This is a genomic window from Streptomyces sp. NBC_00414, assembly GCF_036038375.1.
Taxonomy (GTDB): Bacteria; Actinomycetota; Actinomycetes; order Streptomycetales; family Streptomycetaceae; genus Streptomyces.
In genome coordinates, this window is sequence record NZ_CP107935.1 from 1032802 (window position 1) to 1145764 (window position 112963).

Below are 112963 nucleotides of genomic sequence, written 5' to 3' on the forward strand. Positions count from 1 at the left end.
AGCAGAGCCTCCGACGAAGATGGGTGCCTGAACCGAGTCCCGCCCACGGAGATCGTTTACGGGACAGCCCTTAGTCAATGGCATCTTTTGGTGTCCGGTGTGTGTCACTACTTGCCTGGTGGTCGATCGCAGATCGAACTCGTTTCGATCGCGACCGGACCGCCATACTTCATCGTTTGCGACGTGTCTGTGGTGCCTTTGCCTCACCTGATTGCCAAGAGAGCGAAGGTCGCTCTGCGCTGACGGTCCCGAAGGCCTCAGAGCCCCGCAACGGATGAGGTGTGGGACGGCTGGGCCGCGAGGAAGATCAGGCAACGCAGGACCGGTGCACGGGAACAGATGCTGGGGTGCGACGACCGACGGCGGGCAAAAGTGGGATGCGGAGACGTCTGCAGTGCACTGGTGTGGCGCTTCCCGGCCTTCGCTTGGCTGTTTCGGCACGCTCCTGCTGACCTTCCGGATTCTGGACGGCGGCTTCTCCATGCACTGAAAAGTTTTCCATGACCGGGCTCCGCCCCTTAGGGTGGCCGGTGCAGCTGGTTCGCCCCGTCCGCCAGGCGGGATGCGTCGCAAGAGGGAACCCGGTGGGAATCCGGGACTGCCCCGCAGCGGTGAGTGGGAACGACCGCCGTCACACGCACTGGGCCCGATCGGGTCTGGGAAGCGACGGCCAGTAGGTGTCCTCCGCAGGGAGGACGTGCCCGCGAGTCCGAAGACCTGCCAACTGCCCGTGCGCGAACCATTCGTGCGCGGAGATCCCGGTGACCTCGTGGGCGGGTCGGCGTACTTGATCCGGCGGAAGACCGCGCTCTGCGCGCGGCTCGGTTTCCGCCCGGTCCGTCACCCCTTCGCGTTCGCGTCCCGTCCCGGGATCCCAGGGAGATGTCTCGCGAAGGAGATTTCCGTGACAGCGCAGTCCGCAGCCGCGGCAGCACGGGCCACCGTGTACGGCTACCCCCGCCAGGGACAGAACCGGGAACTGAAGAAGGCGATCGAGGGCTACTGGAAGGGTCGTGTCGACGCCGACACCCTCCGGACCGTCACCGCAGAACTGCGCCGGACGAACTGGCGGCAGCTGGCCGGGGCCGGCATCCACGAGGTCCCCACCGGTGACTTCTCGTACTACGACCACGTCCCGGACGCCGGTGTCATGGTCGGCGCGATCCCCGAACGCCACCGCGCCGCCGTCGAGGCCGACGCCCTGGACGGCTACTTCGCCATGGCACGCGGCACCCAGGACGTGGCACCGCTGGAGATGACCAAGTGGTTCGACACGAACTACCACTACCTGGTGCCCGAGTTGGGCCCGGACACCGTCTTCACTGCCGACTCCACCAAGCAGGTCTCGGAGCTGAAGGAAGCCCTCGCACTCGGCCTCGCCGTACGGCCCGTCCTCGTCGGACCGGTCACCTACCTCCTGCTCGCCAAGCCCGCGCCGGGCGTGTCCGCCGACTTCGACCCGCTCACCCTCATCGACCGCCTGCTGCCCGTGTACGCCGAGGTCCTCGCCGATCTTCGCGCCGCGGGCGCAGAGTGGGTCCAGCTCGACGAACCGGCTCTGGTGCAGGACCGCACACCCGCCGAACTGAACGCCACCACCCGCGCCTACCGAGATCTCGGCGCGCTGACCGACCGGCCGAAGCTGCTGGTCGCGTCCTACTTCGACCGGCTCGGGGACGCCCTGCCGGTGCTGGCCAAGGCCCCGGTGGAAGGGCTGGCGCTGGACTTCACCGAGTCGGCCGCCGCCAACCTGGACGCGCTCGCCGCCGTGGGCGGACTGCCCGGCAAGCGGCTGATCGCCGGAGTCGTCGACGGCCGCAACATCTGGGTCAACGACCTGGGCAAGTCGCTCACCACGCTCGGCACCCTTCTGGGGCTGGCCGACCGGGTCGACGTGGCCGCCTCCTGCTCCCTCCTCCACGTCCCCCTCGACACCGCCGCCGAACGAGACATCGAACCGCAGATCCGCCGCTGGCTCGCCTTCGCCCGGCAGAAGACCGCGGAGATCGTCACCCTCGCCAAGGGCCTCGCGGGCGGCACCGGCACGATCGCCGCCGAACTCGCCGCCAACCGGGCCGACCTGGCGTCCCGCGCCGGCTCGGCGATCACCCGCGACCCCGCCGTACGGGCCCGGGCCGCCGCCGTGACGGAGGCCGACGCCCGCCGCCCGGAGCCGTACGCGGAGCGGGCCTCGGCCCAGCGCGCCCGCCTGGGCCTGCCGGTGCTGCCGACCACCACCATCGGCTCGTTCCCCCAGACCACGGAGCTGCGCACCGCACGGGCCGACCTGCGCGCCGGGCGGATCGACAGCGCCGGGTACGAGGAGCGCATCAGGGCCGAGATCGGCGAGGTGATCTCGTTCCAGGAGAAGACCGGCCTGGACGTGCTCGTGCACGGCGAGCCCGAACGCAACGACATGGTCCAGTACTTCGCCGAGCAGCTCACCGGATACCTTGCCACCCAGCACGGCTGGGTCCAGTCCTACGGCACCCGTTACGTCCGCCCGCCGATCCTGGCCGGTGACATCTCCCGCCCCGAGCCCATGACGGTGCGCTGGACGACGTACGCCAAGTCGCTCACCGCCAAGCCGGTCAAGGGCATGCTGACCGGTCCGGTCACCATGCTCGCCTGGTCCTTCGTCCGCGACGACCAGCCCCTCGGCGACACCGCCCGGCAGGTCGCCCTCGCCCTGCGCGACGAGGTGAACGACCTTGAGGCCGCCGGGACTTCGGTCATCCAGGTCGACGAACCCGCCCTGCGCGAAACGCTGCCGCTGCGCGCCGCGGACCATCCGGCGTATCTGGCGTGGGCCACCGAGGCGTTCCGCCTCAGCACCGGTGGCGTACGCCCGGACACCCAGGTCCACACCCACATGTGCTACGCCGAGTTCGGTGACATCGTCCAGGCCATCGACGACCTCGACGCCGACGTCATCAGCCTGGAGGCGGCACGCTCACACATGCAGGTCGCCCGGGAACTGGCCGGACACGGCTATCCGCGCGAGGCAGGGCCCGGTGTGTACGACATCCACTCGCCCCGCGTGCCGAGCACCGACGAGGCGGCGGCCCTGCTGCGCAAGGGACTTGAGGCCATCCCCGCCGACCGGCTCTGGGTCAACCCCGACTGCGGCCTGAAGACCCGCGCCTGGCCCGAGACCCGAGCGTCCCTGGAGAACCTGGTCGCCGCGGCCCGGGCGGTCCGCACGGAGCTGTCCACGTCCTGACGCATGACAGGAGCCGGGAGATGGGGCGCGGGCCCTGTCTCCCGGCTCCGGCTCCGGGTTACGGCTCCGGCTCCGGTTCTGGCTCCGAAAATCCGAACCTGGCCGGTCCCTGTGGTGCTACACCTGAAACGGACACGACCTCACGGGGGTGAGCCATGGACGTGGTCAGCACCGCGGAAGTCCCGCAGGAGGAGAGGTTCGGCTTCTGGCGCGAGGTGAGCTCGAAGCTCTGGGTGCCCTACGACACGCGTTGCGAACGGCAGGTGGAGAACACGTTCCGCGCCGAGGTCAGCATCAGTCAACTCGGCCCTGTGCAGGCGACGTTGATGACGACGATGCCGCACTCGGTCCACCGTACGCCCAAGCTCATCCGGCAGACGGATCCCGAGGTGTTCAAGCTGGGCTGCATCTTGCGCGGCTGCGGCAGGATCACGCAGGACGGCCGGTGCACGGATTTCGGAGTCGGGGACCTGATCCTGTTCGACACCTCCCGTCCCTACCTCTCCGGGTTCGCACCGGGTGTGCCGGGAAACCAGCAACTGCTGCTCCTGCGCTTCCCCCGCTCGTTGCTGCCGTTGCCTCCCCGGGACCTGCGGCGCCTGAGCGCGGTTCGCATCCCGGGCGCGCAGGGTGTGGGTGCGCTGTCCTCGCACTTCCTGATGCAGCTCGGCCGGCGCATGGAGGAACTCAGCCCCTCCGACACCGCCCGGTTGTCCACGCTCACCCTCGACGTGCTGACGGCGGCGCTGGCCACCGCGCTGGACGCCCAGAGCCTGGTGCCGCCCCACACCAGGCGGCGAGCGCTCATGGCCCGGATCCACGCCTTCATCCGGGACAACCTGGGCGACCCGAACCTGACCCCGGACACGATCGCGGCGGCCCACCACATCTCCCTGCGCTATCTGCACAAGCTGTTCCGCGAGGAGGGACACACCGTCGGCGGCTGGGTCCGTGAGCGCCGGCTTGAACAGTGCCGTCGCGACCTCGCCGACGCCCGGCTCACCGCCCGGCCGATCGGCGCGATCGCCGCCAGGTGGGGATTCGCCAGCCCCGCGCACTTCAGTCAGGTGTTCCGCGGCTCGTACGGGCTCTCCCCGCGCGAGTTCCGCAGACAGTGCACGCAGACCACAGACCTGTGCACGTACGCGTAAGGACAGGCCCGGTCGTTGCCCGCACCCTTTTCTGAGGGTCACGACTGGAGGTAGACATGCTCAGGAAATTCATTGCCACGGCTGCCGTGGTCACCGGAATCAGCCTCGCGGGGGCGGGCATCGCCACCGCGGTACCGTCCGGGGCCGCCGAGCGGATCACGCCGGCCGGCGGGGTATCGGCCGCCGCCGAATGGCACACGGTCGGCTCCTTCGAGAGGCTGTCGGAATGCCAGGCCGTGGGCAGGGCGTACGTCGCTCTGGGCCTTGCCAAGGCCTGGGCCTGCGACGACGTCGGCTACTGGCGTCTGCGCGTCCTGGACTGATCGCGTGGCCGGCCCGGCAGCCGACACGGCGGGCGGTTCCGATGGGTGCCGCACGCCGCTGGTCTCCGGAATCGGGGGTGCCGGGCCGGTCGCCACGAACAAGCCACCGGCTGCACGTATTTCGCGGATCGCCGCGCCAACTGCCCTTGCCTGCCTCTATGTTCACTGCGGCACGTCGCCGCGACAGTCACCCGAACCTGGAGGCCCCGCCCATGCGTACCTCGCTCCGCACCACGGTGGTCGGCGCGGTCGCCGCCGTCACCGTCCTGGCCGGGGGAACCGCCCACGCGACCCCGCCCGGCCCCGGAGTCACCGGCACACTGATCACGCAGAAGACCGTCGGCGGCACCGACTACGTCGTCCGGGAGATCACCGTGCCGCCCGGCCAGGCCACGGGCTGGCACTACCACGACGGCCCGCTCTACGCGTACGTGAAGCAGGGCACGCTCAGCCACTTCGACTCCACGTGCGCCTCGGACGGCGTGTACCCGAAGGGCAGCACAGTCCAGGAGCCGGCCGGGTCCGGCAACGTGCACATAGGCCGCAATCTGGGGGACACGCCGGTCGTGCTCACCGTGCTGTACGTACTGCCGCACGGCGCGCCCTTCTCCGAGGACGCCCCGAACCCGGGGTGCGCGTTCGAGTAGCGGCGGTATCCGGCTCAGGCCGTGGTGGCTCGGTCGCGATCCCGGTCCCGGCTCCGGTTCCGGTCCCGGTCCCGGTCGTGGTCCCGGTTCAGGCGCTTGCGGAGCGTCTGGGCGAACTCCTCCGCCTCCGCCAGCTGCCCGCGGAGCTTCTCCACCTGCCAGACGGCATGCTGCTCGTACTCGCGGACGCGCCTCAGCAGGGACTGCCGCTCGTACGCCGACAGGTCCTCGTCGGAGTCGAGGCGGTCGGTGACCGCGAGCAGGTCGCGCATCTGTTCCAGGGAGAAGTCGAGCGGCTGCATGCGGCGGATCGCCTTGAGCCGGGCGACGTCCTCCCTGGTGTAGAGGCGGAAGCCGCCCTGGGAGCAGGCGGAGGGGGCGACCAGGCCGGTCGCCTCGTAGTGCCGGATCGTGCGCAGTGCCAGCTCCGTGCGCGCGCCGACCTCGCCGATCTGCATGTGCTCACTGCTCATTCGGGCGCCCTACCTCGTCTGTCTCGTCTGGGTCCGCCGCCCGGGCCATGGGGCGGCCGACGTCGATCGCTACGGTGACGTCGAGGTGAAGTATGTGATCATCAGGCCGGTTCCTTGTCGTTCCCACTCCGTGGGACGGAGAAAAAGTTCCCGTGGTGCGGAAAACGGGTTCCCGTGGTCCCGACCGGCTCGGCGCGGCGCCCGGCGGCGTTCCTCAGCCCTTCACCGCCCCCGCCGTGAGGCCCTGGACGATGTGCCGGCTGGCGAAGGCGAACAGCACCATCGTGGGCAGGATGGTGAGGACCGCCGCCGCGGACATCGAGCCCCAGTCGATGTTGAAGCTGGAGATGAACCCGTTCAGCGCCGTGGGGACGGTCTTGTTGCTGTCGCTGTTCATCAGCGTCACGGACAGGAACAGCTCGTTCCAGCAGTTGACGAAGTTGAAGATGAACGCCGCGATGATCCCGGGCCGCATCACCGGCAGCAGCACCCGGAACAGCGCCCCGAACCGGGACAGGCCGTCGATCATCGCGGCCTCCTCCAGCGCGTCCGGGATGTTCTCGAAGAAGCCCCGGAGCATCACCGTGCAGAACGGGATGCAGACCGCGATGTAGACGAGGATGAGCCCGAGCCGGTTGTCGACCATCTTGAGGTCGGTCATCAGCAGGTACAGCGGCCCCAGCGCGATGAACGTCGGGATCATCTGGGTGACCAGGGCGGCCATCAGCAGCGCCGACTTCGTACGGAACTCGAAGCGGGCCAGTACGTACGCCGACAGCATCGAGATGACGGTGGCGATCGCGGCGGCGACGGTGGCCACGATGAGGCTGTTGGTGAGGTAGACGCCGAAGTCGGCCTTGCCGAACAGTCCGCTGTAGTTCTCCAGCGAGAAGTGCTCGGGCCAGTAGGCGATCGGGAAGGCGAAGATGTCGCCGGGCGCCTTGAGGGACGTGATGGTGATCCAGTAGAGGGGGAAGACGGTGAAGACCAGCCACAGCCCCAGGAAGGTGAACTTGGTGGCCCGGCCCGCCGTGGACTCCTTGCCGATCACGGCTTCACCTCTCGCTTCTCGCGCGTGGCCAGGAGGAAGAAGACCGCGAACACCAGCAGGGTGGCGACGACGATGAGGCCGAGCGCGGAGGCTCTGCCGTAGTCGCCCTGCTGAGTGATCTTGATCATCCAGGTGGTCACGATGTGCGTCTCGTTGTTCGGCCCGCCGCCGGTCATCCCGAAGATCAGGTCGGGGAAGTTGAAGATCCAGATGATGCGCAGCAGCACGGTCAGCGCGAGCGTGACCCTGATGTACGGAATGGTGATCTGGAAGAGCGTGCGCACCTTGCCGGCGCCGTCCAGCGCCGAGGCCTCGTACAGCTCCTCGGGGATGGACTGCAGCGCGGCCAGGATCATGATCGTGAAGAAGGTGACCCCGTACCAGATGTTGGCGACCACGACGGCGAACATCGCCGTCTTCGGGTCGGCCAGCCAGGCGACCGGCTCGTCGATCAGGCCGACCTTCTGGAGCAGGTCGTTGACGACGCCGAACTCGCTGTTGAACATCCAGCGGAACAGGATGCCGATGAGGAATCCGGAGATCGCCCACGGGAAGAAGATGAGCGCCTGGTAGAGCCCGCGGAAGCGGAATCTGCGGCGCAGCCACAGGGCGAGGGCGAAGCCGATGACCAGCTGGGGCACGATCGAGCCGAACACCCAGATCGCGGTGTTGCTCAGCACGGTGCCCCAGGCGGGGTCGGCGAAGACGTCGCGGAAGTTCTGCAGGCCCACCCAGGAGGTGTCGGTCAGGTCCGTCAGGTTCCAGTGCCGGAAGGCCATCTGGCTGCCGGCGATCATCGGGTAGTACGTGAAGACCGCCACGAAGATCGCGGCCGGGGTCATGAAGAGGGTGATGAGGAAACCGCGCCGAGCGGTGAACTCCGGTTTACGGCGGCCTGGTTGCACCTTGCGGACGGGCCGGGCGCCCCCGTTGCCGGAGGCCCCCGCCGAAGCCGTCTTGGCCGTCTGCGTCGTTGACGTCGTTTCGGACGCGGTGGGCATGGCTAGTTCTCCTGCTGCCGCTTCTCGGTCCAGTACGTGTCCCAGCCGGCCAGCAGTTCCTTGGGCGTCGTCTTGCCGAGGACCATCTTCTGGATGTCGGCGTCGGCCTTCTGCTGCCACTCGGCCCACCAGGCGACACCGCGCGGCTGGCTGACGTTGAGGTAGGTGTCCGGGTTCTCCGTCATGGTGACGTAGCTGGACCAGGGGCCGGTCTTGTAGAACGGGTCCTCGGCGGCCGACTTGAGGATCGGCACCAGGCTGTTCTTCTTGGTGAAGCTCGTCGACGCCTTGCCCTCGGAGAGGAACTCGACCAGCTTGACCGCTTCCTTCTTGTGCTTGCTGCCCTTCGCGACGCCCCATCCGGCGGTGGCGAGCGGCTGTACGGTCTTGCCGCTGGGGCCTGCCACCAGCGGGGCGGTGCTCCACTGGTCCTTCTTGATGGACTTGGACTCCGAGACGGTGGCGATCACCTCGGGGTCCTGCAGCAGGAAGGCCGTGGAGCCGTTGGAGAAGCCCTCGACCATCTCCGGGTAGCCCCAGGAGACGGACGACTTCGGGGACGCCTCCTTGAAGAGCTTGAGGTAGGTCTGCATGGCGTCGAGCGCCTCGGGCGCGGAGAAGATCGTCTTGCCGTCCTTCAGCTTGAAGCCGTCGGCGGGGTCGATCTCGTCGGCGACGTACGCCTCGATGATGGCGGTCGCGTTGCCCTGTGCGTTGGCTCCGCCGCGGAAGGCGTACCCGTACTTGCGCTTGCCCGGGTCATGGATGGCCGAGGCCTGTTCAAGGAGTTCGTCCCAGCTGGCCGGCGGCTTGCTGAAGCCGGCCTCCTTGATCAGGTCGGTGCGGTAGAAGACGCTCAGGCCGTAGAAGCCGTAAGGGACGAAGTACGTCTTGCCCTTGGCGTCCTGGGATGCCTTGACGGCGTTCTCCGTCATCGCCTCCCAGCCCTTCCAGCCGGTGAGGTCCTTCTTCATGTCGTAGATCCAGCCGTTGTTCGACCAGGGTCCGACGGTGGTGTCCCGCACTTCGAGGGTGTCGACCCCGCTGCCGGACTGGAGCATCTGCTGGATCTTCTGGTCGGCCTGCTCGGTGGGCGGCGAGATCAGGTTGACCTTGATCTTGGGGTTCTGCTGCTGGAAGTCCGCTATGAGGCCCTTGATCAGGTCCGTGCGAGCGGGGTTGGTCAGGCTCTCCACCATGTTGAGGGTGACCGTGCCGTCGGCCTGCGAGCCGCTCATGCTGCTACAGCCGGTCAGGACCATCGTGGCGGCGGTGCCGAGGGCGAGAACTGCCGTCCTTCTTCTCATCGTGCCGACCTCTTTCTGTGCTGCTGTGCTGGGGACGGGGCGTTACGGAGAGCGCGGGGGCATGGTGCGGGTGCCGGGCCGCGCCTACGACACGCCGGGTTGTTCGCGGGCCGCGCGGGCCCATCGGCCGAGGAGGGGAACGCAGTCCTCGGCGAAGTACTCGTAGTCGGCCGCGGTGTTGTAGACGTGTGCGGACAGCCGCATGTAGCCGATGCCGTCGAAGCTGGTGAAGGCCGCCTCCACGCCGAGTTCGCGGGCGGCCCGGTCGCGCAGCGCGTCGGCCTCGACTCGGCTGCCCGCCAGGCCGTCCGGCAGCCGTACCAGCCGCATGCCCGGGACCGGCATGCCCACGTCGACGGTGCCGGTGACGCCGCTCAGTTCGGCGAAGGCGGCGCCGATGACGCGCTCGCCGTAGCCGGCCAGCTCGTCCATGTACCGGCGGGCGGTGTCCCAGCCCCAGGTGCCCTCGACGAAGTCCAGGGCCGTCGGTGCCGCGAGATAGCCGGTGGCGTCGATCGTGCCCTGCTGGTCGAAGCGGTCGGGATACGGGTCGGCGGCGCCCCACGAGTCGATCAGAGGGTAGAGCTCCTCGCGCAGCTCGCCTCGGGCGACCAGCGTGGCGGTGCCGCGTGGCGTGCAGCCCCACTTGTGCAGGTTGCCGACCCAGAAGTCGCAGGCCAGGCCCTCCAGCGGGGCCTCGATCAGACCGGGGGCGTGCGCGCCGTCCACCAGCAGGGGGATTCCGCGCCGCCTGGCCTCGGCGCCGATCAGCTCCACCGGGAGCCTGCGCGCGGTCGCGGAGGTGATCTGGTCGATGACGATCAGGTCCGTGTCCTCGTCGAGGGCGGCGACCACGGCCTCGTACGCCTGCTCCTCGCTCGCGTCCAGCGGTATGCGGGCCGTGCGCACCTCGCCGCCCCAGCGCCGGGCGAGGCGTTCGGCGCCCATGGTCACGGCGCCGTAGCCGTGATCGGTGACGACGATCCCGCCACCGCGGCGGCGCTGGAGGGAGGCGTACACGACGCTGATGCCGGCGCTCGCGTTCGGCACCAGGGCCACGTCGTCGGGGGCGACCCGCAGGAAGGCCGCGAGGTCGACCCTGGTGGCGGCGATCCGCTGCGGAAGGGCCGGAAACCACACCACCGGCGAGCTGTCCATCTCGGCGCGGAACTCGTTCTGCCGCTCCTGGGCCACCAGGGGGACCGCCCCGAACGAGCCGTGGTTCAGGTGCTTCATGACGGGGTCCAGCGACCACGCCCGGGCAGCGGGCCGACCGTCTGCCAGCAGCAACGGGCGCGGGGCTGTGGTGACCTCGGTCTCGCTCACATCACTCCACTTCTACCGAACCCGATGTCCGCCCGCATCAGACCGTAGACATCTGACGCTGGGCGGGACACGTATGATGACTCGGCATCCTGCACGGCATTTTTGCGCCACGCAAGGGGTCTGCAGCGATAGTCATCAGATGACTTTCGGTCGATACATCGGAGACATCTGACGACTTCGAGTCGCTAGAGTGCCCGGGGGCTACGGTGCCGCCACCGGCCCGCCACGGGAGGAAACGGATGTCCGCAGTCGACAGGGCGTTCCACGGCCTGCGTCACATGATCGCGACGGGGCGGCTCGGGCCGGGAGAACGCATTCCGCCCGAGGCCGAGCTCGGCGAGGAGCTCGGTGTCTCGCGGGGCCCGCTGCGGGAGGCCGTCCGGATGCTCTCGGCCCTGGGTGTGGTCGAGCCACGGCACGGCTCGGGGACCTACGTGTCCCAGCTCAGGCCGGAGGACATCATCGGCAGCCTCTCGCTGACCCTCGAACTCCTGCCGCTGGCGGGCCTGTTGGAGGTGTACGAGATCCGGCGGGTGCTGGAGGCGCATGTCGCGGCCAAGGCCGCCGCCCGGCGGACCCCGGAGACGGTGAAGTCGCTCTTCTCGCTCATCGAGGCCATGGAGGCCACCGAGGACCCCAGCGAGGCCTCGGACCTCGACCACCGCTTCCACGCCGAGATCGCTCGGGCCGCCGAGAATCCCACGCTGGCCTCGCTGCTCGCGGTCTTCCGGGCCCGGTCCCGCAAGTACCAGATCTTCACGCTGCCCGAGGGGCCTGAGCTGCGGCGCAAGAGCGACGCGGACCACCGGGTGCTGGCGACCGCGATCGCCGACCGCGACCCGGGCGCCGCGGCCGGGGCGGCCGAGGCGCATGTCGCGCAGACCGAGCGGTGGTTGCGGGCGTTCACTCCGCCCGTGGAGGAACGGGATGACGACGGGGTCGATGCCGGGGCCCTGCCGGGCTGAGGGCTGCAGGGCGGGTGCGCTGCCGGGGGGCTTGGGGCCCGGGGGGCCGCGGGTGCGTCGCGGTTGCTCGTGCCGTTCCCCGCGCCCCTGACGGGGCTGCCGCCCCGCAGGGGGCGCCCGCTCCGGGGTCGGGGCGGGATCAGGACTCGGTCATGTGTCTGCCGATCCGTGCCGCCGTGTCGCGCAGCCAGATGTGGGCCGCGTCGTGGGTGTGGACGGGATGCCACCACAGTGCCTCGCGCAGCGGCACCGCCTCGTACGGCGGGGTCACCACGCGTACGCCGGCGAGCGGGGCCAGGAGCCGGGCGAGGCGCGCCTGGACCAGCGCGACGCGCCGGGTGCCCGCGACCAGCAGCGGCAGCAACTGGAAGCTGTCGACGGAGACTTCGACGTGTGGCTCGATCCCGAGCATGCCGAGCTGGCGTACGGCCGGGGAGTCGTAGGTGCGCTGGTAGGTGACCCAGGGCAGCCGGGCCAGGTCCGCGCGGGTGAGCCGGTCGCCGACGCCGGGATGGTCCTCGGACACGATGAAGACCCAGCTGTCCCCGTACAGGTCGGTGGCCGGGAAGTCGCTGATGACGCCGTGCGGCATGAGCAGGCCGTCGGTGGCGCTGAGCAGGGTGGCGGTGTCGTCGACCACCGTGGGCGGTGTCTGGCTGAAGCGCAGCCGGATACCGGGGGCCTCCTCGTGCACGACACGGGCCAGTTCGGTGCCGAACACGGCGACGGCGTAGTCGGAGGCCAGGAGCCTGAACTCGCGGCTCTCCCTGGCCGGGTCGAAGTGGGCCTGGCTGGCGAAGAGGCGTTCCAGCAGGTCGTAGGCGGTGGAGGTGCGGTCGAGGAGGACCTGGCCGAGGGCGGTGAGTTCGTAGTGGGCGCCGACCCGGGCGAGCAGGTCGTCGTCGAAGTGACGGCGCAGCCGGGCCAGGGCCGCGCTCATGGCCGGCTGGCTCAGCCCGACGCGCTGCCCGGCGCGGGTGACGTTGCGTTCCTCCAGCAGGGCGCGCAGGGCTACGACGAGGTTGAGGTCGAGACGGGCCAGATTCACGGCGGTTCCTCCAGCTGCGCGGCGCTGACCTGGGGCGAATAAATCTCATGGATGGCGATCATCCACGGAATCTATTTCCCTGATCGTAGGTGGCGGGTCCAGATTGGTCACACCGCAATCAGGAGGACATGTCCGTGAAACCCGAAGCCGCGTCCGCTCTCTTCGCCGGACGCTTCGCCCTCGCCACCCTCTCGACCCCCGACGGGCCGGCCTTCCCCGCCCTCGTCACGGCCGACGCCCGGGTGCTCGACCTCAGGGCCGCCTTCGGCGACGAGCACCTGACCGTCCGCTCGCTCCTGGCGGACTGGGACACGGCGCTCGGGCGGCTGTCGGCGCTGGCCGCCGACGACGGCCCCGGGGACGGGCCGCTGGCGGACTTCCGGGTGCACGCCCCCGTCGAGCCGCGCCAGGTGTTCCAGTCCGGTGCCAACTACCGGCAGCACGTCATCGATCTGCATGTCGCGCACCTCGACCCGGCCGACGACCGCCCCGAGGAGGAGCGGCGCGCCGAAGCCGCCGAGATCATGGACCGGCGGGCGGCCGGGGACCTGCCGTACGTCTTCATCGGGCTGCCGAGCGCGATCACCGGCCCGTACGACGATGTCGTGCTGCCCGCATGGGCCGAGAAGCCGGACTGGGAGCTGGAGTTGGCTGCCGTGATCGGCCGGCCCGCCCATCGGGTGTCCGTCGAGGAGGCGCTGGACCACGTCGCCGGATACACGATCGCCAACGACCTCACCGACCGGGCCACCGTCTTCCGCCGGGACATGCCGCAGATCGGCACCGACTGGCTGCGCAGCAAGAACGCCCCCGGCTTCACCCCGCTCGGCCCCTGGCTCGTGCCCGCCGAGTCGGTCACGGACCCGGGCGACCTGCGTCTCGTACTCAGGCTGAACGGCGAGAGCATGCAGGACGAGTCCACCAAGGACATGATCTTCGACGTCGCGCGTCTGGTGTCGTACGCCTCCCAGTCCGCCGAACTCCTGCCCGGTGACCTGGTGTTGACCGGTTCCCCGGCGGGCAACGGCATGCACTGGGGGCGGCTGCTGCGCGACGGCGACGTCATGGACGCCTCCGTGACCGGCCTCGGCGCCCAGCGCACCCGCTGCGTGGCGGAGGTGACGCGATGACACCGCACGACCGCTCCGACCCCGGGGGCGCGATCGCGCGAGCCGCCAAGTCGTTTTCGAACTGGGGCCGTTGGGGCGAGGACGATGTGCTCGGCACACTGAACCATCTGGACGAGGCCAAGCGCCGCGAGGGTGCCGCGCTGGTGCGGCGGGGTGTCAGCTTCTCCCTCTCCCAGCGGTTCGACATGGACGGCCCGCAGAAGGGCTGGCGGCGGCGCACCAACCCGGTGCACACCATGCTGGACACCGGTACCGACGCCGCCCTCGGCAACCAGGGCTTCCCGCACGGCATCGGCGGCGCCGACGACGTGATCGCCATGCCGCTGCAGTGCTCCACCCAGTGGGACGGGCTCGGGCACATCTTCGACCACGGCAAGGCGTGGAACGGGCGCCCGGCGGAGAAGGTCGTGACCTCCGACGGCGACCTGGTGACCGGCATCGAGCACATGGCGTCGCACGTCGCCGGGCGGGGCGTACTCCTGGACGTCGGCCGCACGATCGGCAGAGCGGACTCAGGTCACGCGGACGGCGAGTTGCCCGACGGGTTCGCCGTCACCGAGGAGCACCTGGCCGCGACCGCCGAGGCCCAGGGGGTCGCGGTCGGCCGCGGCGACATCGTGCTCGTGCGCACCGGCCAGCTCGCCCGGGCCCGCCGCGACGGCTGGGGCGACTACGCCGGCGGTCCCGCGCCCGGCCTGTCCTTCACCACGGCCGGCTGGCTGCACGGCAGCGAGATCGCGGCGATCGCCACCGACACCTGGGGCTTCGAGGTACGGCCCAACGAGTTCGAGCACGCCTTCCAGCCGCTGCACCAGGTGGCCATCCCCCACATAGGCCTGCTGATCGGCGAGATGTGGGACCTGGACGCGCTCGCGAAGGACTGCGCGGCCGACGGCGTGTACGAGTTCTGGCTCACCGCAGCGCCCCTGCCCATCACCGGCGCGGTCGGCTCCCCCGTCAACCCGATCGCCGTCAAGTAGTCCGGCCGAACGGACCGGTCGAACGGACCGGTCGAGTGGTCCGGTCCAGCGGACCGATCAACAAGACTCAGGAACAAGGGAGTTCCCCCATGAGCAGAGCCCGTACGGTCCTGGTGATCGGCGGTGGCGCGGCCGGCAACGCCGTGACGATCCTGCTGCGCCGCGCCGGCCTCGCGGTGGACCTGATCGAGGCCAGGAACGACTGGAACGCCACCGCCGGTTCCGGCATCACCCTCCAGGGCAACGCCCTGCGCGTGCTGCGGGAGTTGGGTGTCTGGGAGGAGGTGGAGGCCGCCGGTTTCGGCTTCGGTTCGGTCGGCATCACCGCCCCCGACGGCACCGTCCTGCACGTGCAGGACGACCTGCGCACCGGCGGCGACGATCTGCCCGCCACCGTCGGTATGCAGCGGCCCCGGCTGCAGCGGATCCTGATCGGGGCCGTACGGGCCAGTGGCGCCGCGGTCCGCCTCGGCATCACCGCCGACATCGTGGACCAGGACGCGGACGGTGTCGGTGTCCGCTTCGACGACGGCTCCGAGGGCCGCTACGACCTGGTGATCGCCGCGGACGGCCTCGGCTCCGCCACCCGCGCCGCTATCGGCATCGCCGACAAGCCCGAACCGACCGGCATGGCCATCTGGCGGATCGCCGCCCCGCGCCCGGCGGGTCTGACCCGCACCGACCTCGCCTACGGCGGCCCGGCCCACATCGCCGGTTACTGCCCCACCAGCGACAGCACCCTGTACGCCTATGTCGTCGAGGCCAACCGCGAGCGCGCCTCGATACCGGCCGGGTCCCACGCCGACGAGATGCGGCGCCTGGCTTCCGCGTACGGCGGCTTCTGGCCGGAGATCACCGAGCACATCACGGATCCGGCGCAGGTCAACTACACCTGGTTCGAGCGGCTGTTGGTCGAGGGGTCCTGGCACCGTGGCCGGGTCGTGCTGATCGGCGACGCGGCGCACTGCTGTCCGCCCACCCTCGCGCAGGGCGCCGCACTGTCCCTGGAGGACGCGTGGGTGCTCGCGCAGTCGCTCACCGGGTCCGACGAGTGGGACGACGCGCTGTTCCAGGCGTACTACGAGCGGCGGATCGCCCGGGTGCGCCCGGTCGTGGAGGCCTCCGTGCAGATCGGCCGGTGGCAGCTCGACGGGGTGCGTGACGCCGATGTGCCCGGTCTGATGACCCGCACCATGACGATGCTGCGGGAGCTGCCGTGACCGCCCGCCCGTCGTCCGTCGGCCGCCCCGCGTCGGTCGCCGACGCCCGCCCCGTCCCGACCGTGGACGTGCACGCCCACGTCCTGCTGCCCGAGGTGGAGGCGCTGGTGGCCGGTCTGCCGGGGCTCGACGAGGCCAGGGCGCTGGACGCCCGCCGCAACGGCCCCGACGCCCTCGCGGTCAGCGGGCCGATGGTGCGCGAACGTGTCCCCAGGCTGACGGACCCTGCCGTGCGTCTGGCCGTGATGGACAGCCAGGGCGTGGACATCCAACTGGTCAGCCCCTCCCCCTCGCACTACCACTACTGGGCGGACGAGGAGACTGCCGAAAAGGTGTACCGGCTCGCCGACGAGGCGACGGCGGCGCACTGTTCGGCCGCACCCGACCGGCTGCGCGGCCTCGGGCTCGTACCGCTCCAGCATCCGGACCGCCTCGTGCCCGCTCTCGACCACGCCCTGGGACTGGGACTGGCCGGGGTGGAGATGTCAAGCCACGCCCCCGGGCGGGAGCTGTCCGATCCGGCGTACGAGCCCTTCTGGGCCCGGGCGGCGGAGACCGGCGCGGTCGTCTTCCTGCATCCCTTCGGGTGCACGCTCGACGAGCGCCTGGACCGGTGGTACCTGTCCAACACCGTGGGCCAGCCCACCGAGAACGCCGTCGCCCTCTCCCACCTGATCTTCTCCGGCGTACTGGACCGCCACCCCGGTCTGAAGGTGCTCGCGGCCCACGGCGGCGGCTACCTGCCCACCCATATCGGCCGCTCCGACCACGCCTGGGCGACCCGCTCCGACGCGGGCGCCGGCTGCGCGCGGCCGCCGAGCAGCTATCTGCGGCGGCTGTACTTCGACTCGCTGGTCCACGACCCGTACGTCCTGCGGGAGTTGGTCCGCGTCGCCGGGGCGGACCGGGTCCTGCTGGGCTCCGACTTCCCCTTCGACATGGGCACCGAGGACCCGGTCGCCGCCCTGCGCGCGGCACATCTGACCGAGGCCGACTTCGACGCCGTACGCGGTGCAAACGCCGCCGCCCTGCTCCACATCGCGCCCGCACACGACCCCGCCTGAACGCTCCGCCCGAGGAGGACTCATGAGCGCACGACCGCTCACCCATCTGCGGCACGTCGACCTCGCCGTGCCCGACTACGACAAGCAGCTCGACTTCTACTCCGGTGTCTGGGGCCTGACCACGGTCGCCGAGGACTCCGGTGTCTCCTTCCTGGCCGCCGAGGGCTCCCCGGAGCAGTACGTCGTGCGGCTGCGCAAGGCCGAGGAGAAGCGCCTCGACCTCGTCTCCTACGGGGCCGCGAGCCCGGCGGACGTCGACACCCTCGCCGAACGACTTCTCGCCGGTGGCGTGCGGTTGATAACCCGGCCGGGCAAGGTCGACACCCCCGGCGGCGGTTACGGCTTCCGCTTCTTCGACGTCGACGGCCGCACCATCGAGGTCTCCGCGGACGTCGAGGTGCGCCGGCACCGCCGTATCGAGGAGAAGGAGGCCATCCCCGTCAAGCTGTCGCACGTGGTCCTCAACTCCCCCGATCTCGACCGCACCCGGGAGTGGTACGAGCGCCACCTGGGCTTCCGGCTCTCCGACACGCTCAGCTCGCCGCACATGGGCGAGGTCATGCACTTCATGCGGATCAGCAACCAGCACCACTCCATGGCCCTGGCCAAGGGCCCGCACACCGCCCTGCACCACGTCTCCTTCGAGATGCGCGGCATCGACGAGTACATGCGCGGCTCGGGCCGTGTCATGCGGGCGGGCTTCCAGAAGATCTGGGGTCCGGGCAGGCACATGGCGGGGGACAACACCTTCACCTACTTCCTCGACCCGCACGGCAACACGGTCGAGTACACGACGGAGTTGGAGGTGCTGGACGAGGACAATTGGCATCCGCACGTCTACGACTTCTCGCGCCCCGAGGTGACCGACCAGTGGGGTACGGCCAACCCCATGAACGAGTTCGTCGCCAAGGAGTCCTTCAACGACCCCGACCGCGGCGTGTTCGTCGCCCCGCCCGTCTGAGGAGCCCGCCATGCGTTTCGCCACGTACAGGACCCGTGAGCAGCGACACCGCGGTCGCGTGGCCGTCGTGGAGGAGGACGGCACCCTCTTCCCGCTGCCCGGTGTCCACTCGCTGACCGCGCTGCTCGCGGAGACCGACGGCCTTCCCGGGCTGCTCGAAGCCGGCGCGGCGGCCCTCGACGTCCCGCCGGGCCCCCATGTCTCCCAGGTGCGGCTGCTGTCTCCCCTCCGGCCCGCATCCGTGAGGGACTTCGTCACCTTCGAGGAGCACGTCGAAGGTGTACGCCGCTCGGTCGACGGCGCCTCGGGCGTCCCCGGGCAGTGGTACGCGGCACCGACGTTCTACTTCACCAACCCCCATGCGGTGTACGGGCCCGGCGACGGCGTGCCCGTGCCGCCCGGGTCGGCCGCCCTGGACTTCGAACTCGAAGTGGGGGCCGTCGTCGGACGGGAGGGACAGGACCTCACGCCCGCGCAGGCCCGCGACCACATCGTCGGCTACACCGTCCTCGACGACTGGTCCGCCCGCGACCTGCAGTCCGCGGAGATGAGGGTCGGGCTCGGACCGTGCAAGGGCAAGGACACCGCGACCACCCTCGGCCCGTACCTCGTCACCGCCGACGAACTGGAGCGGTACCGGGACGACGAGGGCTTCCTGCGCCTGGCCCTGACCGCCGAGATCAACGGCAGGGTGGTCGGCGAGGACCTGCTGTCCAACATGAGCTGGACCTTCGAGGAGATGACCGCGTACGCCTCCCGCGGCACCCGGGTCGTACCGGGTGACGTCCTCGGCTCCGGGACCTGCGGCAACGGCGGCTGCCTCGCCGAACTGTGGGGCCTGCGCGGCGCACAGGACCCGCCACCGCTGAGGCCCGGGGACACGGTCACCCTCACCGTCGAGGGCATCGGCACGCTCACCAACACCGTCGTCCCGGGCGCCGATCCCGTACCCCTGCCGGCCGCTCGCCGACGAGGTCGGGAGCGGCCGGGGGCGGGCACGGTCACGCCCGTCGGTGGGAGAGGCGCCGCGCCAGCAGGGGAATGATCACGGCGGCGGCCACCACATGGGACACGGCGAGGACGACCTGCGTGGACGTGGCGGTGTGCGGGGCGACGGCGGGGCCCACCAGGGACAGCGCGGTCAGCGCGACGGTCGTCACCACGAACGTCCGCGCGGGCCGCTCGGCCCAGCGGGCGAGGGCCATGGCGAGGACGACCCCGACGACCGCCCAGAACAGCACGCCCCCGGCGAAGCCTCCCACCGGGATCTCGGCGGCCTCGGTGGCCCCCGGACTTGCCGCGTCCATCGGTACTCCGGAACCCCGTGCGGCGAGCGCGAAGGCTTCGGTCACGACGGCGCCCGCGAGGACCGCCACCACCCCGACCTGCCACACGGGACGCGTGGCGAGGGACCGGGCGGTGGTCTGGCTCTGAGGTGTGGTGGCGCTCATGGCTGGTTCTCCTGTCGGTCGTTCGTGGCTGATTGCCTTTCACAGAGTCAGACCGGGATACGGCCGGAAACTGAGCGGTCGTCGGGCAGACGTTTTCCGCCGTCGGAAGACGGCAGGTCCAGGCCCGTCCGCCGGCCGCGCGCACTTGCGTCCCACCCTCCGCCGTCCCACCCCTCCACGGCGGTTTGTTACGCTCCCGGGGCCTCCCGCGGGGGAAGTCCGGTGAGAGTCCGGCGCTGACCCGCAACGGTGTGCGTGGGGACCTGGTGGTCCCCGCGCGAGTCCGATCGCCCGTGGGTGGCGCGACCCGTCGACTGCTCGCCGTGGACTGCGAGAGGGGACCGCACGGCCGGTCACGGCTGTACGGGGCCGTCTCCTGATGGATGTTCACCAGGCGGCCCCATCCGAAGGACCGCCCGACCGTGCGCCGAAGTCCGACCAAGATCTCGCGTCCCGCCAAGACCTCCCGACCGGACCGGACCCGGACACCCGTGCCCTGGCTCGTTCTCGGGCTGGCCCTGCTGCTGCTCGTGTCGCTGGTGTGCGGCGTCGGGCTCGGGGCCGCCGGGATCGGCTGGGCGGACGTCTTCCGGTTCCTGTGGGCCGGGGTCACCGGCGGTGGCATCGGCACCCGCGACGTGGCCTCGTACACCATCGTGTGGGAGATCCGGCTGCCGCGTGTGGTGCTCGGCGCGGTCGTCGGGGCGGGGCTCGCCGCCGTCGGTGTGGCGGTGCAGGCGATGGTCCGCAACGCGCTCGCCGATCCCTTCGTGCTGGGCATCTCCTCGGGTGCCGCGGTGGGTGCCAACGCCGTGATCCTGCTGGGGGCGTTCGCGGGTCTCGGCGTGTGGGCGCTGTCGGTGTCGGCGTTCGCCTCGGCCCTCGCCGCGATGGCCCTCGTGTACGCGGCGGCCCGGTCGGCGCACGGACTCACTCCGCTGCGGCTGATCCTGACCGGCACGGCACTGGCGTACGGCTTCGAGGCGATCACCACGGTGATGGTGTTCGGCGCGGCCCGGGGCGAGGCCGCCCGCTCGGCGATGATGTGGCTGCTGGGGAGTCTGGGCGGGGCGACCTGGGCCCAGGTGCCACTGGCCGCCATGACCGTGGCGGCCGGGTGGGCGTGGCTGCGGTGGCGGGCCGAGTCGATCGACGCGCTCGCCATGGGTGACGAGACCTCCGCCGCGCTCGGAGTTCAACCGGGGCGGCTGCGCCGGGAGTTGTTCCTCGTCACCGCCGCCGTCACCGGGACGGTGGTGGCCGTCAGCGGGGCCATCGGGTTCGTCGGACTGATGGTGCCGCATGTCGTACGGATGATGGTGGGCGCCGATCACCGCCGGGTGCTGGCCGTGGCACCGCTCGCCGGAGCCGTTCTGCTGGTGTGGGCCGATCTGCTGTCCCGGCTGCTGCTCGCCCCCGCCGAACTGCCCGTCGGGGTGATCACCGCGGTCGTCGGGGTGCCCGCCTTCCTGCTGCTGATGCGCCGCGGCGGTTACGCGTTCGGGGGCCGCTGATGGCAACCGCCCTCTCCATTCCGCCGGGCACCGGGTCCGGCACCAGGAGGATTCATGCGGCTTGATCTGGAGGGTGTCACGGTCGAGATGGCCGGGACCCGGCTGGTCGACGACATCCAACTCGCCGTGGCGAGCGGGGCCTTCGTCGGGCTCGTCGGTCCGAACGGCAGCGGCAAGTCGACGCTGCTGCGCTGTGTGTACCGGGCGCTGCGCCCGGCCGGCGGTGTGGTGCGGCTCGACGGGGACGACGTACACGCCATGGACCCCAGGGCCACCGCGCGGGTGCTGGCCGCGCTGCCGCAGGAGTCGACGGCGGAGTTCGACTTCACGGTCACCGAGGTGATCGCCATGGGGCGGCTGCCCCACCGTGGCCGGACGGCCGCGGCGGACCGGGAGATCTGCGCCGACGCCATGGCGCGGACCGGGGTGGCCCACCTGGCCGACCGGGGCTTCCTCGCCCTGTCCGGCGGCGAGAGGCAGCGCGTGCTCATCGCCCGCGCCCTCGCCCAGCAGCCGCGAGTCCTCGTACTCGACGAACCCACCAACCACCTCGACATCGCGCACCAGTTGGACGTCCTGTCCCTGGTCCGGGGCAGCGGCCCGACCGTGCTGGCGGCCCTGCACGACCTCAACCTGGCCGCCTCCCACTGCGATCTGCTGTACGTGATCTCGCGGGGCCGGGTCATCGCCTCCGGGCCGCCCCACGACGTACTGCGGCCGGAGCTGCTCGCCGAGGTGTTCGGCGTCCGCGCGCACCCCGTACGGCATCCGGAGACCGGCGCCGTCCAGCTTCTCTTCGACCTCCTCCCGCCCACCGCGTGAGACCCACCCCGGTAGGACCCACCCCTGAAGGCCTCTCCCGTAAGGACGTTCATGCGCAAGCTGCTCTCCGCCGCCCTCTGCCTCGCCGCGACCGCCGCCCTCTCGGGCTGCGGCGCCACGGTCGAGAAGTCCGAGTCCGGGTCCCAAGGCACCAAGTCCTCCTCGGTCACGCTCACCAACTGCGGCCGGAAGGTCACGTACGAAAAGGTCCCCCGGCGGGTGGTCACCAACGACGTCGGTATCACCGAGCTGATGTTCGCGCTCGGTCTGGAGGACCGCATGGCCGGGTTCGCCATGCCCGACGACAAGGGCGATCTGACCTCCGTGCCGTGGAAGGACGGCTACGACGAGGTCAAGTGGATCTCGAAGGACCAGCTCACCAAGGAGAACGTCCTCGACGCACGCGCCGACCTCGTCTTCGCGGGCTGGAACTACGGCTTCCGCGAGGACGGCGGATTCACCCCCGACGCCCTGCGCAAGCTCGGTGTCCCCTCGTACGTCCTCACCGAGTCCTGCCGCAACGGCCGTACGGAGTCCTCGCGAGGCATCATGCCGCCGCTGGAGGCGCTCTACACCGACCTCACCAACCTCGGGAAGCTCTTCGGGGTGGAGAAGAGGGCGGCCACGCTGATCGCCGGTTTCCGCGAGCAGATCGCCGAGGTCGAGGACAAGGCCCCGAAGGAGAAGCCCGAGGTCTTCCTCTACGACAGCGGCCAGGACCAGCCCTTCACCTCCGGCCGTTACGCCGCCCCCGAGGAGATCATCGACAGGGCCGGCGGGGTCAATGTCACGCACGACATCGAGGACTCCTGGACCACCGTCGGCTGGGAGACCGTCGTCGAGCGTGACCCGGACGTCATCGTGATCTGCGACTACGGTGACGTGAGCGCCGAGCGGAAGAGGAAGTTCCTGCTCTCCTACGCTCCCCTGCGCAACGTCTCCGCCGTCAGGCACAAGCGGATCTTCGTCCTCGACTACGTCGACCTGGTCGAGAGCCCCCGCAACCCGTCGGCGATCGCCCGCCTGGGTACCTACCTGCGGACGGTGGCTCAGGACCAGGACTCATAGTGGACGCTCGGCTCAGGTCCCGGTGGCCTGGGCCGCCGCCCGTCCCGCCGCGCGGCCCGAGAAGAGGCAGCCGCCGAGGAACGTGCCCTCCAGGGAGCGGTATCCGTGGACGCCGCCGCCTCCGAACCCGGAGACCTCACCGGCCGCGTACAGGCCGGGCACCGGCGTACCGGTCGCGTTCAGGACCCGGCCGGAGAGGTCGGTCTGGAGGCCGCCGAGGGTCTTGCGGGTCAGGATGTTGAGGCGAACGGCGATGAGCGGCCCGGCACTCGAGTCCATGATCTTGTGGGCGGCGGCCGTGCGGCTGATGCTGTCCCCGGGGTAGGCGAGGGCGTTGCGGATGCCCATGACCTGGAGGTCCTTGGTGTACGGGTTGTCCATCTCCCGGTCACGGGCGTCGATCTGGCGTTGCAGGTCGGCCAGGTCGATCAGGCCGTCGCCGGTCAGCTTGTTCATGCCGCGGACGAGTTCCGACAGGGAGGTGGCGACGACGAAGTCCACGCCGTTCTTCTTGAACTTCTCGATCGGCTCGGGGGTCTGCCAGATGCGCGAGAGGAGCTTCCAGATGTTCTTCTCGGTGAGGTCCGGGTTCTGCTCGGAGCCGGAGAGCGCGAACTCCTTGGCGATGATCTTCTGGGTGGTGACGAACCACGAGTAGTCGTATCCGGAAGCGGTGATCGACTTGAGGGTGTGGAGGGTGTCGTAGCCGGGCATGTCGGGCGCGCCGAAGCGTTTGCCGGTGGCGTCGAACCACATGGACGACGGGCCCGGCAGGATGCGGATGCCGTGCCCCGGCCAGATGGGGTCGTAGTTCCTGAGGCCCTCGGTGTAGTGCCACATGCGGTCGGGGTTGACGATCCGGCCGCCGGCCTTCTCGGTGATCGCGAGCATCCGGCCGTCCACATGGGCCGGAACTCCGGTGATCATGGTCTTGGGCGGGGTGCCGAGCCGGGCCGGCCAGTTCTGCCGTACGAGGTCGTGGTTGGCGCCGATGCCGCCGGAGGTGACGATGACGACCGGGGCGCGCAGCTCGAACTCGCCGACGACCGTGCGGGAACTGGGCTTGCCCCGGGCCGCGTCGCTCGGCTCGAGAACGGCGCCCCGGACGCCGGTGACGGCTCCGCCGGTCGTGACGAGGCCGTCGACGCGGTGCCGGAACTTGAAGGTGACCTTCCCGTCCGCGACCGCGGCACGCACCTTCTTCTCGAACGGTTCGACGACCGCGGGACCCGTGCCCCAGGTGACGTGGAAGCGCGGCACCGAGTTGCCGTGTCCGTCCGCGAGGCCGCCGCCGCGCTCCGCCCAGCCGACGATCGGGAACCACTGCACGCCCAGACCCGCGAGCCAGGAGCGCTTCTCCCCGGAGGCGAAGTCGACGTACGCCTCGGCCCACTTGTAGGCCCAGTGGTCCTGGCCCGACCTGTCGGTGATGCCTCGGTCGAAGCCGGCCGTGCCCAGCCAGTCCTGCCAGGCCAGTTCCTGGGAGTCCTTGATGCCCATCAGCCGCTGCTCGTCGGAGTCGACGAGGAACAGGCCGCCGAAGGACCAGAACGCCTGGCCGCCGAGATTCGTCGCCGGTTCCTGGTCGAGGAGCAGTACCTTGCGGCCCGCCGCGGCCAGCTCCGCCGTGGCGACCAGGCCGGCGAGCCCGCCTCCGACGACGATCGCGTCCGCGTCCGAGGACGCGGCCGAGGCGGCGAAGGCAGGCGCCGTCGCCTGCGCGAGGGCGGTGGCGGCGAGTGCGCCGCCCGCCGCCGTCAGGGCGCGGCGCCGTGTGATCGCGGCCAGGGCTGGGGAGTTCTCCATGGACTGCCTTCCGGAGGAGACGGAGGAGATGCGAGGGGCGAACGGTGGAGGGAGCGGGAGACACCGGGGGTGTCGCTGGGGATGCCGCTGGGACAGCTGCGCTGTTACCGTCGGTAGCCCACAGGGAATCAGGTTGTCACATCAATGTGGTAGTGGCCGGACACCAACATGCGGGCGGCTTCGTTGTGTCCCGGCGACAGCGCGGACGGACAACGGCCCGCCAACGGCCGGATAGCGGACGGAGAACGGACTCATGACTGTCGTCCACGAACGCGAGCCGGTCACCGAGATCCTGCGGACGATGGCCGTCGACAACGATGTGTGCGGCGAGCTCGTCCGCGCGGCCCGGGCCCACTCCCCCGAGGTCGCCCGGCTCACCGAGGCGGAGAGCCGCTCCCACGTCACCGCCATGATCCGCGCCGCCGGTGAGTGGTTCGCCACCTTCGACCGGGTCGAGCAACAGGACTTCACGGCAGCCCTGTTGCTGGGGGCCGACCGCGCGGGCCAGGGTGTGGCGATGACCGCGGTGCTGCGAGGGGTTCAGGCCGGGCTGAGCCGGGCATTGGAGATCACCGTCGACCGCTGCCGGGCGGCGGGAGTGCCGGACAGCACGCTGCTCGGCGTCGTCCTGCGCCTCAACGAGTACGGCGCCGCGGTCGAACGCCATGTGATCAACGGCTACCGCGCCGCGGAGCGGGCCACCCCGCACGAGAGCGTCGAGGTCCGCACGAACGTGCTCCGGAGGCTGCTGGTCGGCGGAGTCGTCCCGTCCCCGCTGGAGATGGCCGGGGCCGGGATGCGGCCGGGCGGCGGACCGCACCACTGCGTCGTCGCGGACGCCGGCAACCCCGCGGCCGTGCGCCTTCTCACGGACCGGCTCTCCGGGCTCGGCGCGGTGTCCGGACTGATCGAGGGACGGCTGGCCGGCCTGAGCGGACGGATGCCCGGGATCGGGGAAGCGGGCGCGTCGGCGCTGGTCGTGGTCTCACCGGCCGCTCGACTGGAGGAGATCCGCCCGCTGTACCGGCTCTGTGTCCGGGCCGTGGACATCGGTGTACGGCAGGGGCGTCAGGGTCTGTACGAACTGACCGACCTCGCCGCCGAGATCGCCCTCGCCGACCAGCCGCTGCTGGGCGCGCATCTGAGCGCCCGACTCCTCGGCTCACTCGACGAGTCGGACGCCTTTCACCGCCAACTCGCGGTCACGGCGCTGACGTTCCTCGACAACGGCCGGCGTCTCGACCAGACCGCGACGGCCCTGTTCACTCACCCCAACACCGTCCGCTACCGGCTCGGCCGCCTCCAGCAGATCACCGGCCACGCACTGACCGACCTCGCGTCCGGGCCGCTCCCCGAACCACTGAGCACCCTGAACTGGTGGTGGGCCCTGACCACGTGGCTGCGACAGGACCCCGAGCCGCTGTGATCACCGGGCTCAGCCGTCGAGTTCGGGATCGCGGTCCCCCTTGCGGTCGCGGCGGGCCAGCAGGCGCTGGGCGCGGGTCAGGCCGTCGGGGAGGTTCCTGCGCAGCGCGGCGCGGGCGGCGTTGGAGCCCGGGGCCCCGTGCACACCGCCTCCCGGGTGCGCGGAGGCCGATGCCAGGTAGAGGTTCTTGACGGGTGTCTCCGGGCGTCCGGTGCCCGGCACGGGCCGGAAGAAGAGCTGCTGGTGCAGGGCCGTGGTGCCGCCGTTGATGGCACCCCCGTGCAGGTTGGCGTCGAGCGCCTGGAGGGTGGGCGGGGCCAGGATGCGCCGTGCCCTGATCAGGGCACGGAATCCGGGCGCGAAGCGCTCGACCTGGCGCTCGACCCGGTCGGCCATGAGCTCCTGCTCCTTCGCGTCCCAGGTACCGGTCAGTCCGTCGTCACCGGCGTCACCCTTGATGCGGTGCGGGACGTGGGTGTAGGCCCACGCCGACTCGGTGCCCTCGGGCGACCGGGTCGGATCGGCGGTCGTCATCTGCCCGAACAGCGCGAACGGCCGGTCCGGTACCTGCCCCATGGCGATCTGTGCCGCGAACCGGGTCAGCTCGTCGACGCCGTCCGCCAGGTGCACGGTGCCCGCGCCCGCGGCCTCGGGGGCCTGCCACGGTACGGAGCCGTCGAGGGCCCAGTCGACCTTGAAGGTGGCGAAGTCCCACTGGAACCGGCGCAGGTCGGCCAGCACCCGGGGCGGGAGATCGGCGCTGTCGACCAACTCGCCGTACAGGGCGGGGGCCGACACGTCCGCGAGTACGGCACGGCCGGCGGACACCGTCTCACCGGACGCCGTGCGCACCGCCACGGCCCGCCCCTGCCGGACGACGACGCGGCTCACCCGTTCCCCGCACCGCAGGACACCGCCGCGCTCCCGCAGCCGCCGTGTCAGCGCGTCGATGAGGGCACCCGAACCACCGACGGGAACGGGGAATCCGTACGTCTGGCCCAGCATCGACATCAGCCAGCCGAAGCCGCCGCTCCCCGCGGCCTCGGGAGCGAGGTCGGCGTGCAGCGCGTTGCCCGCCAGCAGCAGCCTGCCGCCCTCTCCGCGGAACTCCTCCTCGCCGAGGCGTCGTACCGGCAGCACCATCGAGCGGGCCAGGCGCAGCCCTCCTGCGGTCCGCAGGCGCAGGCCGAGGCGGGCGCCGGCACGCACCGGCGGGAAGGGCGTGAACAGCGCTTCCAGCAAATCGGGACGTAGCCGGTCCCAGATCCGGTGCAGCTCGCGCCAGGCGTCGCCGTCGCCGTCGGCGAAGACGTCCAGGGACGCGGCGGTGTCGTCGACGTTCCGTCCGAGCACGGCGCAGCGGCCGTCGGACAGCGGGTGGGCCAGCACGTGCGGCGCATGGCTCCACCGCAGCCCGTACCGCTCCAGGTGCAGTCCGGAAAGGACGGGCGAGGCGGCGGCCAGCGGATAGAACGAGCTGAAGAGGTCGTTCGTGAAGTCCGGGTCGACCCCGTGGTCGTGCCGGACGGCGCCGCCGGGCTCGTCCTGTTCCTCCAGGACCTCGACGCTCCAGCCCTCGTCGGCCAGGAGGTTGGCGGCGACCAGCCCGTTGGGGCCGGCTCCGATCACTACCGCGTCCGGCATGGCCGCCTCCCGTCCCGCCCGGTCACGCGGACCTCGTCTTCGTGCGGACGGGCTGTGACCGGCCCTGCCCGTTCTCCTCGCACACGTCGGCCAGCCGCTTGAGCATGGCCCGGTGCCGCAGCTGGATGAGTCCCTCGACGGCCACGTTGTGCATGACGCCGCCGGCGCCCTGCAGCGGATGCTCGTCGATGATCACGAGCGTGTACTCGCCCCAGGGCCGCAGTTCGATGGCGATACGAGCCGTGCCGAGGGGACCCGCGATCGCTTCCAGTTCCAGCTCGCGCCCCTCCACGCAGGCCCGTACGACCGACTCGTTGCGCAGGGTCCAGAACCCGGCCCGCACCTCGTAGCCGATGGCGGAGTCCACCTGCGGCCACTGACCGCGCACGGGGTACGAGGACGCGGTACCCACCACCCAGTCCGCGTACCGGGTGCCGTCGGCCAGGACGGCCCACACCTCGCGTGGACTCTTCTTGATGAGCCTGTGGCGTACGGCCACCGCTGCCTCCCTGGTCTCGCATGTGCTCGTGCGGAGTGATCGGTCCCGAGTCCCCCCGCATCGGGGGTTCAACCGAGTGACGCGCCTCAGGTGTCTCCGGGACCGTCCGCGCGGCCGCCCGCGCCGAGCAGACCGGTGGGGCGGAAGGGCTCCCGGGCGGCCAGCCGGGGCAGGGCCCGGCGTGACACGCGCATCACGACCGGCGGCAACGCGGCACGGCCCAGTTGGGCGGCGAGGAGCCAGCGGGGCACGTACACCGAGGTGCGGCGCCGCTCGACGGCCCGCGCGAGACGGGCCGCGACGTACTCCACCGGAAAGACGCGGCGGGCGGGCGGCGGCATGTGGCCCCGCAGTTCCCGCAGCACGGCGTGCTGGTCGGCGTCGCGGATCATGTCGGTGTCGGTCCAGTTGAGGTAGGCGATCCCCACCGCGACACCCTGATGCGCCACCTCGGCCCGCAGGGAGTGGGCGAAGGCCTCCACGCCCGCCTTGGAGGCGCAGTAGGCGCTCATCATCGGCGACGCGCCGATCGAGGCCAGCGAGGCGACCTGCAAGTAGTAGCCCGCCGTGTCCACCAGGTCCGGCAGGAAGGCGCGCGCGGTGATCGCGCTGCCGGTCAGATTGACGTCGATCACCCGGCGCCAGGACGCCGCGTCCGACTCGACGAAGGGGCCGCCCTCGGCGATGCCCGCGTTGGCGATCACCACGGACGGCTTTCCGAGCGTCCCGCGTACGTCCCGGGCGACGTCGGCCATACCGGCGTCGTCGGTGACGTCGACCTCCCAGCCGGCCGACGGGGTCGGCAGTTCGGCCGCCAGGGCGTCCAGGGCCGGTTTCTCGTGCCCCAGGAGCGCGAGCCGGGCGCCACGACGGGCCAGGTCCCGGGCCAGGGCGGCGCCCACTCCCCGGGCGGCCCCGGTCACCACCACAGTGCGGCCACGCAGCGGATCGTGTTCCACGGGTCTCCCTTCGTGCGGGCTCTTGCCGGCCCCGAGTCGTCGGGGACGATTCCCGGTGGCGGCGGTATCCGGATGCGGGCGGGGTCGCCCGTTTCCATCGGACCACGATTCGGTGAGGGGCACATCGTGGGCCGCCTCGGGGGCGATGCTCCCCCCGGCGTCCCGCCTTGTCGGGTCGTGTGTCGGCCGCGGGCCGGCCGTGGCTGATCGTGCGGTTCCCCGTGCCCCTTGCGCGGGCGGGCCGGTGTCGCAGTCCCGCGGTCGAGACGGGGCGCGGCGACATCAGGGAACTCAGTGGCCTCGTCAGAGTCATTGACGAGCTCCGGGCTGGACTCTAATTTCTGATCGATCTCCCGAACCGCGTTCGAAATATCGACCCACGGCATCCGCCGGGGTCCTTCGTCACGCCCGCACCCGCTTGGAGACCCCCATGAGCGCAAGACCCCAGCCGTCCCGACGCCTCTTCCTCGGCATGGCCGCCACCGCTCCACTGGCCGTGTCCGGCGTGCTGACCCTCGGCGCCGGTACCGCCCACGCTGCGGACTCGGCCTACGTGATGTGCTACTTCACCGAGTCGACCAGCCTCGGCCCCGGCACCGACTACGGGCTCCATCTCGCCGTCAGCACCGACGCGCTCAACTGGACGCCGCTCAACCAGAACAACCCCCTGGTCACCCCCACGGCGGGCGCCCTCGGTCTGCGCGACCCGTTCCTCATGCGCAAGCAGGACGGCACCTTCGTCGTCATCGCCACCGACCTCAAGGGCACCGACTGGAGCTACAACAGCCAGTACATCCATGTCTGGGACTCCGCCGACCTGCGCACCTTCACCGGCTACCGCCGCCTCAAGCTCCACGACATGACCACCCACAGCTGGGCACCCGAGGCGTTCTGGGACGCCGGCCGGGGTCAGTACGCGGTCATCTACTCCTCGGTCGACTCCAGCGGCCACAACGTGATCATGGTGAACTACACCGGCGACTTCGTGACCGCGTCCGCCCCGCAGGTGTTCTTCGACCCCGGCTACGACGTCATCGACGGTGACATGGCCGTCGGCGTGAACGGCTACAACTACCTCTTCTTCAAGAAGAACCAGACACTGGTGGCCGCGCGGTCCACCTCCCTCACCCCGGGCAGCTTCACCGAGTTCGGCGCGGGTGTCGCGCACGGCGGCACCGAGGCCCCGACCGTGGTCAAGTCACTGACGTCGAACACCTGGTACCTGTGGGGAGACACCTACACACCCAACGGTGTCTTCTACGCCTGGCAGTCCACCAACCTGGCTTCCGGCACCTGGACCGCGCTCGACCAGAAGACCTACACCCAGCCGGTCAACTCCAAGCACTGCGGCATCGCGACGATCACCACGACCGAGTACAACAACCTGCTCGCCAAGTGGGGCGCCCCGGCCTGGAACCGGCTCAAGTCGTACAACTACCCGGACCGTTACGTCCGGCACGCCAACTACGCCGCCCGCGTCGACGCCTACCCCTTCGACCTGTACACCGACTCGCAGTGGAAGCTCGTCCCGGGCCTGGCCGACAGCTCCGGTGTCTCCTTCCAGTCGGTCAGCCACCCCACCCGCTATCTGCGGCACTACAACTACGCGCTCCAACTCGACGTCAACGACGGCACGTCGACGTTCGCGGCCGACGCGACCTTCTACCGTACGGCGGGCCTCGCCGACTCCTCCTGGGCGTCGTTCCGCTCGTACAACAACCCCACGCGTCACATCCGGCACTCGAACTACGTGCTGCGCATCGATCCGGTCTCCACGGCCACGGAGCGGCAGGACGCGACGTTCCGCGCCGGGTACTGAGCCGGCGCGTCGGGTACTGAGCCGGCGGCGAGGCGGGTATCCACCACCCGGCGAGTCGCATACGAGCCGACGATGATCGCCTATCTTGGCGCGTATGCAGTCATACACGATCGGCCAGGCGGCGCGTCTGCTCGGGGTGAGCCCGGACACCGCGCGGCGCTGGGCGGACGCGGGCCGGATGGTCACGCACCGGGACGAGGGCGGGCGACGCCTCATCGACGGCAAGGATCTGGCCGCCTTCTCCGTCGAACTGGCCAAGGGCGGCGACGAGGAGGAGGCCTCGTACACCTCCGTCCGTAACGCCTTTCCCGGCATCGTCACGGCTGTGAAGCTCGGTGATGTCGCCGCCCAGGTGGAGATCCAGGCCGGGCCGCACCGGCTGGTGTCGCTGCTGACGCGGGAGGCCGTGGAGGAGCTGGGTCTTGAGGTCGGGGTGGAGGCCACCGCCCGGGTCAAGTCGACGAGCGTGCACATCGACCGGACCTGAGAGCGGGCCAGAGGGTCCAGTGGACCCAGGGGTCCCGGGGGTGGCCTCCGCCGGTCAGCCCCGGCGCGAGCGGTCCGAGCGATCCGTCACTTGGTGACCGAGTACGAGTGCGCGCCCGCTCCCGCCAGTGCGCCGCCGTCCACGATCAGGTACTCCTCGCGGATCGGGCGGCCCGCGAGCCAGGACTCCAGGATCTCGCGGGTGCCCGCCGCGTAGCGGGCCTGCGCGGAGAGCGAGGAGCCCGAGATGTGCGGGGTCATGCCGTGGTGCGGCATGGTGCGCCAAGGGTGGTCGGTGGGGGCGGGCTGCGGGTACCGGACATCGCCCGCGTAGCCGGCCAGCCTGCCGCTGCGCAGGGCCCGGTCGACGGCGTCCCGGTCGGCGATCTTCGCCCGTGCCGTGTTGACGAGGTACGCGCCGCGCTTCATTTGGCCCAGTAGCTCGTCTCCGAAGAGTCCTTCCGTCTCCGGGTGCAGCGGCGCGTTGATGGTGACGACGTCGCAGTGCGGGACCATGTCGGCCGCGCTCTCGTGGAAGGTCGGACCCAGCTCGCGTTCGACCGTGCCGGGGAGCCGGTGGCGGTCGGTGTGGTGCAGCAGCCGATCTGCCGGCTCGTGCCCGGACGGGCGGTGCCGCCCGCCGCCACGGCCGGCAGTCGCGCGCCGAGACACACACCGAGGACGAGGACCTCGGCGTCCAACGCGGCCCGCAGCAGCGACAGTTCGGCCGTGCGGGTCGCGAAGGCCGGGGAGTCGTAGTACGCGGCCATGGGCCCGCCCGTCACCACCGGCGCGGCCGGCCCGGCGGGTGACTCGGGCACCGGGTCCCCCGCCCAGGTCCGGCACACGCGCACCGGCAGCCCCACCGCCGCCAGCGCGGCACCGATGGCGTACGGGCCCTCGTGGGGCAGGTGCTGGACGACGAGGACGCCCGTCGGTTCGACCCAGCTCACAAGGTGTAGCCGCCGTCCACGCGGATCGCGCTGATGCCGCTGATGTGCCGGGCGCCGCAGCGGTCCTGAGGCAGCACCAGCTGTGGTCCCGTGGCGTCGAGCGGGCTGTCGTCCACGGTGGCCGCGAGCAGGACGGGTGCGCGGCCGAAGTCGGGGTCGATCTCCGCCCAGGTCAGCAGCGCGTGATGGCCGTCCCTGCCGGACACCGCGATCAGGAAGCGCAGGCGTTCCTTGCGGCGGGCGGGGTCGAATCCGGGACCGGCCGCCATCAGCACCTCGTGCAGCAGCGGTCCGGTGAAGCGATGGCGCTGGATGCCGCTGGTCGCGCACTCGAAGCTGACCGCGGCCTCGTGCTGGGGCCAGGCGAGCAGGTCGGGCACCGTCAGCCGGGCCGGACGGGTCAGATCTCCGGTGAGGGCGAGCTCCGCCACCGGGCCGGCGGCCGTACCGGTGACTGCGAAGGACTGACTCACGGGCTACCACCTCCCGGACAACCGTACCCGGACGCACCTCCCGTGCAAACGCACATGCCACCCTCGCCGATCACTGTTCCTGCTTGTGCGAAGCGACAGGAGCCTTTCCCCTCGCATCTGCGGCAGTATCATCTACGCGTGCACACCTACCGGATCGGGGACGCCGCCACCTTGCTCGGTGTCAGCGCCGACACCGTGCGGCGCCTTGTCGACGGCGGGCGGCTCACCGCCGAACGCGACGAGCAGGGCCGCCGGATCATTCCCGGTACGGCCCTCGCGGCCTATGCCCGGCAGGTTCACCGGGCGGAGCGGGAGCCGACCGGATCCTCGGCCCGCAACCGCCTCTCGGGCATCGTCACCGACGTGCTGCTCGGCGATGTGTCGGCGCAGGTGGAGATCCAGGCCGGGCCGTTCCGGGTGGTGGCGCTGGTCAGCCGTGAGTCGGCCGAGGAGTTGAGGCTGGAGCCCGGTGTCCCGGCGGTTGCCGTGATCAAGTCGACCGACTTGGTCGTCGAAAGACCGTAGACGGTCCGTCAGGACCACAGATGATTGTGTCCGTCAGGACCAGAGGGAGTGGACCGTGATGACCCGTACCGCGCGCCGGAGCCGTCGGACCCTGCAGGTGGCCGGCGCAGGCGCCGCCCTGCTGGCGCTGAGCGCCTGCTCGTCGTCGGACGACGACTCCTCGGCGAAGTCGGACTCCGCCAAGTCCTCCTCGTCGGACAGGCTGTCCGGCACGGTGACCGTGTTCGCCGCGGCCTCCCTCAAGGAGAGCTTCACGACGCTGGGCAAGGACTTCGAGAAAAAGCACCCGGGCACGAAGGTCACCTTCAGTTTCGGCGGCAGCGACTCGCTGGCCGCGAGCATCACGGGCGGCGCCCCCGCGGACGTGTTCGCCTCCGCCAGCCCCAAGACGATGAAGATCGTCACCGACGCCGGGGACGCGTCGGGGACGCCCGCCACCTTCGTGCGCAACCAGCTGGAGATCGCCACCCTGCCGGGCAACCCCGACAAGGTCTCCTCCCTGAAGGACCTCACCGGGTCCGACCTCAAGGTCGTGCTGTGCGACAAGGAGGTGCCCTGCGGCGCCGCCGCCCAGAAGGCCCTGGACGCGGCGAAGCTGAAGCTCACCCCGGTCTCCTACGAGCAGGACGTCAAGGCGGCGCTGACGAAGGTCGAGCTGAAGGAGGCCGACGCGGCGGTCGTCTACAAGACCGATGTGCACGCGGCGGGTGACAAGGTGGAGGGTGTGGAGTTCCCCGAGTCCGCCGACGCCATCAACGACTACCCGATCGCCTCGCTCAAGGACGCCCAGAACACCGAGGGCGCCAAGGCGTTCATCGCGCTGGTGCGATCCGCCGAGGGCCAGAAGGTCCTGACCGGGGCCGGGTTCCTCAAGCCGTGACCTCCTCGAACGACAAGTCCGGCGCCGCGGCCGACACCCTGCGAGGTGGGCCGCGGCGCCGGCGCGTCCGGACAGGCGACGGCGCCGGTGGCCGAGGGGTGCCGCTGCCTCTGCTGGTGCCCGCACTGATCGGCCTGGCGTTCCTGATCGTGCCGCTGATCGCCCTGCTCGTACGCGCCCCCTGGCGGAGCCTGCCGGACCTGCTGACCAGCGCCGAGGTGTGGCAGGCACTCCGGCTCTCCCTGGTCTGCGCCACGGCGGCGACCGCGGTGAGCCTGGTCATCGGCGTGCCGCTGGCCTGGCTGCTGGCCCGTGTCGAGTTCCCGGGGCGCGGCCTCGTACGAGCCCTGGTCACCCTCCCCCTCGTACTGCCGCCGGTCGTCGGCGGCGTGGCCCTGCTGATGGCCCTCGGCCGTAACGGCATCGTCGGGAAGTGGCTGGACTCCTCGTTCGGGATCACGCTGCCCTTCACCACCACCGGGGTCGTCATCGCCGAGGCGTTCGTCGCCATGCCGTTCCTCGTCATCAGCGTCGAGGGCACCCTGCGCGCCGCCGACCCGCGCTACGAGGAGGCCGCCGCCACGCTCGGCGCCTCCCGCTTCACGGCGTTCCGCCGGGTCACGCTCCCGTTGATCGCGCCCGGCATCGCGGCGGGCGCGGTCCTTGCGTGGGCGCGGGCGCTCGGCGAGTTCGGCGCGACGATCACCTTCGCGGGCAATTTCCCCGGCCGTACCCAGACCATGCCGCTGGCCGTGTATCTGGCCCTGCAGAGCGACCCGGAGGCCGCCATCGCCCTCAGTCTGGTCCTGCTGGCCGTGTCCGTCGCGGTGCTGGCGGGCCTGCGCGACCGTTGGATGACAGCAGGATGACCGAACCCCGATACGCCGCCGACGCCGACGCTGACGCCGAATCCAACGCGAACGCTGCTCACGGCGTACGCGCCGACGGCCTTGGTGCAGCCGGTACCTCCGGCACCTCCGACGTGGGCCTCGACGCCCGTCTCGTCGTCGAGCGCGGCACCTTCCGTCTCGATGTGGCGCTGCGCGTCGCACCGGGCGAGGTCGTCGCCCTGCTCGGCCCGAACGGCGCGGGCAAGACCACCGCCCTGCGCGCCCTCGCAGGCCTGACACCGCTCACCGGCGGCCGTCTGCGGCTGGACGGCACGGCGCTGGAGCGTACGCCGCCGGAGTCCCGCCCGGTCGGTGTCGTCTTCCAGGACTACCTGCTGTTCCCCCACCTGAGCGCCCTGGACAACGTGGCCTTCGGACCGCGCTGCCAGGGAGCGACCAAGGCGGAGGCACGCGCGCAGGCCGCCGAGTGGCTGGGGCGACTGGGGCTCGCGGACCATGCCGGGGCCAAGCCCCGCCGGCTCTCCGGCGGTCAGGCCCAGCGCGTCGCCCTGGCCCGCGCGCTCGCCACCCGTCCCCGGCTGCTCCTGCTCGACGAACCGCTCGCCGCGCTGGACGCCCGCACCCGTCTGGAGGTGCGCTCCCAGCTCCGCCGCCATCTGGCCGAGTTCGAGGCCGTCGCCGTCCTGGTCACCCACGATCCGCTGGACGCCATGGTGCTGGCCGACCGCCTGGTCGTCGTCGAGGACGGCCGGGTCGTCCAGGAGGGCGCCCCGTCCGACATCGCCCGCCGCCCCCGCACGGACTACATCGCCCAGTTGGTCGGCCTGAACCTCTACCGGGGCGACGCCGACGGCCATGCGGTGCTCCTCGACGTCGGCGCGCCCATCACCACCACGGAGGCCCTGTCAGGGCCGGTCTTCGTGGCGTTCCCGCCGAGCGCGGTCACCCTCTACCGCGACCGGCCCACCGGGGTCAGCGCCCGCAACCTCTGGGCCTGCGAGGTCGCGGGCCTGGAGACCCACGGAGACCAGATCCGCGCCGACCTCACCGGAGAGCTGCCGCTCGCCGCGGACCTGACCACGGTCGCCGCGGCCGAACTCGATCTGCACCCGGGCGCGGCGGTCTGGGCAGCGGTGAAGGCTGCGCAGACCCACGCCTATTCGGTCTGAGCAAACCCACGCCCATCCGTCCGAGCAGCACGCACACGCGAAGGACGCGCGCCGCTTTGACGCGGGCCACGGTCTGCGAGGTGCCGCCCGCGACACTCGTCGCAGATTCGAGGAGGTCGAAGCGGGTGCCGCCCGCGCCCGGCTACGGTGAGCCGCACCTGCACCACAAACGCGACAAAGCACCCCTTCTCATGTGAGGCGTTCCGTCATGAGCCTGAGCATCCGCAACCAGATCCCCGGCACCGTCACCTCCGTCACGTCCGGTGAGGCGATGTCGACGGTCAAGGTCCGCCTCGACGGCGGCCAGGTCCTCACCGCGGCGATCACGCTGGAGTCCGTCAAGGACCTCGGCCTCGCCGAGGGTTCCGCCGTCCGCGCGCTGGTCAAGGCGACGGAGGTCGCGGTGGCCACGGGCCCGGTGGAGGGCCTGTCCATCCGCAACCAACTGCCCGGCACGGTCACCGACATCACCACCGGCGGGGCCATGGCCTCCGTAAGGATCACCGTCGACGGGGGCGAACTGACCGCGGCGATCACCAAGGACGCCGTAACCGACCTCGGCCTGGAGACCGGCACCTCCGTGGTCGCCCTGATGAAGTCGACCGAGGTCTCGCTCGCGACCGCGTGAGGCGACGGGCGATTCGGGGCGGTCGCGTCAGGAACGGGCCACTCGGGAACGGTCGCCCCGGGGAGCCGATCCGATCCGGTGCCTCACCGCCGCCGTCATGATCGCGTCACGAAAGCGGGGGTGCGCGTCAAGCATCCGTCAGGGAGGCGGCTCGGCCCCCGGCCGACGGGCATAGCTTCGCTGGAGCGCCCGGCCGATCCGGCCGCGCGGCGCACGTCACGTCGCCTTCTGCGAGGAGCAGCCCGATGTCTGCGATCGATCACTCCGAGGACCCCGAGCCCTCCGAACTCGTCCCGGCCGGACTTCTCTTCGTCCCCGTCCGGTCGGGGCCCGCGGGCTGTACGGCCCGCTTCTTCCGCACTCCCCTCGGCGGCCGTACGGCCGTCGGATTCACCTCGGCGGCGAAGCTCACCGCCATGCTGGGCACCGAGCAGGCCCGCATCAGGCTCTCCGAACCCGCGCTGCGCGCCCTCGCCGCGCCGCTGGGCATCACGGCCCTCACGGTCGACCCGCGGCTCTCCGCTCCCCCGGCCGCGCCCGCGACCTCCCAGGCCGACGCCGCCGACGCCGACGCCGATGCCGATGCCGACGCCCATGGACCAGGGCACTGGTGGCACGACCGGCGCCCGCGGCACGCCACTGCCCTGCGCGTGACCGGTGCCGCTGCCGCTGTCGGCGTGACCGGTGCCGCTGCCGTCGTCGCGTACCTGAACCTGCTGATCGGCTGAGGAGGCGCCCACCATGACCGTTTCCCTGCACTCACCCCTCCCGTCCCCCCTCCCCTCGGACCTGCTCTCGGGCCCGCCCTCGGACCCCGGGGCCCCGTCCCGGCTCATCGGCGACGACACCGACGCCGACGCCGACGGCCTGTCGTCCGTCTGGCCCCGTTCCGCGCGCGCCGGGGCCGACGGAGACGTCTCCGTCGGCGGGGTCTCCCTCGCCGAGGCCGCCGACCGCTTCGGCACCCCCGTGTACGTACTCGACGAGCAGGAGGTCCGGGAGCGCTGCCGCGCCTGTCGCGCGGCGTTCCCGGAGGCCGACGTCGTGTACGCGGCGAAGGCGTTCCTGTGCCGCGCGGTGGCGCGCTGGGTGATGGAGGAGGGGCTGGGCCTGGATGTCTGCTCCGCCGGAGAGCTGACGCTCGCCGTCACCACGGGCTTCCCGCCGGAGAGGATCGTGCTGCACGGCAACGCCAAGAGCCCCGAGGACCTGCGCACCGCGCTGCGGCTCGGGGTCGGGCGCATCGTCGTGGAAAGCGTCTCCGAGATCGCCAGGCTGGCCGCGGCCACGCCCGCCGGCAGCCGCCGACAGGTGATGGTGAGGGTCGTGCCGGGCGTCGCCGCCGGTGGCCACGCCAAGGTGCGCACCGGCACCGACGACCAGAAGTTCGGCCTGTCCATCGCGGACGGCTCCGCGCAGCACGCGGTGGCGCGGATACTCGACCAGCCGCACCTGGAGTTCGTCGGTCTGCACTGCCACATCGGTTCGCAGATCGACTCCGTGAAGCCGTACGTGGCCGCGGTACGGCGCATGGTCGGGCTGATGGCCAGGATCCGGGACCAGCACGGCGTCGCCCTGCCGCAGCTGAACATCGGCGGCGGGCACGCCATCGCCTACCGCCCCGGCGAGGCGGCCCTCGACGTGGGAGCCCTGGCCGACCGCGTCCACGCAGAACTGGCGGACGGCTGTGCCCGGGCCCGTCTGCCCGTACCGCGGCTCACGCTGGAACCGGGGCGGGCAATCGTCGGGCCCGCCGGGATCGCGATCTACCACGTACTGGCGGTCAAACGCACCGGCGAGCGCACGTTCGTCGCCGTGGACGGTGGCATGAGCGACAACCCGAGGCCCGCGCTGTACGGGGTGCGGTACGCGCCCCGGCTCATCGGACGCCTGTCGTCGGCGCCGCCCCGCACCGTCACGGTCGTGGGCCGGCACTGCGAAGCGGGTGATGTCCTCGCGGACGAGGTGGCGCTCCCCGGTGACGTACGGCCCGGCGATCTCCTCGCCGTCCCGGCAGCCGGTGCCTACCACCTGTCCATGGCTTCCGGTTACAACCTGGTGGGCCGGCCCCCGGTCGTCGCGGTGTCGGACGGGATCGCACGCGTACTGGTACGCCGCGAATCACTGGACGACATGAGCCGACGCGACGTGGGCCTGTAGGACCGTGTTCCTCGCCCGGCCTCGGCCCGGTTCTCCGCCGAAACCCGGCCGCGGACCGGCGGGGTTCGGTTACGTGGGCGACGCGAGGCTGCCTTGCCGCACAGGCCGTGCCCCCGGCCCCGGCACCGGACATCGGCGTCGGCGGCACCGGGAGCTACGGGGGGCCGGCCTACGTGGGCCCGTACCGAGACGGAACGGTGCCCTCGGGCAGCGCGCGTCTACGGTTTCTACGGTGCGGAGTCCCACTCGTGCGGTCGTCCGCCACGCCATTCCACCCAGCTGGGATCGTCCAGCAGCTCGGCGGGGTTGGACAGTCCGGCAGCCTCCAGGAACACGATCAGATCGCTGTCGGAGTGGGCCAGCCCCAGGATCTCGGCCCGGCCGTCACGGTGCACACTCACTCGTCGGCCGCCGCTCGCGGCGGGCCGGTGCACAACGATCAGTGCGCTTTCCACGGCATCCAGAGTGTCTCCTCCCCTCAGGTCGACGCAGCCCGGTCCGGGCGCACGCGTCGCTGGTCACGGCAAGGCAGGACCGGCCGCGGGAGCGGTCAGCGGGCCCGGGGTGCCCCCCGTCGCCGCTGTGCCGGCGGGGGCGGAGGCGGCGAGAAGGTGTCCTCCTCATCGTCCAGTGGCGGCAGCTCGATGGTGTACTGCGGCTGGAGAAACAGATCGTGGTGCTGGGGCACGACGGACGAGGCCGCCGCGTCCTGAACGGGACGTGCAGGGTCGCGATGCGAAGAGGCAGGCATCCAAAACCATCCGGAGTCGGGAGTCGCGCGGATCAGAGGCGGAGCTGTCGACCGATGACCATCGGTACCTGCCTACCTCGCGCGCTACTGCCCATTAGATCCTATCGGCGCCCTGAGAACGAAAGGGCGCGGTGCGCGGAATGGTTTGGATGGGTGATCCACGTCTCCGCGCGCCCCCTCCCAACACCGCCGGACGGGGTGCGCGGTGACCGCCGAACGGACCGGGCAGCGACCGCCGGGCAGGATGAAAAGCCAGGGCGCGGCCCGGCTTTTCAGGGGCGCGGGGAACTGCGCGACCCGCCCTCGCCGGCCCGCAGACGGCCCGTGCTCCGGACGCGCCCTCGGCCGGTGCCGGCCCCCCTTATAAGCTGCCCCCGTGGATCGAATCCTCGTGGTGGGCGTGACAGGCGCAGGCAAGTCCACGCTGGCCAGAGCGGTCGGCCGGCGCCTGGCCGTGCCGTACCACGAGATGGACGCGCTGTACTTCACAGGCCCCGGCTGGGCCGCAAACGACAAATTGGCCGAAGAGGTCGCGCGGGTCACCTCCGAACCCCGCTGGATCATCGACTCGCTCGGCTATCCCGAGGTCCGGGACCTGCTCTGGGCGAGGGCCGACACCGTGCTCTGGCTCGACTACGGAAAGCGCGTAGTCATGCCCCGCGTCCTCCGCCGCTCCCTCTGGCGCACCGTCACCCGCGAGAGTCTCTTCGGCGGCAACAGAGAGACCTGGGCCGGCTGGCTGAGCAAGGAGCACCCGGCCTGGTGGGCCTGGTCCCAACACGCGGGCCGGCGCCAGGAGATCGAACACCGCACGCGAGATCCCCGTTTCGCACCCCTCGACACACTCCGGTTCTCCCGCCCCGACGACACCGCGGCCTGGCTGTCCTCCGTGTGACCTGGCCTGAGCGCCAAGGTGACCTGACCCGACCGGAACGTCAGTGTGGCCTCACCTCACCCGAGCGTCCGGGTGCCCTGATCCGACCTGACCCGAGGCAGGACACACCGAGGCCCTGACGACCGCACGCGGCGCCTCGTCCACCTCATGGACCGCTCACAGAATCACCTCCGCACCGCCGTCCGCAACCACCCTGACAACACCGGTCGATTGAAACCGTTCAATTGTCGACGTGCTCGCACGCGCCCGGCCACACCACAGCAACAACCCCACCCAACGTCCCGTCAAGAATGTGCTGCACGCTCATTGACCCTCGCCCCGCACGCCCCTACCTTCACCGGAGTGAATCGATTCATCCTTCCTACCTGAGGAGACGCAGTGATCAGCAGGAGGAACATTCTGGCGGGTACGGCAGCAGCGGTGGCCGTCACGGCCACCGCCGTCGGCACCGGATCCGCAGCGGCCGCACCCGCGTCCGCACCGGTCCAGGCAGGCACCCGTCGCAGTGCCCTGCGCGTCACCGCGCCGACCGTCGAGTACGTGCGACACCCCCTGGGCATCGACGCGCAACACCCCCGGCTGAGCTGGCCGATGGCCTCGGACAAGCCGGGGGCGCGCCAGAGCGGCTACCAGATCCGCGTCGCCTCCAGCGCCTCACGTCTCCCGAAGCCGGACGTCTGGGACAGCGGGAAGGTCGCGTCCAGCGAGTCGGTCCTCGTCCCGTACGCGGGCCCGCAACTCAAGCCGCGTACCCGTTACTTCTGGTCGGTGCGGGTGTGGGACGCCGACGGCGGCGCCTCCGCCTGGAGCGAGCCGTCGTGGTGGGAGACCGGGCTCCTGGACGCCGCGCAGTGGTCCGCGAAGTGGGTCTCCGCTCCCCCGGTGCTCACCGACGCGCCGTCCCTCGAAGGCAGTGCCTGGATCTGGTTCCCCGAGGGCGACCCGGCCAACAGCGCCCCGGCGGTCACCCGTTGGTTCCGCCGTACCCTCGATCTTCCGGACGCGGCCACGGCGGCGACACTGGCCATCAGCGCCGACAACGTGTACACCGTCTCCGTCAACGGCACCGAAGTGGCCCGCACCGACCTGGAGACGGACCGCGACGGCTGGCGCCGCCCCGCCGTCGTCGAGGTCCTCGCCCAGCTCCGTACGGGCAAGAACGTGATCGCGGTCTCCGCGACCAACGCGTCCGAGGGGCCCGCCGGGCTGGTCGCCGCCCTCACCCTGCAGACGGCCTCCGGCGAACAGCGGATCGTCACCGACGACTCGTGGAGATCGACCGACAAGGAGCCGGCCGCCGGCTGGCGCGGCCTCGACTTCGACGACAGTGCCTGGCCGGCGGCGAAGGAGGCCGCCGCGTGGGGAGCCGGACCGTGGGGGAAGGTCGTCCCCGCGTCGTACGCCGCCAATCAACTGCGGCACGAGTTCAGGCTCCCGCGCAAGAAGGTGTCGCGCGCCCGCCTGTACGCCACGGCCCTCGGTGTCTACGAGGCGCACCTCAACGGCCGCCGGGTCGGCCGCGACCAGCTCGCCCCCGGCTGGACGGACTACCACGAACGCGTCCACTACCAGACCTACGACGTCACCACGCTGGTGCGGTCCGGCGCCAACGCCATCGGCGCGTACGTGGCACCGGGCTGGTACGCGGGCAACGTCGGCATGTTCGGCCCCCACCAGTACGGCGAACGCCCGGCCCTGCTCGCACAGTTGGAGGTCGAGTACGCCGACGGGACGCGCGAGAGCATCATCTCGGACAGCAACTGGCGGGCCGCGTGCGGACCGATCGTCTCCGCCGACCTGCTGAGCGGCGAGACGTACGACGCGCGCAAGGAGACCGCCGGCTGGACCTCACCCGGCTTCGACGACAAGGGTTGGCTCGACGCGGTGCGTACCGCGGGCGAGGCCGTTCCGCCGCGGATCGAGGCGCAGGTGGACGGCCCGGTCCGGGTGGCCAAGGAACTCCCGGTCCAGAAGGTGACCCAGCCCAAGCCGGGTGTCTTCGTCTTCGACCTGGGCCAGAACATGGTCGGTTCGGTACGGCTGCGGGTCTCGGGCGCGGCCGGCACGACCGTGCGCCTGCGGCACGCCGAGGTCCTCAATTCCGACGGCACCCTCTACACGGCGAACCTGCGCACCGCCGCGGCGACCGACTCGTACACCCTCAAGGGCGGTGGCCGGGAGACGTACGAGCCGCGTTTCACCTTCCACGGGTTCCGCTACGTCGAGGTGACCGGGTTCCCCGGCACTCCCACGGCGGCGGCCCTGACCGGTCGTGTGATGCATACGTCCGCCCCCTTCACGTTCGACTTCGAGACCGATGTCCCGATGCTCAACACCCTGCACAGCAACATCACCTGGGGGCAGCGCGGCAACTTCCTCTCCATCCCGACGGACACGCCCGCGCGCGACGAACGCCTGGGGTGGACGGGTGACATCAACGTCTTCGCGCCGACGGCCGCCTACACGATGGAGTCCGCCCGCTTCCTCACCAAGTGGCTCGTGGACCTGCGCGACGGGCAGACCGCGGAGGGTGCCTTCACCGACGTGGCACCCATGGTCGGCACGGTCGGCAACGGAGTGGCGGGCTGGGGCGACGCGGGCGTCACCGTCCCCTGGTCCCTGTACCAGGCGTACGGCGACCGGCAGGTCCTGGAGGACGCGTGGTCGTCCGTCCAGGACTGGCTCAAGTACCTGGAGAAGAACAGCAGCGGGCTGCTGCGGCCGGCCGCCGGCTACGGCGACTGGCTGAACGTCGAGGACGAGACGCCGAAGGACGTCATCGCCACCGCGTACTTCGCCCACAGCGCCGACCTCGCGGCCCGTATCGCGAAGGAGCTGGACAAGGACCCCGCCCCCTACACCGACCTCTTCGGGCGGATACGCGCGGCGTTCCAGAAGGCCTACGTCAGCGCCGAGGGCAGGGTGAAGGGCGACACGCAGACGGCCTATGTGCTCGCCCTGTCGATGGACCTGCTGCCGGGCGAGCTGCGCAAGGCGTCCGCCGACCGGCTCGTCGCGCTGATCGAGGCCAGGGACTGGCATCTGTCGACGGGCTTCCTCGGTACGCCCCGGCTGCTGCCCGTCCTCACCGAGACCGGGCACACCGATGTCGCCTACCGGCTGCTCGCGCAGCGCTCCTACCCGAGCTGGGGATATCAGATCGACAAGGGCTCCACCACGATGTGGGAGCACTGGGACTCCATCCGGCCCGACGGCAGCTTCGAGGACCCGGGCATGAACTCCTTCAACCACTACGCCTACGGTTCGGTGGGCGAGTGGATGTACACGAACATCGCTGGCATCGCGGCGGGCCGGCCCGGCTACCGTGAGATCGTCGTCCGGCCGCGGCCGGGCGGGGGCGTCACCTCGGCCCGCGCCACGTTCGCCTCGGTGCACGGCCCCGTGTCCACCCAGTGGCGGCAGCGGTCGGGCAAGTTCGTCCTGACATGCTCCGTGCCGCCCAACACCACCGCCGAGGTGTGGGTCCCCGCGGACGCTCCGGCCGCGGTCACCCACACCACCGCGGCGTTCCTGCGCAGCGAGGACGGCTGCGCGGTGTACCGGGTCGGTTCGGGCACCCACCGCTTCGCTGTGTGACCCGGCCGTCACGCGGCGGTGTCCAACACGCCTTGGACACCGCCGCGTTGGCGGGGGTGCGCGGAAGCGCGTTGACGTGCCCATAAGGTGCTCGCATGCCTGCCTCGTTGAGTTCCGCCAGATCACGCGCCGCGCTGCGCGCGTCGGCGCGTATTTCCGTCGAATTGCTCCTGGTTCTGGTGACGACCTCGGTGGTCCTCTGGCTCCTTGGCCAGATGTGGTCCGTGGTCTGGCCGCTCATAGTGGGCCTGCTCCTGACCACGCTGACCTGGCCCATGGCCCGCTTCCTGCACCGGCGCGGGTGGCGTCCCGCTCTGGCGGCCTCCGTGGTGACCGTGCTGTTCCTGGTGCTCGCCTCGGCCGTGGTCGCGCTGATCGCGGTCCCGGTGGCCTCCCAGTCCGGCGAGCTGACCGACGGTGTCGTGGACGGCATCCACAAGGTGCGGGACTGGGCCGCGGGTCCGCCGCTGAACATCAGCGAGGCCCAGATCTCGGGCGCCACGGACGACGCGGTCGAACGCCTCCAGAAGGGTGCCGGCGACATGGTCGGTACCGTCGTCTCGGGGGTGAGCGCCGTGGTCGACGGTCTGGTCACCGCCGTCCTGGGGATCTTCCTGATGTTCTTCTTCCTCAAGGACGGACCGCGGTTCCTGCCGTGGCTCGCCCGTCAGCTGCCCGGCCGGCTCGCCGTCGACGTCCCGACGGTGGCCGCTCGCACCTGGGACACCCTGGGGTCGTTCGTCCGCTCGCAGGCGTTCGTCGGACTCATCGACGCCGTCCTCATCGGCATCGGCCTGTGGATCGTGGACGTGCCGCTGGTGCTCCCGCTGGCGGTGCTGACCTTCGTCTCCGCGTTCGTACCGATCGTGGGCGCCATGTTCGCCGGCTTCGTCGCGGTGCTCATCGCCCTGGTGTCGAACGGTCTGACGGACGCGCTGATCGTGCTGGCGATCATCCTCGTCGTGCAGCAGCTGGAGGGCAATGTCTTCCAGCCCATGATCCAGAGCCGCGGGCTCGGACTGCACGCGGCGGTGATCCTGCTGGCGGTGACGCTCGGCGGCAGCCTGGCGGGCGTCGTGGGCAGCCTGCTCGCCGTCCCGGTCGCCGCGATGGTCGCCGTGTTCTGGAACTACCTGCGCGAGCAGCTCAGCGAACCGTCGCAGGAACCGGACACCGGCGAGCCCCAGAACGGTGAGACCGTCACTTCCTGAGATTCCCGAAATCCCGGGGAGTGCGGGGAGTACGGGCGTCCCTGGAGCCCTGAAGGGGCCTGGGGGGTCTCACTCCCCCACCGCGATGTACCGGGGTTCGTCCTCGTCGGCCTCTTCCTGTCCGTCGAGGTTGACCTTCACCCCGAACGGCTCCAGTGCCTCACGCATGCGCCGCATCATCGGATCCGACAGGAAGTGGTGGTAGAGGTCCAGCTCCTGGAGGTGGGTGAGGGGCTGGCCACCGAGGAGGGCTTCGGCACCGACGTCGCCCAGGGTGCCGAGGCTGAGGTGCAGGGAGGTGAGGCGGGCGACGACGGGAGCACCGGCGAGGGCGACGGCGACCTCGTCGTGCATGTCGCAGTTCTGCAACCCGAGGTGCCGCAGAGCGGGCAGGCGGTCGCCGTCGAGCAGGGGAGCCAGGTCGGCGACGGTGGTGGTACGGCCGTGGTCCTCCTCGCCGAGCCACAGATCCAGGTGCCGCAGACCGGGCAGGTCTCCGGCGGCCAGGCCGCGGGCCACCTCGCCGGGCAGACCCCCGTTCTCCAGGCGGAGGACGCGCAGGTGTTCGTGACGCACGGGAGCCAGTCGCAGCCCCGGCTCGCCCTCGGAGCCTCCGCCCGAACCGCGTACGCCGAGTTCCCGCAGGTAGGGGTAGGCGGACAGGATCGGTGTCACATCGCCCTGGACGATCCAGGACAGCTCTCCCTCTTCGTACGAGAGGTCGGCGAGGTAGAGGGCTTCGAGCCCGGTGAGACGGTCGGCGGCGGCCACCAGTCGAGCGGCCGTCTCGGCCGGACTGTCCCCGTCCCCGTCCGCGTCGGTGCCGTAGGCGCCCGCACCCAAGACCAGAGCCCGGACCCGCGCGGAGTCCACCGTGTCGAGGAAGCGGTGCCAGCAGGTCTCGAAGGACTCCACGTCACCGAGTTCCTGATTGCGGGCGAGCCTCCAGGCGACCTCGCCCACCGGAGGTAACGGCCCGCTCTCTTCGCCGGCCTCGGGGAAGTTGTGGACGGGCAGACCGTGGAGCGTCGTCAGATAGTCGATCACAGCGAGAGCGTTCCACACTCGAACAGCCGTCGGCACAGAACGGTGTGAGCCGTCGGGCCGTACTACGGGTTGAGTACGACCTTGCCGGCGACGGTGCCCGACTCGGCCAGGCGCATGGCCTCGGCGGCCCGGGTGAGCGGGAGTTGGGCGGCGATCTCGGCGGTGACGTCTCCGCGCCGGAACGCCGCGAAGACCTGGGTCAGGTCGGTGCGCAGCCTGGCCCGGAAGCGGTTCCTGGCCAGGGCCCGACCGGCCCAGACGTTGAAGAAGTAGGCGCGGCGGCGGTTCGGCAGCGCGTTCCACAGCCACACCCGGCCGAGCAGTTTCAGCACGGGCCACTGCTTGGAACCCTCGTCGTCGCGGGTGGAGGCACTCCCGTAGGAAACGAGCGTCCCGCCGGGCGCGAGAAGGTGCCAGGAGTCGACGACGCTCCGGCCGCCGACGTGGTCGAAGACCGCGTCCACCCCGCCGGGGGCGAGTTCACGGACCCGTGTGACGACGTCCTCGGTGCGGTAGTCGACGGGGACGACACCCTTTTCGGCGAGCGCCTCGTGGTGGCGCGCGGATGCCGTGCCGATCACCTTCACGCCCGCGGCCCGTGCGAGCTGGACGAGTACCGAGCCGACCCCGCCGTTGGCGCCGTGCACCAGGACGGTCCCGCCCGCCCGGACACGGGCCTTGCGGTGCAGCATCTGCCAGGCGGTGATGCCGTTGACCACCAGGGTCTCCGCCTGCGCCGCACCGATCCCGTCGGGCACCTCCACCACGTCCGCCGCGTCCACGAGGACGTGACTGGCCCAGCCGCCGACCTTCAGCAGGGCGGCCACCCGGGTGCCGGTCAGGCCCGGCTGAACTCCCTCACCGGTGGCCAGCACCGTCCCGACCAGGTCGTAACCGGGGACGAAGGGGAAGGCCGGCTGGTCGTAGTAGCGGCCTCGGCGCATCTGCTGTTCGGCGAAGGAGACCCCGGTTGCCTCCATCCGGACCAGGACCTGGCCCGGACCCGCGGTGGGCACGGCTCCGTGCCTGATCCGGAGGCCTTCCGGCTCCACCTTGCCCGGCAGGACGACCTCGACCAGTCCTTCGACGAGTCCTTCGGCGTTCATGACGACCTCCATCGCGTTCCGCTTGAATTACCGCTTCTTGTGTTCGTTAGAAGTTGTAACGCACGAATGAAGGTGGAGTCAATAACGTTCGTGATAGCCTCTAACTAAATCTTGACGCTGTAGACATGCGGGCACATGCGGGTGCACGCAGCTCACGCAGGTGCGGATCAGGCAGATACGGAAGGCGGCAGGCCATGGCGGACACGGGCACCGGGACCCCGCGCGAGCGCTACCGCTCCCAGGTGCGTGCGGAGATCAAGGAGCACGCCTGGGAGCAGCTCGCCACGGCGGGAGCCTCCGCGCTCTCCCTCAACGCGATCGCCAAGCGGATGGGCATGAGCGGCCCCGCGCTCTACCGGTACTTCGGCAGCCGCGACGAACTGATCACCGAGCTCATCCGGGACGCCTACCGGAGCCTCGCCGACACCTTCCGCACAGCCGCCGCCTCCGGCCCCGACCTGCCCGCGCTGGCGCACGCCCTCCGCGCCTGGGCCCTCCAGGACCCGCACCGCTACTTCCTCGTCTACGGCACGCCCGTCCCCGGATACCACGCGCCCGACGACGTCACCGGGATCGTGCGCGAGATCATGGCGACCCTGCTCGACGCCTGCGCCGCACTGCCCTCGGACAGCCCCGCGAAGCCGTTCGCCACCCACCTCGAAGAGCACCGGCAGTGGGCGGGCGGCCACCCCGCCGAGCCCGCCGCCCTGCACCGCGCGCTGACCTTCTGGACCCGGCTGCACGGCGTCCTGTCCCTGGAACTCGCAGGCCACTTCACCGGGATGGGGTTCGACCCCGCGCTGTTCTTCGCGGCCGAACTGGACGAGCTGACCGGCCCGTCGGCGCACTGACCGCACCGCGCGCCGTCGCCCCGACTCCCGTGGACGGAAGGTCTGCCCGTTCGGGCAGGCCCGTGTGCCTCCGCGCCTCGTGATACCCGCGGGGCGGCGCGTTAGCGTTGTGCTGGTGAGCACCATGACCACATCGATCACCGCCGAACACACCGCGGTGCACGGGGAGTTCGCCGGTGATTGACGGCCGGCTGGACGAGACAGGGACAACCGCCTCCCAACCGGCGTCGGCCGGCGAGAGCGAAGCCGAAGAAGCAGATGTGGGCGCGGGCACAGGCGCGAAAGAAGAAACGGACGCAGCCGCAAGAGAAGTAGTGGCCGAGGAAGCACAGGAACAGAGCGCGAAGCGCGTCCGCCGCCGCCCGGGCCCGTTCACCCTGCTCGTTCTGCCGGGGCTGGTCGCCCTGGTGGGGGTGGCCGGCTTCCTGGCGTACACGGGCGGTCTCTCCGACGCCTGGCCGCAGGGTTCCGACCCCGACCCGACCGCCACGACCCGCGTCGACGCCGCGTACGTTCCCTGGCTGCGCAAGGCGGTCTCGGACTGCACGGTCATCAAGCCGTCGGTGCTCGCCGCCCAGATCGACCGGCTCTCCGGCTGGAACAACGACGCGGGAGAACTGTCGGGCGAGAAGGGCATCGCCGCGTTCACGGACGCCCGGTGGCGGACCTGGGGCAAGGACGACGACGGCAACGGACGCTCCTCGCCCCGCGATCCGGCGGACGCCTTGATGGCGCTCGGACGGCAGGACTGCTCCCTCGCCAAGAAGGTGACCGACCTCAGGACTGAGGGAGTCGTCACCGGGGACCTGGTGAACCTCACCCTGGCCGCGTACGCGTCGGGTACGGACGCCGTGGTGAAGGCGGGACGCGTACCCACCGACGCGGAGGCCTACATCGCCGAGGTGAAGTCGCTGTCCTCGCGCTACAGGTCGGTCGACCGGGAGAGTTCCGGCGGCGCCGTGAACCAGGTGCCGGGCGCCGTACTGGCCGCACCCGTGGGCAACCTCACCGTCACCTCGCCCTACGGCTCGCGCGAACATCCCCTGACCGGGGTGACGAAGCTCCACACCGGGGTCGACTTCGCCTCGCCCCAGGGCGCTCAGGTCTCCGCCGCCTCGAAGGGCCAGGTCGTGTTCGCGGCGATGACCAAGGCGTACGGCAACCGCGTGGTGATCAACCACGGCACCATCGACGGCAAGCGGCTGGAGACGACGTACAGCCATCTGCTGGCGCTCCAGGTCTCCGTCGGCCAGGCGGTGGACGCCGGGACGCCGGTCGGGCTGGTCGGCTCGACGGGTCTGTCCACCGGCCCCCACCTGCACTTCGAGGTGGTGCTCGACGGGTACTACACCGATCCCCTGCCGTGGCTCCGCCCCAGCACATGAGCCGGGCGGCGCCGGCTCGGGCACCCCTCACGGGTCGACTCCGCGGGCGGGTGGGCCGTCAGCCGTCGAAGTGGTTGCGGGACGCCTCGATGTGACCGAGGTACTGGTGCGTCCAGTCGCACATGCCGTCGACCGTCTTCTTCAGGGCCCGGCCGGGCTCGGTGAGGGTGTACTCGACCTTCGGTGGCACGGTGGGGTGCACCTCCCGCTCCACCAGGCCGTTGCGCTCCATCATGCGCAGGTTCTGGGTGAGCATCTTGTGGCTGATGCCGTCGATCTGGTCGCGCAACTCGCTGAAGCGCAGGGTGCGTCCACCGAGGACCTCGATGATCAGCAGCGCCCACTTGTTGGCGATGTCCGAGAAGAGCTCCCGCGCGAGCGAGTCCGCGCGCCTGAGGTCCGCCTCGTCGGGCGAACCCGTGAACTGCTTGGTCACCATGAGGTTCCCCAGTCACTGAAAAGTGCGTTCTTCCATGTCAGCGGTCACTCTCCTACGGTTCTCAAGTAACCACAAGAGAGCGAGTGCGTCCTGGTGCTGCCGCGAGCGGGCCCGGGGAATCGCGTCGCACGTCAAGGAGGCGGACAGTATGGCCATCACCCTGGTGAACCCCGAGGGACTGCCGGAGATCGACGTGTACCGGCAGGTGTCGGTCGCGACCGGGTCACGGCTGGTGTTCATCGCCGGGCAGGTCTCCTGGGACGCCGACGGAGTCACGGTCGGTGAGGGCGACCTCGCCGCTCAGGTCGAGCGGTCCTACCTCAATGTCGGCACCGCCCTGGCCGAGGTCGGCGCGACCTTCGACGACGTGGCGAAACTGACCGTCCACGTCGTCGACTGGACCCCCGACAAGATGCCCCTGCTCCTGGAGGGCATCGCCCGGGCGGCAGCGCGACTGGGGGTCACCCCGGTGGCACCTGGCACCCTGCTCGGCGTCGCGGCACTGGACGTGCCCGAGCACCTGGTCGAGGTCGAGGCCGTCGCGGTCCTCGACTGACCGCCCCGCGAGGCCGCCCTGCGCGACCTTTCCGCGTCCTCCGGCGCTGAGTACGCGTACTCAGGACGAACCTCGGCCTCCGCCGGACCATGAGGGCAGACCGAGTTCCGAGTCCTGGGGGAGGACTCATGAACCCGCGCACCGTCGCCCGTCCGACCTTCGCCAACCCCACGTCGGCGGTCTACCTGACTGTCGTGGGCGGTTCGATCGTGGTCGCCTCCGGCCTGTTCCAGTCGTTCGCCCTCGGCCTGCTCCACGAGTCCGTACGCACCCGGCTCCGGGGCAGGTTCCACCCGCACCGCGCCTGAACCGGCCCCGGAGGCGGGCCCTGCGCGGCGGGTCGCTCCGGTGCGTCACTCCGGCGCCTCGCCCGATGCCTCGCTCCGGCGTCTCACTCTGCGGCGGGCCGCCCGCCGAACCGCCAGTCGTGGATCTCGACGCTCCGGTACAGCCCGCCCCGGGCGTACGGTTCGTCCGCCATCATGGCTTCGGCGGCGGCCCGGTCCGGCAGTTCGACCAGCAGGGCCGTGCCCAGCCAGTCGACACCGTCCTGGGCGAGCAACGGGCCGTACGCGATGAGGCGTTCACGGTAGTGGCGATCGAGATGACGGTGGTGTGCCGTGTCCAGGGCCTCGCGGGCCGCGGTTCTACCGGGCTCGCCGTGCGCGATGACCAGGAACCGCCGGTGTCCGGCCGCCCCGCCCTCGTACTCCCACATCGTGCGGCCGAGGGTGTTCTTCCAGCGGCGCACCAGGACCTCGGTGTAGACACCGGCCTTGTAGTTGGGCTCGTCGAACGCGAACTCGTGCGCGGCGGCCGGACCGGGGAGGTCGACGATGTGCATGCTGCCGGTCGCCGTCTCGCCGTCGGCGGAGAGCGTGGGTCCGCGCGCGATCATCTCCTCGGCGTACCGGTCCATGAACGCCCAGTGCTCTTCGTTCAGTTCCCCGCGCAACGGCATGGAGCCCGGCCGGTCACGGCAGTAGAAGAAGTACTCCATGTCGCCCCTCCACGAGAACAGCGGGATGGCCGCGGCGGGCGGCAACGGATCGTACCAACGCTTGTTCCGCGCGGGACCGGAATCGCGGCGGGCCCGTTCGACCGGAGGCCGGAGCCGGAAGCCCTGACGCCCTGAGGTCCCGAGGTCCTGAGGTCCGAGGGCCGGAGCCTCGTTGCATGTTCATGCGATGTCATGCATAATCTTCCTATGTCTAAGGTCCTTACCTCCCTTCCTGCCGGCGAGCGCGTCGGAATCGCCTTCTCCGGCGGACTCGACACCTCGGTCGCGGTCGCCTGGATGCGCGACAAGGGCGCCGTCCCGTGCACCTACACCGCCGACATCGGCCAGTACGACGAGCCCGACATCGCCTCAGTGCCCGGCCGTGCGAAGGCCTACGGTGCCGAGCTCGCGCGCCTGGTCGACTGCCGTGCCGCGCTGGTCGAGGAGGGACTCGCCGCGCTGACCTGCGGGGCGTTCCACATCCGCTCGGGCGGGCGTGCCTACTTCAACACCACGCCGCTCGGCCGTGCCGTCACGGGCACCCTGCTGGTCCGGGCGATGCTCGAGGACGACGTCCAGATCTGGGGCGACGGCTCGACCTTCAAGGGCAACGACATCGAGCGGTTCTACCGGTACGGGCTGCTCGCCAACCCGCATCTGCGAATCTACAAGCCCTGGCTGGACGCGGACTTCGTGACGGAGCTCGGCGGCCGCAAGGAGATGTCGGAGTGGCTGGTCGCCCATGACCTGCCCTACCGCGACAGCACGGAGAAGGCGTACTCCACCGACGCCAACATCTGGGGCGCCACCCACGAGGCCAAGACCCTGGAGCACCTCGACACGGGTGTGGAGACCGTGGAGCCGATCATGGGCGTCCGGTTCTGGGACCCCGAGGTCGAGATCGCCACCGAGGACGTGACGATCGGCTTCGACCAGGGCCGTCCGGTCACGATCAACGGCAAGGAGTTCGCCTCCGCCGTCGACCTGGTGATGGAGGCCAACGCCATCGGCGGGCGCCACGGCATGGGCATGTCGGACCAGATCGAGAACCGGATCATCGAGGCCAAGAGCCGCGGCATCTACGAGGCGCCCGGCATGGCGCTGCTGCACGCAGCGTACGAGCGCCTGGTCAACGCGATCCACAACGAGGACACGATCGCCCAGTACTACAACGAGGGCCGGCGTCTCGGCCGGCTGATGTACGAGGGCCGCTGGCTGGACCCGCAGGCCCTGATGGTGCGCGAGTCGCTGCAGCGCTGGGTCGGCGCGGCCATCACCGGCGAGGTGACCCTGCGGCTGCGGCGCGGCGAGGACTACTCGATCCTCGACACCCGCGGCCCGGCGTTCAGCTACCACCCGGACAAGCTGTCGATGGAGCGTACCGAGGACTCGGCGTTCGGCCCGGTGGACCGGATCGGCCAGCTCACCATGCGCAACCTCGACATCGCGGACTCGCGCGCCAAGCTGGAGCAGTACGCCGGGCTCGGCCTGATCGGCACCGGCAGCCCCTCCATCGGTGCCGCCCAGGCGGCGTCGACCGGGCTGATCGGCAGCATGCCGGACATGCCGCAGGGCGGCGCCGAGGCCATCGCCTCCCGCGGCGAGGTCTCCGAGGACGACGAGCTGCTGGACCGCGCGGCGATGGAGTTCGGCACGGACTGATGTCCCGCCGCAGCGGGACGGATGAGTGATGGGCGGGCCCGGCGCAGTTGGCGCCGGGCCCGCCCATCGGTCGGTCCGGGCCCGCCGGTCGGCCGGGTCGGTCGGGCCGGCCGGACCGGTCGGGTCGGCCGGACCGGTCGGGTCGGTTCTTTCGCTCAGCGGGCTGCTCAGCGGACGGATCAGCGGGCGGCCGCCGTGATCCGGAAGCGGTCGCTGTCGCCGTCGGAGAGGAACGCGGCCAGTGCCTCGCCCTCGTCGGCGACGGCGGTGCGGTCGGTTCGGGAGAGGCTGTGCAAAGGGGTGACCGTCACGGTGTCGTCCTTGCCCACGGTCCAGGTCGCGGCGACCCGGCCGTCGACCAGGACCACGCGCTCCCCGGCGACCGACAGACCGCGGTGCGCGTCGTCGATGATCCGGCCGCGGTCGTGGTAGCCGAGGATCGCGTTGTCGAACGCCGGCAGGAACCGCACCGGGGCGGGCGTGCCGGGGTCGGGGCGCGGCGCGCCCGGCAGGTCCAGCAGCTCCCGGCCCCGCTCGTCACGGAACGCGATCAGTTCCCCGCGAACGGCGGTGACAGCGGCGGGCAGGCCCGCGAGGCCGCACCAGGCGCGCAGATCGGCCGAGGCGGCGGGGCCGAACGCGGCCAGATAGCGTCGGACCAGTGCCTGGCCCACGGGATCGGTGCCGTCGCGGTCCGGCGGATCGACCTCGCGCCCCAGCCAGGCGGAGAGCATGACATTGCGTACCCCCGCTCTCGTACGCCAGAGTCCGCGCGGCGGGATCTGCGCCATCGGGACGAGTGCGGCGATCAGCATCTCGCCGAGTGCCCTCGGCCCCGGGTCCGGCCAGCGTTCGCCGAGGGCCCGCGCCAGTTCGGTCATGGAGCGGGGCTCGCCGTCGGCCATGACGGCCCGGCCCGCCGCCGCGAGCTCGTCGAGGTCCACCCCGGCCAGCTCGCGGCGGTAGGTCCCGAGCACTCGTTGACACAGCATGGCCGTGTGGCGGCCCCGCCAGGCCAGCGCGTCGTCGGCGGTGACGAGGTGGACCGTGCGGCGCATGAGATGGGTCCGCACCACCTGCCGCCCGGTCAGCAGGTCCGAGAGCGCCGCCGGTCCGAACGCGCGCAGCCTGGACCAGAGCCCGGCGAACGGCTCCTGCGGCTCCTGTGCCTGCAGACCGCCGAGGTGCGCGACGGCGTCGAGGACCGGAACGTCGGCGCGGTCGAGCAGCAACTGCCGGGCCAGCGTCGCGCGGTTGAGCGCCCGGGTGTCGAGAACGGTCGTGGTGCTCACCGCTCAGGTCGACTTCTGGCCGTCGAGCGACTCGCGCAGGATGTCCGCGTGCCCGGCGTGCTGGGCGGTCTCGGCGATGACGTGCATCAGCACGCGGCGGGCGCTGTGCACCGCCCCCGGCTCGTTCCAGGGCGCCTCGGGCAGCGGATGCGTCACCGACAGGTCGGACAGGCCGGCGACGACCTCCTCGGTCCGGGCGGCGACCTGCTCGTACCGTTCGAGGATTCCCGCCAGCGTCTCGCCGGGCAGCATCCGGAAGTTGTTCTGGTGGTCGATCGCCCACTGCGGGAACTCGCGTGCGGTACCGGCCGCGAAGTCGGCCCAGGTGACACCGTCCGGCAGGGCGTAGCTCATCGCCGACGGGCCCTCGGTCACGAAGCGCAGCCAGCTCTCCTCGATGGCCGCGACATGCTTGACCAGCCCGCCCAGACAGAGCGCGCTGACCGTCGGGCTCTTGGCTGCCTGCTCGTCACCGAGGTCGCGGGTCGTGGTGATCAGGGCCGACCGGGCCGTCGCGAGCTCGGCGAGCAGATCGGTCCGCTCCGCGTCGAGAGCGGGGCGGGGAGTGGTCGTGGCGCTCATGGAGATCAGGTCCTTCGTGTCGTTGCCGTTGTTGTCGGGCACAGGTGGACAGTCGCAGGAGTAGCGGTCAGGTCGTGTCCGCTACTCGGGACACCATGGAGTCATGCCGAAAACTTCAGCGCGACTGCTGTCACTGCTCTCGTTGCTCCAGGCGCGCCGGGACTGGCCGGGGTCGCTGCTGGCCGAGCGGTTGGACATCAGTCCGCGCACCGTACGGCGCGACGTCGACCGCCTGCGCGAGCTCGGTTATCCCGTCGTGGCCTTCAAGGGGCCGGACGGCGGATACCGCCTCGACGCCGGTACGGATCTGCCGCCGCTGCTGTTCGACGACGAGCAGGCGGTCGCCCTCGCGGTCGCGCTCCAGGTCGTCACGGCCTCCGGTGCCGGCATCGGGGAGGCCGCGGTGCGCGCGCTGACCACGGTGCGGCAGGTCATGCCCGCGCGGCTGCGGCACCGGATCGACACCTTGCGGGTCACCCCCGTCGAGCGGCCCTCGTCCCGGCCGGAACCACAGGTCGACAGCAGCGTGCTCATCACGCTCAGCGCCGCCGTGCACGCCCGCGAGGTGCTGCGCTTCGACTACGCCCAGGCGTCCGCGTCGGGGGTCGGCGACGGCAGCCCCTCCACGGCCGCGGCACCGCCGCGCAGGGTCCAGCCCCACCACGTCGTCACCTGGGGCGGGCGCTGGTATCTCGTCGCCTGGGACCTGGACCGTGCGGACTGGCGGACCTTCCGCGCCGACCGGATCACGCCACGCATCCCCACGGGACCCCGCTTCACGCCGCGCGAACTCCCCGGAGGCGACGTGGCCGCTTTCGTGACCGGCAGATTCCGGGGTGCGGACGGCTCCGGCGACTGGCCCTGCCGCGGCGAGGTGATCCTCGATCTGCCCGCCTCCGCCGTCGCCCGGTACACGCAGGAGGGAGTCGTCGAGGCACTCGGACCGGAGCGTTGCCGGCTCACCCTGGGCTCGTGGTCCTGGGTCGGCCTGGCCGCCGGCATCGGCAGATTCGACGCCGACATCGAGGTCGTCGGCCCGGCCGAACTCAGGGACGCCTTCGCACAGTTGGCCCGCCGCTACTCCGACGCCGCCGTCCCGGCCTCAACCGCAAGCACAACCGCGACCGCACCCACAACCACAACCACAACCACGGTCGCAGCAAGCCGAGTTGGGCCGGTGCCGCCGCCGAACTGATGCGGCATCAAGCCAAAGTGCCCCGAGTGCTGTCGGCTGCCTTCCGGGATCGATGCGGCGCTCATATCCTCGTGCGCCAATGATCACCGGCGGTGAGGGGCAGCGATGAGCGGGACCACTCGCAGAGCGTTCCTGGGTACGACCGCGGCCGCGGCCGGTGGTGGTGCCGTCCTCGGAGTCCCCCACCATGCCTCGGCGCAGAGCGGCGCCGCCCCGCAGACCGTCGCCGTACTCGGCGGGGGCGTCGCCGGGCTCACGGCCGCGCACGAACTGGCCGAACGCGGCTTCCGGGTCACGGTCTACGAACGCAGGGCGCTGGGTGGCAAGGCCCGCAGCATGGACGTGCCGGACAGCGGCACGGGCGGGCGCGGCCCTCTGCCCGGGGAACACGGTTTCCGCTTCATCCCGGGCATCTACCACAACCTCCCCGACACGATGAGACGCATCCCCTTCCCCGGCAAGCCGGGCGGTGTCCACGACAACCTCGTCGCCCCCAAGGAGATGCTGTTCGCCCGCTCGGGCGGCCGCGAGGACATCCGGATCCCCCTCCCCTGGCCCGGCAACACCCCGGCCGAACTCACCCCCGACGAGATCCGCCGCGCCCTCGCCTCGGTCCTGGACACCGCCTTCAACCTCCCGCTCCACGAGGCCCTCTACTTCGCCAACCGCTTCCTCGTCTTCCTCACCAGCTGCGACGAACGCCGCGACCAGGACTGGGAGCGGACGCCGTGGTGGGAGTTCGTACGCGCCGAGCGGATGTCGTACGACTACCAGCGCATCCTCGCCGTCGGCATCACCCGCAACATCGTGGCCACCAAGGCGGAGGAGGCCAGCACCCGTACGGTCGGCTCCGTGCTGGAGGCCTTCGCCTTCAACCTCCTCGGGCGGGGCGCGGACGGACCGCTGGACCGGATCCTCGACGCGCCCACCAACGAGGCCTGGATCAACCCCTGGGTGACGTATCTGAAGTCGCTCGGGGTCGAGTTCGAGATCGGCTGGACCGTGCTGAACCTGCCCCTGGCGGCGGGCCGGATCGCCGGGGCGGTCGTCGAGGACGCGGCGGGTGTCCGCAGAACCGTCACCGCCGACCACTACATCTCCGCCATGCCGGTCGAGCACGCCCGCCGCACCTGGAACTCCGCCGTGCGCGCCGCCGATCCCCAACTCGCCGAGTGCGACCTGCTGGAGACGGACTGGATGACCGGCATCCAGTTCTATCTGACCGAACGTACGCCGATCGTCCACGGCCACCTGGACCTCATCGACTCCCCCTGGTCGCTGACCGCCATCGCCCAGGCCCAGCACTGGCCGGGCCATGACTTCCCCGCCGACTTCGGCGACGGCACGGTCGCGGACTGTCTCTCGGTGGACGTCTCCGAGTGGGACCGGCCGGGCATCCTGTACGGCAAGACCGCCAAGCAGTGCACCCGCGCGGAGGTCGCCCGTGAGGTGTGGGCGCAGTTGAAGGCGTCGCTCAACGACAGCGGCCGTACGGTCCTCAAGGACTCGGTGCTGCATTCCTGGTTCCTCGATCCGGCCGTCGACGGCCTCGGTACCCCGAACCCGGTCAACGACGAACAGTTGCTCATCCACCCCACGGGGACCTTCCACCATCGCCCGACGTCGGCCACGAAGATCCCCAACCTCTTCCTGGCCGGTGACTACGTGGCCGTTCCCATCGACCTGGCCACCATGGAAGGTGCCAACACCTCCGCCCGGCAGGCCGTCAACGCCCTGTTGGACCGGGTGGGTTCGGCCGCCGAGCGCTGCACCGTCACCCCGCTGTACCGGGCGCCCGAGTTCGAGCTGCTCAAACGCCACGACCGCACCCGCCACCTCCTCCGGCTGCCGAACCTCTTCGACGTCGGCTGACGCCGGCCGAGGTCTGCCGACATGGAACGGCTTCGGTGACCTCGGTCTTACGGACCGGTGACGTGATGCGCGTGCCCCTCTCCGGGGCGCGGGAGCGGACCTAGGGTTCGGCACATGCGTGTACTGGTCACCGGCGGTGCCGGGTTCATCGGGTCCCATGTCGTCGAGGCGCTGCGGGCGGGCGGTCACGAGCCCGTGGTCCTCGACGTACGAGGAGAGGCGGGCGGCGACGTCCGCGACCGCGGTGCGGTGTCGTCGGCCCTCACCGGTGTCGACGCGGTCTGTCACCAGGCGGCGATGGTCGGTCTGGGCAAAGGGGTCGCGGACGCGGCGGAGTACGTCTCCCACAACGACCTCGGTACCGCCGTGCTGCTGGCCGCGATGGCCGAGGCGGGGGTGCGGCGGCTCGTGCTGGCCGGGTCGATGGTCGTGTACGGGGAGGGCCGGTACTCCTGTGCGCGGCACGGTGTGGTGCGGCCCGGGCCACGGTCGGCCGCCGATCTGACGGCGGGGCGGTTCGAGCCGAGGTGCCCGTCCTGCGACGCGGACCTGGCCCCCGATCTGGTCGGCGAGGACGCTCCGGCCGACCCGCGCAACGTGTACGCGACGACCAAGCTCGCGCAGGAGCACCTGGCCGCCGCGTGGGCGCGGTCGACGGACGGTACGGCGGTGTCGTTGCGGTACCACAACGTGTACGGGCCCGGGATGCCACGCGACACCCCGTACGCCGGTGTGGCGTCCTTCTTCCGTTCGGCGCTCGCCCGCGGTGAGGCTCCCCGGGTCTTCGAGGACGGCGGTCAGCGACGGGACTTCGTGCACGTACGGGATGTGGCGGCGGCCAACGTGAGGGCGCTGGAGGCGGATTCGGCCGACGGCACGCTGACGGCGTACAACGTGGGGAGCGGGGAGCCGCACACCGTCGGCGAGATGGCGCGGGCGCTGGCCGGCGCGCACGGCGGGCCCGCCCCCGTGGTGACCGGCGAGTTCCGCCTGGGGGATGTACGGCACATCACCGCGGACTCGTCCCGGCTGCGGACCGGGTTGGGGTGGAAGCCCGAGGTCGGGTTCGAGGAGGGCATGCGGGAGTTCGCGGTGGCGCGTCTGCGAGACGTGTGAGCTCGGCGTCGAAGTGACGTCCGCGCGCGGTGAGTTGAGTCTGCTGCTCAAGTAGCTTTTGTGGTCGGGGAGTTGCGTTCCCGCACTCAGACACCGGCCGCGGGCAGGGTCACCTCGAAGCGGCAGCCGCCGGAGATGTTGCGTACGGTGGCGCGGCCCTGGTGGGCCTCCACGATGCCCTGGACGATGGCGAGCCCAAGGCCGGCTCCGGCCGGGGGCGTACGCGCGTCGGAGCCTCGCCAGCCCGTGTCGAAGACGCGCGGCAGATCCTGTTCGGGGATGCCGCCGCAGCCGTCGGTGACGGACAGGACGACACCGTCGGCCGAGCGTGCGGCGGCCACCGCGACCGTGCCGTCGGCCGGGGTGCGCCGGATCGCGTTGACCAGGAGGTTGCCGAGGACCCGGCTCATCTCCTTGCCGTCCACCTCGACCGGCACCGGCTCGACCAGGTCGCCCACCAGGCGAACGCCGTGCTGGCGGGCGAGCGGGTCCGCTCCGGCGAGGGCGTCGCTGACCAGGTCGTACAGCGACATGCGGGACGGGGACAGGACGAGCGTTCCGGCGTGTATGCGGGAGAGCTCGAAGAGGTCGCCGACCATGTCGTTGAGGTGGTCGACCTCGGTGCGGATCTGGCGCAGATAGCGCTGGGGGTCGGTGGCCACGCCGTCCTCCAGCGCCTCCGACATCGCGCGCAGCCCGGCGAGCGGGGTGCGCAGGTCGTGCGAGATCCAGGCGACGAGTTCGCGGCGGGAGGACTCCAGGGCGCGCTCGCGCATCCGGGACTCGGCGAGTCTGGCGCTGGTGGCCGCCAGTTCACGGCTGACCGCGGCGAGTTCGGCGGTCGCCGGGGCGTCGGGGGCGGTGAAGTCGCCGCCGTCGCCGAAGGACCGGGCGGCCACGACGAGCTCGTGGCTCCGGGCGACGACCCAGCGGCCGAGCAGCAGCGCGGTCGCCATGGAGACGACGGCCGCCATGGCGACCACCGTGGTGACGACGCTCAGATCGTGTGCGGACAGGAACATCGCCTGCGCCACGGCGAGCGTCCCGGCGAACATCGCGGTCACCGCCACGGCGGCCACCACGGCGATGGAGATGGTGAGGGAGCGGCGCCGGATCAGGCGCAGCGCAGCGGCTCCGGCCAGGCCCGCCGCCGCGGCGCCGGCGAAGGCGCACAGGGCGATCAGCAGCATGTCACGCACGGTCGATCCCTTCCTGATCGGCGTCGCCGCCGGTCCGGTCGCCGCCGGTGGGATCGAAGCCGGTGGGATCGAAGCCTGAAGGGCCGGAGCCCGTGGAGTCGAAGCCTGCGGGGTCGAAGCCCGTGGGGTCGAAGCGGTAGCCGACGCCCCACACGGTCTGGATCAGCCGGGGCCGTGCCGGATCGTCCTCGACCTTGCCGCGCAGCCGCCGGACGTGGACGGTCACGGTCGACAGGTCCCCGAAGTCCCAGCCCCACACCTCGCGCATCAGATCCTCCCGGGCGAACGCGCGGCCCGGGTGCCGCAGGAGGAAGGCGAGCAGGTCGAACTCCCGCAGGGTGAGGGCCAGTTCGACACCCTGCTTGGTGGCGCGGCGGGCGGCGGGGTCCACGGTCAGACCGGCCGCGCTCAGTGGCCGCGCGGCGGCGGCGGGCCGGGTGCGGCGCAGGACCGACTCCACCCGCAGCACCAGCTCGCGCGGGCTGAACGGCTTGGTCACGTAGTCGTCCGCGCCCACTTCGAGGCCCATGATGCGGTCGTCCTCGTCGCCGCGGGCGGTGAGCATGATGACGGGCACCGGTCCGTGGCCGCGCAGCCGCCGGCACACCTCCAAGCCGTCCATGCCGGGCAGCATCAGGTCGAGGACCACGAGGTCGGGCCAGTGCGCGGCGGCACGCGCGAGCGCGTCGGGGCCGTCGCCGGCCCGCTCGACGCGGTATCCGGCGCGGTCGAGGTATCCGGAGACCACCTCGGAGACGGTGGGGTCGTCGTCGACCACCAGGACCCGGGCGCCCCCGGCGGAGCGGGGTGCGGCGCTGGGACCCGGTGAAGCTTCGTGCGGCTGGTGCATGCGCCAAGCGTCGCACCGCACGGTCGGCCGTGCCGCCCCCGGACCCCGACGTCCCTGTTTCGTAAGGACCCGATGCCCGATATGCGCATTTCGCGTTCGTAGGGTGAATGGCGTGACAACCCCTCCCGCCTCTCCCCTTGTCGACGTGGTCCTCCCGTGCCTGAACGAGGCCGAGGCCCTGCCCTGGGTCCTCGCCCGGATCCCGCCCGGGTGGCGGGCCCTCGTCGTGGACAACGGCTCCACCGACGGCTCGGCCGAGGTCGCCCGCGCGCTCGGCGCGAGCGTCGTCCACGAGCCGCGCCGCGGATTCGGGGCCGCCTGCCACGCGGGGCTCGCCGCCGCCACCGCCGACATCGTCTGCTTCTGCGACTGCGACGCCTCGCTCGACCCGTCGCTCCTCATCCCCTTCGTACGTCAAGTGCTGGACGGCGGGGCCGACTTGGTACTGGGCAGACGCCGCCCGGAAGGACGGTCCGCCTGGCCCGTGCACGCCCGGGTCGGCAATCTCGCGCTCGCCCGGCTGCTGCGCCGCCGCACCGGGCTCCGGCTGCGCGACCTCGGTCCGCTGCGGGCCGCCCGCCGCGAGCCGCTGCTGGCTCTCGGGCTCACCGACCGGCGCAGCGGCTATCCGCTCCAGATGGTCGTCCGCGCCGCCGACGCGGGCTGGCGGATCGCCGAGCACGACGTGCCCTACCTGCCCCGCACCGGCACCTCCAAGGTGACCGGCACCTGGCGCGGCACCTGGCAGGCCGTCCGGGACATGAGCCAGGTCCTCGCCGAACCCGCTCCCCCGGCCACGCGGGGCACCGCGCAAGGAGGCATCCCCCGATGACCACGCCGACCACACCGACCACACGGCTCACACCGCTCACACCGCCCACACCGCCCACACCGCCCACTCTGCTCGTCATCGCCAAGGAGCCGCGGCCGGGGCGGGTCAAGACCCGGCTCACCCCGCCGTTCACGCCGGCGGAGGCCGCCGACCTCGCCGAGGCGGCGCTCGCCGACACCCTGCGCGCCGTGGCCGCCACCCCCGCCGCCCGCCGGGTCCTCGTCCTGGAAGGGGTGCCGGGTCCGTGGCTGCCGCCCGGCTTCGACGTCGTACCGCAGTGCGGTGGTGGTCTCGACGAGCGGCTGGCCGCGGCTTTCGCCGGGTGCGAGGGACCGGCGCTGCTCATCGGAATGGACACGCCTCAGGTGACGCCGGCCCTGCTCACCGTGGACTTCACCGGGTGCGACGCCGTCTTCGGGCCTGCCGAGGACGGCGGTTTCTGGGCGCTGGGGCTGGCCGAGCCCGACCCGCGGCTGCTGCGCGGAGTGCCGATGTCGGCGCCCGACACCGGTGCCGTGCAGCGCGCCCGGCTGGTCGACGCCGGGCTGCGCGTACGCGACCTGCCGCGGCTGCGGGACGTCGACACGGCCGCCGACGCCGGGGCGGTCGCCGCGATCGCGCCCCACGGCCGGTTCGCCGCCCGCCTCACCGCGCTCACGGCGGTCGCCGGCCGATGAACCGACCCGTCAGCGAACCCGTCATGAGCGAGCCCACCGTGCGTGAACCCCTCATGAGCGAGCCCACCATGCGTGAACCCCTCATGACCGAGCCCGCCGTGGGTGACCCCGCCCTGGGTGAACACGCCGCGAGCGAGCCCGCCCCACCGCAGGACCATCGCGCGTGGACCGGTGCCGACCCCTACAGCCGCGCGCTGCGTACCGGCCACGGGCCCCTCTTCCTGCGCCGGGCCGACGGCTGGCTGCTGCCGTTGGAGGTGGAGCGCTGGTGTGCCCGCGCCGACGCGGTGGACCTGGAGATCCTGGGCCGGTGCGAGGGCTCCGTGCTGGACATCGGCTGCGGGCCGGGCCGGCTCGTCGCGGAACTCGCCGGGCAGGGCCGGCGCGTCCTCGGCATCGACGTCAGCGCGGCGGCCGTCAGCCGGACCGCGCGGCTCGGCGGTCCCGCCCTGCGCCGATCCGTCTTCGAGCCGGTCCCCGCCGAGGGCCGGTGGGACACCGCGCTCCTGGCCGACGGGAACGTCGGCATCGGCGGTGACCCGCGCGCTCTCCTCGCCCGGCTGGCCGATCTGCTGGTCCCGAACGGGCTGCTGATCGCCGAGACCGTTCCGGTGGACGTCGACGAGCGCGTCCATGTCCACATCACGGACGCGATCACGGACACGCTCGCCGACGCCCACGGCACCCTCGGCACGTCGTTCCCCTGGGCCCGTATCGGGACACGCGCCCTCGTCCGGTACGCGACTCGCGAAGGCTGGACGGCCGTCGATCAGTGGACGACGGGCGGGCGGTCCTTCGTCGCCCTGCGCAGCCGCAGCAGCAGGAGGAGCGCCGAACCGGCGAAGAGGACAGCCGTGATCAGCAGCCAGCGGCCCAGGAAGCCGTCCGCCGGCGAACCGGTCGCCATCCGGTACCGCCGGTCCACCTGACCGCTGATCAGCGGGAACCAGACCAGCAGGAGCAACGCGGACAGTGCCGCCGGGACACGGACGTACATCGTCCGATCCCGGTGGCCGGCCGCGCCGAACACACGCACGACCCCGCGGTCCGCCGCCGCGTACAACGGCAGCAGCACCAGATCGTGCAGCAGAGCCGCCCCCACGAACCACAGGGCCACTCCGAGCCAGTCGTCGGCGAGCAGCCGCACGCCGGCATAGCCCGCGAGCGCGAACGAGCAGACGAGCAGCAGGAGCTGCAGCGGGCTTCCGACACCGGCGGGAATCCCGGGGGTTCCCGGGATTCCGAGGATCTTCCTCATCACAGGTCTCCGAACGTCATGCGGGCCACCCACTTGGTGTTGAGCACGCCCGGCGCGGCGGGCACGATGATCCGTGCCGGGTAGCCGTGGTCCGGGCTCAGGTCCTCGCCGTTGACCTGCAGGGCGAGCAGGGAGCGTGGGTCCGCCACCTGGTTGGCGCGCAGAGCCGCACGGCGGAAGGCGCCGTGCCGCTGGAGGGACTCGACGAGGACGTCCGGCGGACCGTCGTCGTGGCCGACGAGCGCCGCGAGGTCACGCAGCCGCACGCCGCGCCACCACTGGTCCGACGTCGACCAGCCCTCGACACAGGCGATGGGCAACGCCGCGCTGTGCAGCGGCATGTGGAGCAGTTCGGCCCGGCTCAGCCGGACCGTGCCCGTGCGCCCCGTGACGACCAGCCGCCACGCGTCCTCGTCCGTCTCCACCGCGGCGATGCCCGCGTAGGCGGCCGTCTTGTTGATCTGGAAGCCGTTCGGGCCGCTGCCCGGGTCGGCTCCGCCGTGCGGCGCGAGGAGGGCCGTGCGCCGCAGCGGCCCGTCGAAGCTCCGCCCCACTGTCGTGGCGAAGAGCAGCAGGGAGCCACCGCCGACGAACCACAGTGCCCCGCGCCGGGAGACGGTCGCGGCATCCGGTCGCGGAGACACCAAGTGCGTTTTTTCCGGGGTCTCCTGACTGCCTCTCATGCTTCGCAGGTTCCGTAGGGCGGTCGGCGTCTTCAGCACCGCGTGGGTGATGAACGCGGCGAAGAACACCCACGCGCCGTAGAAGTGCAGCGGATAGAAGGACCCCGGGAAGAGGTAGTCGAGCTGGACGTTGAGCACTCCGGTCACGAACTCGAACAGCGCGCCCCCGACCAGCAGCAGCAACGAGATCCGCTCCAGCGCGTGGGCGAGCGAGCGGGCCGGCGGCAGCGCGAACAGCTTCGGCACCACCGACCACAGCTTGGCCAGCAGCACGGGGATCAGGGTGACGCCCAGGGTGACATGGACACCCTGGGTGAGGCGGTACAGCCAGTGCGGGTCGGTGGGCCAGGCGAAGAGGTAGAAGCCGAGGATCCCCTTGTCCGGGGTCTTGTCGTTCACCGGTGACAGGCCGGGGTTGTAGGCGGCGTACGACGCAAGGCCCGTCACGAACAGCACGGTGATGCCGACGAGCAGGACGAGGCCGAGTACCGACGTGAACCGGGGACCGCGCAGCGGACTGCGCCAGAAACCGGGAGAGGTGGGAAGCCGTGGGGCATGGTCGCGCATGGCCCGACCGTAGGCAGGAAAGGGCCTCAGGAAGGGCCCGCGAACCATGACGAAACGCTGACGTCCGCGGGCGCGGCGGCCCGGAAAGGCTTCTGCCGCCCTAGCGTTCCCGTGTGATCCGCTCCCCTCTGCGCGACCTCGACCTGCGCGACCTCGTTCCACGCAAGCCGGCTCTGCGCGACCTGGCCGCAGCGTCGGCCGCCGTGTTCCTCGTCCTCGCCGCCGTGCTGATCGGCCGCCACATCGAGGAGACCGACCACACCCTCTTCGCCGACTGGCCGCCCCTGTGGGCGAGTTGGGGACCCCATACAGGCCCGGGCACCGTACCCGCGGTGGCCGTCGCACTCGGTGTCGTGGCGTACGGGCCCGTCCTCGCGGCGCGCCTGCCCTGGCGACCGCTGCTGGGCGCCTCCTGGGCCACCGCCATGGCCTGGATCTGGTCATTGGCCCTGATCGACGGATGGCACCGGGGCGTGGCCGTCCGGCTCACCACCCGCTACGAGTACCTCCAGGTCATCGACCGCTTCCACGACATCCCGGCCGCTCTGCGGGACTTCACCCAGCACATCCCGCTCGGCTCACCCGACCACTGGCCCCCTCATGTGGCCGGACATCCGCCCGCCGCTTCCCTCACCTTCGTCCTCCTCGACCGGATCGGGCTGAGCGGCGGCGGCTGGGCCGGGGTCTGGTGCATCACGGCCGGCGCCACCGCCTGCGTCGCCGTCCTGGTGACCGTGCGCAGGCTCGCCGACGAGGAACTGGCGCGGCGCGCGGCACCGTTCCTGGTGCTCGCGCCGGCCGCGGTGTGGCTGGGCACGTCGGCCGACGCGTACTTCGCCGCGGTCGCCGCCTGGTCGGTCGCGCTGTTCGCACTCGCCGTCACCGGACCGAGGGGCTCCCGCACCAGGCTCACGGCTTTCGGCTCCGGCCTGCTCTTCGGCCTGACCTGCTACCTCTCGTACGGACTGACGCTCGTCGCGGTGATCGGTGCGGGCGTGCTGTTCCTCGGACGGAGCCGTGTCCGGGCGCTCCCCTGCCTCGTCCACCGCCTCGCCTTCCTCGTCGCCGGTGTCGCTGTCGTCCCCGCGGTGTTCACGCTCGCCGGCTTCGACTGGTGGGAGGCGTACCGCCTGCTGGTCGATCGCTACTACGACGGCGCGGGCGGTATCCGGCCCTACGGCTACTGGGTGTGGGCGAACCTCGCGTGCACGGTCCTCATCACGGGCCTCGCGACGGCGGCCGGGCTCCGGCGGACCTGCGTCGCACTGGTCCGCGGACGCCACGGACTTCTGCCTCGCCGCGAGACCCGGAGGCCGGGGCACGGGGGCCGGCCGACCGACGCCGACCCCCCGAACACCGACACCGAGCACCCGAGGACGAGCCCCGAGATCCCTGGAACGGACCCAGAAACCCCGGGAGGGGACCCAGAGAACCCGAGGTCGAGCATCGGGATCCCCGGAACGGGCCCAGAGATCCCGGGAGCGGGCGCAGAGACCCCGAGGGCCGGCGCCGAGACCCGGCTCGCCCTGCTCGTGCTGTGCGGTCTGCTCGCTCTGCTCGCCGCCGACCTGTCCGGGATGAGCAAGGCCGAGACGGAGCGCATCTGGCTGCCCTTCGCGATGTGGCTGCTCCCCGCATGCGCGCTGCTCAGCCGCCCCCGGGCCTGGCTCTGCGCCCAGGCCGTCCTCGCCCTGCTCCTCAACCATCTGCTGCTCACGGGATGGTGACCGCGACGGCCCGGATCGTTCTTTTCCTCGCCTGCCGGCATCTTTTCCTTGCCTGCCGGGCAAAGAACCGCATTTTCAGGCGCGGGTGTGGCAGGTTGTACCTCAGCCGGGCCCGTCACTTCCCCCCGTAGTGGCGGGCCCGGCGTATGCGCGTCCGGCAGCGGGCTGAGGCCAGGTGACCGTGGTGCCGTCCACGAGCGGCCGTGTCAGGTCATTTCTCGTCGTGGTCCGGAGCGGGCGGCCAGGTGGGGCGGTGGGCCGCGGGCAGCTCCAGCAGGGCCAGTCCGACCGTACGGCGAACGGGCAACAGCTCTGTGCTGCCCGTCTGTACGAGCAGTTCCGAGAGCCTGCGGCCCGCTCCGGCCAGGATGAGCTTGCCGTCCAGACGTTTCAGCAGCCATCTGATCGCGAGCAGGCAGTTCAGCCCACGTGAATCGCAGAAGACGAGAGCTGTCACATCGAGTATCAGGTGCCGCCGCCCGGCATCGACGATGGCGGCGAGGGTGCCCAGGAAGTAGGCCTCACAGCTCTGGTCGAGTTCGCCGCTGATCCGCAGGACCGCGCAGTGGTCGCAGTCCGTCGTCTCGGTGATGGTCAGGCGGTGAGTCTGCGTGGACATCACACCTCCCGGTTCCGACGCCACGGGCGCCCTGTGGCGCTACACCCGTACGCGTGCGTGTGCCCCGCATTCGAGTGGGCAACGGCGTGAGGCGAAACTCTCCGCGAAGTGGATCACGACCGCCGTGGAGTGTTCTTGAGTCGGGTTCTCTGCCGTGATGTCCCGACGCCGGCCGCCGCGGCGGCGAGGAGACGGCGGAAGGTGGGGCATTCCGCGTGACTCGGCGCGGGACAGGCCGCGGCGTGCCGCAGCGAGTCCCGCAGGACGCCGAGTTCCCGGATCGTCCTGTCCAGCTCGTCCGCGCGGGCGACCAGCATCTGCCGGTCGACACGCGGTTGTCCGTCCGGCGCGAACATGCGGGCGATCTCGTCGAGCGAGAACCCGGCGGTGCGCCCCAGCGCGATCAGCGACAGACGCTCCAGTACGCCGGCGTCGTACTGGCGTCGCAGGCCCCGCCGGCCGGTCGGCGTGATCAGGCCCTTCTCCTCGTAGAACCGCAGGGTCGAGGCGGGAACGCCGGCGCGGTGCGCCACCTCGGTAATGTCCAGTTCCGTCATTCTCTTGACCTCAAGTCGACTTGAAGCAGCACGGTGTCATCCGCGTCCGGACGAGGCAAGCACAGGAGACGATCATGGACAGCACACGCGGGAACGACGACGAGCAGACGGCCCGCTGGAACGGGGCCTCCGGGAACGCCTGGGTCGAGGGCCGGACCGTGCTCGACGAGCTCTACAGGCCTTTCGAGGACCTTCTCCTCGAAGCGGTCGCCGCCGAGGGCGGGCGCCAGGTGCTCGACGTCGGCTGCGGTACCGGCAGCACCACGCTGGCCGTCGCACGGCGGCTCGGCGCGCAGGGGCGCTGCGTCGGTATCGATCTCTCCGAACCGATGGTCACGGTCGCCCGGGCGCGCGCCGAGCAGGAGAGCAGCCCTGCTTCGTTCGTTCTCGCCGACGCGCAGGACCACGCCTTCGAACCCGGCATCTTCGACATGGTGATCTCGCGCTTCGGTGTCATGTTCTTCAACGACTCGGTCAAGGCCTTCACCAATCTGCGGACCGCCGTGCGCGACGACGCCGGGCTCAGGGTCATCACATGGCGCGACCCCGCGGAGAATCCGTTCATGACGACGGCAGAACGCGCCGCGGCACCGTTCGTGCCGAACCTGCCCGCCCGCCGTCCCGACGAGCCCGGACAGTTCGCCTTCGCGGATCGGGACAGGGTCCGCCGCATCCTGGAGGAGAGCGGCTGGAGCGGGGTCGACATCCAACCGCTCGACGTCGTCTGCACCCTGCCCGAGAGCGAACTGGTCGACTTCTTCACCCGGTTCGGTCCGCTCGGCCTGGTCCTCGGCGAGGCGGACGAGCGGACCCGTGCGCACATCGTCGAGACGGTCCGCGCCGCGTTCGACCCGTACACGCAAGGTACGGAGGTCCGCTTCACCGCGGCCTGCTGGACGGTCGGCGCACGGGCGTAGGCCGTCGCTCCCACCTGGGTTCCGTATCGACCGCCACAGATGGGTCCACGACGATCCACAACTGGGCAACAGTCGTCCCGCTCGGTGGAATCACGGCGGTGAGGGGTGTGAGGCTGAAGCGCATGAAGTCTCGCAGCGCCTTGTCCGCTCTCGCCGTCTGCGCCGTCTGTGTCGTGCTCGCACCGCTCAGCGGATGCGGCGGCACCCCGAGCCGGGAGCCGTCGTCCTCCGACGGCGCGGCCGGCGGGACCTCGGCATCCGGAGTGCCCGGTGCGCCGGCGGAGAGCCGGCGACCGGTGTCCGGGAAGGGATCGAAGGACCCCGACGACATCAACGGGGACGGGTTCCGCGACCTCGTCGTGCCCGTCTCCGTCGGCGACGACCCGAACGATCCCGACGGCGACCAACGAGTCGCCGTCTTCTACGGATCGGCCAAGGGTCTCGATCCGTCGACCCGCACCGTCCACGGACGCCGTGACCTGGGCCTTCCCAAGTCCCCTGAGAGCCAGGTCGGCCCTGACAGTGTCTCCACCGAGTCGGTCGTCACCGCCGACCTGGACGGCGACGGCTTCCCGGACTTCGTCACGTCCGTCGCCGGCGAGACCGTGGACGACGGGCGGATCTCCGCCACGCGCACCGCCCCGTACGTGACCTGGGGCGGCCCCGACGGACCCGAGGCCAAGACCGGTGCGAGCGCGGTCCGGCTGCCGCAGAGCGTGTCGAAACTGGGCCTGGAGTCGGTCGTCCGCGGCGACTTCGACGGGGACGGGCACCACGACCTCGCGGCGCTCGCGTACAACCACTCGTCCCTGGTGCTGCTGTACGGCCCCTTCACGCGTGCCGGCGCACCTGCACGCACCGACACCGGCCTGCCGTGGAAGGAGGGCAACCTCTTCGCGGACGACATCGACCCGACGGGCGAGCCCCGCGCCACCTCCCTGCTGCTGCACGATCTGAGCGACGGTGAGCAGTCCGGCAACACCCTCTACCAGGCCCGCAGGGGCACGCCCCTCGCCGGGAGCGGAAAGCGGCTGCGCCCCGGCAACGCCCACGCGTTCGGTGACTTCGACGGCGACAGCCGACGTGACGTGGCGATCGGGGACGACGGCAGCCGCAACGACGAACCGGGTTTCGAGACCGAGGCGCCCGAGGTGGCCGGTTCCCTCGCGGTGTACCCCGGCAGCGGCGGCGCCCCTGTCGCGCACCAACTGCCCAAGATTCCAGAGGACTTGAGCACCTATTACGGGCCCGGCGGCTTCGCCTCGGCCGATCCGGACGGTGACGGCCGTGACGGCGTGCTGGTCGCCACGTACGAGGGGGCCACGCTCATCGACGGTGAGCGGCGCACGCCCGTGCTGCGCCGGGGTCCCGCGAAGGCGGACGGCGAGAAGACGCCCGCGAAGTGGCGGCACGCCCGGCCCTCCGGCGCCGCCGACTTCGACGCCGACGGCAAGGACGAGCTGATCCTCAACTGGGCGTCCGGCACGTTGTTCGGCCTCTACGGCCTGCACCCCACGCACTGGTGGATCACCGAAGGCACCACGTCCCGCGATCAGGCGACCTTCGCGACGACCGGCATCTAGGGCCTGTCGTCCGGTGCTACGTGCCGCGTTCGGCGGTCCAGGTGACGTGCGGGGGTACGATCCGGGCGCACAGGGGGCCGCCCTGGGCGTCGGTCAGGCCGAGGCGTGCCACCAGAACGCCCTCGCGGGCCGCCTCCGCGAGTACTTCCGCCGGGACCATGTCGAGCATGAGCTTGGCGCGGCGGAACATCGAGAAGACACCTGCCTCGTCGACCGTGCCCCAGGACAGGTAGACGAACCGCCGGCCCAGGCGGTCCTGCACGTAGGGGCCCTGCACATCGGTGCCGGTCGGCGTCTCCGTAGCGGTGCACTCCAGGGTCCAGGTCGCCGACTTGGCGTCCCCGGGGTGGGGTTCGAGCAGCTCCCCCGGCCGGTTGCGGCGCTGTACGGCCACACAGATGTCGCGGGGCTCTTCCGGGCCGTTGCGGCTGATGGGGACGGGGTGGGTACGGCCGGGGAGGTCGACGGCTTCGATACGGATGCGCATGGGGCCATCATGCCGCCGCCCACGGCGGCATGATGGCCCCCGGGCGTGCGGGCCATGGGGCCTGCGGGCCACCGGGCCTGCGGCCGCAACAGGACGGGCGGGCTCAGGTGTGTGTGGCGGTACGGGCTCGTCGTGGCTGGGCGCGCAGTTCCCCTCGCCCCCTCGGGGGCGCCGGTTCGGGGACGCCGGTTCGAGGGCGTCCCTTCACGTGGTGGGTGTCAGTTCATCGGGATGGCCAGGTACTGGTAGTCCAGGAACTCGTCGATGCCCACTCGGCCGCCCTCGCGGCCCAGGCCGGACTGTTTGACGCCGCCGAAGGGGGCCGCCGGGTTCGAGACCAGGCCGGTGTTGAGGCCGACCATGCCCACCTCCAGACGTTCACTGACCCGCAGGGCCCGGTCCAGGCCCTCGGTGAAGACGTAGCCGACCAGCCCCCAGGGCGTGTCGTTGGCCCGGCGGACCACCTCGTCCTCGTCGTCGAAGGTGAGGATGGCGGCGACCGGGCCGAAGATCTCCGTGTCCATCAGACGGCTGCCGCTGTCGACGTCGGCGAGCACGGTCGGCGGGTAGAAGCACCCCGGGCCCGCAGGGGTGCGGCCCCCGACGAGCACCCGGGCGCCGCGTTCCACCGCGTCGGCGACGAGGTCCTCGACCTTGGCCCGGCCCGCGCTGTCGATCAGCGGGCCCACGTCGACTCCGGCGCGCGTGCCGGGGCCGACCACAAGCGCTCCCATCCGCCGGGCGAGCCGCTGCCCGAACTCCTCGGCCACCGACCGGTGCACGAAGAAACGGTTGGCGGCGGTGCACGCCTCCCCCATGTTGCGCATCTTCGCGGTCATCGCGCCGTCCACGGCCTTGTCGAGGTCGGCGTCGTCGAAGACGACGAAGGGCGCGTTGCCGCCCAGCTCCATCGAGGTGCGGACGACAGCGTCCGCGCACTGCGCCAGCAGCAGCCGCCCGACCTGCGTGGAGCCGGTGAAGGACAGTTTGCGGATCCGCCCGCCACGCAGCAGCGGTTCGCAGACCTCGCCGGCGCGCGAGGTGGTGACGACGTTCAGGACGCCGTCCGGCAGCCCGGCCTCCTTGAGGATCGCGGCCAGCGCGAGGCTGGACAGCGGTGTCTGCGGCGCCGGCTTGAGCACCATCGTGCAGCCGGCCGCGATCGCCGGTCCGACCTTGCGGGCTCCCATGGCCAGCGGGAAGTTCCACGGGGTGATCAGCAGGCAGGGGCCGACCGGACGGCGGGAGAGCAGCATGCGGTTGCGCCCGTCGGGCAGCGTGCCGTAGCCGCCGTCGACGCGTACGGCCTCCTCGGAGAACCACCGGAAGAACTCGGCGGCGTACGCCACCTCTCCCCGGGCCTCGGCGAGCGGCTTGCCCATCTCGGCCGTCATCAGGTGCGCGAGCTCGTCGGTCCGTTCGAGGACGATCTCGTGCGCGCGGCGCAGGATCTCGCTGCGGGCCCGGGGTGCCGTACGGGCCCACGCCTCCTGTGCCCGGACGGCCGCGTCCTCGGCGAGCCTGGCCTCCTTGAGACCCGCGTCGGCGACATGGCAGAGGATCTCACCGGTCGCGGGGTCGTCGACGGGCATGGTGGCACCGTCCGCGGCGTCCACCCAGGCACCTCCGATGAACAACCGGTTCGGGGTGTCGGTCATGGTGTCACTCCTGGGTCGGTCGGCGGCGGGGTCGGACGGGCGACCGTACGGGTCTCGGTAGCGGGGCGGTCGGTCATCGGCCCGGAGCTCCCGCCGTACCCGCCTCCACCGCCGACTCCCAGGCACGCAGGCCCTCGTCCACCGCCGTCCCGTCGATCACGAGTGCCGGGATCATGCGCACGACCTGGTTCCAGGCACCGCACAGCAGCAGGAGCAGACCCTCGTCGACGGCGGCCCGCTGCACACGGGCGGCGGTCTCGGGGTCGGGGCCGCCGTCCTCGTCGACGAACTCGCTGGCCAGCATCAGTCCGAGGCCGCGGACGTCCCCGATGGCGGGCGTCCGGTCGGCCACCGCCTCAAGTCCCTGGCGCAGCCGTGCCCCCATGGCCTGCGAGTTCTCGACCAGCTTCTCGTCGCGTACGACGTCGAGGGTCGCGCAGGCCGCGGCGCACGCGACCGCGTTGGCGCCGTAGGTGCCGCCCTGCGAGCCGGGCCACGCCTTGGCCATCAGCTCCTCGGACGCGGCGATGCCGGACAGCGGGAACCCGCTGGCCAGCCCCTTGGCGGTGACCAGGATGTCGGGTGTGACACCGAAGTGGTCGTGCCCCCAGAACCGGCCGGTGCGGCCCACTCCCGTCTGCACCTCGTCCAGGATCAGCAGGAAGCCGTGCCGGTCGGCGCGTTCGCGCAGGCCTTCCATGAAGGCGCGGGTCGCGGGCACGTAGCCGCCCTCGCCGAGCACCGGCTCGACGATGACCGCGGCCGTGTCGGCGGGTGAGGAGATCGTCTGGAGCGTGTAGTCGAGCTCCTGGAGGGCGAAGCGGGTGGCCGCCTCCTCGTCCCAGCCGTACCGGTAGGCAGTCGGGAACGGCGTGACGACCACACCGCTCATCAACGGGGAGAACCCGGAACGGAATCGGGTGCCGGACGTCGTCATCGCGGCGGCGGCCACGGTCCGGCCGTGGAATCCGCCGTGGCAGACCAGCACGTTGGGGCGGCCGGTGGCCTGCCGGGCCAGCCGCAGCGCGGCCTCCACCGCCTCGCTCCCGGAGTTCGTGAAGAAAAGGCTGTCGAGGCCGGCGGGCAGCACCTCGCCGAGCTTGTCGACGAGCCGGCGCAGCGGTTGGTGCATGACCGTCGTGTACTGGCCGTGGACGAGCCTGCCCACCTGCTCCTGGGCGGCTTCGACCACCCTCGGGTGGCAGTGCCCGGTGCTGGTGACTCCGATGCCCGCGGTGAAGTCCAGATAGCGGCGGCCGTCCTCACCGAAGAGGTGGACGCCCTCGCCCCTGACGGCCACCACGGGAGTGGCCTGGCGAAGGTGCGGCGACAGTGCGGTCATGTTCGTCTCCCGGCCGTGCGTTGTCGGCTACGTCGTCCACCTCGGTGCTCCGGCATCTCGATGCTTCGAGACCGCGGTACCCCGGCGTTCCGAGCATCTCGACCGGGACGGGAGGCGACAACGCGTGAACTGTCCAACGCGGCCGTGGGGTTCGGACGTTGTGTCAACCGGCCGGGGTCCGGCGCGCCCTCCATGGCCTCCGCGACGGCCGTCGGCCCTCTGTCGCGCAGGTCAGCCACGCTTGTCACAGTGTCCGGGCGGGCAGGGACGCACCATGAGCGAGTACGCCGAAACGCCACGGCCGTCCACGGCCGGGGAGCCGGGCACCGCCCCCGCGGGCCGCGCGCTCACCGTCGCCGACGTCCTGGCCCTCCCCGTCCTGGCCGCGGGACAGCCGGAGGTGGTCGCCGGGGTGACCCGCCTCGACCGGCCGGTCCGCTGGGTCCACATCACCGAACTGACCGACCCCGCCTCCTTCCTCAAGGGCGGCGAACTCGTCCTCACCACCGGCATGCCCCTGCCCGAGGACCCGGCGGGCGTACGCCGATATGTCGACGAACTCGCCGACGTCGGGGCCGCGGCCCTGGTCATCGAACTCGTACGGCGCTACCACCGCCCGCCCGGCCCGCTCATCCAGGCGTGCCGCGCCCGTGGCCTGCCGCTCGTCACCCTGGCCAAGGACGTCAACTTCCTGGAGGTCACCCAGGTCGTCCACACCCTCATCCTCGGCAGTCAGGCGGACGCCGTGCGCCGGACCCAGCGCATCCACGAGGCGTTCACCGCCCTGACGCTGCGCGGCGCCGGACCCGAGGACGTCGTACGCGCGGCGGCGGAGATGAGCGGGCGCACGGTCGTCCTGGAGAACCTGGTGCACCAGGCGCTGATCTGCGAGCCGTCGGGCAGCACGGTGGACGAGGCGCTGACCGGCTGGGAACAGCGTTCCAGGGCGACCCGTCACGAGCCGTCCCTCCGGGCCGCCCACCCGGAGGTCGGCGGCCCGGAGGGCTGGCTCGTGGCCCCGGTGGAGTACCAGGGCGAACGCTGGGGACGCGTGGCCATGCTGCCGCCCCCGCCCGGCCTGCCGACCTCGACGGCCTCCACCACATCCACGGCTTCGGCAGGCTCGACGGCCTCAGTGGTGTCCGCCTCCACGACTTCCACGGCCTCGGCGGTGTTCGTGCCGGAGGACGTCACCGTCCTGGAGCGGACGGCGACGGCCCTCACGATCGCCCGCCTCATCCACGCCACGCCCTGGGAGCGCACGGCGCACCGAAGCGCGCTGCGCGACCTCGCCGAGCAGCGCCACCACTCCCCCGCGGACGCCCGCGCGCGCCTCGCCGCGCTGGGCCTGCCCACCGAGGGCGGTGTGTTCCTCGCTGTCCTCACGGTCCTGTCGGATGCCCGGGCCCCGGACGGCACCGCCGGCCTGGAGGCCCGCCTCTCCCACGAGTTGCGGGCGACGGGCGTTCCCGCGCTGGTCGGCACGCTGGCCCCCGCCCGTCTCGGCATCCTGCTGGCCCTGCGCCCCTCCCAGCCCTGGCGGCCCACGGTCGAACAACTGGGCCGCATCGCGCTGGAGTCGGACCCGCATGCCGTCATGAGCACCGGTTCCGAGGTAACGGACCTGGCCCAGGCCGCCCGTTCGTTCCGCGAGGCGTCCCGCGTCGCCGAAGCCACCCCTCCGGGCCAGCCCCTGCCCGCGGGCAGGTCGTACCACGAGCTGTCCGACATCGGGCTGCGCCGCCTCCTGTACGCGCTGCGCGAGGACACCCGTATCCAGGAGTACACCGAGTGCCGGCTCGGCCGGCTCATCGACCACGACGCCCGGCACGGCACCGAACTCCTGACGACGCTGCGCCACTATCTGGACGCCGCCGGCAGCAAGACCGGCGCCGCCCGGCTCGGCGGGCTGTCCCGGGAGACCGTCTACCAGCGTCTGCGCACCATCGAGCGGCTGCTCGACTGCGACCTCGAATCCGGCGGGCGACGCACCGAACTGCACGTGGCCCTCACCGTCCTCGACGTCCTGCGGGACGGCGGAGAGGCGACCTGAGTCGCGGCTCCGCCGCCCCGCACCGCCTGGTTCTACTTGTGGCCGCGGAGTCGTGCGCGCAGCAGGTTGGGGTCGGTGGCCGTGGAGTAGGCGGCGCTGAGCACGTAGACCTCCTTGCCGCGCAGCGCCACGGAGCTGGGGTTCTGCAGTCCGTCGGCGGTGTCCAGGACGGTGGTCCGGGTGCCGTCGGTCCTGAGGAGCACGACCCTGTTGGTGGTGTTGAGCGTGGCCAGGACGTCGTCGCCGTGTCCGGTGAAGGCGAAGTCGTCGATTCCTACCAGGTCCGGGTTCGACGCCTTGACCTGCGGGGTGCCCGCGCGGTTTCCCGGGCGGATCGCAATGCGCAGGAGGGTGCCCCGGTCGAGGTTGGTCACCCAGAGCGCGCCGTCGTGCACCTTCGCTCCGTTGACTCCGAGGAAGCCGGTCGAGGCGAGTTCGGGTGCGGTGGACCAGGCGGTGGGGGTACCGCCGGTGACGGGGACGGTCCACACCGTGCCGAGCACCGAGTCGGTGATGTAGAGCCGCTTGCCGTGCTCGTCCAGTGCCAGCCCGTTGGGCAGACCGTCCGCGGGCAGTGCGGCGATGCGCTGCGGGGCCTGCCCCGGGCGCAGCCGCCACAGCCCTGTCAGGTCGGCGGTTCCCGTCGCGTACAGCACGTACAGGGTGCCGTCCGGGGTGCGGGCGATTCCGGTGGCCAGCGGGAAGCCGAGGGCAGGGGTGTGGACTCCGCCGTCGGCGGGTGCGGGCAGCGTCGCCAGGACGCGGGTCGCGCCCCGCGGGCTCACCTGGGCCACCTGACGGCTCGCGGCGAAGGTGACGGCCGCGGTGCCGTCGGGCGACAGGGCTATGTTCTCCGGCAGTTGTCCCGAGGACACGTCGAAGTGGGTGGCGATCCGCACGTCGGTCAGCGGTTCGCGGACGGGGTGGGTGGGCGTGGCCCCCGCCGGTACGGCCGAGGCGAGGGTGGCCGCGGCCACCGCGACGGCCGCCATGAGCGTCTTGATACGTCGGTTCGACATGGATCCTTCTCTGGTTTCTTCTCTGGTTTCTTCTCTGGTTCTTCTCTGGTTCTTCTCTGGTTCTTCGCTGGTTCTTGCTGATTTCGGGCATGCGGCAGCCGCGGGGCGGCGCCGGGGTCCACGGGGCGCCTCGAAGAGAGGTCGCGAGTCAGGCGGTGGTGGGTCGGGTGATGGAGTGTCAGACGGTGCGGGTCTCGGCGCCGTGGTGGGGCCGGACCTCTTCCCTCGGTGCGGTGGCATGGGCGAGCAGTGCCAGTGCCGCCGCGGCCGGGGAGTCCTGGTCGGCGGTGGCCACCACCAAGGACGGCCCGTCCCCCTGTGGGCTCTGCAGCGTCTGCTGGGTGACGGTCAGCGTCCCGACCAGGGGATGGCGCATCTCGTAGTCGGCGACATCGCAGGCCAGCACCCGGTGGTCGGCCCACATCGTGGCGAACTCCCGGCTGTGCACGGTCAGTTCACCGATCAGTGCAGCCAGCAGTGGATCGTCCGGGTGCCGCCCGGCCATCAGCCGCAGATTGCCCACGACGGCCCGGGCCTTGGCGGGCCAGTCGGCATACAGGTCGCGGGTGTGCGCGTCCAGGAACACCAGCCTGGCCATGTTCGGCCGCCGCCGCGGATCGTCGGGGCCGACCGGATCGAGATGGCCTGCGAACAGCCCGTGCCCCGGACGGTTCCAGGCCAGGACGTCACTGCGGCGGCCGACGACGAGGGCGGGGGTGCCGCCGACAGCTGCCAGCAGGGCCCTCGTCGCCGGGGTGATGCGCTCGGTACGCGACCGGGTGCCGGGTCCGCCGTGCCTGCGCGCACCGGCCAGGGTGTGCAGATGGGCCCGCTCGGAGTCGTCCAGTCGCAGGGCGCTCGCCACCGCGTCGAGCACCTCACGGGAGGCGTTGCGTGACTGGCCCTGCTCCAGGCGCGTGTAGTAGGGCGCGCTGATGCCCGCGAGCATCGCGAGTTCCTCCCGCCGCAGCCCCGGCACGCGGCGCCGCTCGCCGTAGGTCCGCAACCCCACGTCCTCGGGCCGCAGTTGACTCCGGCGTGCCTGGAGGAACTCGGCGAGGTGCCCGTCGTGCTTGTTCATGTCACCGAGTATGCGGACCGCCGCCGGTCGGCGCCTCACCCCGCTGGGGTAGGGATCGGCGGGGTCTGGCTACAGGCCCGCCAGCACCCGGTCCGGGGTCAGGGGCAGTTCGCGGTGGCGGACGCCCGTCGCGTGGTGGACGGCGTTGCCGATGGCGGCGGCCGTGCCCACGATGCCGATCTCGCCGATGCCCTTGCTGCCCATCGGGTTGAGATGGGGGTCGTCCTCGTCGATCCAGTGCGCCTCGATGTCCGGGACGTCGGCATGGGCCGGGACGTGATAGGCGGCGAGGTCGGACTCCACGAAGGCGCCGGACGCGGCGTCCATGGTGCTGCCCTCGGTCAGCGCCATGCCCAGGCCCATGGTCATGGCGCCGATGAACTGGGAGCGGGCGGTGCGGGCGTTGAGGATGCGTCCGGCGGCGTACACGCCCAGGAGGCGGCGTACGCGGACCTCCCCGGTCACCGTGTCGACGGTGACCTCGGCGAAGTGGGCGCCGAAGGCGTGCCGGGAGAAAGGGCTGTCGGCGTCGGCGGTGCCCGCCGTGTCGGCGTGCGCCCGGAGTCCCGAGTCCGGCAGGGGTCCCGTGTGTCCGGCCAGGCTCGCCGCCAGTCGCGTACACGCCTCGTGGACGGCCCAGCCCCAGGAGGCCGTACCCGACGAACCGCCGGCCAGTGGCGCGGAGGGCAGGTCGCTGTTGCCGACCTCGGCGTGTACGCGGTCCAGGGGGACGCCGAGTGTGTCGGCGGCGATCTGGGCGAGGACGGTGCGGGCGCCGGTGCCGATGTCCGTGGCGTTGATCCGGACGGTGAAGGTGCCGTCGGGACTCGCGTGAGCCGTCGCCTGCGCCGGGCTGGCCATCACCGGGTACGTGGCGGAGGCCACTCCCGTGCCGACGAGGAGCGGGCCCTCGCGGCGGGACCGGGGGCGGGGGTCGCGCCCGGCCCAGTCGAAGCGCCTAGCGCCTTCCCGCAGGCAGTCGACGAGGTGGCGGCTGCTGAACGGTTTGCCGCTGTCGGGTTCGGTGTCCGGCTCGTTGGTGACGCGCAGTTCCACGGGGTCCAGGCCGGCCTCGACGGCGAGTTCGTCCATGGCCGACTCCAGGGCGTACATGCCCGGTGCCTCGCCGGGCGCGCGCATCCAGGACGGGCTGGGCACGTCCAGCGGCACCACCCGGTGGGAGGTCAGCCGGTGGGGCGCCGCGTACATGATCCGGCCGGGTACGGCGGCCTGCTCCACGAACTCCTTGACGCGGGAGGTGTGGGTGGTGACCTCGTGGAGGAACGAGGTGAGGGTCCCGTCCGCGGTGGCGCCGAGGCGGAGCCGGTGCAGGGTGGGCGCCCGGTGGCCGACGACCTCGGCCATGAACCGCCGAGGCAGTGCGAGGGTGACGGGACGGCCGGTCTCCCGCGCCGCCATCACGGCGAGCACCACATGAGGGCGCGGGGTGCCCTTGGACCCGAAGCCGCCGCCGACGTGTTCGCTGATGACGGTGACGTCGTCCTCGGAGAGCCGGAACAGCGACGCCAGGGTGGCGCGTACGGTCGTGGCGCCCTGGCTGGAGTCGTGCACGACAAGTCTGCCGTCGGTCCAGCGGGCGGTGGCCGCGTGCGGCTCCATGGGGTGGTTGTGCAGCGGCGGGACACGGTAGTGACTGTCGACGCGCACCTCCGAGGCCGTGAACGCGCCCTCGGGGTCGCCCTGTTCGCGGTGTGCGGGGAAACCGCCGTTGGCCTCTTCGGGCGCGTAGGCCTCGGGGTGGTCGTCGGTCAGGGTGACGTCGTGTTCCTCGACGTCGTACTCGACACGGACCGCGGCGGCGCCCGCGCGGGCCGCCTCCAGTGTCTCGGCGACGACCAGGGCGACGAACCAGCCGTGGTGCGGCACACGCGCGTCCTGCAGGACGGAGAGCGTGGGGTCGTCCGCGGGGGCGAGCCGAGGGGCGTTGTCGTGGCTGAGCACCTTGAGGACCCCGGGCAGGGCCAGGGCGGCATTCGCGTCGACGGTACGGACCGTCCCGCGGGCGATCCCGGCGCGCACCGGCCAGGCATGGACGCGGCCGGGGTCGGTCTGTTCGGCGGCGTAGCGAGCGCTGCCGGTGACCTTGTCCCGGCCCTCCCGGCGCTCGGCGGGCGCGCCCAGCGCGGTGCCGGTGTCGGCCATGACTGCTCCTTCTGCTGGTGTCGTTCAGGCGCTGACTTGCCGGTGCCCGTTCAGGCGCCGGGTCGCAGGTGTCCGGTCAGGTGCTGGTGGGCGGCGCGAGCCGTTGCAGGGCGTCGACGGCGAGGTTGCGGGCCAGCCGGACCTTGTATCCGTTGTCGCGCAGCGGCTGGGCCGCGGCGAGTTCGAGGTCCGCGGCCCGCTCGAACGCCGCCGTCGTGGGGGCGGCCCCCAGCAGTGCCTCTTCCGCGAGCCGGGCCCGCCAGGGACGGTGGGCCAGCCCTCCGAAGGCGATGCCGACGTGCCGGACGACGCCGCCCTCCACACCGAGCACCGCGGCGACGGAGGCGAGGGCGAAGGCGTACGACGCCCGGTCACGTGCCTTGCGGTACAGCGAGGGCAGCCCGGCCGGGGCTCCCGGCACGACCACACCGGTGATCAGCTCACCGGGGCGGATCACCGTGTCCTGTTCGGGGCGGTCCCCGGGCAGCCGGTGGAACTCGGCGACGGGAACCGTCCGCGACCCGTCGGCCCCGTACAGCTCGACACGCGCGTCCAGGGCGGCCAGCGCCACGGCCATGTCCGACGGATGGGTGGCGATGCACTGCGGGGAGTACCCGAGCACCGCGTGGTCTCGGTGTACGCCGTCCCGGGCGCCGCAACCGGAGCCGGGAACACGCTTGTTGCAGGGCTGGTCCGTGTCCTGGAAGTAGGGGCAGCGGGTGCGCTGGAGCAGGTTGCCGCCGGTGGTGGCCGCGTTGCGGAGCTGTCCGGAGGCCCCGGCCAGGAGTGCCTGGGAGAGCGCCGGATACCGGTCGCGGACCATGGGGTGGGCGGCGAGGTCGCTGTTGCGGACCGTGGCGCCGATCCGCAGGGATCCGTCGGGCAGTTCGTCCACCGTGTCGAGGGGCAGCCTGCTGACGTCGACGAGGGTGGAAGGTTCCTCCACGCCGAGTTTCATCAGGTCCACGAGGTTGGTGCCGCCGCCGAGGTAGCGGGCGCCGGGGTGGGCCGCGTACAGCTCGGCCGCCTCCTCGACACTGGCGGCACGCGCGTAGCCGAAGGGCTTCACCGGATCACGTCCTCGACGGCTCGCACGATGTTCGGATAGGCGCCGCAGCGGCAGAGGTTGCCGCTGAGCCGCTCGCGGATCTCGTCGGGGCCCAGCGGGACGGGCCGCCCGGACGCTGCCGCTGGGTCCGTCACGTGGGAGGGGTGACCCGACTCGGCCTCGGCGATCGCGCCGACGGCGCTGCAGAGCTGTCCCGGCGTGCAGTAGCCGCACTGGAAGGCGTCGCGGTCGATGAAGGCCCGCTGCAGCGGGTGCGGCTCCTCGCCCTGTCCGCCGTCGCCGCCGTCACCGGCGGCGAGTCCCTCCACCGTCGTGATGTCGCACCCGTCCTGGGCCACCGCGGGCAGCAGACAGCCGTTGACCCGGCGGCCGTCCACCAGGACCGTGCAGGCTCCGCACTGGCCGTGGTCGCAGCCCTTCTTCGCTCCGGTGAGGTGGAGCTGCTCGCGCAGTACGTCCAGCAGGACGGAGCGGTGGTCGACGGTGAGCGTGTGCGGTGCGCCGTTCACCCGCAGCAGCACCTCGGAGTGGTGGCGGTCGGGTGGCCCGGGGGTGCCGCGCTCGGGGCTCGGAACTTCGCTGCTCATGTGTCCAGGCTGCGGCCCGCCACGCGTTCCCGCACGCCGGAGCCCGGCGGGACGGGCCGCCCGGACGCTGCCGCGGGGTCCGTCACGTGGGAAGGGTGACCCGACTCGGCCTCGGCGATCGCGCCCACTTCGTCAGCCGCCGGCGGCGGCCGTGACCGTCGCCGGGTCCTCGCCGGTCAGCTCCACGACGCGGTGCGGCGGTACGCCCGCGGCCAGTGCCCGCCCGATCAGGCCGTCCCGGCCGTCCGTGATGTCGCGATAGGACAGCAGCTGCTCCTCGATCCGCGCGATCGCCTCCGGGCCGGTCCGCCGGCGTACCCGGCTCAGTTCCTCGTCGCTCAGCGGCACCGGCAGCCGTTCCGCGCTCTCGGGCACGGAGCCCGTCTCCTCCGGCGGCAGCAGGCGCAGTTCCGGGGCGGTGGGTGTGCTGCCCTGCGCGTCCAGCCACGCTCGTACGGCGGGGGTCTCCATGCAGGCGAGTTCGCCGACGGCGGCCGGGGACACACCGAGCCGCACGGACGCGTCGTCGAGCAGGAACAGATAGGCGTCGTCGGTCATCCTCGGCTCCTTCTCAACGGGGTCCGGTCGGCGTCCCGCCGACCGGTCGGCATCCCTCTACCCCGCCGCGTCCGGATTACCGCCCGCTCCCCGGACCGACCGGCGAACCGGGAGATTCACGGTCGCGGTGTCAGGGCGCCCACGACCCACGGCATGTGTGCGCGGTGGGTGACGACCAGAACCGGTACGCCGTCGTCCTCGCACTCCAGGACCCGGGCCCCGCCCCGCAAGTCCGGCGGGGAGGGGTCCGACCAGTACGGGTGGCGGACGCGCAGCGGGGTCAGGGTGCGCGGCACCACGCGGCGGTGGGCCACGCCGCTGTGGCCCGCGGTCGTCGCCAGGTAGCCGTCGGCGGCCATCAGGTGGGTGCCGTGTTCGGCGTAGGGGACCTCGCCGAGGATCCGGCCCGGGAAGTGCTGCTCCTCCGTGGGCACGGAGGGTGTCACGTCGATGGTCTCGTCGCCGCGTCCGCGCCGCCGGAGGAACACGGCGGCCACCGCGCAGGCGCCCGCCACGACAGCGGTGGCCCGTCCGACCAGGAGGAGCGCCGCCCCCATGTCGTCGGTGGCCCACGGGGCGAATCCGCCGACGACGGTGAGGCCGACGCCCGCCACGAAGGGCAGGCCGATCTCCCACGGCCGCGCCCTCTTCGCCACCCGGGAGTGCAGCGTCATCCAGAACCAGCACCAGAGGAAGCCCGTGCCGTAGAGGCCGATGGCCAGGCCCGGGGCGGCCACGACCTTGTAGTCGTCCCGTGGGTCCGCGTGGGTGTACTTGCGCCCGCCGGCGAGGTCGACGTACCGGATCTGCCCCCGCCAGTAGGTGACCGCGACGTCCGCTCCGCGGGAGGCGACCGGACGCCGGGACGGATCGCCTCCGAGGGTGGCGCTGCCCTTGTCCCCGTCCGCCTCGACCACGTACAGCCGGTACGAGGGCGTCTTGCGGCCCTGTACGTGCTCGGTGCGGTCGACGCGGGCGCTCACGGTCCGCAGGCAGTCGCCGGACGCGGCGTCGTCGCCGGAGACTCCGTCGACAGAGACGTCGCCTTCCGAGGCGCAGCGGGACGCGTTCTTGAAGGCGTTCCCCTCGCCGATCGCTGCAGGCGTGCTGATGAGCAGCAGCCATGCCGCCGCCGACGCGCACACCGAGGCGACGGCCGCGGCGCCGATCCTCTGGCCACGGTTTCTCGGACGTGGCACTTCGGGCGCCACCGCACCCGGTCGTTCATCCGGTATCTCAGTCCGTGCGGGAGTCACCAGCGCATTCTGCTGCGGTGGCAGTCGAAAGAACATGGGCGAACTGGGCCCTGTGACGGGCTGGTTGTTGCCGGGATCCGGCATTTGGCCCGTGACGCGGGGGAACTTGAAAAACTAACAAACAAGACATACCCAACCTTCATGAATAAGTCTCCGCAAAACGGTCACCCGTACTTCGAGAACCGAGAACAACTTGTCTCTCGCAAAGGGGATGGTGGTATGTCTTCCACCGAATTTCTGACCGACGAGCTCACCGAGGTCCATGGCGTGGACGTCGAAGCGGCCCTCGACCCGGTCGAGGCCGACGGCTCGTACCGTGACAGCCGAGAGTGCGCGGCGCTCGCCCTGACGTCCGGGACGACAACGCTTCTGCTGTCGCCTCCGACTCCGCGGCCGAAGAAGGGCTGACGGGGGAGTCAGATGGAACAGTCAGGCACTTCGACCCGCTTGGCGGGTGCGGTGCAGGGCCTCACGTCGGAACTGGTCTCCGCTCTTCGGAGCGGGGGCCCGTTCCGGCTGGCCTGCAGCGTCACGGGGATCGACGAGCCCGAGGCCGCCGACTCCCTCGCCCTCGCCGCCGTACGGGTGGTGGGGGCCGACGCCACCCTGCCGAACGTCCTGCGCCGTACGCCTCCCGGGCCCGACGACCTCGCCCTGTTCAGCAGGGCCGTGCACGCCTACCCGCCTCCCCCGGACGCCTCGCCCACTTCGGCGTGGAGCCACTGGGCCATGAAACGAACACTTCTGCGACTGGACACCGGCCCGGGCGCGTCCCCCGACGGCACCCCAGGGGGCGATGGCACCCCGGGGGGCAACAGCGCGCCCGGACATGACGCGGAACCCCTGGCGGCCTGGCTCGACGGCGCCTCGTGGCAGTCGCTGACCCACCAACTCGCCGTACTCGCCCCCCTCGCCGTGCCCGGCGGGGACTGCGCGGTGACGCGCGCGGCCCGGAGCCGCCCTGTCGACGTCGCCCGGGGATTCGTCCGGGCGGTCCGTCGCCGCGACTGGCTCCAGGCGGCCGGGGCGGGCCGCTGGCTGGTCCTTCTCGACGGAGTGCCGGACACGCTCGGGCTGGAAGCCGGCCTCGCGTTCGTGGCACAGATGGGCTGCGACGATCCACGCGTGGCACTCCAGGTCGAGGCCGCGCGACTCATGCGCACCGAGGTGCGGGTGTGACGGCGCGCGATGTCCAGGGGGTCGCCGAAGCCGCGCTGACCTGGGTGTCCGCCCACCGCGGCGAGTTCGAGCTCGGCGACGACGCGCTCGCCGAGCACGCGAACGTGAACTTCACATGGAAGCCCCTCGGTGAGCTGGCCCAGGTGTGCGTCAGCATCCGCAGACACACCGACCCGGTCGGCCCGCTGCACGAGGCCGCTTCCGACCTGCTGGCCTTCGCCTGGCGGCAGACCGGGCAGGGCGCCCTCTTCCTCGAACTCCAGCGTCTCGAACCCTTCGCCACCTACCCGCTGGAGATCTACGCGGCGTTCGCGTCGGCCGGGCTGCGCCACGACGACTACGAGAGGGCCGTCGCGACGGTGGCCCGCACCCGCGGCTGGCGGATGACGGAGCAGGAACCCAACCGGCGCCTCAGCGTCCTCAACTCCGAACGCCGCAGCGGGATCCCGCAGCACGACGCCATGTCACGGGCACTGCCGCGCACCTGGCTGGGCGGCCTGCCGGAGCCATGGACGTTCGAACGCGCCGCCGGCTACACGCTCACCCATGTGGTCTTCCACCTCACCGACTGGGGCCTGACTCCCGGGGGCGTTCCCCCGGAGGTGGCCGGCTATCTCTCACAGTGGCTGCCGCCCTGGCTGGACACCTGCCTGGAGGACGAGCAGTGGGACCTGAGCTGCGAACTGCTGGCCGTGGCCGGCAGCCTGCCGGGCCCACCGGACATCCCCGTGCTGCGGGAGGCCTGGACGAAACTCGCCTCGGCGCAGGACACGTCAGGAGCCGTCCCGGAGACCGGCTCCGTACGGGACGGCCACCCGCCCGCGTACGACTTCGTCGGCTGCTACCACTCGACCCTGATGGCGGCCTTCGCCGCCGTGCTCACCGCCCACCGTCTGCGGACGGACAGCGACGACGGCGGAGTGCCGACGGAGAAGGTACGCGTCCTGGAGCACGCGGCGCGGTCCGGGCGCCCGACGCATCCGGGGCACGCGGTGCAACCGGGGCACGACGGGCAAGGAGTGTCGAGATGACCAGCACCCGCCTCATCCACACCGTCGGGACCGGCGCCCTGGAGTGGCTGCACGCCCACCGCGACGGGTTCCGTCTGGAGGAGGACGTCGACCCGGAAGTGGGCTTCCTGGAGCGCTTCAAACCGGTCGGCGAACTGGCCCTCATCTGCAAGGTGTTGTTCCGCGAAGGCGTGGCCGGCTCCCGACAGGCCCAGCTGGCACGGCAGTTGCTCGACCATGCCTGGCGCGACACGCTGGACGGCGGCCGGATGCTGGTCCGCGGCCAGCGCATCGAACCCCTCTCCCCCATCCCCTTCGAGGTCTATCTCCCGTTCAAGGAGCTGGGCCACAGCCACCCCGAGGCCGAACAGGCCTTCCGGCTCAACCAGGGTCTGGAGAGCTTCCACGCCTACGAGCTGCCGCCGACGCGCCGGCTCGGACTGTCCGCGTTCCAGCGCCGTTTCGGGCTGCCGGCCCGGCCGCCCGAGTCCGAGGTCGTCGGCAGGACCTGGCTCGGCCGCACCCCCGAACCCTGGACCGTCGAAGGGCACATCGCCTACGACATCACGCACACCGTCTTCCACCTCACCGACTGGGGAGAGAACCCCGACGGCATTCCGGCCCCCCTCGCCGACTACCTCGCCACCTGGCTGCCCGCCTGGATCGACGACTGGCTCGACCTGGAGCGCTGGGACCTGCTCGGCGAACTGCTCGTCGTCGACGCCTGTCTGCCGCACCCCACACTGGACGAGCGGGCCTGGCAGGCTTTCGCCGCCGCCCAGCAGAGCGACGGGGCGATGCCCGCCCTACGCACGATGCCCGAGGGCGACCCCGAGGAACTGTTCGACCTCGTCTACCACCCGACGCTGGTGGCCGCGTTCGCCTCCGTACTGGCCACATCCCGCGCCCTGACGCAGTTGGCGCACGCACCGGCATGACACGACGACCCGAACCCTGGCCGGGCATCCCCCTCGGCTCCACCGGCGCACCCCCGCCGAGTCACCCCTCGACGGGGTCGTACCCGGACGGCGAGCGGGTACGGGATCTGCTCGACGACGCCGTCGACGCCGTGGACGCACCCGACGTCGTCTTCGCCCTCTCCCGGGACGGTCACCGCACGGTGCGCTGCGGAGGCACCGGACCGCCCCCGCCCGTGCCCCGCGACCAGGTGCGCTACGAACTCGGCTCGGCCTCCAAGACGTTCACCGGGCTGCTCCTGGCCCAGCTGACGCAGTCGGGCGTCCTGTCCGCGGGCGAACCGGCCGCCACCTGTCTGGATCCGGCCCGGCCGGCAGGCCGGGACCCCGTCACCCTCGCGCACCTGATCACCCACACCTCCGGACTGCCCGCCCTGCCCGCCGACTTCTTCCTGCGGGCCCTGCCCACGTGGCACACCAACCCGTACGCCGGATATCCGGACCGGCGGGTGGTCGACGCCTTCCTGCGCCGTCGGCAGCACCGGCGGCCCGGCACCCGCTGGCACTACTCCAACTTCGGTGTCGCCGTGCTCGGTCACGCCCTGGCCGCGGCGACCGCGACACCCTGGGACGACCTGCTCGGCTGCCGGGTGCTGCGGCCTCTCGGGCTGAGCGGCACCGTACTTCGGCCCGGCGGCCCGGACACCGACGCCACCGGACACCGCGCCGACGGCACCACACCCACGCCCCCGCTGACCGTCGGCGGATTCCGGTCGGCCGGCGCCGTCCGGGCCACCCCGCCCGACCTGCTGACGTTCCTCGAAGCCCACCTGGATCCGGCGGGCCGGCAACTGGCCGACGCGCTGCGGGCGGTGCGCCGCCCGGTCCTGCGGCGCGGCCGGGGGCACCGGCATGTACACACGGTGTCCTGGTTCCAGCACCCCACCGGTCACGGCCCCATGTACTTCCACTCCGGCGCCACGCTCGGTCAGCAGGCCTTCCTGGGCTTCAGGCCCGACATCGGAACGGCACTGGCAGCCGTGTGCACCCGCCGCTTCCGGGCCCGCGACACCTTCGTGACGACGGCGTACGCGCTGCTGGCCGAGATGTGAGACACGGTGGAACCCAACAGGACCTCCGGGCGGGCACAGCGCAGCGGCGCGAGGTGCCGGGTCCGAGCACCGGCACCTCGCGCCGCTGAAACCGGGTGACCGTCAGACGCGCTGCCACAGCGCCGGCGTGAGGCGGGGCTGCCACGCTCCCTGCGCCTGATGCGTCTGCAGGCACTGGTACGAGACACCGTCGTACGTCACCCGGGTCCCGACCTCGTACACCTGGCCCGCGGTCCAGCCGGCCGTCTGGCCGTCCTCCGGGGCGGGGGTGCCGATCTGGCCCGTGGCGGTCTTGAGCGTCAGACCGTACGCGCTGAGCACCGGGTTGACGGGCTGGTGGAAGGTGATTCCGCCGGCCTTGCAGTCACCGGTGCCTCCGGAGGTGACCCCCTGGGCCTGGGTGCCGGAGATGTAGGAGCCACCGGAGTCACCCGGCTCGGCACACACCGTCGTACGCGTCACTCCGTTGATGTCGCCCTGGGCGTAGCTCACGGTGGTGCCGTGCTGTTCGATGGTTCCGCAGTGCCAGCCGGTGGTCGAGCCGGAGCGGCAGATCGCCGCGCCCACCAGTGCCTCCACCGAACCGGCGACCTGCACGTTCACGTCACCCTCGCCCTTGACGGTGGGCGTGGCGGTCCACTCGCTGTTGACGCTCACCCAGGACATGTCCTGGCCGGGGAAGACCGAGGCCTCGAACGTGCCTTGGGCGACCTTGTTGAAGCCGGCGGTCTTGGCACCCGCGTTCCCGCAGTGCCCGGCACTGGCGAACCCCTGCTGCTCCCCCTTCGTCACGGAGAACCCCACCGAGCAGCGGGCCTTGTCGTCGATGTAGTACGCGTCACCGCCCCGCACGTCGTACAGGGCGCGCGGCCGGTCCGGCGACACCTTGACGTCCACGAGCCGCCGGTCGATCCCGGCGGCCGCGATGAGCTTGTCGGCGGCGGCTCGGCTCGTCGCCTGCACCGTCACCCGGTTGGTCCGTACGTCGATGTAGCGGACCGGCGTGTCGAGGGCCCTGCCCACCGCGGCGGCGTCCAGCTTCGTCCGGGCGGTGTTCAGGTCCTTCAGCGCGTTCTTGACGACCTTGGCCTGTGCCCCGGCGGCCTCGATGGCGGCGACACCGGCGGCGTCGGTGGTCGCGACGGTCAGGCCGGCGGAGGTCGTGCCGTGCACCCAGGCGCCCGCGAAGTGCTTGCCCAGCACGTTCTGGAGCCGGCCCGCGCGCGTGCCCGCCTCCGCCTCGTTGACCAGCCGTGCCTTGGCCTGTGGGCCCGTCAGCCGCAGGTCGCGCTCCATCGCGCGCAGGACGGCCGCCGAGGGTTTGTCGGCGCCGAGCGTCTGCGCGGAGGAGGGCGCCGGCGCGGGGGGCTCGGCGGCCGCGGCCACGGGCAGCCCGGTGAGCACAAGTGCGCCGAGCACGGTCAGGGCGGTCCGGGCGGGTGCGCCGGCGTGTCTGTGGACCATCGGGTGACTCCTCGTTCTCGGGGTTCGGTGGCAGTGCGATACCAGCGGGGCGTCGGGAACCTAGGTTTTGCCGACATGGACTCGAAAAATGTCCACCCGTCCGCGGTTCGACGCTTCGGACGACATGAAGGACCCGCCCGGCGGAGTACCGCGCGCGGGTGCGCGCAGGAGGTGCGGAGGGCAGCCGCGGAGGCCGGGCGTCGTCAGACGGGCTTGAGGCCCGGGTCCCCCGCCTCGGTCACGAAGGACGCGGCGGTCGTGACCGGCGCGCCCGGCGTCGTCACCGCGGAGACCGTCCGGAAGTCGGCCCGCGCCTTCTGGCGGTCCAGCGCGACCCGCACATAGCCGCGCCGCCCGTTGTAGAACTTCAGGTGCGGGTTGGCCCTGAGGTAGGTGTCCCAGTTGCCGGGCTTCTCCGCGCCGTCCTTGCCGCTCGCGACCGAGGTCGCGACGATCTCCGTGCCCAGCGTTCTCGACGCCGGGTCGTCGAAGTCGTCCTTGATGTCGAAGGCGTAGCCGACGTGCACGTCCCCCGTCATCACCACCAGGTTGTCGACCCCCGCCGACTCCGCGCCGTCGAGGACCCGCCGGCGCGAGGCCCGGTAGCCGTCCCAGGCGTCCATGGACGTCCTCGCCTCGGCGCCGAGGTCGAACTTGCGCTGCGAGAAGCACACCTGTTGCGCCATGACGTTCCACAGGGGCTGCGAGGCACGCCAGCCGTCGAGGAGCCATCTCTCCTGCGCCGCCCCCGTGAGCGTGCGCGCCGGATCGTCCGTCTCGGGACCGGGTGCGTGCAGGGTGTCCCCGTACGCCTGGTCGGAGCGGTACTGGCGGGTGTCGAGGACGTCGAACTGGGCGAGGGTGCCCCACCTGAGCCGGCGGTAGAGCTGACTGTCCGGGCCGTTGGGCAGCTGCGCGTCGCGCAGGGGCTGGTTCTCCCAGTGCGCCCGGTAGGCCGCCGCGCGCCGCAGCAGGAAGTCCTGCGGCGGATCGTTGTTCTCGCTGATCGCGCCCGCGTAGTTGTTCTCGGTCTCGTGGTCGTCCCAGGTGACGACGAAGGGGTGCGTCGCGTGTGCCGCCCGCAGGTCCGGATCGCTCTTGTAGAGGGCGTAGCGCAGCCGGTAGTCGTCCAGGGTCCTGGTCTCACGGTTGAAGAGGTCGGGCAGTTTCCGGTCCGTGTAGTCGCGGGCGCCGCCCACCGAGTTCACCGCGTACTCGTAGAGGTAGTCGCCGAGGTGGAAGACCACGTCCACGTCGTCCTGGGCGAGATGGCGGTGCACCGTGAAGTACCCGTCGTGGTAGGCCTGGCAGGCCACGGCCGCGTAGGTGAGCTTCGAGGGAGCGGCCGTGACGGCCGGCGCCGTGCGGGTACGGCCGGTCTCGCTGATCCAGGTCCCGGTCCTGAACCGGTAGTAGTACACGCGGCCGGCTTCGAGGCCCTCCACGTCGATGTGCAGACTGTGGTTGTACTCGGGGAAGGCGATGGCGGTGCCCCTGCGGACGATCAGGGCGAAGCGCTCGTCGGTGGCCACCTCCCACTCCACGGCCACGTACTGCCCGGGCAGACCGCCACCAGGCTCGTACGGGGCGGGCGCGAGCCGGGTCCACAGCAGTACGGAACTGGGCAGCGGGTCTCCGGAGGCGACGCCGAGCATGAACGGATCAGTGGGGATCCTCGCCGCGTCGAGCTCCGTGGCGCCTGCCACTCCCCGGGCCGGCAGGTTGGTGGTGAAGGCGAGCGCGGCAGCCGCGGCGGTGACCGTGAAGAAACGACGGCGTCCGAAATGCCGTGCGGCGGCGCGCAGTTCGGGGTCGTGTCGTGACACGGTGTCCTGCGTCAGCGATCTGCGACGGCCTGCCGGGGCCATGGAGGCCTCCTCTCGCGGTTGACGGCACAACGGACCCACGAGCTGTGCGTGGCAGGGCCACAGGAAGTGGATCACTGCATGTTAAACAGATAAAGCTCACAAATACGGCAGGCGCGGGATGTGCGGGGCATCCGTGCCGCACGCTCGCGGAGCATCCCTGTCGCGCCCCGCGACCGGCGTCCGGCCACCGCCGTGGACGGGAGCGATGGCGGCCCGAAGGGGCCTGACCAGCCATCCGGACCTGCAACGTCCGTTTGCCGTGGACGACTTGACCGGTTGCACGTCACAGCCCGGGGTACGCGAAAGCACCGTACGACGTACGAGCACGGCAGAAGCAGCGCCGAGCGCGAGTGGACGTACGAGCACGAGCAGAAGGAGAGACGAGTCATGACACTGCGAGCCAGAGCACACAGAGCCCCTCGCTCGGCACCACAGCCGTCCGAGCTGGGCACCCTGGAGCGCGGCACCACGCAACGCGGGCAGTTGCGCGTCCGCCTCATGGACATCGCGTGGACCGCGCTGTGCACCGTCCTGGCCCTGTGGGCCGTATGGAGCATCTTCGGCGCCGCGAACGGCGCGACCGAGTGGGCCTACTGCGCCGTGGCCTGGATCCTCCTCGCCATCGCCCTGGCACTGCGCGTCGCGACCGTCCGCCGCCGGACACGGGTCTGACCCGGGAATCAGGGAGTGACAGACCGTGGAACGCATCAACACTTTCCTCAGCAAACACCTGTGGCTGCAGTTCGTGCTGTCGATCCTCTGCGCCAGCGCCTTGGTGGCTCTGCTGTTCCCGGGGCCCTCCATACTCTCCGTCGTGATCCGCACGGCCTTCATCTCGGTCGGCGGCATCGCCGTCGTGCTCGTCGCCCGGCGCAAGGAGAAGCGCGCCGCGGGCAGCACGGACAGCCTCATCGTGCTGGACCGGAAGCTGCGCAAGGGTGACGTCCCCGACGACCCGGCGGAACGCGACTCCATGCGCGAACTGGTCGGCCAACGCCTGCACCGCACACGTCACCGCGTGGCGGCCCTGGTCTTCCTCACGGTCCTCTTCTGCTCCGTCACCGTCCTGACGGCCGTGACCGGCGGGATGCGCCAGACCATCGGCTACTCGCTGCTCACCGTGGTCTTCATCAGCTGGAGCATCGCCAACAGCCGCGTCCAGCACCGCCGCCTGCGCACCATGGAAGCGGCTCTGAAGGGCGAGAGCCCGGCCCCGCAGCCACAGCGGTAGCGGTCGGGGCGGGGCGCGTCACCCGCTACTCCGAGGCCGGGTCCGAGACCTGGATCGGGCCCGGGGCCGCGGCCTCCAGGTCATCGACACTGCCGGACATGACGGTCCGGACATGCTCGCTGATGTGCTCGGCGGGCCAGTCCCACCAGGCGAGAGCCAGGAGGCGGGCGACGTCCTCGTCGGCGTACCGGCGGCGCAAAACCTTGGCCGGGTTGCCGCCGACGATGCCGTAGTCGGGCACGTCGTCGACCACGACGGCCCCGGAGGCGATGATCGCCCCGTGACCGATGCGGACCCCGGGCATCACCGTGGTCCGGTATCCGAACCAGACGTCGTTGCCGACCACGGTGTCACCCCTGCCGGGCAGACCGGTGATCAGATCGAAGTGCTCGGCCCAGTCGCCTCCCATGATCGGGAAGGGAAACGTCGAGGGGCCGTCCATCCGGTGGTTGGCACCGTTCATGATGAACCGCACCCCCTCGCCCAACGCGCAGAATCTACCGATCACCAGCTTCTCCGGCCCGTAGTGATACAGCACATTGCGGGTCTCGAAAGCGGTCGGATCATCCGGATCGTCGTAATAGGAGTACTCCCCCACCTCGATCAACGGCGAAGTGACCAGGGGGCGCAGCAGCACGACGCGGGGCTGCTCGGGCATCGGATGCAGCACGTTCGGGTCGGCGGGAACAGCCGGCATCACGGATCAACTCCTCATGGATGACGGGTCACATGATCGCAGCCGCCGACACCGCGAGGGCGGTTGCCCCGCTTTCTCCAAGTACGTGGTCCCGGCCGGGCCTTCGCCTCTATGCTTGAAGCCGCACCGGGGGACGGGGATTGAATGGTGGCACCTGAGGCGTCCCGGAACGCGGATCGGACGCAAGGCTCGACACGCGAAGAATTCGCACTGGAGCGCTACCGCTACATACTTCAGCAGATTCACGCGGTGAACGAGAATCTCCACCGTTTCCTGGCCATCTACCAGACGCTCGCGACCACATTGGTGACCGCCGTTCTCGCTCTTTTCGTGGGATACCGCGAATGGGGGGTGGATGCCGCGACAGCGCGGGGCGGAGTGGTCGGACTGCTCGTCCTCACCACCGTTGTCGCCGCATTCACCGCGACCTTGATCGTCGTCGGGGCCCTTTCATGGCTGGACTACCGCCATGAGGAGTGCGACCTCACGGACGAAATGGTCGCCCCGGACTTCCGCAAACGCCCGCGCACCCGCAACCTGTTGCGCTGGTACGAGACGTACGTCCTGGCATTCATCGTCGTCTCGGTACTGCTGATGTGGTTACTGGCCGTGCTCTTCCTGCTCCCTGCGATGAGGTGAAGCTTCCAGGTGCCGGAATTCGATTTCACCGCGACACCTCTTTGGCGGAAGACCCTGGCCGTACGACCGCGCGGGGACGATCACCGGGTTCAGCGCGAGCGTCTGCGTGCCTCCTATCTGGCCCTGCGTGAGAACGCGGCCCCGCTGCTGACGGAGAACGCCCGCAGCATGCCCGATTTCACGGTCCACGACATCACGCATGTCGACGCGCTGTGGGAGACGGCCGACATCATCTGCGGTGAACAGGTCACGCTGACACCGGCCGAGGCATACGTACTGGGGTGTGCCTTCGTTCTGCACGATGCGGCCATGGGGGCGGCGGCCTACTCCGTGAGCCTCCCCGACGCGCTGGGCGCACAGCGGTGGCGCGACCTCGTGTCGATCACCCACTTCCGCAAGAAAGGCTGCTGGCCGGACCCCGCGGAACTGGACACACCCCCGGCGGAGATCGCCGAGGAGTGCCGGGCGATCGCCATCCGGGAGGCTCACGCGGAACAGGCCCGACGACTGGTGGACCAGCCGTGGCGATCCAGCGCGGGCAACGAGATCCACCTCATCCAGGATCTGCAACTGCGCGAGTCGTACGGCCCGCTCATCGGCGACCTGGCGGCGAGCCACTGGTGGTCGGTCGACGCACTCGGCTCACAGTTCCGGCAGGCGAAGGGCTCGCTGACCTGGCAGCCGGTGGAATGGCTCATCGAGCCGCTCAAGCTGGCCTGCGTCCTGCGGCTCGCCGACGCCACCCAGATCGACAGCCGGCGCGCACCCACGTTCCTGTTCTCGCTCCGCAGGCCCGAGGGCCTCTCGCACGACCACTGGCGGTTCCAGGAACACGTCAGCCGCCCGCATCTGCAGGGCGACCGGGTCACGTACACCTCACTGCGGCCTTTCGCCCCGCAGGCCGCGCCCGCGTGGTGGCTGGCTCTGGACTATCTGCGCCAGGTGGACGACGAGTTGAAGAAGGTCGACGCCCTTCTCCACGATCTCGGGCGCGGACGGCTGGCCGCCCGCGCGGTGGCCGGGGTGGACTCCCCCGAGCGTTTCGCCGAGCTCTTCCCGGTGACCGACTGGCGGCCCGTCGACGCCGCCGTGAAGATCTCCAACGTGCCCTCCCTCGTCGAGACCCTCGGCGGTGAACAGCTCTACGGCAAAGAACCCGAGGTAGCCGTCCGTGAGTTGATCCAGAACGCCCAGGACGCCGTGCTCGCCCGCCAGGTGATCGACCCCGACTTCGCGGGTGCCCAGGTCGAGGTGCGCCTGACGCGGACACAGGGAGCCTGGTATCTGGAAGTACGCGACAACGGCATCGGCATGGACGAGGAAACCCTCGTCCACGGCCTGCTGGACTTCGGCACCAGCGGCTGGAGTTCCCCCCGGGTCCGTAACCGGCTGCCCGGACTCGCCAGCGGCGGATTCAAGCCGAGAGGCCGGTTCGGTATCGGCTTCTTCTCCGTCTTCATGCTCGGCCACGAGATCGAGCTGACCACCCGGCGCTTCGACGGCTCGACGGCGGACGCCCGCCGGCTCACCTTCGACGGATCAGCGCGGCGCCCCTTGCTCGCGGCGCTGCCGGCCTCCGTCCGGACGGCCCCTGGCACCCTGATACGCATCCGGCTCAAGGAGGATCCGTACAGCACCGAGGGCATCCTCCTGCCCACTGCCGACGACCACCTTATCCAGCTCGTGCGTCGGCTCGTCTTGGAGAACACGGTACCCATCCGCGTCTGGGAACCTGGAGCGACCACTGCAGACACAGTCGAGCCCTTCGCCCTGACCACTGGGTCGCCCGAAGCGGTTTTCGACCGCCTCTACCCCTCTCTACTCAACAGTTGGCAGGCTAATCAGGAGAAGCAACGCCTGCGACTGAGAGAAGCCTTCGTCGAACGCGCCACAGAACTTTTCGACGACGACCAGCAGCGCATCGGCCTGGCCGCTCTGGGATCCGACCTTCTTTACTGGAGCCAGCTGACTTACCGGGGCATCATCACCGTCAGCGGTTTCCTCGCCGACGAAGCAATGGGCTTCGCCGGGTACCTCGTCGGTCGGCCCGACCGCGCTTCGCGAGACCAGGCCAAGCCCGTCGCCGATCAGGAACAACTGCGCCGCTGGATACGCGAACAGGAACAGCGGCTGCGCAGCACAGGCAACTACACGGACTCGCTTCAGCTGGAACTCGCCTTCACCCAGTACCGGGCCCTCCACAGCCTTCCGGAGGACGCCGCCTTCGCCATGACCGCCGAAGGGCTTGTGCGGCCCGGCGACATCAGCCGGTGGGCCGCGCAACGGACCGAAGTATTCCTCGCCGAGGGGGGCCTGCCGCTAGGTTGGAGATCCCGCCCGCCGGGAACCTTCCACTATCTGTCCGGACGCGAGATATGTCTGGCCGAGAACTGCATCCTGATCTGCAGTCGTAGCCTGGACCCCAAACTCACCGATCTCTTCCCCGCAGCGTCATGTCGCGACAGCGCCTACGAGTTCGCTCGCCACGACACATCGCTCAGCTGGCAGAAGTTCTGGTGGCGCGTTTCCGGCAGGCCCCACGGGTACTTCCTCAACACCCTCTGCTCAGCCTGGTCCTGCACCATCGGGGACCTTCTCGCCCCCGTCGAACAACGAGGCTGGTCGGATGTCGCCTACTTGGAGGACGAGACCGTAGGACCCATCTGGGGCTACCACCTGCGCCGCCCGCACCCGGCAAGCCCGCCTTCGCCGCCGAACTCCTGAAACCCGGCCGCGTCCCGCCAAGCCCCGCCCTGCCCTGCCCTGCCCTCAGGACTCCCCCGGTGGCGGCTCGCGGCCCGTGTCCAGCGCTTGGAGCAGTTCGGTGGCCGCCTGGCGCAGGCGTGGGGAGGCGTCGGTGGTGAGGGCGGTGAGCCGGTCGTGGACCGCCCTGTCCAGCGAGGGCGACGCCCCGTTCGCCACCCAGCGGGTGAAGCCTTGAACCGCCTGGTAGCGGACTCCCTCGTCATCGTCGTCGAGGCCTCGCTCGAAGCGCCGTACGTCCTGCCGAGCGGTCGCGTCGTCCGCGTCCAGGAGCCACAGTGCGGCGGCCCGGATCTCTCCTGAGGGAGCCCCGTCCGCCAGGCGGCGGACGGCCGGGAGTGCCTCGTCGAGGCCGTCGAGCGCATTGCTCGTACGCCAGATCGCGTCCCTGCCGGATGCGAGACGGGCGGTGAGCGCGTCCGCGACGGGACGGCGTTCCCACCAGCGCAGGCCGTCGTGGACGAGTTCGCCCAGGCCGTCGACCGCGCCCGCCCGCACCTCGGCCTCGGGATCGTCGAGAAGCGGGAGCAGCAACCAGACCGTGTCCCATCTGCCCGCCTTGCCGACGGCCGCCGCGGCGGCTGCCCGGGTACTGCCCGGCATCGTCTCGTCCGCGAGGGCCTTGCGGAGGTGTTCCGCGGCCGTACCGGTGCCGATGTGTCCCAGCGCGGTCGCGGCCCACCGCCCGGCCCCGGGGTCGGTGAGCCAGCGCACCGCGGGGTCGGTCACGCGCCGCTCGCCCCGCCACCCGAGTCCGCTCAGCAGTGTCCCCGCCACCTCCGGGTCCCGCTCCGTCCGCAGTGCCTCGACCAGGGCGTCCCGCACCGAGAGCCGTTCCAGGCCCAACAGCCGCCGGGCCACCGCGTACCGCACCTCGGGGGACGGATCGCGCAGTCCGGTGAGCAGCGAATCGAGCAGCCGCTCGGTGCACTGTTTCGGCAGCATCTCCAGGGCCTCGGCTCGGGCGGCGCCCTCGCCCTCGCGAGCCGTACGGATCACCTCCGCCCGGACGGCCGGGTCGTCGCGGAACCGGTACAGCAGCATCCGGGCGCGTCCCCACACCGCGCCCTCCGGATCGCCGAGCAGCCGTGCCAGCGCCGGGACATCGCCTGTCACGCCCAGCGCGTACAGGCCGACCAGGGCGTTGATGCGCAGGTGGTGGTCGGGGTCGCCGAGCAGGACCGCGTATGCCCGCGTGACGGTCGGGCCCTGCAGCCCGAGTCTGATCGCGGCGACCGAGGCCCGGCGCCGCACCCATGGATCCGCGTCACGCATCAGGCCCGGCAGCACCGTGCCGGCCGCTTCCGGGACTCCGAGCCTGCCCAGTCCGAGAGCCGCCGCCGCGCGGACCGCCGGAACGGGGTCGCCGGCTGCCTCGACGAGGACTCCGGCGTGTTCGGGCCGCCCGATCCTGCCGAGGCCTTTCGCCGCCGCCGCGCGCCGCTCCGGATCCGCGTTCGGATCTGTCTTCGGGTCCGGGTCCGGGTCCGGATCCGCCTTCGGGTTTGGGTCCGGACCCGGATCGCGGTCCCGGTCCTCTCCCTGTCGCGCCAACGCCCGTAGGAAATACGCGATTTGCTGATCCGCCCCCATGGCACAGCACCCCCTGCAAGGAAGACTCACGAGATGCTGCGGGGTTGCGCTTCCTCCGCCCGGACCGGTTGCCCTCCGCCCGGCCCGGTTGCCCCCCGCCCGACTCAGCGCGCTGCGCGGGACTCGGTGCCCCGCGCCGGGCTCAGTGTCCGCGGAACGCCTCTTCGAGCCACCAGGACCCCCGGTCCCGGGTCACCTTCGCGTCGACGAGGAGAGGCACGGACCGGGGGCCGCCGACCCAGTCCTCGACGGCCTTGAGATCCGTCCGCGTGCGTACGGTCACCGCCTCGAAGCCGTAGCCCCGGGCCACCGCGGCGATGTCCGTCGGCGGGAACTCGACCGTGTCGAGGGGATGTCCGTCCGGTCCGAAGTGGTGCACCTCCGCCCCGTAGGCGTCGTCGTTGTACACGACCACGACCATCGGCAGTCCGAGCCGGCGCACCGTGTCGAGTTCCGCGGCGCCCATCATGGCTCCGCCGTCGCCGAGGGCCGCCACCGCGAGCCGGTCCGGCCGCGCCAGTGCCGCGCCGATCGCGGTCGCGAGGCCCAGGCCGATCGCCTGGAACGCCTGCGTGAAGCACATGCCGTTCTCGTCCGGCACCGACAGGTACATGCTCGGGTAGCCCATGAAGTTGCCGGAGTCCACGCCGATCACGCGCTCCGCGGGGAGGATGTCGTCGAGCGCGATGGTGAGCGTTCGCGGGTCGATCCGCTCACGACCGCTCGTGTCCTCGTACGGCACGTCCCGCAGGCGTACGCGCGCGGCGACGGCCCCGGCGACGTCGGCGGTCCGGTAGCCCTCCCGCGCCCCACCGCCGCTCGCCTCCAGGGCGCGGCGCGCGGTGAGTTCCACGTCGCCGGTGACCCCGAGCCATACCTCCCGGTGTGCGCCGAGCGCCGACGCGTCGTCGTCGACCTGCACCACGGTCGTGTCGGCGCCGATCAGCCGGCCGTGCCGCATCGTCCACATGTTCAGGGCGCAGCCCCAGCCCACGATCGTGTCCGCGGCCTCGATCAGTTCGGCCGTCAGGGGTGACGAGAAGCCTCCGGACACGTCGAGCGACCACGGGTTGCCGTGGAAGAGGCCGCGTGCCACGGCCGATGTCGCCAGCAGGGCTCCGTGGCGCTCGGCGAGCGCTTCGAGGGCGGCCCGTCCGCCCGGTGAGCGTGCGCCGCGGCCGGCCACGAAGAGCGGTCGCCGTGCCTGTCCGAGCACCCGCGCCAACGCCGTCACGTCGTCCGGCGACGGCTCGACCGGCGTCCGTTCCCGCGGTGGCGCCGCCTGTGCCAGGGCGCCCTCGGGCACGTCCAGGTCCTGCGTCCGCAAGGGGACGTTGAGCAGCACGGTCCGCCGCTCGTGCAGGGCCCGTTCGACCGCCGCGCAGGCCTGCTGCACCGCGTGCTCGCCCGACGTGATCCGCAGCGGGATCGCGCCCACCGCCCGGGCCAGCGCCTCCTGGTCGATGTGGAAGTTGGACCGCGGCTCGGTCACCTCGGCGGCCAGGACCAGCAGCGGGCTGCGGCTCTTGGCCGCCTCGGCGATTCCCGTCATGGCGTTCGTCAGGCCCGGTCCCTGATGGACGCTCAGCGCGGCCACGGTGCCGCTGACGCGGGCGTACGCGTCGGCCATCGTCGCCGCGCCGCCTTCGTGGCGGGCGGCGACGAAACGCGCTCCGGCCGCGACCATGGCGTTGGTCAGATGGAAGTTGCCCGAGCCGACGACGCCGAAGACCTGTCCGACCCCGGCCGCGTACAGCGCCCGTCCGACGGCCTCCGCGACCTTCATGAGCGCTCCACCAGTGCGAGCACCCGGGCGGGTGACCCGGAGCCCGAGACGATGGGGAGGGGTCCGGCGACGACGACGGAGCCGGTCGCGGGCAGTGCCGCCAGGTTCCGCAGCTGGGTCAGCCCGTACTTGTCACTGCCCATCAGGTACGAGTGGCACGGGAAGGCCGGTTCGAACGCGTGGCCGCGTCCGGCGTCGGTGCCGACCGTCTCGACGCCGAGGCCGATCACCGGTGACTCCTCGGCCACCCAGCGGGCGCACTCCGCCGACAGTCCGGGGGTGTGCGGGCCGTTCTCGTCCGCGTTCAGGAACGTCTCCTGCGAGTGCGAGCGGGCGTCCCACCCTGTCCGCAGCAACAGCCAGCCGCCGTCGGGCAGCGGTCCGTTCGCGGCTTCCCACGCCCGTACGTGTTCCACCTCGACGAGGAAGTCCGGGTCCTTCGCCGCCTCGGCGGTGAAGTCCAGCACCGCGGCCGGCGCGATCAGCCGCCCCGCGGGTACGGAGGCCACGTCCGCGAGGTCCTTGCCGGTCACCCAGTGGTTCGGGGCGTCGAAATGGGTACCGGTGTGCTCACCGGTACGGAAGTTGTTCCAGTACCAGGCCGGACCGCGGTCGTCGTACCTGCTGATCTCCTCCAGGGCGAACACCTGCGTCTGGCCGAACTCGGGCGGCAGTTGGAGCACCGGGGTCGACGACGACAAGGGCGACGTGAGGTCGACGACTTCGATGGATCCCCCTCGCAACCCGGCCACCAGCGCGGCGAGAACGGACGGCTCGGACATGCGGCCTCCTCGTACGACGGAAGAACTGACAGCATGGCAGCCGGTGACGACGGCCGCTCCGGTCCGACGAGTGGAAGACGGGTGGAGGCAGAGTGCGCGCGATGCCCAGGAGCACGAGGACGACGGCGGCCGTGTTCGCGGCCACCGTACTGATCCTGCTGGCGGGTTGTTCGACCGACGACGACGGGGACACGGCGAGCTCGCCGCCCCCTTCGCCGGCCACCACGCCATCCCCATCCCCCTCCGCCTCCACCTCCCCGTCGAGCGAACTCCCCACGCCCACCCCGCCCCCTCCCGCCACGGACGCGGCTTCCGCTTCGGCCTCCACGAGCCCGTCTCCGGTGCCCACCGCCGGACGGGATCGGAAGCTGGTGACCATGACCGTCAGCGGGGGCTTCGCGGGCGTTCAGCAGGAGGTGATCCTGCGCGGCGACGGCACCGTCCGCACCAGCGACAAGGGCCAGGCCGAGGTACGCCGTACCAGCGCGGCCCAGTTCACACGGTTGCGTACGCTGCTCGGGGACCCGGCACTGGACGACGTCCCCGGGTCCACCGTGGACAAGGGCGCGGCCGACATGTTCCAGTACACGCTCCGGTTCGACGGCCGCACGGTCGTCACCGACCGCTCAGCCGAGCACCCTCCACTCGACCACCTCATCGCCGCCCTCGAGAAGTGGCTACCGAGGTGACGGCAAGCGGATACGGAGTGTGCCTGCTCTCCTCCTTGAGCCTGCTCTCCTCGTGCCCGCTCTCCTCCTTGACCCTGCGGAAGGAATCCGTCCTCGCCGCTTAGCGAACGGCCGGAGGTCTCTCACGGCAGCCGTACGTACGGCTGTCTCTCACGGCGCCGTACATACGGCTGCCCGTCCGCGCCCAGGGTTGTACGCCGGGTGACAGCCGCGCGGATCGGTGGCCTCCAGCGCACGCCCCCCGCGCCCGCAAACGTGTTCGATGACACCCCCGTGATGACCTCCGACAAGTGAGGTCGGAGAAACCCGGGGCAGAAGGAACGAATTCCGATGGGAGGTTGACGTGGATGGTGGAGATTTGGAACTGGGCGAGCTGCTGGGCTCTGCGGAGGCCGCGCCGCCCGGGGAGTCGGTCGACGTGGTTGCCCGAAACCTGCAGAAGCGGTTCGGTGCGGAGCGCGTGTCCTTCCTGTTCGTCGACCTCATCGGTCACCGGCTCGTACGGCTGGCCGCGGCCGTCGAGGAGGATGCCACGGAGCAGAACGAGCCGATCGAGCCGATCGACCTGCAAGGCAGCGTCTACGGCAGGGTGCTGCAGAGCCAGCGCCAGCACGCGGAGACGGACGGGCAGGGAAGTCGGCGCATCATCACGCCCGTCTCCAACCGCGGGGACTGCATCGGCGTACTCGAAATGACCCTGCAGTACGCCGACGACACCGTGCTGAGACAGGTCCGGGAGGCGGCCCACGCGCTGGCCTACATCATCGTCACGGACCGCCGCTTCACCGACCTGTATCACCTGCGCCGGCGTACCACCACGGCCAGCCTGGCCGCGGAGATCCAGCATCAGCTGCTTCCCACGGCGTCCAGTTGCGAGGCGTCCCAGTTCGCCCTCGCCGCGGGGCTGGTCCCGGCCGACGACATCGGTGGCGACACGTACGACTACACGCTGGATCGCGACACCCTGCATCTGTCGATCACCGACGCCATGGGCCACGACACCGAATCCGCGCTGCTGGCCACCCTGCTGATCGGTGCGCTGCGCGGGGCCCGCCGCAGTGGCTGCGACCCGGTAAGACAGGCCCAGCAGGCCCACCAGGCCCTGCTGCAGCACAGCCGGGGCCTGGCCACCGGGCAACTGCTGTGCATCGAACTCGAATCAGGTGTCTGCCGACTGGTCAACGCCGGTCATCCCTGGCCGCTGCGTCTGCGCGACGGCACGGTCGAAGAGCTCCGGCTCGCCGTGAACATGCCGTTCGGTGTACCGGGTCCGATCCCGTACCGCGAGCAGGAACTGCGTCTGCGGGCCGGTGACAGGCTGATACTGCTCACCGACGGTATGCAGGACCGCGCTGCCGCCGCCGTCGATCTGGCCGGGCTCGTGCACGACACCCGCGCCCTGCATCCCAGGGAGGCCGTCCGGACGCTGACGGCCGCGGTGGCGGAGGCCTGCCAGGGCAACCTCAGCGACGACGCCACGGTCCTGATCCTGGACTGGCACGGCAATCGCCGTCCGCCCGGAGACACCGACCCGGCGCGGTGACGGCACACGCCCCCCGGACGGTCCCTGCCGCCGGCCCCACCCCCCTGGACGGAAACCCCTAGCCCCCGAGCAAGGACGCCTGCGGGATGTTCCGGTGGCCGCCCAGCAGTGCGCTCCCGAGCGTGGTGGCGCTGTGGTGGACACTCTGCCCGCAGCGCCGCGTCACGATGAGCCCCGAGTCGCGCAGCGCCGCGGCGTGCTGGGAGACCGACGCCGGGGAGACGACCAGCCGCCGGGCCAGATCGCTGGTCGATCCGCCCTGGTCGACGACAGCGGCCAGTACGTCGGCGCGGGTCCTCCCCAGCAGGGTGCCCAGCGCCTCCCGCGCCTCGTGACGCTTGCCGTCATCGGCCTGCGACCATCCGAGATCGTGGGCGATCGGGTAGACGACCACGGGAGGGAGGGCGGGATCGCGCAGCGTGATGGGGGCCCGCCAGCAGAAGAAGGAGGGCAGCAGGAGCAGACCGCGGCCGTCGAGACGGATGTCGCGATCGTAGGCGCTGGCCACGGACAGGACACCGGGCTGCCAGCTCAGGGCGGGATGCAGGTTGGACAGCATGCCCTCGGTGCCCCCGTCCAGGATCGCCCGCACCCGGACGGCGCGATCGGCCTCGATCGAGGTCCGCACCTGGGCCCAGTACGGCCGCAGCGCGACGTTGAAATAGCCGCGCAGGGCCGTGCCGAGAAAGCGCATCGCGTCGGAGCCCGCCTCGGCCAGCGACAGCGTTCGCGCCCCGAGGTGCCGGGCCGCGGCAAGACGAGCGATGTCGCGCCTCAGCCCCCCGCGCGAGGTGGACAGTACGGCGTCGATGCCCGTTTCGAGGCCGCCCCGATCAGGCATCGGGGTGAGGAAATCGGCTGAATACCCACGGGGCGGCGCCAGCTCGAACAGCAGCCGGGTACTGCCGGGCAGGCGGTTGCGGATGTGCCGTTTCCACGCCCCGAAGACGACCGATCCGTCGTTCCCGCCCAGCAGATGCAGGCTGAGTAACAGCTCCCACATGGGATCCGGACCGGTCGCCATCCGAATGCGGGCCATATCTACGTCCGTGAAGTGGAACTTGAGCATGGGTCCCCCGTGTGCCTTGCCTACCTGAAATCGTCCCCTCACCGGTTAAGAGCCGTCCGGCGAGACGGGAGTTGCGCGCGGGGCCGGAACCGGGCGCGCAATGGCCGAATCCGCTCGACCCGCCGTGATTGTCGGCGCCGCCCGGGTACTGGGCACACGAACATCCGGTACGGGCGACATCGACCGTTCCGCACGGTGCCGGACGGTCGGCCGCATGCCATTCTGGCGGGGGCGGGACTCGTACGCCGGTCCGTCGGCGGGAACGACCGCCCGGGCTACGAAGGGACCACCTGTGGCTGACCCTCTGAACGCGCCTGCCTCCGGCAGCGGAGAAGATCCCTCCGTCGAGCCGGAGTTGCTCGCCGGACTACTGGTGAACGAGGAACGGCCCGAGCAGCCCGTCCTCCTGGACGGCGAAGGCAAGCCCCTCGACACCTGGCGCGAGAACTACCCGTACGAGAAGAAGCTTCGCCGTCATTCCTACGAGCGGCAGAAGCGGATCCTGCAGATAGAACTCCTCAAGCTGCAGAAGTGGGTGCGGGAGACCGGCCGACGGGTCGTCGTGGTGTGCGAGGGGCGTGACGCGGCCGGCAAGGGCGGCACCATCAAGCGCTTCACCGAGCGTCTGAATCCGCGCGGTGCGCACGTGGTGGCACTGGACAAGCCCACCGAGAAGGAAGCCGGGCAGTGGTACTTCCAGCGTTACGTGCCGCATCTCCCGGGGGCCGGCGAGATCGTCTTCTTCGACCGGTCCTGGTACAACCGGGCCGGGGTCGAACGTGTCATGGGCTTCTGCACCCCGGCCGAGTACCGGCACTTCTACACACAGGCACCCATCTTCGAGAAGATGCTCACCGACGAGGGGATCCTGCTGATCAAGTTCTGGTTCTCGGTGTCGCGCGGTGAGCAGCGCACCCGGTTCGCCATCCGCCAGATCGACCCCGTCCGGCAGTGGAAACTGTCCCCCACCGACCTGGCCTCCCTCGACCTGTGGGACGCCTACACCGAGGCGAAGGTCGACATGTTCCGCGCGACGGACACGCCGTACGCGCCATGGACCGTGGTGAAGAGCAACGACAAGCGCCGTGGCCGCCTCGAAGCCATGCGTCATCTGCTGCTGTGCTGCGACTACACGGCGAAGGACAAGCAGGCCGTCGGAACGGCCGATCCGCGGATCATCGGTTCCGCCAACACCCTGCTGGAGAGCGGTGAGGTGCCGACGGACCTCTCCCCGACCCCCCTGTCCCCGCACGACGAGGGCCCCGGCCTGCACCCTTAGGCACCCCGGACTCCTGCGCCCTTCGCGAAGAGTTCTTCGCAAACAAGTCTTTGCGAAGAACTCTTTGTGGTCTAGCGTGCTCGGTATGCCTGAACCCGACGCGACACCTCAGCACCCACATGCCGACCAGGACACCGTCGTTCTCGATGCCAAGGGGCTACGGGCCCTCGCGCACCCGATCCGGGTGCAGTTGGTGGGGCTGCTGCGAAAGCACGGCCCGTCGACGGCCACCCGGCTCGCCGAACGCCTGGACGTGAACTCCGGCACCGCCAGTTACCACCTGCGCCAGCTCGAAGGCGCGGGCCTCGTGGAGGAGGACACGGAACGCGGCAACGCACGCGAGCGCTGGTGGCGGTCGGTGCACAGCAGGACGTGGTTCAACGACCGCGAGCTGGCCGAGCGGGAGCCCGAGGCGACACTGGCCTACCTGCAGTCCGTCGCCGCCCGCCACACCGCTCACACGGAGCGGGCGCTGGGCGAACTCCAGACCCTGCCCCCCGCGTGGCGGGACACGTTCGACATGAGCGACTGGGCCCTGCGGATCACCCCCGAGGAGGCTTCCGGTCTCTACGAGGAGTTGCGGGGTGTCCTCAACCGCTATCGCCGGGACACGACGGAGGCGGCGGCGTCGGCGCCCGAGGGAGCCGAACGGTTCTCCGTGATCACGCTCCTGCTGCCCGAGCCGGACAGCTCCGCGCCCTCGGCGGATCCTTCCCGGGGAGACGGGGCCACCGCCCCGGAGAGGCCGTGACGGACACCGCCGCGGACACGGACCGCTTACCCGGGAAACGCGCGTTACGGCCGTTGGCCGGAGTGCTCACCGCGATGGCGGTCTCGCTGACCGGTACGCGGATCTCGGGCATCGCGCTGCCCTGGTTCGTGCTCGTCACGACCGGGAGCGCCACCAAGACCGGACTGGTCGCGTTTTTCGAGATGACTCCCTATGTGGTGGTCAAGGCACTCACCGGGCCGCTGGTGGACAGGGTGGGCCCACGCGTCGTCTCCTGGACCACCGACCTGGCCAGCGCGACCGCCGCCGCGGCCGTTCCGGTTCTCCACGGCTCGGGGCTGCTCTCGTTTCCCGTGCTCCTCGCCCTGGTGGTGCTCATCGGCGCGGCCCGGGGCCCCGGCGACCTGGCCAAGGAGGTCATGGTGCCCGAGGCGGCCGACCGCAGCCGGGTTCCCCTGGAGCGGGCGACGGGGTTGTCCGGCGTGATCGAGAGGCTCGCCTCCACCGTGGGCCCGGCGGCCGGCGGCGCCTTGATCGGGCTGGTCGGCCCGCTGGCGGGGCTGGCGGTCAACGCGGCCTGCTTCGCCGCCGGTTCGGTGATCATCGCGCTGGTGCTGCCCCGGAACATGGGACATGCCGCCGAGGAACCCCTGTCGCCGGACAGGTCACCGCATACGAAAGAGGGCCCGGGCTACTGGCAGCGGTTCGGCGAGGGCTGGACCTTCCTGCGCGGCGACCCGCTGCTCCTCGCCCTCATCGTGATGGTCGGCACGACCAATCTCCTGGACGCCGGTTTCTCCGCGGTGCTCGTTCCCGTCTGGGCCCAGGAATCCGGAAACGGGCCGACGGCGATCGGCCTCGCAAGCAGCGTCTCAGGAGCCATGGCGATCTGCGGGAGTCTCCTGGCGGCGGCGTTCGCACACCGGTTGCGGCGCCGGGCGGTGTTCTTCGTCGGCTTCCTTCTCGCCGGGGCACCGAAATTCCTGATACTCGCCTCCGGCGCGCCGATGGGCGCCGTACTGGCCGTCTTCGCCGTGAGCGGGCTCGGCGCGGGTTTCATCAACCCGATCATCGGCGCCGTCTTCTTCGAGCGAATACCTCGCCCGCTGCTGGGCCGGGTCAACGCGCTCGGCGACTCGCTGGCCTGGTCCGGCATCCCCCTCGGCGGGCTGGTCGCGGGAGCGGCCGTGGCCGCCACCGGGCTGGTACCGGTCTTGATGGTCGGCGGGATCGCGTACTTCCTCACCACCAGCCTGACCGGACTGCGGCCGGAGTGGCGCGCCATGGATCGGCCACGCCGGGACACACGCGGGCTCACGGGAGACTGACCCGCCGTCCAGTCCGGCGGTCCGCCACGCGGCCGGTCGGTCGCCCCAGCAGGCAGCCCGCTAGTCCGGCAGCCCACGGAAGGTCGCCAGGAAAGTCTTCAACGCCCGCTGGTTGGCAGCGGTCTCCCAGTCGGCGGCCGGGGTCGTCCAGCGAACCGAGAAACCCTCCCCGCCCCCGATGAGGAATCCACGGCCGAAGGTGCGTACCCGGGTGCCCCCGGTCCTCTCGACCCACTCCATGTCCGCGGCCTCACGGCCCTGGTAGGTCGTCGCGCGGATCGCGCCCAGCCTGTCGTAGCCGGAGTCCTGTCGCAGCGAGGGCTCCACGGTGTCCCGCCATACGGCGACCGGGTCGGAGCCGACGCGTGTGCTGTAGGTGACGGCCAGGTTCCGCGGATCGCCGTCGGCGCCGAAGACGACCCGGTAGGAGCGGTCCTCGGCACGGTCGGTGCTGAGTCGCTTCCAGCCCTTGGGGAGCGCGACGGTGAAGCCTTCCGACGCCGTGAAGACGCGGAAGCCCGCCGGAAGGCCCCCTCCGCCGGAGGATGAGGACGAGGGCGAAGGTGAGGAGGGCGAAGAGGATGGGGAAGGGGATGGGGAAGGGGTAGGGGTCGATGAGGGGGACGGGGACGCGGTGGGTGACGCGGTACCGGCTGACGGCGTACTCGCCCCGTTCCCGGCTCCGGTCGGGAGAACGGGACCGGTACGCGAGGCCGTCGCGTCGGAGGCCGAGACATCCGGCCCCGAACCGTCGCCGGTCGCGGCGAGAGCGGTCACCGTCACGGCGACGACAGCGGCGACCGCGGTCCCGATGAGCGTCGCGCGTCCGAGGTTCGCTCTGCCCCGGGCCATGCTCACGAGTCGGTGCACCGAGGGCCTCGGCTGCGCGACCGTCTCCGCCACGGCCTCGGGGTCCGCACTGAGGACACGGAGGAGGGCGTCGCGGACCACCGGACCGGTGAGCCGTTCGCGGAAGTCCTTGCGGAGCAGTCCCTGCAGGATCTGCGCGAGCGGACCGGCATGCCGCGGGCTGCGCAGCGGCAGCCTCACGATCGCCTTGAGGGTCGCCTCCGGCTGGCCGCGGTCACGGAAGGGCGGCCGTCCCTCGGTCATCGTGTAGAGCAGCGCGCCCAGCGCCCACAGGTCGGCCGGCGAACCGTAGGAGTCGCCACGGGCCTGCTCCGGGGACGCGTACGCCGGCGCGCCGAGCCGTGCGGCCGCACCGGCGCCCGCCAGACCGTACCCGGACACGACCACACCGCCGTGGTCGCGTACGAACACCTGGCCGAGACTCAGCTCCCCGTGGACGAGGCCCTCACCATGCGCGGCCTCCAGCACACCCAGGACGTCGAGCCCGATTCGGGCGGCCCGCGTGTAGTCGAGCGGGCCGTACTGGTCGAGGAACTCGCCCAGGGGCATGCCGTCGATCCATTCGACGACCGTCCACAGGCTGTCGGACTCCTCGACGACGTCGATGACGCTCGCCACGCCGCCCGGACACAGCAGTCCCATGACCTCGGACGCATGGCGGATCCGGGCGACCGTCCGCCCGACCGGATCCGCCATCGGGTCGGGCATCGGATCGGGCGGGAGAGGCGTCTGCGTCAGCAGTCGCGGACGTGCGTACTCGATGTCCTCGCCGTACCAGCAGACGCAGTTCACCTCGTGGTGGACGACCTCTTGCAGCCGGTACCTTCCGGCGACCAGCTCATTTGCAGCGGCACCCGCGTTGCCCATGCCCATCCCTCGCTGAAGCCTTGCTCCCAGTCACCAGGGATACGCAGTGGGCCATGTCCTGCGTTCAACGGATCCGCGATCGCCGGTACCCGATGTGACGGCCGGGCCTTGTTCCGGTGTCGCCCTCGGAAGAGACGCGGGGCAGAGAGCGGGCGCACGAGAATGGCGGGAAAGCGGTACGTGCGACCTCCCCAGGCTCCACGTCCCGCTTTCCCGCGACATGGGGCCACTACCCCCGCTCTCCGGGCTTACTCCACACTCGATCCCGGCAACCGATCTCGTCGGATCTTCCGTTTGACCCCGAATTGCCCGCCCGCTCAAATTTCGCCGACAGCAGATGCGTAGGTCCTCGAAGAGGGGGTACATGCGGGCAAGCACCGGGTGAGGCGGACTGCATGGAATCATTGATCAAGGGCGGAGGCCTTATGGCGCCGCAGCGTGGCCGCATAGAGACCACTGTTGCTCTGGAAGGCGATTCGCTCTGCATCGCCGAGGCCCGTCATCTCGCGACCGACTTCCTGTCGCAGGCCCAGGCCGAACACGGCCTGCCGGTGACGGAACGGGCCATGGGCCTGACCCAGCTGGTGGTGAGCGAGCTGGTCACCAACGCCCTGAAGTACGCGCCGGGGCCGGTCCTGCTCGATCTGCGGATCCTCGGCGGCACGCTTGAGGTGGCCGTCTGGGACAGCGATCCGATACTGCCGGTGGCCAGGGCCGCGGATCCCGGGCGGGTGGGCCAGCACGGCCTGGAGATCGTCATGGCCATCTGCGAGGGCTTCGAGGTCCAGAGCGAGCCGGTCGGCAAACACGTCACCGCCCGCATCGGCCTGCTCGCCAAGGCCGGCGCCGAGACCCCCTGACCCGCGGGCCGCGTGCTCGCCGGCCCGTCGGCAGGCCTGTCCGTTCCGCGCCGTCGGGGCAGTTGTCACCCGGACCGGACTCGTACGCCCCGGACCGCGACCCGCGTCCCGGGGCGTACGACCGCGTTCGGCGGGTCAGTCCACGATCGTGACCCCGACCGGCACCGCTCCGGCCGTCCGCGTGAGCGCACCGCCGAAGTTGCCCTCGACCTCGGCCTTCTCCGCCGCGTTCGGATAGGGGTTCGTGCAGGCGGTTCCCGCGCTGGAGCCGGACATCAGACTCGTGCACGGGCCGGGCTTACGGTCCGGCAGACCGAGGATGTGCCCCAGCTCATGGGCCGAGATGCGGATCGTGTTGTAGCCCTGATCGACCGCCTGGCGGCCGATGTAGACGGTGCCGTTGCCCAGCGAGGTGGTCAGAGCGCGGGGCCAGCCGTTGTCCGCGAGGACCCGGATGTTGGCACGCTGCCCGGATGCCACGGGCTGCAGTTCGACGGCGGCGACGCTCTCGTTCCAGATCGCGGCGCCCCGGTCCACGGCGGACCTGAACTCCGCGGAACCGCTCGCGTCGTAGGTGACGACCCGTGCGGCGGCGACGTGGTCCGCGACCGGGGCCGGAGCGGCCATGGCCTGGCCACCCAGCAGGGAAAAGGTCACCGCCAGAACAGCGGCGAGTCCACTTGTCAGCTTACGGACGTGCATGGTCGACCTCCTTGTGGGGGGAAGGTAGTCGTGCACATGACATGACATACCCTGGCTCCCTGCCCAGCAAGGACGGACGCCAATCCGTCAATCCGGCCGCACGCGAGTGCCCTGCGCGACCGGCGCACACGCGCGCCGCACACGACAAGGGCCCGGCCCCCTCTCCGGGGACCGGGCCCAGCAGCGTGCCCGCGACGCGTCAGCCCTGGCGGGCCTTGAAGCGCGGATCCTTCTTGTTGATCACGAAGACCACGCCCCGGCGGCGCACCACCTGCGCACCGGGCCTGGACTTCAGCGAGCGCAACGACTTGCGCACCTTCATGACGGTGTTCTCCTCCCGCTCTGGTTCCGGCCGGTCGTCAGCGGGTCGTCGACGCCGACACCGACGCCGTACGGCCGTACCGCCGCTCGAACCGCTCCACACGGCCCGCGCTGTCGACGACCCGCGCGGTCCCCGTGTAGAAGGGGTGGCCGGCCGACGAGACCTCCACGTCGATCAGCGGATACGTGTTGCCGTCCTCCCACTCGATCGTCGTCGCCGAGTGCGCGGTGGAGCGGATGAGGAACGTGGCGTCCGAGGCGCGGTCGCGAAAGACGACCGGGCGGGACACGGGATGAATACCGAGCTTCATGGGGTTTCCTTCCTTGCAGCCGTACGTCGATGGGCGACGGCCTGGTTCATCGCTCCTCGCGGAAGAGGACGTGCTCCCCCGCCACCCGGTCGTACTTGCGCAGGACCAGTCGGTCGGGGTCGTTCAGACGGCTCTTCCGCGTCACATAGGTCGCACCGGTTCCGGCCGTGGACTTCAACGTCACCACCGGACGCGTACCTCTGGCAGCCATGAACTCCTCCTCTCACACCCCCGGACACCCACCTCAATTGATGGGGCCATGTCATTCACGTGCGGTACAACCGGACCCCCGGTGGATGTATTCCCCTCGTCCACGAGTGCCTGGAACAGCCACTACCGAGCCGCTACTCGGCAGACGTGAGCCGGATCAGCAGCGCACCAGGCGTACGTGGAAGCCCGACCCGAACCCCGCCTCCGTCCCAGACCACCGAGCCGATGGACGGGCACGGGGACGCGGACGCCGAAGAGGACTGCGACGGCGAGGGTGCGGGTGACGGATGCAGGATCTCCGCGGTCACCGCCCGGCCCGCCAAGTGTTCGACGGGCACCCGGATGCCGCTCTCCCCACCCCGGCGCCAGACCGACAGGTACGCCGTACGGTCACCCGGCACCCGCATGCCCAGGGCCGTCCACTCGTCCGTCCACCCCGGCAGACCCAGCGGCCAGAACGGCAGTGCCTCGGCCAGGTCCCCGCGGACCGTCTTGTAGACGGCCACCGCGGCCCGTACGAGCGCGAGTTGGTGTTCCGGCATCCGGTCCAGGTGGCCCGAGAGATGGATCCGGCCGAGCAGCGCCCCGCCGAGGGTGAAGGTGATGAGGTCGTCGTCGAAGGCGGGCTGGGGGTAGGCCCAGACGGCACCCTGCTCCGGCGGGACCGCCGTGGGTGCGGCGGCTGCGATCGGCGGGCAGCGCAGCGGGTCCTGCTGGTCGCTGGTGGACTGGAGCTGGGTGACGGCCAGCGTGGCGCCGTCCATCCGCATCCCTCCGGACGCGCAGTTCTCGATCACCAGCCCCGGGTACCGTTCGAGCACTTCGGCGAGCCAGTCCAGGT

Annotated in this window: 103 protein-coding genes, 3 pseudogenes and 1 riboswitch (1 of these 107 cut by a window edge); of the genes and pseudogenes, 57 read left to right on the forward strand and 49 right to left on the reverse strand. The window is 71.3% G+C overall.

The features are described 5' to 3' along the window. The first annotated feature begins 520 nt into the window (after positions 1-520). Positions 521-739: riboswitch (cobalamin riboswitch) on the forward strand. Between the two features lie 165 nt (positions 740-904). The 4 genes from metE to OHS59_RS04520 all read left to right on the forward strand — a co-directional run bounded on the left by metE (position 905) and on the right by OHS59_RS04520 (position 5344). Then, positions 905-3223 (forward strand): 5-methyltetrahydropteroyltriglutamate--homocysteine S-methyltransferase, encoded by a 2319-nt coding sequence (gene metE, locus OHS59_RS04505; protein ID WP_328492080.1) that lies wholly within the window; start codon positions 905-907, stop codon positions 3221-3223. A gap of 155 nt (positions 3224-3378) precedes the next feature. Then, complete coding sequence (locus OHS59_RS04510) at positions 3379-4374, forward strand: helix-turn-helix domain-containing protein (RefSeq protein ID WP_328492081.1); 996 nt, start codon at positions 3379-3381, stop codon at positions 4372-4374. A 56-nt stretch (positions 4375-4430) separates the two neighbouring features. Next, positions 4431-4697 (forward strand): hypothetical protein, encoded by a 267-nt coding sequence (locus OHS59_RS04515; RefSeq protein ID WP_328492082.1) that lies wholly within the window; start codon positions 4431-4433, stop codon positions 4695-4697. A 212-nt stretch (positions 4698-4909) separates the two neighbouring features. Further along, positions 4910-5344: a cupin domain-containing protein gene (locus OHS59_RS04520; protein WP_328492083.1), complete on the forward strand. Its 435-nt coding sequence runs from the start codon at positions 4910-4912 to the stop codon at positions 5342-5344. Between the two features lie 14 nt (positions 5345-5358). On the opposite strand, the gene OHS59_RS04525 is transcribed toward OHS59_RS04520, so the two are convergent. From OHS59_RS04525 to OHS59_RS04545, 5 genes are all read right to left on the reverse strand, one after another. Further along, positions 5359-5817 carry a MerR family transcriptional regulator gene (locus OHS59_RS04525; RefSeq protein WP_328492084.1) on the reverse strand — a complete coding sequence of 153 codons (459 nt, stop codon included), beginning with the start codon at positions 5815-5817 and terminating at the stop codon, positions 5359-5361. 214 nt (positions 5818-6031) lie between these two features. After that, the gene (locus tag OHS59_RS04530) at positions 6032-6868 is read right to left on the reverse strand and encodes a carbohydrate ABC transporter permease (RefSeq protein WP_189768570.1); all 837 of its coding nucleotides are present in this window, start codon (positions 6866-6868) and stop codon (positions 6032-6034) included. Further along, positions 6865-7869, reverse strand: coding sequence for a carbohydrate ABC transporter permease (locus OHS59_RS04535; RefSeq protein WP_328492085.1), 1005 nt, complete (start codon positions 7867-7869; stop codon positions 6865-6867). The genes OHS59_RS04530 and OHS59_RS04535 overlap by 4 nt, the downstream gene beginning before the upstream one ends. A gap of 2 nt (positions 7870-7871) precedes the next feature. After that, positions 7872-9176: an ABC transporter substrate-binding protein gene (locus OHS59_RS04540; RefSeq protein ID WP_328492086.1), complete on the reverse strand. Its 1305-nt coding sequence runs from the start codon at positions 9174-9176 to the stop codon at positions 7872-7874. An 84-nt stretch (positions 9177-9260) separates the two neighbouring features. Then, on the reverse strand, positions 9261-10502 hold the full coding sequence (locus OHS59_RS04545) for an aminotransferase class V-fold PLP-dependent enzyme (protein ID WP_328492087.1): 1242 nt from the start codon (positions 10500-10502) through the stop codon (positions 9261-9263). 239 nt (positions 10503-10741) lie between these two features. On the opposite strand from OHS59_RS04545, the gene OHS59_RS04550 reads away from it, so the two are divergent. Next, a complete protein-coding gene (locus tag OHS59_RS04550; RefSeq protein ID WP_328492088.1) occupies positions 10742-11467 on the forward strand; it encodes a FadR/GntR family transcriptional regulator in 726 nt (241 codons plus the stop codon). A 139-nt stretch (positions 11468-11606) separates the two neighbouring features. Here OHS59_RS04550 and OHS59_RS04555 read toward each other — a convergent pair whose 3' ends face one another. Continuing rightward, positions 11607-12515 carry a LysR family transcriptional regulator gene (locus OHS59_RS04555; RefSeq protein WP_328492089.1) on the reverse strand — a complete coding sequence of 303 codons (909 nt, stop codon included), beginning with the start codon at positions 12513-12515 and terminating at the stop codon, positions 11607-11609. A gap of 128 nt (positions 12516-12643) precedes the next feature. Here OHS59_RS04555 and OHS59_RS04560 point away from each other — a divergent pair, with 128 nt between their 5' ends. From OHS59_RS04560 to OHS59_RS04585, 6 genes are all read left to right on the forward strand, one after another. Next, positions 12644-13645 carry a fumarylacetoacetate hydrolase family protein gene (locus OHS59_RS04560; protein WP_328492090.1) on the forward strand — a complete coding sequence of 334 codons (1002 nt, stop codon included), beginning with the start codon at positions 12644-12646 and terminating at the stop codon, positions 13643-13645. After that, entirely contained in the window at positions 13642-14625 is a 984-nt protein-coding gene (locus OHS59_RS04565) for a cyclase family protein (protein WP_328492091.1), read from the forward strand. Before OHS59_RS04560 ends, OHS59_RS04565 begins: the two co-directional genes overlap by 4 nt. An 89-nt stretch (positions 14626-14714) precedes the next feature. Then, complete coding sequence (locus OHS59_RS04570; RefSeq protein ID WP_328492092.1) at positions 14715-15845, forward strand: FAD-dependent oxidoreductase; 1131 nt, start codon at positions 14715-14717, stop codon at positions 15843-15845. Beyond that, on the forward strand, positions 15842-16909 hold the full coding sequence (locus OHS59_RS04575; protein ID WP_328492093.1) for an amidohydrolase family protein: 1068 nt from the start codon (positions 15842-15844) through the stop codon (positions 16907-16909). Before OHS59_RS04570 ends, OHS59_RS04575 begins: the two co-directional genes overlap by 4 nt. 22 nt (positions 16910-16931) lie before the next feature. After that, complete coding sequence (locus OHS59_RS04580) at positions 16932-17870, forward strand: VOC family protein (RefSeq protein WP_328492094.1); 939 nt, start codon at positions 16932-16934, stop codon at positions 17868-17870. A 10-nt stretch (positions 17871-17880) separates the two neighbouring features. Then, positions 17881-18915 (forward strand): fumarylacetoacetate hydrolase family protein, encoded by a 1035-nt coding sequence (locus tag OHS59_RS04585; RefSeq protein ID WP_328492095.1) that lies wholly within the window; start codon positions 17881-17883, stop codon positions 18913-18915. Here OHS59_RS04585 and OHS59_RS04590 read toward each other — a convergent pair. Beyond that, positions 18872-19321 (reverse strand): DUF6069 family protein, encoded by a 450-nt coding sequence (locus OHS59_RS04590; RefSeq protein ID WP_328492096.1) that lies wholly within the window; start codon positions 19319-19321, stop codon positions 18872-18874. The genes OHS59_RS04585 and OHS59_RS04590 overlap by 44 nt on opposite strands. Positions 19322-19704: 383 nt before the next feature. Between OHS59_RS04590 and OHS59_RS04595 the strand changes: the two genes are divergently transcribed. The 3 genes from OHS59_RS04595 to OHS59_RS04605 are packed head-to-tail and all read left to right on the forward strand — an operon-like array spanning position 19705 to position 22725. Beyond that, entirely contained in the window at positions 19705-20835 is a 1131-nt protein-coding gene (locus tag OHS59_RS04595; protein WP_443061380.1) for a FecCD family ABC transporter permease, read from the forward strand. Positions 20836-20889: 54 nt separating this feature from the next. Next, entirely contained in the window at positions 20890-21657 is a 768-nt protein-coding gene (locus OHS59_RS04600; RefSeq protein ID WP_328492098.1) for an ABC transporter ATP-binding protein, read from the forward strand. A gap of 51 nt (positions 21658-21708) precedes the next feature. Then, positions 21709-22725, forward strand: coding sequence for an ABC transporter substrate-binding protein (locus OHS59_RS04605; RefSeq protein WP_328492099.1), 1017 nt, complete (start codon positions 21709-21711; stop codon positions 22723-22725). A gap of 12 nt (positions 22726-22737) precedes the next feature. On the opposite strand, the gene OHS59_RS04610 is transcribed toward OHS59_RS04605, so the two are convergent. After that, positions 22738-24531: an FAD-binding dehydrogenase gene (locus OHS59_RS04610; protein ID WP_328492100.1), complete on the reverse strand. Its 1794-nt coding sequence runs from the start codon at positions 24529-24531 to the stop codon at positions 22738-22740. A 253-nt stretch (positions 24532-24784) separates the two neighbouring features. Between OHS59_RS04610 and OHS59_RS04615 the strand changes: the two genes are divergently transcribed. Next, positions 24785-25957, forward strand: a complete 1173-nt coding sequence (locus OHS59_RS04615; protein ID WP_328492101.1) for a PucR family transcriptional regulator — start codon at positions 24785-24787, stop codon at positions 25955-25957. 9 nt (positions 25958-25966) lie between these two features. Here OHS59_RS04615 and OHS59_RS04620 read toward each other — a convergent pair whose 3' ends face one another. The 3 genes from OHS59_RS04620 to OHS59_RS04630 all read right to left on the reverse strand — a co-directional run bounded on the left by OHS59_RS04620 (position 25967) and on the right by OHS59_RS04630 (position 29059). Beyond that, complete coding sequence (locus OHS59_RS04620; protein ID WP_328492102.1) at positions 25967-27601, reverse strand: phytoene desaturase family protein; 1635 nt, start codon at positions 27599-27601, stop codon at positions 25967-25969. A gap of 22 nt (positions 27602-27623) precedes the next feature. After that, the gene (locus OHS59_RS04625) at positions 27624-28100 is read right to left on the reverse strand and encodes an SRPBCC family protein (protein ID WP_328492103.1); all 477 of its coding nucleotides are present in this window, start codon (positions 28098-28100) and stop codon (positions 27624-27626) included. An 86-nt stretch (positions 28101-28186) separates the two neighbouring features. Next, positions 28187-29059, reverse strand: coding sequence for an SDR family oxidoreductase (locus tag OHS59_RS04630; RefSeq protein ID WP_328492104.1), 873 nt, complete (start codon positions 29057-29059; stop codon positions 28187-28189). A 430-nt stretch (positions 29060-29489) separates the two neighbouring features. On the opposite strand from OHS59_RS04630, the gene OHS59_RS04635 reads away from it, so the two are divergent. Together OHS59_RS04635 and OHS59_RS04640 are read left to right on the forward strand one after the other, a co-directional pair. Continuing rightward, positions 29490-30878, forward strand: a complete 1389-nt coding sequence (locus OHS59_RS04635; protein WP_328492105.1) for a glycoside hydrolase family 43 protein — start codon at positions 29490-29492, stop codon at positions 30876-30878. Positions 30879-30972: 94 nt separating this feature from the next. Further along, positions 30973-31365, forward strand: coding sequence for a TOBE domain-containing protein (locus tag OHS59_RS04640; RefSeq protein ID WP_328492106.1), 393 nt, complete (start codon positions 30973-30975; stop codon positions 31363-31365). A gap of 86 nt (positions 31366-31451) precedes the next feature. Here OHS59_RS04640 and OHS59_RS04645 read toward each other — a convergent pair. Then, a pseudogene (locus OHS59_RS04645) lies at positions 31452-31976 on the reverse strand (NAD(P)-dependent oxidoreductase); the annotation flags it as partial. A 337-nt stretch (positions 31977-32313) separates the two neighbouring features. Next, entirely contained in the window at positions 32314-32790 is a 477-nt protein-coding gene (locus OHS59_RS04650) for a molybdopterin-dependent oxidoreductase (RefSeq protein ID WP_328492107.1), read from the reverse strand. A 138-nt stretch (positions 32791-32928) separates the two neighbouring features. Between OHS59_RS04650 and OHS59_RS04655 the strand changes: the two genes are divergently transcribed. The 7 genes from OHS59_RS04655 to lysA all read left to right on the forward strand — a co-directional run bounded on the left by OHS59_RS04655 (position 32929) and on the right by lysA (position 39003). Beyond that, complete coding sequence (locus tag OHS59_RS04655) at positions 32929-33315, forward strand: TOBE domain-containing protein (protein WP_328492108.1); 387 nt, start codon at positions 32929-32931, stop codon at positions 33313-33315. Between the two features lie 58 nt (positions 33316-33373). Next, positions 33374-34195 carry a molybdate ABC transporter substrate-binding protein gene (modA, locus tag OHS59_RS04660; RefSeq protein ID WP_328492109.1) on the forward strand — a complete coding sequence of 274 codons (822 nt, stop codon included), beginning with the start codon at positions 33374-33376 and terminating at the stop codon, positions 34193-34195. After that, complete coding sequence (gene modB, locus OHS59_RS04665; RefSeq protein WP_328492110.1) at positions 34192-35064, forward strand: molybdate ABC transporter permease subunit; 873 nt, start codon at positions 34192-34194, stop codon at positions 35062-35064. Before modA ends, modB begins: the two co-directional genes overlap by 4 nt. Further along, complete coding sequence (locus OHS59_RS04670) at positions 35061-36215, forward strand: ABC transporter ATP-binding protein (protein ID WP_328492111.1); 1155 nt, start codon at positions 35061-35063, stop codon at positions 36213-36215. Before modB ends, OHS59_RS04670 begins: the two co-directional genes overlap by 4 nt. A 208-nt stretch (positions 36216-36423) precedes the next feature. Further along, positions 36424-36843, forward strand: coding sequence for a TOBE domain-containing protein (locus tag OHS59_RS04675; protein WP_328492112.1), 420 nt, complete (start codon positions 36424-36426; stop codon positions 36841-36843). A gap of 245 nt (positions 36844-37088) precedes the next feature. Further along, positions 37089-37571 (forward strand): SAV_915 family protein, encoded by a 483-nt coding sequence (locus OHS59_RS04680; RefSeq protein ID WP_328492113.1) that lies wholly within the window; start codon positions 37089-37091, stop codon positions 37569-37571. A gap of 13 nt (positions 37572-37584) precedes the next feature. Continuing rightward, a complete protein-coding gene (lysA, locus tag OHS59_RS04685; RefSeq protein WP_328492114.1) occupies positions 37585-39003 on the forward strand; it encodes a diaminopimelate decarboxylase in 1419 nt (472 codons plus the stop codon). A 227-nt stretch (positions 39004-39230) separates the two neighbouring features. On the opposite strand, the gene OHS59_RS04690 is transcribed toward lysA, so the two are convergent. Next, a complete protein-coding gene (locus OHS59_RS04690) occupies positions 39231-39458 on the reverse strand; it encodes a hypothetical protein (RefSeq protein ID WP_328492115.1) in 228 nt (75 codons plus the stop codon). 672 nt (positions 39459-40130) lie between these two features. On the opposite strand from OHS59_RS04690, the gene OHS59_RS04695 reads away from it, so the two are divergent. The 3 genes from OHS59_RS04695 to OHS59_RS04705 all read left to right on the forward strand — a co-directional run bounded on the left by OHS59_RS04695 (position 40131) and on the right by OHS59_RS04705 (position 45457). After that, positions 40131-40649, forward strand: coding sequence for an AAA family ATPase (locus tag OHS59_RS04695; RefSeq protein ID WP_328492116.1), 519 nt, complete (start codon positions 40131-40133; stop codon positions 40647-40649). A gap of 378 nt (positions 40650-41027) precedes the next feature. Continuing rightward, on the forward strand, positions 41028-44246 hold the full coding sequence (locus OHS59_RS04700; protein WP_328492117.1) for an alpha-L-rhamnosidase: 3219 nt from the start codon (positions 41028-41030) through the stop codon (positions 44244-44246). A 95-nt stretch (positions 44247-44341) separates the two neighbouring features. Next, on the forward strand, positions 44342-45457 hold the full coding sequence (locus tag OHS59_RS04705) for an AI-2E family transporter (protein WP_328492118.1): 1116 nt from the start codon (positions 44342-44344) through the stop codon (positions 45455-45457). Positions 45458-45526: 69 nt separating this feature from the next. On the opposite strand, the gene OHS59_RS04710 is transcribed toward OHS59_RS04705, so the two are convergent. Then, complete coding sequence (locus OHS59_RS04710; RefSeq protein ID WP_328492119.1) at positions 45527-46504, reverse strand: STM4015 family protein; 978 nt, start codon at positions 46502-46504, stop codon at positions 45527-45529. Between the two features lie 62 nt (positions 46505-46566). Then, on the reverse strand, positions 46567-47622 hold the full coding sequence (locus OHS59_RS04715) for a medium chain dehydrogenase/reductase family protein (RefSeq protein WP_328492120.1): 1056 nt from the start codon (positions 47620-47622) through the stop codon (positions 46567-46569). A 182-nt stretch (positions 47623-47804) separates the two neighbouring features. Between OHS59_RS04715 and OHS59_RS04720 the strand changes: the two genes are divergently transcribed. Next, entirely contained in the window at positions 47805-48461 is a 657-nt protein-coding gene (locus OHS59_RS04720) for a TetR/AcrR family transcriptional regulator (RefSeq protein ID WP_328492121.1), read from the forward strand. Between the two features lie 314 nt (positions 48462-48775). Beyond that, positions 48776-49846 carry a M23 family metallopeptidase gene (locus OHS59_RS04725; protein WP_328492122.1) on the forward strand — a complete coding sequence of 357 codons (1071 nt, stop codon included), beginning with the start codon at positions 48776-48778 and terminating at the stop codon, positions 49844-49846. Between the two features lie 58 nt (positions 49847-49904). Here OHS59_RS04725 and OHS59_RS04730 read toward each other — a convergent pair whose 3' ends face one another. After that, positions 49905-50285 carry a winged helix-turn-helix transcriptional regulator gene (locus OHS59_RS04730; protein ID WP_328492123.1) on the reverse strand — a complete coding sequence of 127 codons (381 nt, stop codon included), beginning with the start codon at positions 50283-50285 and terminating at the stop codon, positions 49905-49907. Positions 50286-50433: 148 nt separating this feature from the next. Here OHS59_RS04730 and OHS59_RS04735 point away from each other — a divergent pair, with 148 nt between their 5' ends. Together OHS59_RS04735 and OHS59_RS04740 are read left to right on the forward strand one after the other, a co-directional pair. Continuing rightward, on the forward strand, positions 50434-50841 hold the full coding sequence (locus tag OHS59_RS04735; RefSeq protein WP_328492124.1) for a RidA family protein: 408 nt from the start codon (positions 50434-50436) through the stop codon (positions 50839-50841). A gap of 128 nt (positions 50842-50969) precedes the next feature. After that, positions 50970-51149: a hypothetical protein gene (locus OHS59_RS04740; protein WP_328492125.1), complete on the forward strand. Its 180-nt coding sequence runs from the start codon at positions 50970-50972 to the stop codon at positions 51147-51149. 83 nt (positions 51150-51232) lie between these two features. Here the strand turns inward: OHS59_RS04740 and OHS59_RS04745 are convergent, their stop codons facing one another. Further along, positions 51233-51841 carry a YciI family protein gene (locus tag OHS59_RS04745; RefSeq protein ID WP_328492126.1) on the reverse strand — a complete coding sequence of 203 codons (609 nt, stop codon included), beginning with the start codon at positions 51839-51841 and terminating at the stop codon, positions 51233-51235. 207 nt (positions 51842-52048) lie between these two features. Between OHS59_RS04745 and argG the strand changes: the two genes are divergently transcribed. Next, positions 52049-53503, forward strand: coding sequence for an argininosuccinate synthase (argG, locus tag OHS59_RS04750; protein WP_328492127.1), 1455 nt, complete (start codon positions 52049-52051; stop codon positions 53501-53503). Positions 53504-53682: 179 nt separating this feature from the next. On the opposite strand, the gene OHS59_RS04755 is transcribed toward argG, so the two are convergent. Both OHS59_RS04755 and OHS59_RS04760 read right to left on the reverse strand, forming a co-directional pair. After that, on the reverse strand, positions 53683-54795 hold the full coding sequence (locus OHS59_RS04755; protein ID WP_328492128.1) for a winged helix DNA-binding domain-containing protein: 1113 nt from the start codon (positions 54793-54795) through the stop codon (positions 53683-53685). Between the two features lie 3 nt (positions 54796-54798). Next, positions 54799-55377 (reverse strand): DinB family protein, encoded by a 579-nt coding sequence (locus OHS59_RS04760; RefSeq protein WP_328499051.1) that lies wholly within the window; start codon positions 55375-55377, stop codon positions 54799-54801. A 103-nt stretch (positions 55378-55480) separates the two neighbouring features. On the opposite strand from OHS59_RS04760, the gene OHS59_RS04765 reads away from it, so the two are divergent. From OHS59_RS04765 to OHS59_RS04775, 3 genes are all read left to right on the forward strand, one after another. Beyond that, entirely contained in the window at positions 55481-56572 is a 1092-nt protein-coding gene (locus OHS59_RS04765; protein WP_328492129.1) for a helix-turn-helix transcriptional regulator, read from the forward strand. A gap of 105 nt (positions 56573-56677) precedes the next feature. Then, positions 56678-58444 (forward strand): hydroxysqualene dehydroxylase, encoded by a 1767-nt coding sequence (locus OHS59_RS04770; RefSeq protein WP_328492130.1) that lies wholly within the window; start codon positions 56678-56680, stop codon positions 58442-58444. Between the two features lie 114 nt (positions 58445-58558). Continuing rightward, complete coding sequence (locus OHS59_RS04775; protein ID WP_328492131.1) at positions 58559-59560, forward strand: NAD-dependent epimerase/dehydratase family protein; 1002 nt, start codon at positions 58559-58561, stop codon at positions 59558-59560. Positions 59561-59646: 86 nt separating this feature from the next. Here the strand turns inward: OHS59_RS04775 and OHS59_RS04780 are convergent, their stop codons facing one another. After that, the gene (locus OHS59_RS04780; RefSeq protein WP_328492132.1) at positions 59647-60759 is read right to left on the reverse strand and encodes a sensor histidine kinase; all 1113 of its coding nucleotides are present in this window, start codon (positions 60757-60759) and stop codon (positions 59647-59649) included. Next, entirely contained in the window at positions 60752-61609 is an 858-nt protein-coding gene (locus OHS59_RS04785; protein ID WP_328492133.1) for a response regulator transcription factor, read from the reverse strand. The genes OHS59_RS04780 and OHS59_RS04785 overlap by 8 nt, the downstream gene beginning before the upstream one ends. Before the next feature lie 103 nt (positions 61610-61712). On the opposite strand from OHS59_RS04785, the gene OHS59_RS04790 reads away from it, so the two are divergent. From OHS59_RS04790 to OHS59_RS44465, 3 genes and pseudogenes are all read left to right on the forward strand, one after another. Then, positions 61713-62441, forward strand: coding sequence for a glycosyltransferase family 2 protein (locus tag OHS59_RS04790; protein ID WP_328492134.1), 729 nt, complete (start codon positions 61713-61715; stop codon positions 62439-62441). After that, positions 62438-63118 (forward strand): TIGR04282 family arsenosugar biosynthesis glycosyltransferase, encoded by a 681-nt coding sequence (locus OHS59_RS04795; RefSeq protein WP_328492135.1) that lies wholly within the window; start codon positions 62438-62440, stop codon positions 63116-63118. Before OHS59_RS04790 ends, OHS59_RS04795 begins: the two co-directional genes overlap by 4 nt. An 83-nt stretch (positions 63119-63201) precedes the next feature. Beyond that, positions 63202-63681, forward strand: a pseudogene (locus tag OHS59_RS44465) (class I SAM-dependent methyltransferase); the annotation flags it as partial. Positions 63682-63887: 206 nt separating this feature from the next. Here OHS59_RS44465 and OHS59_RS44470 read toward each other — a convergent pair. Both OHS59_RS44470 and OHS59_RS04805 read right to left on the reverse strand, forming a co-directional pair. Continuing rightward, positions 63888-64376, reverse strand: coding sequence for a hypothetical protein (locus tag OHS59_RS44470; RefSeq protein ID WP_443061381.1), 489 nt, complete (start codon positions 64374-64376; stop codon positions 63888-63890). Further along, positions 64376-65626 carry a molybdopterin-dependent oxidoreductase gene (locus OHS59_RS04805; protein WP_328492137.1) on the reverse strand — a complete coding sequence of 417 codons (1251 nt, stop codon included), beginning with the start codon at positions 65624-65626 and terminating at the stop codon, positions 64376-64378. The genes OHS59_RS44470 and OHS59_RS04805 overlap by 1 nt, the downstream gene beginning before the upstream one ends. A gap of 116 nt (positions 65627-65742) precedes the next feature. Between OHS59_RS04805 and OHS59_RS04810 the strand changes: the two genes are divergently transcribed. Beyond that, a complete protein-coding gene (locus OHS59_RS04810; RefSeq protein ID WP_328499052.1) occupies positions 65743-67353 on the forward strand; it encodes a hypothetical protein in 1611 nt (536 codons plus the stop codon). 211 nt (positions 67354-67564) lie between these two features. On the opposite strand, the gene OHS59_RS04815 is transcribed toward OHS59_RS04810, so the two are convergent. After that, positions 67565-67972, reverse strand: a complete 408-nt coding sequence (locus tag OHS59_RS04815) for an STAS domain-containing protein (protein ID WP_328492138.1) — start codon at positions 67970-67972, stop codon at positions 67565-67567. A gap of 113 nt (positions 67973-68085) precedes the next feature. Further along, positions 68086-68529: a helix-turn-helix domain-containing protein gene (locus tag OHS59_RS04820; RefSeq protein ID WP_328492139.1), complete on the reverse strand. Its 444-nt coding sequence runs from the start codon at positions 68527-68529 to the stop codon at positions 68086-68088. A 74-nt stretch (positions 68530-68603) separates the two neighbouring features. On the opposite strand from OHS59_RS04820, the gene OHS59_RS04825 reads away from it, so the two are divergent. Together OHS59_RS04825 and OHS59_RS04830 are read left to right on the forward strand one after the other, a co-directional pair. Further along, entirely contained in the window at positions 68604-69446 is an 843-nt protein-coding gene (locus OHS59_RS04825; protein ID WP_328492140.1) for a class I SAM-dependent methyltransferase, read from the forward strand. 122 nt (positions 69447-69568) lie between these two features. Further along, the gene (locus tag OHS59_RS04830; RefSeq protein ID WP_328492141.1) at positions 69569-71029 is read left to right on the forward strand and encodes an FG-GAP repeat domain-containing protein; all 1461 of its coding nucleotides are present in this window, start codon (positions 69569-69571) and stop codon (positions 71027-71029) included. A 16-nt stretch (positions 71030-71045) separates the two neighbouring features. Here OHS59_RS04830 and OHS59_RS04835 read toward each other — a convergent pair whose 3' ends face one another. The 3 genes from OHS59_RS04835 to OHS59_RS04845 form a co-directional block, all read right to left on the reverse strand. After that, positions 71046-71516 (reverse strand): DUF5990 family protein, encoded by a 471-nt coding sequence (locus OHS59_RS04835; RefSeq protein ID WP_328492142.1) that lies wholly within the window; start codon positions 71514-71516, stop codon positions 71046-71048. Positions 71517-71734: 218 nt separating this feature from the next. Further along, complete coding sequence (locus OHS59_RS04840) at positions 71735-73174, reverse strand: NAD-dependent succinate-semialdehyde dehydrogenase (protein ID WP_328492143.1); 1440 nt, start codon at positions 73172-73174, stop codon at positions 71735-71737. 73 nt (positions 73175-73247) lie between these two features. Continuing rightward, on the reverse strand, positions 73248-74516 hold the full coding sequence (locus OHS59_RS04845) for an aspartate aminotransferase family protein (protein ID WP_328492144.1): 1269 nt from the start codon (positions 74514-74516) through the stop codon (positions 73248-73250). Between the two features lie 274 nt (positions 74517-74790). On the opposite strand from OHS59_RS04845, the gene OHS59_RS04850 reads away from it, so the two are divergent. Continuing rightward, entirely contained in the window at positions 74791-76569 is a 1779-nt protein-coding gene (locus OHS59_RS04850) for a PucR family transcriptional regulator (protein ID WP_328492145.1), read from the forward strand. Positions 76570-76601: 32 nt separating this feature from the next. On the opposite strand, the gene OHS59_RS04855 is transcribed toward OHS59_RS04850, so the two are convergent. From OHS59_RS04855 to OHS59_RS04885, 7 genes are all read right to left on the reverse strand, one after another. After that, on the reverse strand, positions 76602-77588 hold the full coding sequence (locus tag OHS59_RS04855; RefSeq protein ID WP_328492146.1) for an SMP-30/gluconolactonase/LRE family protein: 987 nt from the start codon (positions 77586-77588) through the stop codon (positions 76602-76604). 178 nt (positions 77589-77766) lie between these two features. Next, positions 77767-78669, reverse strand: a complete 903-nt coding sequence (locus tag OHS59_RS04860) for a helix-turn-helix domain-containing protein (protein ID WP_328492147.1) — start codon at positions 78667-78669, stop codon at positions 77767-77769. Between the two features lie 69 nt (positions 78670-78738). Then, on the reverse strand, positions 78739-80832 hold the full coding sequence (locus tag OHS59_RS04865) for a xanthine dehydrogenase family protein molybdopterin-binding subunit (protein ID WP_328492148.1): 2094 nt from the start codon (positions 80830-80832) through the stop codon (positions 78739-78741). Positions 80833-80908: 76 nt separating this feature from the next. Beyond that, positions 80909-81901, reverse strand: coding sequence for an FAD binding domain-containing protein (locus tag OHS59_RS04870; RefSeq protein WP_328492149.1), 993 nt, complete (start codon positions 81899-81901; stop codon positions 80909-80911). Continuing rightward, the gene (locus OHS59_RS04875; RefSeq protein WP_328492150.1) at positions 81898-82488 is read right to left on the reverse strand and encodes a 2Fe-2S iron-sulfur cluster-binding protein; all 591 of its coding nucleotides are present in this window, start codon (positions 82486-82488) and stop codon (positions 81898-81900) included. The genes OHS59_RS04870 and OHS59_RS04875 overlap by 4 nt, the downstream gene beginning before the upstream one ends. A gap of 132 nt (positions 82489-82620) precedes the next feature. Next, positions 82621-83046 (reverse strand): DUF6003 family protein, encoded by a 426-nt coding sequence (locus OHS59_RS04880; RefSeq protein WP_328492151.1) that lies wholly within the window; start codon positions 83044-83046, stop codon positions 82621-82623. A 116-nt stretch (positions 83047-83162) separates the two neighbouring features. Beyond that, a complete protein-coding gene (locus tag OHS59_RS04885) occupies positions 83163-84245 on the reverse strand; it encodes a hypothetical protein (RefSeq protein WP_328492152.1) in 1083 nt (360 codons plus the stop codon). 276 nt (positions 84246-84521) lie between these two features. Between OHS59_RS04885 and OHS59_RS04890 the strand changes: the two genes are divergently transcribed. Genes OHS59_RS04890 through OHS59_RS04910 form a run of 5 tightly spaced genes read left to right on the forward strand, consistent with a single transcriptional unit; the run spans position 84522 to position 88520 of the window. Next, positions 84522-84710, forward strand: coding sequence for a hypothetical protein (locus tag OHS59_RS04890; RefSeq protein WP_328492153.1), 189 nt, complete (start codon positions 84522-84524; stop codon positions 84708-84710). Positions 84711-84722: 12 nt separating this feature from the next. Then, entirely contained in the window at positions 84723-85481 is a 759-nt protein-coding gene (locus OHS59_RS04895; RefSeq protein WP_328492154.1) for a hypothetical protein, read from the forward strand. Beyond that, entirely contained in the window at positions 85478-86512 is a 1035-nt protein-coding gene (locus OHS59_RS04900; protein ID WP_328492155.1) for a DUF6895 family protein, read from the forward strand. The genes OHS59_RS04895 and OHS59_RS04900 overlap by 4 nt, the downstream gene beginning before the upstream one ends. Then, complete coding sequence (locus tag OHS59_RS04905; protein WP_328492156.1) at positions 86509-87429, forward strand: DUF6895 family protein; 921 nt, start codon at positions 86509-86511, stop codon at positions 87427-87429. The genes OHS59_RS04900 and OHS59_RS04905 overlap by 4 nt, the downstream gene beginning before the upstream one ends. Further along, positions 87426-88520 (forward strand): serine hydrolase domain-containing protein, encoded by a 1095-nt coding sequence (locus OHS59_RS04910; protein WP_328492157.1) that lies wholly within the window; start codon positions 87426-87428, stop codon positions 88518-88520. The genes OHS59_RS04905 and OHS59_RS04910 overlap by 4 nt, the downstream gene beginning before the upstream one ends. Positions 88521-88622: 102 nt before the next feature. On the opposite strand, the gene OHS59_RS04915 is transcribed toward OHS59_RS04910, so the two are convergent. Both OHS59_RS04915 and OHS59_RS04920 read right to left on the reverse strand, forming a co-directional pair. Continuing rightward, positions 88623-89984, reverse strand: a complete 1362-nt coding sequence (locus tag OHS59_RS04915; RefSeq protein WP_328492158.1) for a carbohydrate-binding protein — start codon at positions 89982-89984, stop codon at positions 88623-88625. A 203-nt stretch (positions 89985-90187) separates the two neighbouring features. Continuing rightward, positions 90188-91852: an alkaline phosphatase D family protein gene (locus OHS59_RS04920; RefSeq protein WP_328492159.1), complete on the reverse strand. Its 1665-nt coding sequence runs from the start codon at positions 91850-91852 to the stop codon at positions 90188-90190. Between the two features lie 387 nt (positions 91853-92239). On the opposite strand from OHS59_RS04920, the gene OHS59_RS04925 reads away from it, so the two are divergent. After that, positions 92240-92524: a hypothetical protein gene (locus OHS59_RS04925; protein ID WP_328492160.1), complete on the forward strand. Its 285-nt coding sequence runs from the start codon at positions 92240-92242 to the stop codon at positions 92522-92524. Between the two features lie 25 nt (positions 92525-92549). Next, positions 92550-93083 carry a hypothetical protein gene (locus OHS59_RS04930; RefSeq protein WP_328492161.1) on the forward strand — a complete coding sequence of 178 codons (534 nt, stop codon included), beginning with the start codon at positions 92550-92552 and terminating at the stop codon, positions 93081-93083. Positions 93084-93108: 25 nt separating this feature from the next. Here the strand turns inward: OHS59_RS04930 and OHS59_RS04935 are convergent, their stop codons facing one another. Then, positions 93109-93780: a CatB-related O-acetyltransferase gene (locus OHS59_RS04935; RefSeq protein ID WP_328492162.1), complete on the reverse strand. Its 672-nt coding sequence runs from the start codon at positions 93778-93780 to the stop codon at positions 93109-93111. Between the two features lie 249 nt (positions 93781-94029). Here OHS59_RS04935 and OHS59_RS04940 point away from each other — a divergent pair, with 249 nt between their 5' ends. After that, on the forward strand, positions 94030-94419 hold the full coding sequence (locus OHS59_RS04940) for a hypothetical protein (RefSeq protein ID WP_328492163.1): 390 nt from the start codon (positions 94030-94032) through the stop codon (positions 94417-94419). 9 nt (positions 94420-94428) lie between these two features. Beyond that, entirely contained in the window at positions 94429-97143 is a 2715-nt protein-coding gene (locus OHS59_RS04945; RefSeq protein WP_328492164.1) for an HD domain-containing protein, read from the forward strand. A gap of 45 nt (positions 97144-97188) precedes the next feature. Here the strand turns inward: OHS59_RS04945 and OHS59_RS04950 are convergent, their stop codons facing one another. The 3 genes from OHS59_RS04950 to OHS59_RS04960 all read right to left on the reverse strand — a co-directional run bounded on the left by OHS59_RS04950 (position 97189) and on the right by OHS59_RS04960 (position 101343). Beyond that, entirely contained in the window at positions 97189-98736 is a 1548-nt protein-coding gene (locus tag OHS59_RS04950) for a HEAT repeat domain-containing protein (RefSeq protein ID WP_328492165.1), read from the reverse strand. Between the two features lie 181 nt (positions 98737-98917). Beyond that, positions 98918-100561, reverse strand: coding sequence for a thiamine pyrophosphate-binding protein (locus tag OHS59_RS04955; protein ID WP_328492166.1), 1644 nt, complete (start codon positions 100559-100561; stop codon positions 98918-98920). Beyond that, on the reverse strand, positions 100558-101343 hold the full coding sequence (locus OHS59_RS04960) for a cyclase family protein (RefSeq protein WP_328492167.1): 786 nt from the start codon (positions 101341-101343) through the stop codon (positions 100558-100560). Before OHS59_RS04960 ends, OHS59_RS04955 begins: the two co-directional genes overlap by 4 nt. A 101-nt stretch (positions 101344-101444) precedes the next feature. On the opposite strand from OHS59_RS04960, the gene OHS59_RS04965 reads away from it, so the two are divergent. Both OHS59_RS04965 and OHS59_RS04970 read left to right on the forward strand, forming a co-directional pair. Further along, entirely contained in the window at positions 101445-102032 is a 588-nt protein-coding gene (locus tag OHS59_RS04965) for a hypothetical protein (protein WP_328492168.1), read from the forward strand. A gap of 343 nt (positions 102033-102375) precedes the next feature. Then, a complete protein-coding gene (locus OHS59_RS04970) occupies positions 102376-103575 on the forward strand; it encodes a PP2C family protein-serine/threonine phosphatase (protein WP_328492169.1) in 1200 nt (399 codons plus the stop codon). A gap of 163 nt (positions 103576-103738) precedes the next feature. Here the strand turns inward: OHS59_RS04970 and OHS59_RS04975 are convergent. Then, positions 103739-104644 (reverse strand): annotated as a pseudogene (locus OHS59_RS04975) (winged helix-turn-helix domain-containing protein); the annotation flags it as partial. A gap of 292 nt (positions 104645-104936) precedes the next feature. Between OHS59_RS04975 and ppk2 the strand changes: the two are divergent. From ppk2 to OHS59_RS04990, 3 genes are all read left to right on the forward strand, one after another. Next, complete coding sequence (gene ppk2, locus OHS59_RS04980; RefSeq protein WP_443061382.1) at positions 104937-105923, forward strand: polyphosphate kinase 2; 987 nt, start codon at positions 104937-104939, stop codon at positions 105921-105923. 85 nt (positions 105924-106008) lie between these two features. Next, a complete protein-coding gene (locus tag OHS59_RS04985; RefSeq protein WP_328492171.1) occupies positions 106009-106674 on the forward strand; it encodes an ArsR/SmtB family transcription factor in 666 nt (221 codons plus the stop codon). Continuing rightward, complete coding sequence (locus OHS59_RS04990) at positions 106671-107981, forward strand: MFS transporter (protein ID WP_328492172.1); 1311 nt, start codon at positions 106671-106673, stop codon at positions 107979-107981. The genes OHS59_RS04985 and OHS59_RS04990 overlap by 4 nt, the downstream gene beginning before the upstream one ends. A gap of 60 nt (positions 107982-108041) precedes the next feature. Here the strand turns inward: OHS59_RS04990 and OHS59_RS04995 are convergent, their stop codons facing one another. Further along, positions 108042-109718, reverse strand: coding sequence for a serine/threonine protein kinase (locus OHS59_RS04995; protein ID WP_328492173.1), 1677 nt, complete (start codon positions 109716-109718; stop codon positions 108042-108044). A 395-nt stretch (positions 109719-110113) separates the two neighbouring features. On the opposite strand from OHS59_RS04995, the gene OHS59_RS05000 reads away from it, so the two are divergent. Beyond that, positions 110114-110578, forward strand: a complete 465-nt coding sequence (locus tag OHS59_RS05000) for an ATP-binding protein (RefSeq protein ID WP_328492174.1) — start codon at positions 110114-110116, stop codon at positions 110576-110578. Positions 110579-110713: 135 nt separating this feature from the next. Here the strand turns inward: OHS59_RS05000 and OHS59_RS05005 are convergent, their stop codons facing one another. The 5 genes from OHS59_RS05005 to OHS59_RS05025 form a co-directional block, all read right to left on the reverse strand. Continuing rightward, positions 110714-111280, reverse strand: a complete 567-nt coding sequence (locus tag OHS59_RS05005; protein ID WP_328492175.1) for a snapalysin family zinc-dependent metalloprotease — start codon at positions 111278-111280, stop codon at positions 110714-110716. 199 nt (positions 111281-111479) lie between these two features. Continuing rightward, a complete protein-coding gene (gene ykgO / locus OHS59_RS05010; RefSeq protein WP_266801006.1) occupies positions 111480-111602 on the reverse strand; it encodes a type B 50S ribosomal protein L36 in 123 nt (40 codons plus the stop codon). Between the two features lie 37 nt (positions 111603-111639). Continuing rightward, the gene (locus tag OHS59_RS05015; RefSeq protein ID WP_328492176.1) at positions 111640-111912 is read right to left on the reverse strand and encodes a type B 50S ribosomal protein L31; all 273 of its coding nucleotides are present in this window, start codon (positions 111910-111912) and stop codon (positions 111640-111642) included. A gap of 46 nt (positions 111913-111958) precedes the next feature. Next, complete coding sequence (gene rpmG / locus OHS59_RS05020) at positions 111959-112123, reverse strand: 50S ribosomal protein L33 (RefSeq protein ID WP_107014951.1); 165 nt, start codon at positions 112121-112123, stop codon at positions 111959-111961. A gap of 133 nt (positions 112124-112256) precedes the next feature. Next, positions 112257-112963: the final stretch of a glycoside hydrolase family 36 protein gene (locus tag OHS59_RS05025; protein ID WP_443061612.1), read on the reverse strand. Its footprint extends 1492 nt past the window's final position; the window shows 707 of its 2199 coding nt (coding positions 1493-2199); its start codon lies beyond the right edge, outside the window; it ends in the stop codon at positions 112257-112259.

What these genes read in the sequence shown, in the direction of transcription:
- rpmG (WP_107014951.1), bottom strand. Translation starts at nt 112,123, where the DNA reads ATGGCTGCCAGAGGTACGCGTCCGGTGGTGACGTTGAAGTCCACGGCC.
- OHS59_RS04805 (WP_328492137.1), bottom strand. Translation starts at nt 65,626, where the DNA reads ATGCGCGACCATGCCCCACGGCTTCCCACCTCTCCCGGTTTCTGGCGC.
- OHS59_RS04840 (WP_328492143.1), bottom strand. Translation starts at nt 73,174, where the DNA reads ATGACCGACACCCCGAACCGGTTGTTCATCGGAGGTGCCTGGGTGGAC.
- OHS59_RS04960 (WP_328492167.1), bottom strand. Translation starts at nt 101,343, where the DNA reads ATGTCCGAGCCGTCCGTTCTCGCCGCGCTGGTGGCCGGGTTGCGAGGG.
- OHS59_RS04865 (WP_328492148.1), bottom strand. Translation starts at nt 80,832, where the DNA reads ATGGCCGACACCGGCACCGCGCTGGGCGCGCCCGCCGAGCGCCGGGAG.
- OHS59_RS04720 (WP_328492121.1), top strand. Translation starts at nt 47,805, where the DNA reads ATGGCGGACACGGGCACCGGGACCCCGCGCGAGCGCTACCGCTCCCAG.
- OHS59_RS04765 (WP_328492129.1), top strand. Translation starts at nt 55,481, where the DNA reads ATGCCGAAAACTTCAGCGCGACTGCTGTCACTGCTCTCGTTGCTCCAG.
- OHS59_RS04880 (WP_328492151.1), bottom strand. Translation starts at nt 83,046, where the DNA reads ATGACCGACGACGCCTATCTGTTCCTGCTCGACGACGCGTCCGTGCGG.
- modA (WP_328492109.1), top strand. Translation starts at nt 33,374, where the DNA reads ATGACCCGTACCGCGCGCCGGAGCCGTCGGACCCTGCAGGTGGCCGGC.
- OHS59_RS04535 (WP_328492085.1), bottom strand. Translation starts at nt 7,869, where the DNA reads ATGCCCACCGCGTCCGAAACGACGTCAACGACGCAGACGGCCAAGACG.
- OHS59_RS04995 (WP_328492173.1), bottom strand. Translation starts at nt 109,718, where the DNA reads ATGGGCAACGCGGGTGCCGCTGCAAATGAGCTGGTCGCCGGAAGGTAC.
- OHS59_RS04510 (WP_328492081.1), top strand. Translation starts at nt 3,379, where the DNA reads ATGGACGTGGTCAGCACCGCGGAAGTCCCGCAGGAGGAGAGGTTCGGC.
- OHS59_RS05000 (WP_328492174.1), top strand. Translation starts at nt 110,114, where the DNA reads ATGGAATCATTGATCAAGGGCGGAGGCCTTATGGCGCCGCAGCGTGGC.
- OHS59_RS04730 (WP_328492123.1), bottom strand. Translation starts at nt 50,285, where the DNA reads ATGGTGACCAAGCAGTTCACGGGTTCGCCCGACGAGGCGGACCTCAGG.
- OHS59_RS04910 (WP_328492157.1), top strand. Translation starts at nt 87,426, where the DNA reads ATGACACGACGACCCGAACCCTGGCCGGGCATCCCCCTCGGCTCCACC.
- OHS59_RS04860 (WP_328492147.1), bottom strand. Translation starts at nt 78,669, where the DNA reads ATGAACAAGCACGACGGGCACCTCGCCGAGTTCCTCCAGGCACGCCGG.
- OHS59_RS04515 (WP_328492082.1), top strand. Translation starts at nt 4,431, where the DNA reads ATGCTCAGGAAATTCATTGCCACGGCTGCCGTGGTCACCGGAATCAGC.
- OHS59_RS04915 (WP_328492158.1), bottom strand. Translation starts at nt 89,984, where the DNA reads ATGGTCCACAGACACGCCGGCGCACCCGCCCGGACCGCCCTGACCGTG.
- OHS59_RS04845 (WP_328492144.1), bottom strand. Translation starts at nt 74,516, where the DNA reads ATGACCGCACTGTCGCCGCACCTTCGCCAGGCCACTCCCGTGGTGGCC.
- OHS59_RS05015 (WP_328492176.1), bottom strand. Translation starts at nt 111,912, where the DNA reads ATGAAGCTCGGTATTCATCCCGTGTCCCGCCCGGTCGTCTTTCGCGAC.
- OHS59_RS04670 (WP_328492111.1), top strand. Translation starts at nt 35,061, where the DNA reads ATGACCGAACCCCGATACGCCGCCGACGCCGACGCTGACGCCGAATCC.
- ykgO (WP_266801006.1), bottom strand. Translation starts at nt 111,602, where the DNA reads ATGAAGGTGCGCAAGTCGTTGCGCTCGCTGAAGTCCAGGCCCGGTGCG.
- OHS59_RS04795 (WP_328492135.1), top strand. Translation starts at nt 62,438, where the DNA reads ATGACCACGCCGACCACACCGACCACACGGCTCACACCGCTCACACCG.
- OHS59_RS04550 (WP_328492088.1), top strand. Translation starts at nt 10,742, where the DNA reads ATGTCCGCAGTCGACAGGGCGTTCCACGGCCTGCGTCACATGATCGCG.
- OHS59_RS44470 (WP_443061381.1), bottom strand. Translation starts at nt 64,376, where the DNA reads ATGAGGAAGATCCTCGGAATCCCGGGAACCCCCGGGATTCCCGCCGGT.
- OHS59_RS04965 (WP_328492168.1), top strand. Translation starts at nt 101,445, where the DNA reads ATGCCCAGGAGCACGAGGACGACGGCGGCCGTGTTCGCGGCCACCGTA.
- OHS59_RS04570 (WP_328492092.1), top strand. Translation starts at nt 14,715, where the DNA reads ATGAGCAGAGCCCGTACGGTCCTGGTGATCGGCGGTGGCGCGGCCGGC.
- argG (WP_328492127.1), top strand. Translation starts at nt 52,049, where the DNA reads ATGTCTAAGGTCCTTACCTCCCTTCCTGCCGGCGAGCGCGTCGGAATC.
- OHS59_RS04595 (WP_443061380.1), top strand. Translation starts at nt 19,705, where the DNA reads ATGTTCACCAGGCGGCCCCATCCGAAGGACCGCCCGACCGTGCGCCGA.
- OHS59_RS04590 (WP_328492096.1), bottom strand. Translation starts at nt 19,321, where the DNA reads ATGAGCGCCACCACACCTCAGAGCCAGACCACCGCCCGGTCCCTCGCC.
- OHS59_RS04520 (WP_328492083.1), top strand. Translation starts at nt 4,910, where the DNA reads ATGCGTACCTCGCTCCGCACCACGGTGGTCGGCGCGGTCGCCGCCGTC.
- OHS59_RS04985 (WP_328492171.1), top strand. Translation starts at nt 106,009, where the DNA reads ATGCCTGAACCCGACGCGACACCTCAGCACCCACATGCCGACCAGGAC.
- OHS59_RS05005 (WP_328492175.1), bottom strand. Translation starts at nt 111,280, where the DNA reads ATGCACGTCCGTAAGCTGACAAGTGGACTCGCCGCTGTTCTGGCGGTG.
- OHS59_RS04675 (WP_328492112.1), top strand. Translation starts at nt 36,424, where the DNA reads ATGAGCCTGAGCATCCGCAACCAGATCCCCGGCACCGTCACCTCCGTC.
- OHS59_RS04820 (WP_328492139.1), bottom strand. Translation starts at nt 68,529, where the DNA reads ATGACGGAACTGGACATTACCGAGGTGGCGCACCGCGCCGGCGTTCCC.
- OHS59_RS04785 (WP_328492133.1), bottom strand. Translation starts at nt 61,609, where the DNA reads ATGCACCAGCCGCACGAAGCTTCACCGGGTCCCAGCGCCGCACCCCGC.
- OHS59_RS04600 (WP_328492098.1), top strand. Translation starts at nt 20,890, where the DNA reads ATGCGGCTTGATCTGGAGGGTGTCACGGTCGAGATGGCCGGGACCCGG.
- OHS59_RS04740 (WP_328492125.1), top strand. Translation starts at nt 50,970, where the DNA reads ATGAACCCGCGCACCGTCGCCCGTCCGACCTTCGCCAACCCCACGTCG.
- OHS59_RS04615 (WP_328492101.1), top strand. Translation starts at nt 24,785, where the DNA reads ATGACTGTCGTCCACGAACGCGAGCCGGTCACCGAGATCCTGCGGACG.
- OHS59_RS04635 (WP_328492105.1), top strand. Translation starts at nt 29,490, where the DNA reads ATGAGCGCAAGACCCCAGCCGTCCCGACGCCTCTTCCTCGGCATGGCC.
- OHS59_RS04610 (WP_328492100.1), bottom strand. Translation starts at nt 24,531, where the DNA reads ATGGAGAACTCCCCAGCCCTGGCCGCGATCACACGGCGCCGCGCCCTG.
- OHS59_RS04855 (WP_328492146.1), bottom strand. Translation starts at nt 77,588, where the DNA reads ATGTCGAACCGACGTATCAAGACGCTCATGGCGGCCGTCGCGGTGGCC.
- OHS59_RS04835 (WP_328492142.1), bottom strand. Translation starts at nt 71,516, where the DNA reads ATGCGCATCCGTATCGAAGCCGTCGACCTCCCCGGCCGTACCCACCCC.
- OHS59_RS04565 (WP_328492091.1), top strand. Translation starts at nt 13,642, where the DNA reads ATGACACCGCACGACCGCTCCGACCCCGGGGGCGCGATCGCGCGAGCC.
- OHS59_RS04585 (WP_328492095.1), top strand. Translation starts at nt 17,881, where the DNA reads ATGCGTTTCGCCACGTACAGGACCCGTGAGCAGCGACACCGCGGTCGC.
- OHS59_RS04605 (WP_328492099.1), top strand. Translation starts at nt 21,709, where the DNA reads ATGCGCAAGCTGCTCTCCGCCGCCCTCTGCCTCGCCGCGACCGCCGCC.
- OHS59_RS04830 (WP_328492141.1), top strand. Translation starts at nt 69,569, where the DNA reads ATGAAGTCTCGCAGCGCCTTGTCCGCTCTCGCCGTCTGCGCCGTCTGT.
- OHS59_RS04525 (WP_328492084.1), bottom strand. Translation starts at nt 5,817, where the DNA reads ATGAGCAGTGAGCACATGCAGATCGGCGAGGTCGGCGCGCGCACGGAG.
- OHS59_RS04745 (WP_328492126.1), bottom strand. Translation starts at nt 51,841, where the DNA reads ATGGAGTACTTCTTCTACTGCCGTGACCGGCCGGGCTCCATGCCGTTG.
- OHS59_RS04920 (WP_328492159.1), bottom strand. Translation starts at nt 91,852, where the DNA reads ATGGCCCCGGCAGGCCGTCGCAGATCGCTGACGCAGGACACCGTGTCA.
- OHS59_RS04560 (WP_328492090.1), top strand. Translation starts at nt 12,644, where the DNA reads ATGTCCGTGAAACCCGAAGCCGCGTCCGCTCTCTTCGCCGGACGCTTC.
- OHS59_RS04770 (WP_328492130.1), top strand. Translation starts at nt 56,678, where the DNA reads ATGAGCGGGACCACTCGCAGAGCGTTCCTGGGTACGACCGCGGCCGCG.
- OHS59_RS04935 (WP_328492162.1), bottom strand. Translation starts at nt 93,780, where the DNA reads ATGCCGGCTGTTCCCGCCGACCCGAACGTGCTGCATCCGATGCCCGAG.
- OHS59_RS04580 (WP_328492094.1), top strand. Translation starts at nt 16,932, where the DNA reads ATGAGCGCACGACCGCTCACCCATCTGCGGCACGTCGACCTCGCCGTG.
- OHS59_RS04905 (WP_328492156.1), top strand. Translation starts at nt 86,509, where the DNA reads ATGACCAGCACCCGCCTCATCCACACCGTCGGGACCGGCGCCCTGGAG.
- OHS59_RS04850 (WP_328492145.1), top strand. Translation starts at nt 74,791, where the DNA reads ATGAGCGAGTACGCCGAAACGCCACGGCCGTCCACGGCCGGGGAGCCG.
- OHS59_RS04640 (WP_328492106.1), top strand. Translation starts at nt 30,973, where the DNA reads ATGCAGTCATACACGATCGGCCAGGCGGCGCGTCTGCTCGGGGTGAGC.
- OHS59_RS04540 (WP_328492086.1), bottom strand. Translation starts at nt 9,176, where the DNA reads ATGAGAAGAAGGACGGCAGTTCTCGCCCTCGGCACCGCCGCCACGATG.
- OHS59_RS04760 (WP_328499051.1), bottom strand. Translation starts at nt 55,377, where the DNA reads ATGAGCGCCACGACCACTCCCCGCCCCGCTCTCGACGCGGAGCGGACC.
- OHS59_RS04875 (WP_328492150.1), bottom strand. Translation starts at nt 82,488, where the DNA reads ATGAGCAGCGAAGTTCCGAGCCCCGAGCGCGGCACCCCCGGGCCACCC.
- OHS59_RS04815 (WP_328492138.1), bottom strand. Translation starts at nt 67,972, where the DNA reads ATGTCCACGCAGACTCACCGCCTGACCATCACCGAGACGACGGACTGC.
- OHS59_RS04705 (WP_328492118.1), top strand. Translation starts at nt 44,342, where the DNA reads ATGCCTGCCTCGTTGAGTTCCGCCAGATCACGCGCCGCGCTGCGCGCG.
- OHS59_RS04825 (WP_328492140.1), top strand. Translation starts at nt 68,604, where the DNA reads ATGGACAGCACACGCGGGAACGACGACGAGCAGACGGCCCGCTGGAAC.
- lysA (WP_328492114.1), top strand. Translation starts at nt 37,585, where the DNA reads ATGACCGTTTCCCTGCACTCACCCCTCCCGTCCCCCCTCCCCTCGGAC.
- OHS59_RS04775 (WP_328492131.1), top strand. Translation starts at nt 58,559, where the DNA reads ATGCGTGTACTGGTCACCGGCGGTGCCGGGTTCATCGGGTCCCATGTC.
- OHS59_RS04680 (WP_328492113.1), top strand. Translation starts at nt 37,089, where the DNA reads ATGTCTGCGATCGATCACTCCGAGGACCCCGAGCCCTCCGAACTCGTC.
- OHS59_RS04735 (WP_328492124.1), top strand. Translation starts at nt 50,434, where the DNA reads ATGGCCATCACCCTGGTGAACCCCGAGGGACTGCCGGAGATCGACGTG.
- OHS59_RS04895 (WP_328492154.1), top strand. Translation starts at nt 84,723, where the DNA reads ATGGAACAGTCAGGCACTTCGACCCGCTTGGCGGGTGCGGTGCAGGGC.
- OHS59_RS04925 (WP_328492160.1), top strand. Translation starts at nt 92,240, where the DNA reads ATGACACTGCGAGCCAGAGCACACAGAGCCCCTCGCTCGGCACCACAG.
- OHS59_RS04715 (WP_328492120.1), bottom strand. Translation starts at nt 47,622, where the DNA reads ATGGAGGTCGTCATGAACGCCGAAGGACTCGTCGAAGGACTGGTCGAG.
- OHS59_RS04955 (WP_328492166.1), bottom strand. Translation starts at nt 100,561, where the DNA reads ATGAAGGTCGCGGAGGCCGTCGGACGGGCGCTGTACGCGGCCGGGGTC.
- OHS59_RS04620 (WP_328492102.1), bottom strand. Translation starts at nt 27,601, where the DNA reads ATGCCGGACGCGGTAGTGATCGGAGCCGGCCCCAACGGGCTGGTCGCC.
- OHS59_RS04890 (WP_328492153.1), top strand. Translation starts at nt 84,522, where the DNA reads ATGTCTTCCACCGAATTTCTGACCGACGAGCTCACCGAGGTCCATGGC.